Below are 100,297 nucleotides of genomic sequence, written 5' to 3'. Positions count from 1 at the left end.
ATCGTTGTTGATGAACAGCACCTGCTCACACAGGCTGAATGGGATGCCATCTTCAACACTCAGAACCTGATCAATCCGAAGTTCGTTAAGTAATTAGACGAATCCTAAACGGATAACAGACCGCCCGTTCATTATGAACGGGCGGTGTTTTTTATTTAATGTCGAGAAGCTCGTCTCTCAGTTCGCTCTCAAGCGCGTTCTTTCCGAGCCAAATAGAAAGCACCGCATCGTAAACCGCTTTACCCCGCACCGGGTTGCCCATCAGCTGGCGGTTGTAATAAACAAAAGTTCCTCTGGACGGAATCCAATCCACGTCCACCACATCTCCGGGTTCCAAATTGGAGAGGTCTTTCATAAACACCTCAATCTGGCTGAGCTCATTGGAAATAAAATCTCTGGAGGTCTCGTTGGTATTCTCAGAGATGCCGGCATGCAGGGAATCAATAAATTTTGAGGCGTCCAGCGGACTTAAAATGACAATCTCGGCTCTTCGTGCGCCGAGCAGGGCGCGTGCGGTATCTTCGCGCTGTGTTTTTTCCGGAAGATAGAGCCCTAACGCGTAAATCTTTTTATCGCCGATCGTCCGAACCCCGGCTCCGTTCAGAACCAAGGGATGTCTGCCTAATTTAACTCGTCCAGCAAATTCATAGCCTTCAACGGAAATAGGCTCATTTTTTTTGCCGGTAAGCAAATTAATAATTCCGTCAATTAGGCTTTCTTTGTCTGACATCCTGTTTTCTCCTTTTGCCTCATCTCAAGATACTGAGCAAAATCTTTTGCGATTTCGATCATTTCTTCCTTTTTGAGTCCGCATAATTCTTTCATAAAAACAATCGAGATACCCTTATCCGTCGGAATCTCAATTGTGGTGATCGGCTCTCCGATCTCCTTTTTGTTTAGTTTATCGCGCAGGCTCTCTTTTTTAATTTCAAGGATACGATTCAGCGTCAGGCCTTCCTCCTGAAGCTTCTTAATATTGCGTACCTGATCGAGATGATGTGTTCCGTATCGGGCGTTTCGAGTTTCGCCTGTCGGCTTATCTAAAACCCCGCTGGAAACGTAATATCTCAATGTTCGCACGCTAACCCCGGTTGCCTGTGATAGCTCGTCGATAGTCAGCAGTGATTTCATGCCATTTTCCATTTGAGAGAACCCGCTAAAAGCGATTAAAATACCGATACATTATAAGAGGTTAGACTGAATGCATATCATCGTTGTCGGAGTAGGAATTACTGGAATTGCTTGCGCGCATAACTTGCTCAGGCACGGTCATACCGTCACGCTTATCGAAACTGCGTCCACCCCCAATCAGGAATGCAGTTTCGGATTAGCCGGATATATGGGACCGGAAGGCGTACAGATGCTGTGCTCGCCCTTTAAAGGTAAAGCGGGCCTGGCTTCTATTTTTGCAAAAACCCGCCGCCTCAGCTGGGATGTATCCATCAAACAGATTAAATTCCTTAACGCGCTCGCCAACGCCAGAAGCGCCGATGTGTGGAAAAACAACCGTGATTCACTGCTGCTGCTTGCCCGCTACAGTGTCGGTCTGACCGAATTCATTTCTCGAGTGGAAAGTCTGTCTTTCGAACAGGTCTACGGAACGCTTCGTGTCTATACCAATAACCAGACGTGGGAGGAAGCTCATAAAGAGGAACGACCGGAAAAGAACGGAGAATGGCTCTCGGCCGATGAAGCAAAACGAATTGACCCAAGTCTCGAAGATGTTCCGGAACCTTTCCCGGGCGCGTTTTATATTCCTCAGGAACTCTCCGGAAACGCCTCTTATTTCGCAAAGCAGATTCAGACATTCAACATCGCGCACAAGAATCTCACAATGATGTACCACACCAAGGTAGAGGCTCTTGTGACCGGAGAAAATCAGACCGTGACCGGTGTCAAGACCGACAAAGGCGAGATTTCAGCCGACGCGGTGATTCTCAGCAATAACCTCGGCGCCCCCGCGCTCTTTAAACCGCTGTTCGATCTGCCCGTCATGACCCTTACAGGCTGGACTATCACGGCTAAAATTGATCCGATGAATGTTCCGCCGATGCACACGGTCAGCTTCGACAACAAAGATGTATTGGTCACAAAACTCGGACAAAGGCTTCGCGTCTGCGGCCGCTACTGGCTTGGCGACGTCACTCAGGAAATGACCGACAAAATCATAGAAGAGCTCTATGAAAGCGCCTGCAAGCTTTTGCCCATGTCGGCCGTATGGAGCGACTCTACCAATTGGATGGGTCAGTGCCTGGTGCATCCGGACAGCCTGCCGTCCTGCGGTGAAACCCCCTATAAAGGCCTGTACCTGAACATCTGCCACGGCCTCAACGGCTGGTCTCTTGCAGAGGGCTGCGCTGAAATGCTGAGCAGAATTGTTGAAGGCGCGCAGCCTGATATCGACCCCACGCCTTACAGTCCGATGCGCTTTTTAAAGAAAAATTAGTCTGTAAGCAGACCCGTAAATCTTGCTCAAGTTTTATAAAAGGATTCATACATGTCCGTTTCATTATTGGAAATAGCTCAGCTTCGTGAGCTGGAAGAAAAATATGCCCGTATTCTCGGCCCCGACGTCCTGATGCAGAGGGCAGGGAAAGCCGCCGCGGAATATATCCGCGAACTTCATCCCGAAACCTGCACGGTCACGGTGATCTGCGGCCCGGGAAACAACGGCGGCGACGGATATGTCTGCGCAAAAATTCTTTCGGAACTCGGCTATCAGGTGAGCGTCGTCAATGTCGGAGGGAAGACTCCGAAAACGGAACAGGCAAAAGAGGCGCTTGCCGCTTGGGAAGCGACCGGTGCGACAATTTATACCGATCCTTACGACACCCCGAAAGCGCAGATTGTCGTGGACGCGCTTTTTGGAATCGGACAGACCAGAGCGCTCGTCGGAGAATATCTGGACGCGGCGATGTGGTTCAATGAAAGAAGAGCGCTGCATGTCTCCCTGGATATTCCGACGGGGCTTGATTCTCAGACAGGCAACTGGGTCGGTGGACGAGCCGGTTGCCGCGCTGACGCAACCATTACTTTCCTCAGCGGAAAACCCGGCCTCTATACTTCAATCGGTAAAGACGCCTGCGGAGAAGTTCAGGTTGAAAACCTCGGCATCTCCATTCCGCTCACAAAAATCAATCTGACTGAAGTTAAGGATTTCAAGCACGTCTGTGCTTCCAGAACCAAAAACACGTCTAAAGCGGATTACGGACGCGTCGGCGTTATCGGCGGCGGAAAAGGAACCGTCGGCGCGGCCCTCATTGCCGCGCGCAGCGCGCTTTACATGGGCGCAGGCCGCGTCTACGTCGAACTTGTTGAAGAGAAGATGGATCTTGATCCGTCGGTTCCCGAGCTGATGTTCCGTGACAAACTTGACCTTTCCGAAATGGATGCCGTCGTCATCGGATGCGGACTCGGCTTCTCGGAAAAAGCTAAGGCAAGGTTCATTGAATGTCTGCAGTCGGACGCCGCGCTTGTCATTGACGCGGACGCGCTGACCATGGTCGCGGGCGACGAAGAGCTTCTCTCTCTTGTGACACACCGCCGTGCGCATACCGTGATTACGCCGCATAATGCCGAGGCGGCCAGAATCCTCGGCTACCCGCTAGAAGAAATTACAGCAGATCGTCTGAACCGCGCTTTGGATCTGTCGGTGCTTACCGGCGCCGTCACAGTCTTAAAAGGCGCTGGAACCATTGTCTGTCAGAGAAGCTCCATCAGCTGGATCAATCCGACCGGCACACCGGCCCTGGCAACTGCGGGTTCCGGAGATACGCTCTCAGGCATGATCGCGGCGATGTTTGCTCAGCGCTACGAACTGATGGACTGTGTGCTTTCTGCGGTCTACCTGCACGGTTTAGCCGCTGAAGGATGCGACAGCGGAATTTTAGCTTCCGATATTGCGCCGACGGCTGCGGAATTCCTGCAGGCACTGCGTGATTCTTATCGCGAACATTTCCACCCGCTGCGAGAACGTACTGACCCCGTAAGCTGGGAAGACTAAAGGGAAGGGCCGGAGGATTTCTCCGGCTTTATTTTTATGCCGCGCGCTTTTGGCGCCGCTTGATGAGCGCAGCCACAACTTCTTCGGAGCTTGGCATCGAAGCGATCGCGGCCGCTTCCATCAGCTCTTCGCGCTGCGCGGTTTTTCTGAGTTTTTCCAGACGCCTCTGAGCTCTCCAGTCTGAACGTGTCGCGGCCATATGCGCGTAGACCACCGCGCTGACATAATCCTTGGGCGCAAAGCGGCCTGAAGACCAGAATGCGCTTAATTCATTCAGGCAGGCGATATCTTCGATGAGCGCGCCTTCCTCCAAGAATCCGAGCGCCTTTTCGACGCCAGGAGTGCGATGCTCGAGCCAGTAGCGTGCTATGGCAAGCAGGCAGTAGGGAATTTTGGCTTCCGCGCCTTTAAAGAGCCATCTCAGACAGAGTCTCGGATTCGGCATGGGTCCTTGAGAAGAGAGCCGTATCATGCGCTCTACGGCTCGCTTTTCGCCTTTAAAGGCGGCCTCGCTAAAAAAGCGCTCGGCAATTTCCGGATTTTTCTCCGTTCCGATACCCAAGTCATAGGCTTCGGCAAGCGCAAAGATCGCTTCCGGAAATTTTTCTCTCGCCGCAATGCGAAGCCAGGCAAAGGACTCCTGAAGATTCTTTTGTGTGCCGAACCCTTCGCGAAGCGCCATCGCTAAATGAAATTTGGCGCGTGATTCACCGAGAACAGCGGCTTTTCTGAAAAGTTCAGCCGCACGTTTTTCATTTTTCTCCAGAAGCTCACCGGTCGCATACAGCATTCCCAAAAGATCAAGAGAGGCGGCATGATCTTCATTGGCGGCGCTTTCCAGATATTTAAGCGCCGTATGCGGCTCGGAAATCAGCAGACTTCTTGCTTCCTTGAAGCGCTCTTCCGGAGCCTGAGGTTCTTCTCGAACACTGAGAAACGCATAAGGATCGAAAGCGCCCGGCTGCGCGGCCGTTTTTGTTTTAAGCGGCGCAAGGTTAGGGAGCTTGTCGAAATAGCTGCTCATACGGTTAAGGCTTGACGATATCGGCGCTGATAATGCCGGAAGCCAGAAGACCGATAATGTAAGTCAGAGAAATGGCCATCCACAGCAGAAGACCCGCGGCGCCGAGCATGATCGGCTTGCCCCAAAGTTTGTGATGGTAATCGTCGCCGTAACGCTCTTTAACGGCTTTGACCTGTTTCCAGCCTGAAGTCACAATCCAGAGAATGTAAACAATGAGATAGGATCCGAAGAAATAGAATTCAGAAAATTCGCTTTCAGGAAGCCAGGGTTCGGCAAATAAATATCCGCCCATGTAAACAAACCCCAGGAAGACCCATAATCCGCAGGTTGATGTCTCATCCGCTTCGCCCATATCGCTCCAATTCGTGCGCTGCAGGAACGCTCCGAAAATCGGAGTAAATAAAAATGACCAAATAATGGTCCAAAGAGGATTCCAAAGCGCGATTGGCAGATGACTAGACTTATTCATTGTTGAAAGCATCAGATTGAAAATAAAGCGTTATTTTATACGCTTCTGCCGAGTCCGCTTATCTGAAAATGTTTCAGAAACGATACCATCCGCTATTACAGGCGCTTCTAAGCCGTGCTGCCGATGTTGAATTATTGACTCCAGTATATTAGCATCGAAAAAGTTAGCTATTCTTCAGACAAAGCTTTTCGCCTGAGAAACAAATTTCGGTCTTTATAAAAAGACCATTGTTAAGGATGCTTCATGCTTAAAAAAATATTTTGCGGTTTATCGTTAGGCCTGCCGATTCTTCTTTCCGGCTGCGCAGGCGATGACCCCGGATACTACATTACCGATTCCTTCGGATTCGACACAGTGTGCATCGTCGACAATAAAAATGTTCCTCCCGCGTTTTTTATCGCTTTAAGACAGGCTGTCGCCGATAAAGGACTGACCGTCAGAACGGTCGCAAAGGCTGAGAAGAGCTGTCCTGCCGTCATTGTTTACGACGCAAAATACACAAAAAAGGTTCCGTACTTAGTCGACGCCAAACTTATGCTTATTCACGAGATCGGCAGTACGGACATTGTGAACCTAAAAAAATACGGATCTTCCGACTCGCTCAGAGATAATCTCAAGGACGACGAGCCGGCGATCCGCGATATGGTCAATCGTCTCCTGCCAAGAAGCACGCCTTGGTAGGAGCGCGTAACCGTTAGTCGAGCACTACTGTCGCTTCAACTTCAACCAAACCGCCTTTCGGAAGTGCGGAGATCTGCACACAGCTTCTTGCGGGATAGGGCGCTGTGAAGATTTCGGACATGACCTTATTCACTGTCGCGAAGTTTGCCAAGTCGGTTAAGAAAACGGTCTGACGAACGATGTTGGAGGGTTTTCCGCCTGCAGCTTCCACCAGAGCGAAAACATTTCTGAATGCCTGGCGGCACTGCGCTTCAAAAGACTCAGCAAGTTCTCCGGAAACCGGATCAAGGCCGAGCTGACCGGAAAGGAACACGGTTTTTCCGGCCTTAATACCGGCAGAATATGTGCCCACAGCGGCAGGGGCTTTGTCTGTGACAACAACTTCACTCATTTACGTTCTCCGTTAAATTGATCCGCTTGACAGCGGGTTGGTAATTAAATTGGACACCGAATTGGAAATCGGCTTTAACTATAGCTTATTTCTGCTGCTGGTAGCCTTCCGGTTTATATGCCTTAGTCCCCCAGAGCGGCACCGAGGAAAGCGAATGCTTAAAGCTTCCGTTGGCGATCTTGGTGGAGTAGCCGAGGTAGACCAGAGTCTGATGCTTCATATCGAAAATCCTTCGGATACGGAGCGTTTTAAAGAACACGCTCTGACTCTTCTTAAACACCACTTCACCGTCGGAGCTGTGGTCGATGCCTGCGATCATCTCAGGCGTGATTTCTCCGGTCTGCACACAGGTCACAGCGCTGTTTGAAGGATCAGAGAGCTGCAGAGGAGAATTGATATAGGCAACGTGGCAGGTGATGCCCGGTACCTGAGGATCGACAAAAGATTCCAGTTTGATGTCTTTAAACGTAAAGAGTCCGAGCGAAACGCTTGCGACTTCTTTATCCGAACATCCGGCCAAAAGTACAGCGGCGGCCGAAACTGCAGCTAATAGTGTCTTTTTCACAAAAATTTCCTATGGTTCGCGACTCGATTCAGAAGGCTTAATGATGCCAGAATCGGCCGTCTTGGAGGGGACAGAACTGAGCACTTTGAGTATCTCTGCGGCCTGCCAATTGTAATAAGGGTTGAACGTGAGACGCGCGAACGGATGAGTTCCGTCGTGTGTGCCCCAGGCTCCGTACCAGACTTCTTTGCTTTCACGGCATTTTTTAATATCCTCGGCGCTCATGCTGTTGCGGCAGAAACGGTATTTGCCGTTTGCCCCGTACCAGGGATTATCCGGCGAATAGGACATAGACATATGCGCAAAAGACTTGATACGCTCCTCAGGAAGATAATCGGTTTTAACGATTACCTTTTCCGAGAGCTTCAAATCCTTCGGCACAGAACCGTACCAAATGATTTTTGAAGCGGGATTGGCGAGCTGCCGGTCAAAAAGCGGGAGCAGGTTCTGAGTATCCACCACGCTGTCGTGCTCGGTCATCATCACGACAACCGGGATATCGAGTTTCTTCTCTTTTAAAAGCGCATCGGCGTCGTCCATCGTATGCTTGAACGCCACGATCGCGTCCAGCGGCACGTTGTTGTATTTAAACGGGCCCATGTTGTAAGTGGTCTCATCGGGCTTTCTGAGCCAGGTGACGAACAGATTCACAAAGGGGGCGAGAGGCAGAAGAGAAGTTCGCACTTTTACCGCAGGCGAAAATAGAATCAGTCCGGAGACGTCCTTATACTTCTCCGCGTATGAGATCGCAAGATTGCAGCCGGTAGAGAAGCCCGCGATCCAAATATCCTTGTATTTTTCCTTTAACAGGTCCATTTGCTCGTTCACAGCCCGAGTCCAGTCCTCGGATGTGACGCCGATCATGTCCTGAGGTTTGGTTCCATGTCCCGGAAGAAGGATTGCACGGACCAGATAGCCCTGATCAGCGAGCGTGCGCGCGAAGTCATGATAGGTCCAAGGCGAATCCCCGAGACCGTGGATCATGAGAATCGCTTTGCCGTTCGGATGTTTCGGAACAATTTCGAAAGGAGAATTGCCTTCAATTTCCGCGGTTTTATCGTCGGTGACAAAGTGGCGGTTTTCTGCAACAAAAGCCTTCGTCTGCAGCTCGTAGCTGTAGAACGAGTTCTGTCCGAGCGGCATCTGATGCTGAGCCGTCTGAGAGCAGGCTGCCAAAGAAAAGCCCAAAGCGGCGGAAAGGAAAATAACTCGAAATTTCACGTTTTAATTTTCGAAGGAATATTAAAAATGCAATATCGCAATTATCAAGGAAATTAAGGTCTGTAACGCCTCACGCGCACGAAATACGCATCAGAAGAAAAGCGGGCAAAAAAATAGGCCCGATCTGCTCGAAGGGGCCTCGTCAAAACTATCTAGGAGGAAAACTGAGGACGTTTGCGCATTCTCATTGACTGACATCGTATAGGGAAAGCAAAGAAAGAGGTGAATGCAAATATTTCTGATGCAAGCGATTGTAAGCTCGCTATCTAAACTTCCTTCTTTTGTTACATTTACGGCAGTTTTATTACCAATTATTCAATGAGTTTCGGATTCAAATCGAAAGACTTTGTCCTCCATCCTGACTCTTCAGCGATCTCTTTCTGCTGCCTTAGCTGTAGTCCTGATGATGCTTTATCCCCCGTGTTTTGTTTATATGAACTGCCTTTTTCGTTAGAATGGTGATTCTTTTGAAAACTCACCAACAGATTAAATATGTAAAGGACGCCGGACATGATGAAGTCGAATCAGTATGAAACGTTTATGAAAGATGTCTATGAACACGGCCTCAGCAAGTCTGACCGCACGGGTACCGGCACACGTTCTCTGTTCGGCTATCAGATGCGTTTTAATCTGCAGGAAGGTTTTCCGCTGGTCACAACGAAAAAACTGCATACCCGCTCGATTATTCACGAGCTGCTTTGGTTCCTGCGCGGCGACTCCAATATTAAATATCTGCACGACAATAAAGTCACGATTTGGGACGAGTGGGCAGACGAAAACGGAGACCTCGGCCCCGTTTACGGTGTGCAGTGGCGCAGCTGGCCGGCAGCCGACGGCCGCCATATCGACCAAATCAGCAATGTCATCGAACAGATTAAGACCAATCCGGATTCCCGCCGACTCGTCGTGTCGGCTTGGAACGTCGGAGAGGTGGACAAGATGGCGCTGCCGCCTTGTCATATGTTCTTCCAGTTCTACGTCGCCGAGGGCAGACTGTCCTGTCAGCTCTATCAGAGAAGCTGTGACATTTTCCTCGGTGTTCCGTTCAATATCGCCAGCTACTCGCTGCTCACCTGCATGATTGCGCAGCAGTGCGGTCTTGAGCCGGGGGACTTTGTATGGACGGGCGGGGACTGCCATATCTACAACAACCATTTTGAACAGGTCGAACTTCAGCTCTCTCGCGAACCTCGGCCGTATCCTAAACTTATTATCAAACGCAAGCCGGACTCGATATTCGACTATAAATTTGAAGATTTTGAGTTCATCGACTACGATCCGTGGCCGGCCATTAAAGCACCTATCGCAGTTTGATTCTCAACGGAACTTTTCTTCATGAAACCTCATATCAGTCTTATTGTTGCAAGAAGCCAAAACGGCGTCATCGGAAAAGACGGCAAGCTACCCTGGCATTTCCCGGAGGATTTGAAGTTTTTTAAACAGATCACGATCGGCAAACCCATCATCATGGGTCGGCACACCTGGGAGTCGATTGGACGGCCGCTGCCCGGAAGACGCAACGTCGTGGTCACACGGCAGCCGGACTACAAGGCCGATAAAGCCGAAGTCGTCCATTCTCTGGAAGATGCAGTCAAACTTTTTACGCCGAACGACAATGTCTTTATTATCGGCGGCGCAAACCTTTATCGTCAGGCGCTCCCCATTGTGGACACCGCCTGGATCACTGAAATTCTGCAGGATTTTGAAGGTGACACCACGTTTGACAGTCTGGATTTACATGACTGGAAGCGTGTCTGGGTTGAAGAGCATCCCGCAGGCGAGTCAGGTCCCTGGGCATACCGCTTCCAGCGCTTTGACCGCATTCGGCACTCTACGTATTAAAACCAATGCCGCACGGCGCTTGCGCGCTATAAAATATCGGACTGATATCGGAGAGAAAAAATATGGCAAAAGAATTAATGCAGATTGAAATTGACAGCGGACTCAAGAAGGAGTTCCTGGAATGCATCAATCATGCCTATAAAGGAAAAACAGAAGAAGGCATCATTGACCTCATTCGCATCTACGTTGAACGCGCCAAAGGATCTCCGCGTCAGAAAGAAATCAAGAGCAAAGTTCAGCAGTTTGTTTTTGAGGGCGACGCCAAGAGCGGCATTACTCCTCTGGAAATCGAAAAGCTGGTCCTCAATAAGACGGATGAGGATATTGAAGCAGCTCGTCTGGATAAAAGCAAATAACGCAGACTAATCGAGGGCGCTCGCGGCCTGTTTGATCAGTTCGACATCCACGCCGTCTTCTCTGAGCCGATCCTCAACTCGATCCATCGTTTCATCAAAGCGCGGGTTTAAACCCGCGTTTTGCCATAATTCAGAGACTTCCTGTGTGCAGAGCCTTCTGTCAGCCGGCGTGTAGCTAACCTCTTCAATAACGGTTGTGCGGCACACTGAGTCTTCAGCAAGCAGTTTTGCGGAAACAATTGCCATATAAGCCATCATGGCGTAGGTCGGCATATTCGGATCCGTGATCTTTTCGCCTTTCAAATATCGATGGATGACATTTTCCACCTGCGCGGCCTTTGACGCTTCAAACTGTCCGAGCGGGATACAGTCGCCAAAAGAAGCTTCTTTATCTCCGATCTCGTCAATACGGCAGTAAAAGCCATGGCGTCTTCCCGGAAAAACATCCTTCAGAAGACTTTTGTCAGAGTCGACAGAGGTGCTGAGCGTAATGGTGTAAGAAGGATTCTTAACCGTATAAATGATTTTTTCTCGGTCTCCGACCACACGAAAAACGTTGGAATTAATAATGCCGTACTTTCCAACGTAGCGATCGGACGCTTTTTTTGCGTCCGCCGCGGCAAATTTCGCAAACGGTTTTGCCCGAAGGTAAAAAACCTTCGGGTTTTCAAATAAAGATGAGGTTCCTGTATTAATAAACCCTTCAATCTGCTCCTGCGCGAACGCCTGAATCAGATAGGACTCAAGCGGGGAGAGCTGGTAACCCGACGCGAATGCAGCCGCGGGCGCAAAGCCTAAAAGCGCGGCTGCCGCCTTAGTCAGTGAGAATTTAATACAGGAATTCATGATTCTGCAAAATTACCAGCGGCGATCGGCGATCTTCATCTGCTGTTCATCCACGAAGAACCAGAAGTCCTTTTCGTTCAGAGTAATTCTGTGGACAACAAGCCCGGTATCGGCGTCCTGATATTCAAACACGACATTAATCGGCTGATTGGATAAGAATTGGTTTTCCGCCTGAGCGCAGAGATCTTCAAAATTGATGCTCGGCATATCCCAGGGATCTCCGTCGTCCACATCAAGAAGGTTGCCCCTGAAGCGCGGATGACACATCAGAAACTTAAGCACGTCAGCCAAACGCTCTGTCGGAATAACCCACAGATTAAGACCGCCGTTTTCCGTTAAATTCTTAAATACATTCTTCACGAACGCGTCAAGCTCAATGTCATCGGGAACAGTCAGGACGTCATTTAAGCCCATCGGATCGTCCGCATGAGTTTCGTACCACTGCTGACCGGTGGTTGTCATCGGTCCCTCAAGCTTCATTCTCAAGTCGTCAAAAGCAATAAATCCCATCGCGAAGGGATTGGCGTTGCCGACCTTGCGTGCACTCGCAGCCAGCTTTGTAATTAGTTCTTTTTTTGTCATTCGGCTCATTGATTCATCCCTCACTATCTATATATATTTTCAAAAGCTTAGCATCTTAACAATTTGTAACGCCGCTTCTGTGTCCATAACGAGTATTGAATTCTAGTAGTTTTCCGTCGCTTCGGAGTCCGATAAGATGCGATTTTTCAAACTGCCGGATAAAACCGATCGGAAAGCGTTTTCGACGTAAAATTTTCTTTGTCTCAAATCCAAACGGTTCAAAAAAAATGACTCATTTATATATAAAGATGAGCGGCACGCCGTATGAACGCGGGCTGCTGTACGGCACTCAGGCCAAAGAGCTCATTCACAAACTGATTGAAGAATACAAGCTGCTTTTTGACAAAGAGAATCACATTGCCTGGGAAACCGCGTACAAGAAAGCCGCCGCTTTCGAGGAACCGATCCGCGCGTTCCGTCCGGATTTGATTGAGGAAATGAAGGGCATCGCCGACGGCGCGGGGATCGATCTGCAGACCGTGCTTGTGTTGAACTGCCGATCGGAGATCATGTTCACGGACATTCCGTCTAACGAAGACGCCTGCACCGTGATCGGTGTTCCGCCGGAAGTCTCCAAAAACGGCCATACACTGCTCGCACAGAACTGGGACTGGTGGACGGTCGGCGAGGGCACAACCGTGCTGCTTGAAGTAGAGCAGGAAGGATATGCCAAGTCGCTCATCGTCACTGAAGCGGGTCTTGTCGGCGGCAAAGGATTAAATGAATACGGTGTTGCGCTCTCCATGAACGCAATGAGTGTCAACGGCGGGAAAGTCGGAGTGCCGCTTCAGGTCGTTCTGCGCGCCGCTCTTTCCTGTTCGACCGTACCCAAGGCGATCGACTGTATCGCTAAATGTCCGAGAGCAGGGTGCGCCTGCGTTGGACTTGCCTCTTGGGACGGCGAACTTGTGATGGTTGAGTATGCACCGAATGATTTGGACATTCTTCTCAGCGACGGCAAAGCGCTCTGCCACACCAATCACTGGCAGTCTCTGAAGATGATTCTCGGACCGGAAGCGCGCAACTATTCCTATATCTCCACCTTTACACGCCTGGACCGCGCTCGCAGACTGACCAAAGACAAGAAAAAGCTCACACCGAAAAAACTCTTTGCCATCCTGTCCGATCATGCCGGATACCCCGACGGTATCTGCCGTCACGATGACCCGGATCTTCCGTATTACCACTGCCACAGCTCGCTCTGGTCCATGGTGATTGATACGGTCACAAGAACGCTCTACATCACGGACGGCACGCCGTGCAAAGCTAAACCGGAAAAATACGTCCTGAAATGATATGTCAGACGCTCCGCTGAAAGACGCGGAGCGCTATGATCTCGCGATGTACAAAATTTAAAACCATCAGAGGAAGCTGCATGAATAAGAGACTGCTTTTTTTGCCGATAGTGCTTTGCGCTTTTTCCGCTTCAGCCAACGCCGGTCAGTATGCGGAAGAACTGGGTGTGTGTGTTTATAAAAACCTGACTTCTTCTGATAAAACCGTGATGACGCAGTGGGCTTTTGTCACGCTTGGCAAGACGAAAGCGGCGCGCCAGATCACGGTGATTCCGGATGCAAAAACAAAGGAAGTAAATCAGAAGGCAAAGGCTGCGCTCTCCCGCATCATGACGCAGAACTGCGCGAAAGAAGCGACCAAAGTCGCCCTGCATGAATCCAAGGACGGATTAAAGAATGCTGCGGCAACCCTTGCGTTAAGGCTCGCGCAGGATGAGCTGAGCGATAAGATGGATGCGTCCTTGTCGGGACTCCTGAACCCCGGCACCGCCAATGTGCTAAAAGGCGCGGAAGTGCTGAAGGGATTCTTCGAGAAGCGTTAAGGAGAAGGATTCTGAACAAAAAGCTCCTCAAGCGGGAGCTTTTTTAGTTTTTAGGATTGACAACTTTGGGCTGCAGCCCTTGTTTTTTGTAGCTTCGATAGCGGCTGCGTCCTTCTTCGAGCTCGGTTCCGGCACTTGCGACCACGTCGATAATTTTAGGAAAGCGCTGCATCAGATCCTGCATATTTCCGGGCGCATTGTGCGTCAGCATTACAAGAAGATCCGCTGCCGGAAGCTCTGACGGGCGCCGTCCGATCACAAAAGCGCCTCGCTGAATTTCCGCGGAACCGGCCGGACCGTGCGGAATAAAGGACGTATTGTCAAACGCCCAGAGACGCTCGTCAAAAGAGCGCAGGTCGCCTTCCGTCTCTACGAGAACGCATGCGGACATCCCTAGCCGCTGGGCTTTTTTAAGCGCTCGACAGGCATAGAGCTGTCTGTCCGGAATACCGGTATGGAAGGCAAGATCTGACATAGGTTTATATTAAAACAAAAGCTCGGAAAAAACTCCGAGCTTTTGCTTCGGACAAGCCAAATTAATACATGAACTGATAGTTCACAGTCACGTTCTGACTGACGCTGCTGTGCGCGGCAGCGCCCGCAGAGTACAGGAATCCGAACGAATGCTGTCCCTTGCTCAGCTGCAGACCGACTTTGCCTCGGAAGAGCAGAGAGTTGGCAAAGCGCTCGGTATCGGATGCGAATCCGCCGAGGTTAGTCGTAATCTTCTTATCGCCCGCAGTCGGAATCACCGCAAAGTCAAGCATGCTGCGGCTCTTCCAGCCGCCCGGACATACATATTCGTAGCCGACGTTCACGCCGACCGGGAACTGCCAAATACTCGCGCCGGAGAAAGAGGCGTCAAGCCGTCCGTCAAGAAGATCCCCAGCCACAGACACGTCGTCTGTCAGCAGACGAGTGAAGCGAACCGAGTAATACGGAACAAAGCTCAGGCCGCCCGCGACGAAACTCGTCTCAAAACGCAGTCCGGCGTTCCAGGACTTCGCTTTGCCGTCGCCTAAGGGAAGATCAAAGCCGTCATATTTGAACTTGCTGTCGATCTTGCTGTGGGTATAGCCGAGATTGGCGATCACGTTGACTTTCTTGCCTGTCCATGTGGAGTAGAGATTAACTCCGTAGAAGGTGGAAGAGCCGTGACCGTCAACATCCCCGTGCTTAACCTGTCCCTTGCCGCCGTTCAGCGCAAGACCGATACGGAAGTTGTCCGCGATGATATGGTCATAGCCGAGCGAAAGCGCTGCGCCCTTGTCTTTATTCTGGTTGTGCGCGATACGGTTGTGGAAGCCGTAAGCCGTTACCCAGGGATCGCCCTGTTTGAAAGTGCGGTCCCAGCCGTTAAAGAGGGGACCGACCATAGAAAGGCGGTCCTCAATCACGTCCTGATTCAGACCGCTGACATCAAAGTTCGTGATGGAATATGTCGCGGCGTTTGCGGCAGCCGAGGTTAAGAGAAGTGCTGCCGGCGCCAATAAAAATTTATATTTCATTCGTTCTCCAAGGAAGCGTTAGATTTATTCGCTCGGAAGTTTTGCAAGCTGTTCCTGATTCGATTTTAACAAAGCCTGGTTTGCGGCCAAACGCTGTCTTTCCTGTTCGATCACGGCGGCGGGCGCTCTGCTGACGAATTTCTCGTTCGCGAGTTTCACGTTCGCTTTCTGGATTTCAGCTTCGAGTTTCGCGATTTCCTTGCCGATTCGCGTTTTTTCAGCGGCGACGTCCACCTTGATAATGAGCATCAGGCTGAAATCATCCACGACCGCGACAGGAGCGGCGGATCCGGCTGGACGAACCGATTCCAGATCTTCCGTGAAAATCACTTCTTCAAGACGGCAAAGCGCCTGCAGATATGCGGTGGATTTTTCAATACGGGCTCTGGCTTCGCCGCTGCGGCTGCTGATTGCGAGCGGAACACGTTTCGAGGGCTGCAGAAGCATTTCGCTTCTCAGGTTTCTCACGGCGGCAATCACTGCCTTGAGCTCTTCAATCTGCTTATCAGCTTCGTCATCAATCGCTTCAGGCTCATACTTCGGATAGGCCTGAACCATCACGGATGTCTCTTCGTCTTCCTTTCTGACGCCGGCAACCAGAGAGACTTTCTGCCAAAGTTCTTCGGTAATGAACGGCATGATCGGGTGCGTCAGACGCAGCACGCCTTCAAGGATGGTCACAAGCGTGCGGCGTGTCGCGCGTTCAACAGCCGGATTTCCGCTGTTGAGCTGGACTTTCGCAAGTTCAAGATACCAGTCGCAGTACTGATTCCAAATGAAGGAATAGATCGCGTTGGCGGCATTGTCGAGGCGGTAATCCGTGAAGCCCTGACGGACTTCTTTAACCGTGCGCTCAAACTCGGAACGGATCCAAAGATCGGGTACGGAGTAAATCAGTTCAGCGTCTTTCTCGAGTCCGCAGTCTTTTCCTTCCACGTTCATCAGCACGAAGCGGGAAGCATTCCAGAGCTTGTTGCAGAAGTTTCTGTAACCGTCGGCGCGTTTGACATCAAAGTTGATGTTGCGGCCAAGGGTCGCGTAAGCGGCCATCGTGAAGCGCAGACCGTCCGCACCGATTTCGGTGATGCCGTTCGGATAATGTTTCTTGAGTTTATTGATAACCTGCGGCGCTTTTTCCGGCCGACGCAGACCCACCACGCTCTTTTCAATCAGATGGTCGAGATCCACGCCGTCGATCAAGTCGATCGGGTCAATGGTGTTGCCTTCGGATTTGCTCATCTTCTGACCTTCGGCGTCGCGCACGAGGCCGTGGAGATAAACGTCTTTAAACGGAACCTTGCCCGTAAAGAAGCGGGTCAGCATGATCATGCGGGCGACCCAGAAGAAGAGGATGTCGTAGCCGGTCACGAGAACGCTTGAAGGCAGGAAGAGGTCCAGCGAAGTCTGATCGCCGCGCAGCGTCGAGAAGGGGACAAGGCCGGAGGAGAACCATGTATCGAGCACGTCCTCATCTCTGGTCAGTTTGACGCCTTCGCCCGCCATCGCCTGAGCTTCCGCTTCGTCGTGGGCGACATAAACCTTGCTGTTTTCGTCGTACCAGGCAGGAATCTGATGGCCCCACCAGAGCTGACGGGAAAGACACCAATCCTGAATATTGGAGAGCCAGTCCTTGTAAACCTTTCGCCACTGTTCGGGGAAGATGTTCACGAGGTTGTCATCCACCGCTTCAAGGCCCAGATCAGCAAGAGACTTGCCAGGGAAGCGGCAGCCTTCGGGCGCGGGTTCGCTCATCGCGAGGAACCACTGATCGGAGAGCATCGGCTCCACGATTTCACCGGTACGCGGCACGCGCGGAACCATATGCTTATGCGGTTTAATGCCGACGAGAAGGCCCTGAGCCTCCAGATCCGCGACTGCCTGCTTACGGGCTTCGTAACGGTCAAGTCCTCGGTATTTCTCCGGAACGTTATCGTTCAGGTGGGCGGTCTTGGTCAGGATGTTGAGCTGTTCGAGGTTATGGCGTTTACCGACTTCAAAGTCATTGAAGTCATGCGCCGGCGTGATTTTCACGCAGCCCGAACCGAATTCTTTATCTACATAGGGATCGGCGATCACCGGAATCTCGCGATCGGTGAGCGGCAGACGAAGCATCTTTCCAACGAGATGTTTATAGCGTTCGTCTTCCGGATTGACAGCGACCGCCTGGTCGCCAAAGAGCGTTTCCGGACGTGTTGTCGCAACGACAACACCTTCGCCGCCGTCAACTGCCGGATAACGAATTTCCCAAAGATGTCCGTCGCTTTCCTCGGACTCGACCTCGAGGTCGGACACCGAGCTCTGCAGTTTCGGGTCCCAGTTGACCAGTCTGCGGCCGCGATAGATCAGGCCTTTGTTATAAAGTTCAACGAAGCAGTCGATCACAGTCTTCGAGAGATCTTCGTTCATAGTGAAGTAGAGGCGGTCCCAGTCAAGGGAGTCTCCGAGTTTGCGCATCTGCTTGAGGATGGTGCCTCCGGAGAGTTTCTGCCAGTCCCATACTTCTTTGATAAATTCTTCGCGGGGCATATCTCTTCTGGATTTGCCCTGACCTTCAAGACGGCGTTCGACAACGATCTGTGTGGCGATACCGGCGTGGTCCGTACCCGGCATCCACATCGTGTTATAGCCGTCCATGCGGTAGAAGCGTACAAGCGAATCCATCACGCTCTGGTTAAAGGCGTGTCCCATGTGGAGAATACCGGTGACATTGGGAGGAGGAAGCTGGATTGAGAAGCTCTTTTTGCTCTTATCTGTACCGGCCTTAAAAAAGCCTTTCTTTTCCCAGTAGGGATACCATTTAGCCTCAATCGAAGAGGGATCGTAACTCTTTGCAAGTTCCTGCGTTTTTGTTTCGCTCATAGCTATTCGATCATTGTTCATTAAAAATAGGAATCTGTTATTTTCTCACTTTTTTCCGCGCTAAAAGAGTAAACCCGCGTGATTTTTCGTTTCAGCGCGGGTTTTTGGCGGTTAAATGAGATTATTCGGCTTTTAACTTTGGCAGACGATTCTTCTCAAACCAGAAATACAAAATTCCCAGTCCGATCGATGTGATCAGCCAGCTGAGCGGGTACACCATCATCAGCACTTCGTAGGTCGGCTTCATGGCAAAAGCGGTATACACCCAAATCACTCGGACAGAGCAAATGACAATTACGGTAATAATTGCGGGCGCAAGCGAATAGCCGTAACCGCGCATCGCGTCCGAGAACACCTCCATAACGGCGTTCAGCGGCTCCGGGACGACCACCCACCACAGACGAATCATACCGAGCGCGATAATGTCTTCGCTCTGGGTAAAGACACCGAGCAGCGTGTGTCCGAACACAAGGATCAAGATAGAGAGCACCAGCGTAAAACCGATGTTCAGCCCCATGGAGATCCAAGTGATTCGTTTGCAGCGATCGACGTTTCCGGCGCCGTAGTTTTGGCTGATAAAGGTTGTCGCCGCCAAACCGAACGCGTTCACAAAGCCGTAGACATTAATTTCAATCGTGAAGGCCGCGACAGAAGCCGCCATGACTTCCGGCCCCAAGCTGTTGATCGCGCTTTGGATAATTAAATTCGAAAGAGAAAAAACGGAGCTCTGCAGACCGGCCGGCCAGCCGATTCGGACAATCATTCGGGCAGATTGACCGTCCGGTTTAAAAATTCTGTGAAGCTCAATATGCAGAGGTCCGTCGCTTCTCGTCAGTTTAAAAAACAGAATAGAGGAGGCGAGCACATTGGCGAGTGCCGTGGCTAAAGCCACACCGCCGATAGACCAATCCAGAACCAGAACAAAAAATAAGTTGCCGAGCACGTTGAACACCGTACCCGCGCACAAAGCCCAAAGCGGCGTTTTGGTGTCGCCGCTGCTCCGATAGATCGCTGCTAGAAAATTATAGAGCGCGATAAAAGGCATACCGAGCAAGTACACCCGAAGATAAACGGACGCATGATGAACAACACTTTCGGGTACGTCCATCCAGCTCATGATCTGATCGCACAAGACAAGCCCCGCGATCATGGCGACAAGACCAAATACGAGCGCGATAAAAATAGAGGTGTGAACGGCTTTAGAAGCCCGAATTGTGTCGTTCATACCGAGACATCGGGCAACGACCACATTAGAGCCCAGCGCCAAGCCCATACAGAAGCTGATAATGAGGCCGTTGACCGGAACATTGTTCCCAACAGCCGCCATCGCCTCGTTGGATACGAAGTGCCCGAGGACCGCAACGTCAGCCATGTTGTAAAGCTGCTGAAGGACACCCGTGAGCGCAAGCGGAATCGCAAAGACAATCATCTTGTCCCATATCGATCCGTTCAGCATATTGATAGATTTGCTTCCGGTACTCATAGCCGAGAGCTCCTTAGCTGTATGGTGTTTTTGATATATGCCTAAAGACTACTCCTCTTAGGACTCACGGTGTGTGACCGAATATTCGCGATTGTCTTAAAGCGGCTCTTTCTGAGCCTTCTGTTCTGCCTGAACATACTTCTCAACGTCAGCCAAACCGCAGGAAGCGACATTGCCGCAGGTAAATCGCGACGTCGGAATATCAGGCGTCAGCGTATTGGAGCAGCCCCCGACATCAATCGATCTGCCGTCGATTTCTTTGGGTTCGTACCAGGCGCCGTGCCGCACGCAGATCACATCTTTGCGGATATCGGCCGTGACGAGCGCTTTAGCAAGGATTGCGCCTCTGTCATTTTTGACGATAACCGTATCGCCCGAAACGATGCCTTTTTCGCGCGCGTTTTCTTCGTTTACCATGACGGGCTCGGCTTCTCCCTCTTTAGTTAAGCCGCCGAGCTGGCTGTGCAGCCGATGCGCGCTTTTAGCGCTGACGAGCGCAAAGGGATATTTTTTATCTTCCGCGCGCACAAATTCCGTCTGCTCAAGATAAACCGGATAAGAAGGACAATCAGTGTAATGACAGTCCTGAATCTCCTCATTCGTGATCTCAATTTTGCCGCTCCGGGTTGGGAGCGGATAAGCCTGAGGATCATTGCGGAAATCCTCAAAAGCGATATAAGGCTTTTCGTTCTTCTTTTTATCAAAAAGGATAACGCCTTCGGCCTTAAAGGTTTCGTAGTCCGGAAGCGTGACGCCGAAACCTCTCCTGCTGTAAGCGGCTTCCTGATAAATCACGCGAATCCAGTCCTCTTCGCTGCGTCCGCAGGTAAAGGAATCGGCGCATCCCATCTTCGCGGCGAGCAGGGAATAGATCTCATAGTCGCTCTTGGATTCATACATCGGCTCGATCGCCTTTTTCATATAGACGATGCCGTCGTTGGTGTAGGTTCCGATGCCTGTGATATCGTTTCTTTCAAAGAAGGTGCATGCCGGAAGAACGATATCGGCGTTAAGTGCCGTAGGCGTCCAGAAGCAGTCCGTCACAACGACCGTTTCCGGTTTTTTCCAGGCTTTGGCAAGACGATTGGTCTGCGGCTGATGCGAGAACGGATTGCCGCCCGCCCACATAACCATACGAATCTCCGGATACGTGCGCTTTTTATCCATGTAGTAAAAGCTTTCTCCGGGGTTCAGGAAACACTCGGCAAAGCGCGCGACGGGGATCACAAGAGTTCCGGCCCCGTCGTGTTTATACGGAAGAACCGGTTTGACGTTTGAACCGATTCCTCTGACGGAGGGGCCGATACCGGAGAGGCTTCCGCCGCTGCAGTAATGATAATGAGTACCGAAACCTCCGCCCGGAAGTCCGATATGTCCGAGCGCGCAGGCAAGCGCCGCGGCCATTCGGGGCGGCTGTTCTCCGAACTGAGCGCGCTGCGGTCCCCAGCCCATCATGATCATGGTTCGATTGTCGCGAAGTTCATGCGCGAGTTCTCGAATCCTTTGAGCAGAAACGCCGCACTTAGCTTCGGCCCATTCGGCGGATTTGACGACACCGTCTTTTTCGCCGAGCACATAAGCCATAAAAGGCTTGAATCCCTCGGTGCAGCGCTCAATGAAATCCGTATCGAGCCGGCCGCTCTGGTGCAGTGTATGAATCATCGCAAGCATCAAAGCGCAGTCGGTGCCCGGGAAGGGCGCGATCCATTCACTTTCGAGATAAGCGCCGGTCTGAGTCCGAAGCGGATTCACCACGATGGTTTTGATGCCGGAGGCTTTAAGCGCTTCAAACTTAGGATAGCTGTTATGAAGCGTGGTACTCCAATCAACATCATTTGTAATCAGCGGGTCGCAGCCCCATAAGACAACGCGCCGACTATTGTTAAGAATATCGTCCCAATCGGAACAGCGGGGATCGGAATCCCCGAAAACGCACGAAAGCACGGGCGCGATGGCGGCGGTGGAATAGCTGTTGACGCATTCGACAAAACCGCCGCAGAGCCTAAGAAGTCTTCTGTTGAGCGTCACCGCAGAATTGACCTCGCCGCAGGACATCCATCCGTAGGATCGGCCGAACATCGCGCTCGGTCCGTAGTGATCATAGATACGCCGCATTTCTTTGGCGACAAGACTCAGCGCGTCATTCCAGCTGACGCGAACCCATCGATCAGAGCCTCGTTTCTCTCTGGAAGCGGGGCCTTCACGGAAATAACTTTCACGCACCATCGGATAGCGGATGCGTTTGTCGCAGTAGGGGAGCTCTGCAATTTTATTCAGGTTCGGACTAGGTCTGTGGTCTTCCTTATACGCCTCGAGTTTTTCTATACGGCCGTCTTTATTTAAAACAGGCTTAAAAATGCCCCAATGTGAGGCGGTATAACCGGAAGAATTATTAGTCTTCATTTTTGTTTTTAGGCTAGTTGTCTGCTGATCGTTAGTCTTATTTTAATTGTAAGTCTGACTAGGACTTTCACTTGGTTGTTAGAATGAAAGGCGGAGGTATTGAAAATGAGTCTTGATCTCAGTGAAAAACGTTTAAAGCAGCTTCAGAACAAATATATTGCCGATGAGGTTAAGACAATTCGGCTGATGACCGAAATTTACTGTCATGCGCATCACGGCACGGATTCTGAGCTCTGCGAGGAGTGTCAGGCGTTTTTCGAATATGCGCGCAAGCGTCTTGCCTGCTGTCCGTACGGCGACAAAAAGCCCGTCTGCAAGAAGTGCAAAATTCACTGTTTCGGGAAAGACTTTAAAACGAAAGCCAAAGTCATCATGGCGTATTCCGGACCGAGATTAATGCTTCGGCATCCGATTCTCTCTTTCCGGCACATTGCGGCTGTTTTTAGAGAAGCTCCGGAAAAGCCCGGACGCAAAACGATTCCGATTAAAAGCGAATAACGGCAAACGGCCTCCCGAAGGAGGCCGCTTGATTTCATATCGTTAATTAAAGGGCAGGGATTCTTTCAATCTGTTTGCCCGGATCAACAACGATCGCCTTCATGCCGCGTTTCTCGATCGCTTCCTTACCGTGTTTGGTACAGATGACGGTCGCGCCCTTGGAGACGAGTTCGCCGTTCCAGAGAATCTTGCGGCCTTCAATGAAGGACGCCATGGGTTTCTGGGTGGCGTAATCGTAGACGGTGATATCGGCGTCGGCTCCGACGGAGAGGTGACCCTTGTTTTCAAGACGAAGCATACGGGCCGGGTTCAGAGAAGTCTTCTGCACGAATTCCGGCAGTGTAAGAATGTCGAGTTTCACGAGCGAGAGACCCTGACTCAGGATCACGTTTCTCGGGATGCAGCCGCCGTCGGTGGAGATCGCGTCAACGACGAAGGAGCCGTCATCGCGTCTGGCCTGTGCGAGTTCAATGCGCGGCAGCGGAGGATTGATATTGAAGCTTCCGCCGACATCGGAGTCGGCTTCTTCCCACATCTTGAGCGCTTTTTCACCGGTCATCAGATCGGAGTATCCGCCCGCATCGAACACCACGAAGGCTTTACCCGCGAGCAGCGCCTTGCGGACGCCGTCTCTGTCTTCGCTAAATCCGAAGTGGCGCAGGCAGTTGCCGGTCACCTTGGACTGGATCTTGCCTTCGGCGTCACAGGTGAGACGCGTGCCGTTCTTCGGAGAAACATAGCTTTCGCAGAAGATATTGGGATTTTTCTTCAGAAGATCGATCGCGATGGCGGTTTCTTCCATGCAGGGTTTAATCGCGCCGCGGCAGTAAGCGTTGATATGAGCAAGGTGCAGGGGATAGCCGTCAGCCATAGCGACCGCTTCGATCATGCCCTCAATATTGGAGCCGTGTTCACTCGTGCCCGCGTGCCAAGCCACATAAGCGCGTTTTTCGAGCGCGGTTCTGACGAGCAGGGAAGAAACATCGGGCTTCAGCGGATAATGGCCGCCGAGCAGCTTCACGCCAAGGGCTCCGTCTTTGAGCGACTTGTCGATCAGAGTTTCCATTTCTTCTTTGCTCGGCGCGTTGGTCTTGAATGTGAAGGGAGGCGAAGCAAACTGCAGGATCGCCATATTAATACCGACGCCGTATTCGGGAACGCTGTCGAGCACGTCTTCGAGCGGACCGGCCATATCAAGGGCTGTCGTCACGCCGTTCATCGCCAGCATCTTGGGACCGTAAGGCGAGCCCCACATACGGCCGAGATGCACGTGTGAGTCAATGATGCCGGGCTGAAGCACAAGACCTGTGAAATCAATCACTTCTTCGGCTTTGCCCTGAAGGTCTTTACCGACCTCAGCGATTTTTCCGTTTTCGATCGCGACGTCGCAGACTTCATTGACATGGTTGAGAGGGTCGACGACATGAGCGTTTTTAAGCAGTAAATCCCACATTTGCGTGAATCTCCTTGGTTATTGATGTTCTCTTCATGCTAGCGCAATCCCGCACAATTGGGAATATTCAAATTATGAAAATCCCCAAGCGAAGAAAAAATCTGTGCAAAGTTGCGTAAACCCCGTATGGGTTTTGTCATAATGCTTCGTTGAAGATTTGCGGTCACTTGTCCCGCATCCTCGATTGCTAACTTAACAGCCTCAATATATAGAGAGATAAACGACATGGAAACCATCCTGAAATCTCTTCCGGTGGGAGAGAAAGTCGGCATCGCCTTCTCAGGCGGCCTTGATACCAGTTCTGCATTACTTTGGATGAAAAAGAAGGGCGCTTTCCCGTGCGCCTACACAGCCAACCTCGGTCAGCCCGACGAGGATGATTATGAGGCAATTCCGCGCCGAGCCATGGAATTCGGCGCTTCTATCGCACGTCTCGTGGACTGCAGAGAGCAGCTCGTTGCCGAAGGCATTGCTGCGATTCAGAGCAACGCGTTTCACATTTCCACCGGCGGCGTGACTTACTACAACACCACACCGCTCGGACGCGCTGTTACCGGCACAATGCTCGTGAACGCGATGAGAGAAGACGGCGTCAACATCTGGGGTGACGGCTCCACCTACAAAGGAAACGACATTGAGCGCTTCTACCGCTACGGTCTGATCGCCAATCCGGAGCTCAAGATCTACAAGCCCTGGCTTGACGTTCAGTTCATCAGCGAGCTCGGCGGCAGAGCAGAAATGAGCCAGTTCCTTGCCGACAACGGCTTCGGCTACAAGATGAGCAAGGAAAAAGCTTATTCGACCGACTCCAACATGCTCGGCGCGACACACGAAGCCAAGGATCTTGAACATCTGGACAGCAGCGTCAAGATTGTTGACCCGATCATGGGTGTTCCTTTCTGGCGTGAAGACTGCGACATCAAACCCGAAAAAGTGACCGTTCGCTTTGAAGAGGGCATCCCTGTCGCGCTCAACGGCAAAGTGTTTGATGACAAGGTTGAACTCATGCTTGAAGCCAACCGCATTGGCGGACGTCACGGTCTGGGCATGAGCGATCAGATTGAAAACCGTATTATTGAAGCAAAGAGCCGCGGCATCTATGAAGCCCCGGGAATGGCGCTTCTTCACATCGCGTTTGATCGTCTTGTGACCGGTATTCACAACGAAGACACGATTGAGCAGTGGCGCATCAACGGTCTCAGACTCGGCCGTCTGCTTTACCAGGGCCGCTGGTTTGACCCGCAGGCCATCATGCTTCGCGAAACCGCTCAGCGCTGGGTTGCCAGAGCCGTCACCGGCGAAGTCGATCTTGAACTGCGCCGCGGCAATGACTACTCCATCCTTGACACCCGTTCGCCGAACCTCACATACGAACCGGAACGTCTCACAATGGAGAAGGGCGACTCGATGTTCACCGCTTCCGACCGTATCGGCCAGCTCACTATGCGCAACCTCGACATCGTCGACACACGCAACAAGCTGTCTGTTTACTCCAAAGCGGGTCTTATCGGATCCAACACTTCTTCCATGCCGCTTTTAACCGGCACGAAAGACAACGAATAATTTCGTTTGATTGAGCAGCCCGCTCCGGATGACACGATTCCGGGGCGGGTATTTTTTTGCTTTCGGAAATAATCTGCCGCGCCGCTTATGCCCGCGGGTTATCAGATTGATAAAAAATAAGAATTAGGATTTTGAGGCGCTCTTCGATAGGATTTCATGCAAAGGAGAAAATCATGAAAAACGTTTTAATTCTGAACGGCACCTGTAAGCATTTCGGTCACGGCGGCACTTTAACTCAAAGTTTCTGCGACTTGGCAAAAACACTTCTAAGCGAAGAGGGCGCTCGCGTCGAAGTGACGCTTATGGCTGAGTACAGCGATATTGATGCGGAATGCCGAAAAATCCTGGACGCGGATATCATTCTTCTGCAGTCGCCTATATGGGCGATGGGGATGCCGTGGCGCGTAAAAAAATATGTTGACGAAGTAATGACGCAGCCCGTTGTCTGCGGCAGCGACGGAAGAAGCCGAGAACACCCGGAGCGTCTTTACGGCTCAGGAGGACCGCTCGGCGGAAAACGCTACATGCTGAGCACCACTTGGAACGCCTCTTTAAGAGCCTTGACGCAGCCGAAAGAATTTTTCTCGGGCCTTGGGGCGGACGCGCTGCTTTGGCCCTGGCATAAACAGTTTGAATATATGGGCCTTGGTCTCGGCAAACTTCCTACATTCTGTTCTTTAGACGTTTACAAAAATCCACAGATTGAGGAAGATTTCCGCCGTTTCAAGGCCCATCTGACTCGGCACGTGGTGCCGTATTTAAAAGATTAGAGCGCTTCAATCGCTTTAATCAGACGATCAACACTTTCGTCGGTCGTCGCCCAGCTCGTGCAGAAACGAACCAGAAACTCCTCCTGACCGACATCTCCTTCGCATTCAAATGCGAAATCGGGAAGGAGGGCGTCTCTGTAGGCGCGCGGCAGATACCAGAACTGCTGATTGGTAGGAGAATCCGCAAGAGCACGGCACCCTTTAGCCTTCAGCGCGTCACGAATACGCATCGCGGCTTTTACCGCATGCGCGCCGATTTCGTTATAGAGACCGCCGGTAAACAAGGTTTCGAACTGGACACCGAGCAGTCTGCCCTTGGCTGTCATCGCGCAGTGCTGCTTAATAACAGTTCTGAAATTTCTGTCCAAACCGTTTCCGCGGGTAAAGACAATCGCTTCACCAAAAAGCGCGCCGACTTTGGTGCCGCCAATGTAGAACACGTCGGTCAGCTGATCGATGTCTTTGAGCGTTAAGTCGCTTCCTTCAGCGTTCAGACCGTAAGACATGCGGGCGCCGTCCAGATAAAGCGGAATCGCAAATTTCTGACAGACACGGTAAAGGGCTTCGAGTTCCGACTTGCTGTAAACCGTACCGATTTCTGTCGGAGAAGAAATGTAAACCATGCCCGGCTGAACCATGTGTTCTGTATTCAGATCGGCCCAGAAGGAAGTCAGATAGCTATCGAGCGTCTCAGCCTGCAGTTTGCCGTCTTCTCCTTTGAGCGCAAGAACTTTATGACCGGTCGCTTCAACCGCGCCGGCTTCGTGGACGTTGATATGTCCGCTTTCCACACAGACGCAGCCCTGGAAAGAGCGAAGCAGGGCAGAAATCACACAAACGTTGGCCTGAGTGCCGCCGGCCACAAAATACACATGCGCTTCTTCGTCGGAACAGGCTTCCTGAATCAGCTTACGGGCCAATGCACAGTGGCTGTCCGTGCAGTATCCGGGAGACTGTTCGAAATTGGTTTTCATCAGCGCTTCCATAATCTTGGGATGAGCGCCTTCGGCGTAGTCGCATTCAAATCGATCCATTTAATTATCCGTTTGTATAAAAAAGAAGGGACGGCTGTTAACCGTCCCGACATTTTAAACCTCGATTATTCGATATCGAGGTCCTTAAGGAAGCTGATCAGCAAAGGAACCGGGCGGCCTGTGGCACCCTTTTCCTTGCCGCTCTTCCAAGCAGTGCCCGCGATATCCAGGTGAGCCCAGGGCGTATCGCCGACGAATTCTTCAAGGAACGCGGCTGCTGTAGAGGAGCCCGCGCCGCGGCCGTCGCTAATGTTTGCGAGATCCGCGAAGTTGCTTCTGAGCGAATTGGTGAAGCTGATGTCCAAAGGCAGTCTCCAGCAGGGATCAAGACTTGCGTCGCCGGCCATCAGCATGGACACAGCCATTTCTTCGTCGTTGGCGAAGAGACCGGAGATGTCGTTGCCGAGCGCGATAATGCAGGCGCCCGTCAGGGTCGCGGCGTCAACCATGCACTTCGGTTTGAACTTGTCTTTGACAAAAGAGAGCAGGTCACAGAGCACCAAGCGGCCTTCGGCGTCCGTATTCAGAATTTCGACGGTCTTACCGCTATAGCTCTTGAGGATGTCGCCCGGTTTTGTCGCGGCGCTGCCCGGCATATTTTCCGTAAAGCCGAGCGCGGCAACGATATTGACCTTGAGTTTCAGCTCTGCGGCGGTCGTGATCGCACCGATCATGGAGGCTGCGCCGCACATGTCGTACTTCATTTCGTCCATACCTTTGCCGGGTTTAAGCGAGATACCGCCGGAGTCAAACGTCAGGCCCTTGCCGATCAAAGCGACCGGAGCTTCGCCTTTTTTGCCGCCGTGGTATTCCATGATGACCATGCGGGCAGGCTGATGAGAGCCGCGGGCAACACCCAGAAGGCATCCCATACCGAGCTTTTCCAGCGCTTTTTCGTCATAGACCGAAACATCAAGACCGAATTCTTCACCGAGCTGCATGCATTCCTGAGCCATGAACTTCGGTGTGCAGATGTTGGCGGGCATATCGCCGTATTCTTTGGTTCTGCGAACGCCTTCGCCGACGGTAAAGCCTTCAAGGAAAGCGGTTTCGATATCTTCGTTGCCGTCCGGAACAAAGAGTTCAATTTTCTTGGGCTTCTTCCAATCGATGTCTTTGGTTTTGTAGTTTCTCGGACGATCGAATGCATTGCAGGCAATACGGCCAGCGGTTTGAGCGATCCACTCGGGGATTTCGTCAGGAAGCCATTCCAAGCAGGTAATGACGACTTCTTTGCCCAAATATGCTTTTTCCAGACCGAGCTTCAGAATTCTCGGCAGCTCACGAGCTTTGCCCTTTTTGCCCAGGCCGACAAAAATCACACGCTCGGCCTTAGCGCCGGGGAAGCCAAAGAATTCGGCACACTTGCCGACACAGCCGTGAATGTCGCCGCTTTCCATCCATTTGGACACTAAGCCGCCGCTCGCTTTATCGAGCGCCTGAGCGGACGGTGTCAGACTGTCTTTAAATACACCGACGATTAATGCGCCGCAGGCGAGGTCAAGAACGTCGCCTTTGACAATTGAAGCTTTCATTTTTTAATCCTTATCAATTGCAACTAACCGACATATTATAAGTAGTTATACTGAGCTTTTAACCTATTCAGAGGCCTTTCTTCTCTCGCGGATCTCCGCTCGAACAAAGTAGCTTGCGCACAAACCGGCCGCAACGATCATCAGCATTCCGATAACAGCCGTCAGATGAATCGGCTCGTTAAAAATCACCTCTCCGAAGATTGTGGAAAAGAGAATCACGGTGTACTGAAGCGAACTCGAAAGCACGAGATTGCCTCTTGAAAAGGCGCGAGTCAGACAGAACTGTCCCATAGCAGAGCAGATGCAGAGCCCTGCGACCATACAGGCCGCTGTCGAGGTCCATTCATGAAATCCGCCGGTAAAAAGCGTACCGGCCAGACCGCAGATAAAACCGGTAAAAACCAAATAGAAAATAATGCGGGATTCCGGCTCCTGAAGAACGCCCAGGCGTTTTACAAAACTCGTCGCCACCGCGGTAAAAAATCCGGCTCCAATACCGACAGCGGCCGAAAAATATTCTGACGGAGAAATCGTCGGGCTGAGAAGCACCACAACACCCGAAAATCCAAGAAGCACCATGCTGAGCAGCTTCCAGTTGACCGGAATCTTATTTCGCGCCGCGTAGACAAGCACAAAGCAGCCGATAAATAAAGGCGCGGTGTAGTTAAGCGTCATCGCCAAGCCGATATTGAGGTGCGAAACGGAAAAAATGCCGCAGAGAATCGCAACTGTTCCCGCAAGCGATCGAATAATATGCTGCCAGGGGTGGTGCGTTGTCACGGTAATACCCGTGTATTTCATGACGCTGTAGAAAACGACGACGCAAAACGCGGATCTGAAAAGAAGGATCTCCCATGAACCCAGGCCTTCAAGTCCTGCGAATTTAACGAAAACGGCGTAGAGCGAAAAAAAGACCGCCGCCACAAGCATCCAAAGAGACTGCATAAGATTTTGTATTCTGTTTTTTTAAGATGAACGGATTCTACCGTCTAATCTTCTGAAAGCGTGCGGTTATCCTGCTTCAGAGCAGAAAGATTAAAAGTCAAAAATGTTAGAATTTTTGAAGCCGTCGGCTGGCCGCCGGGTGTTATTTTGATTCGGCCAACACGCCGACAGAAGGTTGGGGCTCAGTCCCAAAAATTGAATCTAATATCAAAGAACAATATGCAGTCAGCTATCAAGGCAAGATTTGAAGCCGTTGTCGGCGCAAACAATGTTATCGATGACCCGTCGCTTTTTGGTCCGTACTCAGATGACTTTACCGATCATTATGTCTGCAAACCCCTGGCGGTTATTCGTCCAGGCAGCACTCAGGAAGTCTCCGAGATCGTCAAAATATGCGCGGAATTAGACCTTCCGATCGTGACCCAGGGCGGCAATACCAGCTTAACGGGCGGCGCGATCACGAGCGAAGCGGATAAGCAGATCATACTTTCCATGACGCGCATGAAAAAAGTGACGCACAGCGATCCGAGCTCCGACACAATGACCGTAGAGGCGGGTATGACACTCGCCGAAGTGCACGAAGCGGCAGAGAACATCGGACGATTTTTCCCGCTTTCCTTTGCCGCTGAAGGCAACGCCACCATCGGCGGCTGCGCGGCCTGCAACGCGGGCGGCGTCGCGGTGCTCCGATACGGCACAACACGAGATCTGATTCTTGGCGTCGAGGCGGTTCTTGCCGACGGCAGAATCTACAACGGCTTGAGAAGACTGCGTAAAGACAATACCGGCTACGATCTCAAGGATTTATTTGTGGGCAGCGAAGGCACGCTCGGCATTATCACGCAGGTTGTCTTGAAGCTGTTTCCGATTCCCAAAGAAAAGGAAACGGCCTTTGTGTGTCTGGATTCTCCCGAAAAAGCGGTTGAACTGCTCGCTAAAGCCAATGCAAGCGCCGGATCCTCGCTGACCGCGTTTGAACTTATCAGCAGCGCGCCGATCGAGCGCGTGGTCAAGTACCTTCCTGATATCGAAGTGCCACAGCTTTCCGAATCAAAATGGAAAGTGCTGATAGAGCTTTCTCTCGAGCAGAAAGGCGAGGAGAGCGTTCTGATGCCGATTCTGGAAAGCGCGTTCGAGAGCGAACTGATTTCGGATGCGGCGATCGCAAACTCCATCGGCGACTCTAAAGTCTTCTGGCACGTCAGAGAATCGATTCCGCTTGCCGACAGAACCGCGGGCGGCAGCATTCACAGCGATATCAGTCTTCCGATTTCGAAGATTCCCGGATTCATTGAAATCACAAGCCAAAGACTCCTTGAAGCCTATCCCTGGCTCGGCCTCTCTATTTACGGTCATTTAGGAGACGGAAACCTGCACTTTAATTTCGTCAGCCCCGAGGACCCGAAAGCGACATACCACCACGAGGAAGGTATTCGCGACATCCTTTACACTGCGGTTAACGAATTTGAGGGCTCGATTTCAGCGGAGCACGGAATCGGTATGCTCAAGCTCGAGCATAATTATCAGTTCAAAGCTCCGCTTGAAATTGAACTGATGGATAGAATCAAAGAGGCGCTGGATCCCCATGGGATTCTGAACCCCGGAAAGCTCCTGAAGCCGAAACGGAATTACTAACTTTCGAGGATATTGTGGCCAAATCTTCTAAATCTAAGAAGCGTAAAAAAATGAGCAAATCTGAAAAGACAACATCTAAAAACGTCGTTCCTTATAAAGAAAAAGATTTGGCCTCTGAAGTCCTCGATGACGGCTATATCGATGTCATGGAGGATAAGACCGTTTCCCTTTTTGTGGTGGGCGACGTAATTCTTCCAAGTCTTACGGAAAAGAGTGAACTGAGCGAAGAGGAGATTACTCAGTCGCTTTTGGAAGAAATTCCGGAAATCAGCGACTACTGCAATCTTGATACGGTGAAACAATTCCGCTTCCGCGGCAATATTCCGACGCCCGCGATGATGCTCGATCTCTCCAAGAGCATTCAGAAGGCGCTCTCCAACCCGGATGTCGCCGGGGTCGTAGTAACACAGGCTCCGGATGCGATCGAGGAGAGCGCGTACTTTGTCAGCATTTCACTCTCGGATAAGTTCCAAAACAGCAATTCCAAGCCCATTGTCTTTACTTCGGCCATGTTCTCCGACGTGCCGTTCCATGACGGCGGAAGAAACCTTCTGGATTCGGTACGCACGGCTTGTCATGACGGCAAGGGCGATATCCCGACTGTTGTGATCTGCATGAATAGCGAAATTCACGCGGCCTCCCGCGCTCAGATTTCGCATACGATCAATGCGGCGGCGCTTTCCTCTCCGGGCTGGGGTCCCGTAGGCTATGCGGACAAGGACCGCGTTTACTTTCGTGCGGGCGCCCTTGAACTGGATACGGGACTTAATTTTCCGACGCCGAAGCGTTTGAGTGCGTCCGTAGAGATCATTAAGGCGCAAACGGGCGACACAGGCCTCATGGTCGACGCCGCCGTGAAAGCGGGCGCGGATGCGCTCATTATTGAAGGCTTCGGAAGAGGAAACCTTCCGGGCGGCATGATGCCCTCGATTAAAAAAGCCCTTAAAAAGGGCGTGCTGGTGGTTATCGCGACGCGCGCCGCCTCAGGCCGCGTGCTTGACTCGGGCGACTACTGCGGCAGCGTGACCGAGTGTCTGGACTTGGGCTGTCTGCTTGCCGGAGAAACCACGGCGGCAAAAGCGCGTCTTCTGATGATGTATATCCTCTCCCAGAAGGACGCCGCAGCGCTGCGCAAGAGCGACGAAGAGCGTTTCCTTGCTTATGTTCAGGAGTGTCTGGATCCGGTTTTAAGCGTCCGACTCTTTGAATGACACTGAAGTACCAAACCTTTGACGCGCTTTTTGAAGCGCTGGCTCGATCCGAATTTCGTTCCAAATTTCGCCTCACAGGCGATGATCGTGTGTTCGCTGAGCTGAGGAGCCCCGAGCTTCTCAATCAGCATGCGCATGAGATTTTAAAAAATCGCATTGGCGCTTCGCATCCGAAAAACGACGGCAAACAGACGCCTTACAAAGGACACCCGGTTTTTACAGCCCAGCACGCAACCGGATGCTGCTGCCGAAGCTGCTTATTCAAGTGGCACGGTATTGAAAAGAATAGGGAGCTCTCAGATCGTGAACTCAACGAACTCAGCGCGGTGATTTGTGAGTGGATTCGAAGGGATCTGGAGAAACCTGCTAAGAAAAAGCGCGTGCGCAAAGGCGAAACACTTTCCTTATTCGATTAAAGAAATAAATAAGCCCTTCGCGGAGGAAGGGCCTATTCGAGACGGCCTATTAAGGCCGCTTATACAAGATTACTTGTAGAGGTTGTTGACAACGTCACGAGCGAACTTGTCCTGAGCGTCGATCAGAGAACCGAGTTCTTTGTTGTCTTTGAAGTCAAGAGCCATACCGGCTTTCTTGTGGGCTTCAACAACAGCCGGATCCTGCATTGTCTTCTTGAAGGCGTCTACGTAGTAAGCAATGATTTCGGGGCTTGTGCCTTTAGGAGCGACAAGAGCGCGGGCAGAGCCGTACCATTCGGGATAGAAGCCTTTTTCACCAAGAGTCGGAACGTTCGGCAGTTCGGCGTCACGTTTTGTATTGAAAACAGCGAGAACGCGAAGTTCGGGTTTGTCGCCCTTAACGAGCTTGGCAACATCAGCAACCTTAGCGCATGTGAAGTCAACTTCGCCCTGACGGAGAGCGAGCAGCTGGTCAGCTGTGCCACCGTAAGGAACGGCTTTGTAGTTGAAGCCGGCGCTCTTGGAGAAAAGCTGAGCAGCGGTGTGGTTGGAAGCCTTAACACCGTTGGTGGAAGCCTTCAAATTTCCTTTCTTAGCAGCAGCAACGAGTTCTTCGATTGTCTTGTATGGAGAATCAGCCTTAACAGCGACAACACCGGTTTCTGTCAGATGGTTGGCGATAGGCACAATGTCATGAGAAGAAAAGGGAGCTCCCGGCTGGGCAGCTAAAGTAGTGAATGTCGGCAGGTTGATAAAGCCGATTGTCTGGCCGTCGGGTTTGGAGTTAACCAATTTTGTCCAGCCGATTTTACCGTCAGCGCCCGGAAGGTTCTGAATAATGATGGTCTTCGGAATGTACTTAGCGGCTTCAGTGGCGAGCAGGCGGGCACCTGTATCTGTACCGGAACCGGCTTTGTAAGCGACGATAACATTGATATCACCGGTCGGCTCCCAAGCCATAGCTGTCATAGGAACGGTCATGGCAACAGCCATAGCTAAAAGCACTTTTTTCATGTCTAATGTCCTCCTGAGGGATCAAAATTGTATTTTCAAGCCTTGAACGTAAGCAAGGCAGGCTCCGAACAATCGATGTCTCGGCGCACGTTACAGATGATAACGCAATCCCAAAATAATAGAAATATTTTTTTATTGCAAAAGGCGCCGACTATGCGGCGCCTTTCGAAAAAAGATTCACTTATTTAGTGATGAGATCTGGCCTCAACATGCTTTTCCCATCTTGCCATGAGCCAGGGAGAAGCGGTACCGAGGATACACATCGCGATCAGCAGCCAGCAGAGCGGAGTGCTGAAAAGAATCGAAGGATCGCCGTCGCTGAGGTACAGAGAGCGGCGCAGACCGTTTTCGCCGATCGGTCCGAGAATGAGACCGAGTACGATCGCGGCGGCATTTAGATCGAACTTACGGACAAAGTAGCCGATGATGCCGAAGATGAACATGATGATGACTTCAACGAAGTTGTTATGGATCGCGAAGGAGCCCACCACACAGAGCAGGAAGATGGACGGAATCAGGATGGAGTCCGACAGTCTGGAGACCTGCGCAAAGAGGCGGCAGCCGACTAAGCCGATGCCGAGCATTGCGAACTGAACCAGCACGAAGCCCGCGAAGAACGTGTATGTCATCGGAGCGTAGGTGGAGAAGAGTTCGGGTCCGGGCTGCAGGCCGTGAATAATCAGGCCGCCCATCAGCACTGCGGTCACGCTTTCGCCCGGGATACCGAGTGTCAGTGTCGGGATCAGAGAGCCGCCCGTAACCGCGTTGTTGGCGGCTTCTGAACCGGCGACGCCTTCAATGGAGCCTTTGCCGAATTCTTCTTTATGGTGAGAGAAGCGTCTTGCTTCGTTGTAGCCCATGAAGCAGGCGATCGTTGCGCCGGCACCAGGAAGAATGCCAAGCACGTTGCCAATGACCCAGGAGCGGGTAATGGTCGGCATCAGGCGCTTGATTTCAGAACCGTTCAAAAGAAGGCTTCCGGAGAACTTGGCCGCTTTGGCTCGCTTGGCGATCGCTTTCTCAGCAAGGATCAGAACCTGAGACATGGAGAAGAGGCCGATCAGCGCACAGGTCACGTTCACGCCGTTGTAAAGCGAGCTTGAACCCATCATGAAGCGCTCAACGCCTTCCATCGGGTCCATACCGATCGTGGAGATGAGAAGACCGAGAATACCGGAGATAAAGCCCTTGATCAGAGACTTGGAGGAGACGCCCGCGATAACGGTCAGACCGAAGATGGAAAGCCAGAAGTATTCTGGACTCTTAAACTTCATCGCAAGTTCGGCAAGGAACGGGGAGAAGAAGTATAGAGAGATACAGCTCAGAAGACCGCCGCAGAAAGACGCGAAGCAGGCAACGGCAAGCGCTTTGGCGGCCATGCCTTTTTTCGTAAGCTCGTAGCCTTCGATCGCGGTCGCTGCCGAAGCGGGCGTACCCGGTGTATGAACCAGAATCGCGGAAATAGATCCGCCGAAAATGGCGCCGCAGTAGATACCGCCGAGAACGATCAGGCCGGTGGCCGGATCCATACCGAATGTAACCGGCAGCAGAAGGGCGACACCCATCGCGGCGGAAAGACCGGGCAGACAGCCGATTGTGATACCGAGCGCCGTGGCGGCGATCATCAGAATGATATTAAGCGGAGAGAGTGCGTGTACAAAACCGGCACCCATCAGAGAAAGTGTTTCCAACATGTTCCTTCTCCTTATTCAAAGAAAACGCCGACCGGCAGCGGAACGTGCAGGAAAAGCGAGAAAACCAGATATGTCACGATCATGATGACTGCGCAGGTAATGACCGCGGGAATCGGCTTAACCTTAAGGAAGAACTGAGCAAGCAGCAGATACAGGATGCTCGAAATGTAGTAGCCGAGATAATTCACTACCGCCATATAAATCAGGCAGCCCGCGATAACGCCGAAGAACTGGCCGGGCACAAAGGAAGCAAAAATCTTTCTGAAGTCGTTCAGGACGAGACGATGACGGAAGAAGCTGTAGAGCTGTTTGCCCAAAAGCAGTGTATTACAGACGTAGAGGGCGGTTAAAAGGATCAGCGGATAGGACTGAGCTTGCGGCGGAAGCTGCAGAGTCATCACAAGGAACCATGTGGCGACTCCGTAAACGACGGCGACGACGCACAAATCGGACTCTTTCATATTTTCTCTCTTATAAAAACGGAATAACTCCGTCGGGATTTCAGCAGTTCGGCTTTAAATGCCGTTTTTTTAGAACAAGGCCGAACAAGGCCTGGTACGGATCAATTTTACAAGAATGACACCTGTTTTAAAGGGGGGAAGCACTTACAAAGGCCCTTTAAATCGGCTTTTACTGATTTACTCACTATATATAAAGCAGCTTTTTAAACACTGAATGTGTGTTTTTTACAACATCTTTGAGAATTTTTGAATGCGGCAATCCTTTCGGCACACGGTTTCCGCGCTGCTTTGATGACTACAAAAACTGTATGAATATTCTAAAAAAAAGATTATTTCTTTTTCTCCGGAAGAAAATGACTGGAAAACTATATATAAGAAATCAACTGGAGGACAGGAGGGGGCGACTGGTTCGCTATTTTCTTATGAGGGGTAATAAATAATTAAAACAATAACCCAATATCGAGTTTGAAAAACAAATCGGTTATTAAAAAATAAATATAGGAATATCAGACTAAATAGAAATCAAACATATATATAAACACCCCGCCCGATTTATTTAATAAATCAAAAATCAAATCTAAATAAAATTAAAAAAAATCTCCTCATAAACTTTAAGAATATAAGGAGAGGTAATTGCCTAATTATCTATTTCAGAATGATGATCTTTTGCTCGTCGGAAAGGTGTCCCATTGAGAACTCACAGCCGCAGTAAAGCTGGTTATAGAAGTTGTTTTCCTTCAGAAGGACCGAGCGCCTTTCCTGAAGACCGCCTTTTTTCCAGTTGACATCCCAGTAGCGCACGCCGGGGATGAGACTGTCGGCTCGCTCAGCCGCGGCCCGGATTTGTTCCAGGCTTTTCCAGCGGGAACCGGCAAGCGTGGTCGTGTAATGGGTAATACCTTCTTTACGGGCGCACTCTGCAGTGACCAATAAGCGGTGGCTGAAGCAGGCGAGACAGCGCTTTCCGCGTTCCGGTTCATTTTCCAGTCCGAGTACAGAGATCCGCCAGAGCTCGTGACAGTAATCGCCGTCAATAATACGTACGCCGAGTTTTTCCGCGTAACGGTCAATTTCCCGCTTGCGGATCAGGTATTCTTTCTGCGGATAGATATTCGGGTTATAGAAGAAGATCGTCGGTTTGATCCCGTGATCGAGCATCCACTCGAGAATCGCAGCCGAGCAGGGCGCGCAGCACGAATGCAGAAGGACTTCTGAGGGGGCCTCAGGTGTTTCTAAAGTCATAAAAAAATTAGCAGGATTAAAAAATCCTGCTAATTATAGGGCTGACAGCTTTTTATGCAGTCGGTGTCATGACGCCGCTGTCTTCTACATCGAATTCAACCGGAGCGGTTTCACCGGCCTGAACGCGGGCAGCTTCCGCACGTTCGGCGTTATCTTTGTGAATCCACTGAAGGACTGTTGCGCGGTTAACTTTTGTGAGCTGCGAAATCGCGTTGTAGGATTTTCCTTCCTCACGGCGGAGACGAAGCACTTCAGCTTTCTGCTCCGGCGTGTAGGACTGCTGACGCGCACCGTGTTCCGCACGGAACGTGCCAATCAGGAAGCTGCGGTGCCAGTCGCGCGCAGTATAAATCGGAATGTTCAGAGTCTTGGCGCAGCTCTTGTAGCTTCCGCCGTTTTTAAAAATAAGCAGCGCTTTTTGACGTGTCTCAAAGGAATGACGCGGAAGAGCTTTACGAGCAGAGGCGGCATCTGTTGTCTTAGTCGCAGCAGCCGTCGGTTTCTTGGCAAGCTTTCCAAGCCCTCTCGCTGTTTTTTCAGTTTTTGGCATATTGTAAGGCTCCCGTATTTCGGAAATATTCAAGTACTACACTGTGGTTTGTCTCCGTTTGAATATTTATATTTATATCCAAGCGGTTCGGTTATGTGAATAATATACCATTTACGATAAAAAATAATATTATTGATTATGAGTAGAATGATTTTTTATTAATGACAATCATCCCCCGTTTTTATTAATCAGATATTTGTAAGTTTGGTTACTAACCCTAAAATAAGACTACTATTTACAAGAAATTTAATTTTGGGGGTTTGAAATGTCAGTTCTTAAACCGGGTCTTGCGGACAGGTACGAAAAGGTTAAATCAAATTTAGCCCTTGCAGAGAAAGAATCACTCCGCGCAGCCGGAAGCGTATTTCTTCTTCCGGTCTCAAAAACGTTTGACATTGAGGCGATTCGGGAAGCAGTCGGATGCGGAATGCACGCCTTTGGAGAAAACTATGTCCAAGAGGGTATCGAGAAGATCCGATGGTTCAGAGAGAACGAACCGAACCTGGATTTAACCTGGCATTTCATCGGCAGACTCCAGTCCAACAAAACCCGCCCGGTCGCTGAGCATTTTGACTGGGTGCAGACCGTGGACCGCCTTAAAATCGCCGAACGGCTCTCCGAGCAAAGGCCCGTGGAGCTTGGGCCGCTGAACGTGCTGATTGAGGTCCATATTTCCGGTGAAGACTCCAAGGGCGGCTGTGAACCTATGGATGTGCCCGCTTTAGCCCAGGCCGTCACAACGCTCCCTAATCTCAAATTGAGAGGTCTGATGGCGATTCCCGCTCCGTCGGATACGGAAGAAGGTAAAAAAGCGCCGCTTCGGGAGATGTTTTCTCTATATACTCAGCTCAAAGACATGGGCTTTGATATTGATACGCTTTCTATGGGCATGAGCTCCGACATGAAAGAAGCAGTGGAGTGCGGCTCAACTATGGTGCGCGTCGGTTCCGCGATCTTCGGGCCCAGAGACTACGGCAATAAGGAATCAAAATGAACAGAAAAACCATTGTTTTTTACGGCGGCGGCAACATGGCGTCCGCCATTATTTCTAAGATGGTCACAAGCGATTGGTCCGGTGAAGACATTCATGTGATCGACCGCAACACGGAAAAGCTTGAGCGCTTCAGCAAACAGTTCGGCGTTCAAGTCCATGACAAACCCGGCTCCTGGATGGCGCAGATCGATTCTGTCGTTTTGGCGGTTAAGCCGCAGCAGCTTCCCGACGCGATCGCCTCGGCAAAAGAATGGATGGATGAGGCGCTGATTATCTCTATTGCCGCAGGCGTACGAATTGAAGATCTGCGGGCCATGCTCGGACAGAATCGAATCTGCCGCGCCATGCCCAATACGCCGATGAAAATCGGCAAGGGCGTCTGCGGTCTTTACGCGACTGCTGAGGCGGACGAAGACCACCTCTTTATCGTGAAGGTGTTTGCGGCTTGCGGAGATCTGATTTGGTGCGATAAGGAAGAGATGCTCGAAGGCGTGACCGCGGTTTCCGGATCCGGCCCCGCTTACGTATTCCGTTTTATTGAAGCACTCGAAAACGCCGGTATTCGCTACGGCTTTAACGAGGTGCAGGCAAGAAGACTCGCGATTGCCACAGTTCTGGGTTCTGCGGAACTGGCGCGACAGAGCGACGAGCCGCCTGCAGAGCTCCGTGCAAAAGTCACCAGTAAAGGCGGCACCACTTATGAAGCATTAAAAGTTATGCAGGAAAGAGGCTTCATGGAAATGATGCAAGACGCGATGGACGCCTGCAGACGCAGATCCGCTGAGCTTGGCGAAGCATTCCATGAAAACCTGGAATCCAAAAAAGATTAAGCTTCAAGGAATTTTTCTTTAGATTCATACCAGCGGGCTGCATGCGTGTCAGCCCGCTCGTCATTTTCATCAATCCAGCGCTGCGCCAAATGGGTCGCCTTTTCCACCAAATCGACATCTGTGTCGAGGTTAGCAAAGCGAAGCAGGGCGACTCCGCTCTGACGGGCACCGAGAAACTCTCCCGGACCTCTGAGTTCAAGGTCTCTTCTTGAGATTTCAAAACCGTCCGTCGTGCTCTTAAAGACTTTAAGACGTTCCTTGCCGATATCGGAAAGTTTATTGCCGAAGAGCGCGACACAGAAACTCTTTTCACTGCCGCGTCCGACTCGGCCTCTAAGCTGGTGAAGCTGCGCCAGTCCGAAGCGCTCGGCGTGTTCAATCACCATGATGGTCGCGTTAGGCACATCGACGCCCACCTCAATAACCGTAGTCGATACTAAAAGCTGAGTCTCGCCCTTAACGAATCTGTCCATAATGACGTTTTTTTCTTCCGGCGTCATTTTGCCGTGCAGCAGCTCAATCCGATAGTTCGGAAGCAGGGCGCAGATCTGTTCGCAGGTTTCCGTCGCCGCGGTTAAATCTATTTTTTCGCTCTCCTCAATGAGCGGACAGACCCAGTAGGCCTGAGCTCCGTGACTGAGCGACTGGCCGATCGATTCGATCAGTTCTTCCTTACGCTGCATCGAGAGCAGTTTAGTTTCGATTTTCTGTCGGCCAGGCGGAAGTTCATCAATGACCGAAACATCCACGTCCGCGAGATAGCTCATCGCGAGTGTTCGCGGAATGGGAGTCGCCGACAGCATCAGCAGATGCGGCATAAAGCCGTCCTCGCGTTCTGCTCTCAGCTGCAGGCGCTGATTCACGCCGAAGCGGTGCTGTTCGTCCACGATCGCCAGACCGAGCGCTTTAAAAGCGACGTCAGGCTGAATGAGGGCGTGGGTGCCGACCACAAGTTCAGCGCCGTCCGCGATCGCCTTAAGTGCCTCGCGCTTTTCTTTCGCCTTTTGTTTTCCCGAGAGCCAAACGACGCGCACGCCAAAAGGCTCAAGCCAGGAAATAATCTTTCTGAAATGCTGCTCGGCCAGAATTTCGGTCGGCGCCATAAGCGCCGCCTGATAGCCGCAGTCAATCGCCTGACAGGCGGCGAGCGCCGCGATAACGGTTTTGCCGCTTCCCACATCGCCCTGAACCAGGCGGTTCATCGGACGATCCGACTGCAGAGAACCGACAATTTCGTTCCATACACGCTTTTGAGCGCCTGTCAGCTTAAACGGCAGAGACTTATAAAATTTAAAGCTCAGAGAGTCGGTCCTTCCTTTCGGAAAGGGCATCAGAGGCGCTTTATTCGTCTCTCTGAGTTTACGAGAGCGTTTCAGCGCGATTTGCTGCGCGAGCAGTTCATCAAACTTGAGTCTTTGCCAGGCCGGATCGGTTTTTTCCTGCAGGGCTTCGAGACTGGCTCCGGGGGCAGGATGGTGCAGCGATTCAATCGCCTTTCTCAATTCCGGAAGACCGAGGCTTTGTCTTTCTTCTTCAGTCAGCAGGTCTTTGATATCCACGTCCATCAGAGCGCGGTCAATTCGTTTTCTGAGCCACGGCTGAGTAATACCTTCGCCCGCCGGATACACCGGCGTCAGCGTTTTAGGCAATTCCGCGTCCGACTTGATATTACGGGTTTTCGGGTGAATCATTTCGAGTTCACCGCCGTAGCTGCGGCGGGGATTGCCGAAAAGGCGCACACGCTTTCCTTCCTTCAGAACCTCGCGCAGAGAAGGGAAGTAATGGAGATAACGCAGTTTCAGAACGTCGGATCCGTCGTCAATCCAAGCCTCGAATGAGCCTCGAAAACGGTTTTCCTGGCTGCGGACCACTTCTCCCTCAACCTGCTGATCCACACCGGGGACAAGGTCGGCAATCGGCGTCACAGAGGTTTCGTCCTCATAGCGCAGCGGCAAATGAAGCACAAAGTCCCAGTCTCTTGAGAGACCGAGCTTTTTCAGCCGCTCTTTAAGCGGCGCAAGTTTCTGACCGGGCTTTCTGCCGTATACGTTTTTAGACTCTGCCACTGAAGCAATCCACCAAAAAGTCGCAAGACGCGAGAAAAAGAAAAGGGCCCGAAGGCCCTGTTTATTTTAGTGCAAATTACCGAACATCTCTTCGGCCGTTCTGCATGTTGATCGTGAGAGAATAACGATCGCCCGGGTGATAAGACTCGGAAATTTCAAGGATATTTCTGCGAATGCCAAGATAGTGACGAAGGATTCTCAGCGCAGGCGAACCCGGTGTCGCGTTTAGACTGATCGCCGCTTCAGCGGGAAGGGGAACCGCGGAAATTTTCTGAGTGACTTCCTGACATCTTTCTCCGTATTCCTTTTCAATCAGCGTTGAAAGAAGAACCAGCGGGTTGTGTCTTGCGAGTTCCGGAAGCTTGGAATAGGCGGCGTTGACGTAGACCGCAGTCCAGACAACCGGTTTGCCTTCATCGGTCGGATGGGTACGAATATTCGTGAAGCGAAGGAAACGGAGATATTTTTCACACTCAAGTTTCTGAGCGAGCTCCTGATCGACAACGCATTCCTGAGTTAACTGGATTTCACGTTTATGGGTACTTGAGAGATGATCGATTTCAGAGACTGAAGTAAAAGAGCGCGCGTAGCTTTCGTCAAAACCCACCGAGACGACTTTAGAACCAAGTCTCGGCCAGCGACGGATTAACCCCATGCGAGTTAAATCCGCAAGAGCGAGACGAACGGTATAGCGGCTGACGTTGTACTGTGCGCACAGCTCTGCTTCAGTCGGAAGATAGGAATGAAGAGGGAATTCCCCAGTCGTAATTCCTTTTGTCAGATCATTTGCCAGCTTAATCCATCGTGCATTCTTCATAGCGGTCCATCCTTAGAATTATTATTGTTACAGACAAATATTAAAGATTTCACCCCACCATTTCAAGGGGGATTATCGTTTGTTCTAAGCGGGGTAATACCGATTTACTATTTATTTGAATTTATGAATATATTTATAAAAACAATTTTTATAAATCCGTTTTTTTATTAAGATTTTCGTTCAAATATCACCTATACGGGGTAACAATCGTCTGTAATGTTCAGTAAACCCACCCCATGAGCCGCAGTCTCTAAGCGGATTTTGTCTGACAAATAACCCTATAAAATTCATCTTTAATATCCGGTGGTTGATTGGCGTTTTTATAATTAAAAGCAAAGTTGAAATTGTAATAAACAATTTCAGCGTTTAATGGTGATTTCAGGACAAAAATCATAAGTATTTTCCTGATCGTGATTACCTCTAATATTGTTCGGCATTTGTCTTTAATCACGCTGTTCGTTCTCACAAAAGATTCGTTTTTGCAGGGATAAATCTGCAAAAATTACGGGAAGGAGAGTTTTCATGGCCCATTTGAAATTCAGAACTTCCATCCTCGTCGGTGGTTTGTGTTCGGCGCTCTTTTTTATGACCGCACACGCTCAGCAGCAGAATGCGGAGACAGTACCCGCGGTCTCGGCCGAGAGTTCGGCGTCAGAGTCAGCTTCGGAGCCCGCAGCTGCGGTATCTGCTGAAGACAAAGATAAGATCGCTAAGCTGATTCAGGAAGCTGAAGTTTATCTTTACGGCGACCATGTTCCGGTTGATCTGGCTAAAGCGGCCGATCTCTATTCTCAGGCGGCTGCTCTTGGGAGCCCAAAAGCAATGATGCGCCTTTCAACTCTGTACCGCAGAGGCTCAGGAGTTGAGCAGTCCTCCGAAAAAGCGTTTGAACTCGCAAAAGCAGCAGCGGAAAAAGATTATGTACCGGCGATGGCCGCTCTGGGCTTTTTCTACAGCGACGGCACCGGAGTCGAGAAGTCTGCTGAAAAGGCTGACTATTGGCTTGAAAAAGCCGCAGAAAACGGACACAAACTGGCGCGCGTGGTGACCGGGGAAAAGTACCTTGCCAAGACAGACGATCCGCAGGCACAGGCAAAAGGCCGCTTCCTGATTGATACGCTGCTCGAAAACGGCTCTCCGAGTGAGCTCTATACCATTAGTTATTCGTATGGACATGGCTATCGTCTGCCTAAAGATGAAGACAAAGCAATTTTCTGGGCCAAGGCCGCTGCTAAGAAGGGCGGCGTTAACGCGATGTTTTATTTAGGCGAATGCTACTGGAATCGTCAGGATTATCCGCAGGCACTCAGCTGGTTTGAAAAAGCGGCAGAGAAGGGCTTGGGCGCGGCCGAGCTTCAGACGGGAAGACTTTACCGAGACGGCGCGCAGGGCGTGGAACCGGATCCGGTCAAGGCGGTTCAGTGGCTGACAAAGGCGGCGCCATATGCAAGAAACGACGATCTGCTTTCTCTTGTCAAACTTTACCAAACCGGACCGCAAAGCGTTAGAAGCCGGGATCAGGCCCAGAAGTATCTGGATATCTATATTAAAAAAGCCTCAACATCAGAACTTCAGAATGAAGCCGACCGTTTCTGGAACGGTACCGGCGTGCGCAAAAACTTTAATTTAGGCGGCGCACTCTCGCTGGCAGCTATACAGAAAGGGGACCGCTCACAGGTTTGTGAATTCGCAATGAGACTGTCTCAGCCCAATTGGATCCATTTTGATCCGGTCACAGCTTATTCGATCCTCAATCAATGCGCATTGGATAAAAACGCGACTGACGAAGTTAAACAGGCTTTTACCGCACTGGAAAACAGAATGAGCGCTGAACAAATTCAGAAGGCGCAGGAAATTGACGGAGAAGAAGCGCTCAATAACTATTTGAATTCTAACCAACCTTCTATTAAGTAAGTAAAAACCCTTAGTTTGTTGAGTTGCTAGAAGCTTCTTTTTAGTGCACAATGTCGAAAGTTTCCAAATCGGTGGGGAAATAGCTCAGCTGGGAGAGCGCTGCGTTCGCAATGCAGAGGTCGTGGGTTCGATCCCCATTTTCTCCACCAAACATCCTCCTTCCTATTTTTAAATTCCCGTAGTTCTGAATTGAGTTTGACCGTGTGGTTCATGCGCTGACGCGTGATATATTTCCACAGCGTAGGTTGACAGTATTTATTCAGAAATGATTCAGGATTATTTTTCTTTAAGCCGTAAAAGCGACACGTATTACCTTCTCAGAATCATCAATAAAGTTGATTTTGCTGAAGAGGTTGTCTGGGCCTGCGATTACGAAATTCACACGCCGCAGGATCTGGATCAGATTGCCGACAGGATTATTTCTTATCTTTTGAACGGCTTTGATTCGCTCTCGAATTGGCACGGCGATAAAGAAGGATTTCATGAACCGATTCAGCATTTCGGTTTTGAATCCGTCATTCAGACAGAAGATATTGTTCCTGCGCTGATGAGGAATGACGCGGACGCTGATCCGTTTGTCAAAAAGGTGCTCGGCCTTGTTCGGGATCGAAAGAGTGAATTGGAAGGCAAAGAACTGATGACAAAAGCGGGGCTGCTGTATCACGCGCTTGAGGATTCATCTCTTTGTCCGCCAAAGGATCCGCAAGCGGATATTTCAATCCCGCTTAAGTTGATTTTTGAGCGAGACCTTACTTCGGTCTCGGCTCTTTTGCAGAACTACGCTTAAATTATTCGATACGGCTCTCATCACGCTGAATTCTCATCAGCGTCTTACGAATCATTGTCGAGGGCGACCAATCTTCTTTCGCTTTTCTCAAGCCGGCCAATCCCAAGTCTTCTTCGCGATTGATCTGTTTGAATTCTTCCGGCAGCGCTTTTGCGAAAGCGGAAGCCAGAGCAGGGTACGCGCCGGTAACGTTTCGATCGGCTTTTTCAATATGGACTGAGAAAATATCGCCGCCGACGCCGGAGCCGTAGGTAAATCCGAAGATGTCGTCTCCGTTGACGAGTGCGCCTCCGATCAGGCCGAAGTCTTCGAAATGATCGAACGCGAATTCAATCGCGACTTTTTCCGCTTGGAGCGACTCTGTCATTTCCCCGTGCGCTTCATACCATTTTGCTAAAAAGCCGCGGCATTTTTCAATCATTGGCGCGTCAAGCGGAACAAAGGCCGCATCGGGGTAGGCTTTGTAAAAACGCTTATTGAAATTGCGTTTTCCGTGCAGATCGCGGCCTTCAAGTGTTTCAATGCGGGATCTGTCGTAGACGTAGTCCCACCAGGAATTTGAAGACACCGTAATGAAATTGCGGTAGCGCATCAGTTCGGAGATTTTCTCGGTCATATAGGTAAACCGGCCGAACAGAATCAAGGGTTCTTTACAGTCTTTGCAGCTGCACTCAAGCGTCTGCATAATTTTGAGGATATTTTCGCTTTGCAGCGGCAGGACATAAGCTGCAGGAATATCCGGGTAAGGCATCCAGTTTAAAACCAGTTCGCCTTCTACTAAACCCCATTTAATTTGATACTCTTCCGCTCTTCCGATGACGGAGGCAATCGATAAATTGCAGTCTCCAGTCTGAAGTTTAGGAAGCTGCTCTTTTAAGAGCGGCAGCTGTTCAAGTGTGACAGGTTTGAGTTCTATCTTCATTTCTAAATTTTTCTGGTTTGACCCTAAGAGGATATACTAAACAAGATTATCTAACTCTTAAAATCTATTCAATACGGGCAGTTACCAAGGCGATATGGACGACCAAGTCATACAAAATATCCTGCATATTCAGCCAAATGCTTTTGTTTTCTTGGGGATCGCGCTGGTCAGTTATTTTCTTGGCCGATTAATTAAGTCAAAAATCCCTCTTTTGCAGAAGCTTTCGATTCCGGTTCCTTTTATCGGAGGTCTCCCTGTCGCAGGGATTATTCTTCTTTTTCGCATCACGGACACCGCGATTATTAATTTTGACGTCAGTCTCAATTCCATTGTGCTTCGGTTTTTCCTGACAATGCTCGCACTCTTTGGAACGTGGAAGCTCATCAGTCGGGGTACCTGGGTTTCCATGCTGTTTTGGGCTTTGGCTCTGGTGCTCGGTGTGCTTCAGGCCCTTGTCGGAATCGGCGCCTGCGAGATGCTCGGGCTGCATAAACATTTAGGTCTTTTAGTCGGCACGATCTCCATGATCGGAGGCTATGATACGGTCAATAATTTTGCGCCGACCATTGAACGGCTTGACGCGATTTCCGGCGCCGCCCAGATGGCTTCCGGCGTTGTGACGCTCGGCATGATTCTTTCTCTCATGATCGGCGCGCCCCTTGGCGAGTATCTCATCAGCAAGTACAAACTCAAAAATCCGAATTCCACTGAATTTGACAACCAGAGACTCTCGCGCTCGATCCTTCGCTCTCCAAGACCTTTTTATCAGCAGCACACCGTCGAGTGCATGAAGATTCTTGCGCTGAGTTTCGTCTGTATGGCTTTGGGCGACTTGTTTAATCATTATTTTCTGCAGGATGTATTCATTCCGGATTATGTCAGCTGCATGATTTTCGCGATACTGATAAGAAATTTCGCAGATAAGACAAATTTTTTCAGCGTTGACGGTCTTGCGCTCAGAACGCTGACCAAAGTCATTCTGACAATTTTTATTGCTCTTTCGACCTGTTCGCTTCGACTCGACATGATCGGATCTGTCACTTGGGAAGTTTTGCTCATCACGTTTCTTGAGCTTCTTCTTAATGTTATTTATGCGCGCTGGGTTTATTTCAATTTTCTCGGCAGAAACTTCAAGGGAATGCTTTTTGCGGTCGGCGGTTTAAGCTTCTCTATGGGCGTCTGCGGCAACGGGCTGAGCAACATGCAGTCGCTCTGCGAAAAATACGGACCCAGCACGGATGGATTCTTAGTACTTTCCATTGTTGGACTTATAATGCTGAACGTGTCGAACGTTTTCCTCATTAATTTTTTAATGATGATTTTCTAAGGAATCCAAATGAGTGACTCTAAATTTATCGTTGACGTGACTGAAGCCAATTATGACGAAACAGTGGTGAACTGTCCGAAGACCGTTCTTCTGGCCATCGGCGTGCCCTGGTGCATTGACTGCCGCCGCATTCAGCCGATGTTTATGGAATTTGCTGAAAAATACAGCGACAAGCTTCAGTTTGCTCACTGCGACTTTGATAAAGAAGCCGGATTAAACAGCAAATTTAAAGTTCGTCACATTCCGACTTTAATCGTCCTGCGCAAGGGCGAGATCCTTGACACTCTGGTTGAACCGAAGAACGTCAAGCTCTTTGAAGAATTTGTTCAGAAAGCTCTAACATTCTAAAGAGGCTTCTTCCAGCCGAATCTGGCGTCTCTGAGGAGGCCGCCGCTCATAATTTCATCCAAAGCCGCGCTGAAGTCCGCTTCTTCGCGGCTTTTGAATATCCGCTTAAAGGCTGAAGGATTCTCTTCGAAGAGACAGGATTGGAAGAACCAATATTCCTTCATTCTCATCATTGCGTTTTTGCGGCTGCCGAAGGCTTCTGTGTAGCCGTCATAAAGGGCTTTGGAGAATTGTCGAATTTCTTCAGCTGAGGCGGGCTTTCCTCCTTTAAATTTACGAAAGAGGGCGGGATCGGCCATAAGCGCTCTTCCCACCATCAGCTGATGCGGATGTCTAAAGCGTTCATCGGCTTGTTTTAAATCCGCCTCTGTAACCAAATCGCCGTTCACACCGAGCGGGAAGGGAATCTCGTCAAGCGCGTTTAAAAGCACCTGAGTCCGCGCGTCTCCTTTGTATTGATCGGTCTTGAGACGCATATGAACAATCAGTTCCGAGAGCGGATACTTTCGGTAGAGCTTCAGAATATCTTCAAATTCAGCGGTATCTGACCAGCCGAGGCGGGTTTTAATGGAAATCGGCACAGGGATATCGGCGCTAAAGACCTCATACAGAAATTTTTCCAATCCGTAAAGATCTTTCAGAAAACCACTGCCTTTGCCCTTAGCGACAACTGTGCCTGCGGGGCAGCCGAGGTTGAGATTGACTTCAGAGTAGCCCATCTCGCCGAGCGCTTTAGCAGCCCAAATGAAGTCCGCCGAGCGATTGGAAAGGAGCTGGGGAACCACCGGAATACCACTGTTGACTTCAGGTGCCAGCTCCCTTAACTGCCGATCGGTAAATTTCGGCTCTACGGTCGGCGTTACAAAGGGAATGTAATAGGCATCCGCACCGCCAAAAAATCGGTGATGAAGCTTTCGGTATACCGCACCGGTCAAACCTTCCATCGGTGCCGCTGTCAACTGTGCCATTCAATATGCTCGGTTTATCCTTTAACCCGTGAATTCTAAATACTTTTCTCTTTCACTGCTGAAATCGTGCGCACGGAATAAGTACTAAATTTACATTTAAATACATTATTTAAATACATATCTATTTCATTTTAATATGGACAATATTATTATGTACATATCAAATTACTGACTGAACACGTAAGGAGGTTCACATCATGACTGTAACGCTCAAGAAAAACATCGTCGACGTCCGAGTCGAACTTCGCCGCAATGACAATGACTATATCGGTGAGGACCGTTTCTACTATGCCTATTTCTTTACACAGGCCGGCTGCTTCGGATCCGCCAAGGTAACTGAGAAAGAAATTTTCCCGATCGATGTTCCCTCCAACACAACCAAAGAAAATGAGAACTTCAAAGACGCTCTGGTTCAGCTGAAAGACGACATTCTTCGATTGGCGGCTTTCCTCCACAGAGAAGAGGAGAACAAAGGAGACTTGGAAAGCTCTTTATCTCTGCAGTGGGCAATTGCCAAAAGAGGCCGTCCGGCGCTCGATGACAAACCGCTTGTCAGAACGACAATTCTTTTAAGACAGGAAGAAAAGGACAAGCTCAAGCTGCTTGGCGGCTCCTCCTGGATCCGCAATCAGATCAGAATGGCGCGTATCGGCGAACTCTGATTGATTTCCGTCTAAGCAAAAGGCCGCCAAATTGGCGGCCTTTTGTGCGCCTATGGGCGGTTAACCGCGCCAGCGAAGCATTCTCATTCCGTTAGCGACAACAATCAGACAAGTTCCGGTATCGGCAAATACCGCCATCCACATTGTTCCGATTCCGACAAGCGTCAGGATAAAGAATACAAACTTAATGCCGAGCGCGATAGCGATGTTCTGCATCAGCAGAGCGTAGGTCCGTTTGGAAAGACGGATAAATTCCGGCAGTTTGCGCAGATCGTCGTCCATCAGTGCGACGTCCGCAGTTTCGATCGCGGTATCGGTACCGGCGGCGCCCATTGCGAAGCCGATGTCGGCTCGGGCCAGGGCAGGAGCATCATTAATACCGTCGCCGACCATACCGACAGGCTCTTTCTTAGCAATCTGCTGGACAAGCTGCTGTTTTTCTTCCGGAAGAAGATTTCCATTGACACGGTCTACTCCGACCTTGCTGCCAACCGCTTTAGCCGCTTTATCGTTATCTCCGGTCAGCATGATTGTCTTAATACCAAGCTCCTTAAGGCTCTTCAGCGCTTCAGGCGAAGTTTCCTTAATCGAATCGGCGACGCCGAAATAAGCCAGTACTTTCTTAGAAGAGGCAAGGATCAGAGGAGAGCATCCGTTGTTTGCGAGCACAGAGACCTTATCACGGACCATCTGGCTTTGAAGCAGATAGCGATCGAGTCCTTTAATGTTGCCGAGGTAATATTCCGTGCCGTCGATTTCTCCGACAACCCCCTGTCCGGGGACCGCGAAGAAACCGTGTACTTCGGAGACATCCTCACGCGGAATCGCCTTGGAAGCCGCAAGTTCCGCCACCGCCTTGCTGACCGGATGATCGTTGCGGTAAGCAAGCGCCGCAGCTAGTTTAAGAATTGCTGCTGAATCCGCATTCAGATCTACGGTCTCATAAACCAGAACCGAAGGTTTGCCTTTGGTAAGCGTACCGGTTTTATCGAAGGCGACGCTCTTCAGGGTTCTGCCTTTTTCGAGGTAGACACCGCCCTTGATTAGGATGCCGCGTCTGGCGGCTGCGGCAAGACCAGAAACAATGGTGACCGGGGTTGAAATCACCAAAGCGCAGGGGCAGGCGATCACAAGCAGCGTGAGCCCCTTATAGATCCACTCGAGCCAATCCTGCTGGAAGAAAAGCGGGGGCACGATCGCGCAGAACAGCGCAATAACGAAAACGGTCGGTGTATAGATTTTGGCGAATTTATCGACAAAGCGCTGTGTCGGAGCTCTTGAGCTTTGAGCCGACTCGATGGCAGAGATAATGCGCGAAGGCATAGAATCCGCCACAGAAGATTCCGCTCTGTAGAGAATTTCTCCGTTCTTATTGATCGTGCCTGCAAAAACCTGATCGCCCGGGTTCTTTTCAACCGGCATACTTTCGCCCGTAATCGGGGACTGGTCGATGGAGGTTGATCCTTTGACGACGACGCCGTCCACGGCAAGACGCTCACCGGGCATGACGCGCAGCTCGTCTCCGACCTTGACTTCATTAGCCGGAATTTCAACAACCTTACCGTTTTTCAGGACGTTTGCGGTCTGAGGCGCTAAGGAAAGGAGCGAGCGGATTGCGCCTCTGGCCTTATCCAGAGAGAGCTGTTCGATCGCTTCAGACAATTCGAAAAGCACCATGACCATAGCGGCTTCCGGCCAAGAACCGATGATAAGAGCGCCGGTGACCGCCACGGACATCAGGGCGTTCATATTGAAGTTGAAATTTCGGATGGCGATAATGCCTTTCTTGTAGGTCCCGAGTCCCACCATAACGATCGCGATAATGGCGAGTGCGAGCGTCAGGTATTCGTTTGCGCCGAGAAGTTCCGATACTTCGGAGCCGGCAGCGACCACGATAGCAAGAATATATCTCCACCAGGGAATCTGAGTCGGTTTAAATTCAGACAGAGCCTGGGTCTTTTTTCCGTCAATCACTTCGGGCGTGTAGTCCAAAGATCTAATGGCCGCTAGAATTTCCGGCAGAGTTCCGGGTGGATAAGAAACCGTCAGAACACGGTTCATCAGATTGAACTGGAGACCGCCGACGCCCTTCATTTTGCCCAATTTTTGTCGAATTAAGCCTTCTTCCGTCGGGCAATCCATTTGAGCGATATGAATCTGAGAGGTCTCTTTTGTCTGATCGACGTTTCGCTTCAGTTTAAGACCGTTTGCCTGAAATGCTTTTTCGATTGAGGGCAGCGCTTCCGGCGTATGGATAATTCTGAGGCCGTCCGGATTGAGGCCGACATCCTTAACGCCGGCCAGACCGCCGAGTACAGAGAAAAGGAGGCGGTATTGATCCGGAGTGACGCCTGAGACATCCCAGTCGGTATCCATACTATTTTCGACATGAGAGTGGTCATGTCCGCAGCCGCAGTGACCGTGATCATGTCCGCCATGATCATGGCCGCGGCAGTGATCATGCGCTTTTTCTGCGTGCTCATGATCATGTCCGCAGCAGCAGTGGTCATGTTCTTTTTTTGCCTGCTCGTGATCGTGACCGCAGCAGCAGTGATCATGTTCCTTTTCAGCGTGGTCGTGATCGTGACCGCAGCAGCAGTGGTCATGTTCCTTTTCGGCGTGCTCATGATCGTGACCGCAGCAGCAGTGGTCATGTTCCTTTTCGGCGTGCTCATGATCGTGACCGCAGCAGCAGTGATCATGTTCCTTTTCAGCGTGGTCATGATCGTGGCCGCAGCAGCAGTGGTCATGTTCCTTTTCGTGGTCATGCGCGATGGAGGATTGAGTCGCTTTCTCCGCCTCGTTCTGAAGTGAACTGCTTTCACTCAGACTCTGTGCCGGATTTTTGTCATTGTTTGTTAGAGGCATTTTTTTATCCATCAATTTGATAACATACGCATATTAAAAACCCTGAACTTACTTTAGAGTCAAGTGATTTTTTATAGGTATTTATGCGGATAAGTGAATTAGCCAATTTAAGCGGTTGTACCGTCGAAACTATCCGGTTTTATGAGGCAAAGGGAATCCTCCCGAAACCGGCCCGCACTTCTTCTAACTATCGAATTTATAACGATAAGCATTTAGAACAAGTGACATTCATCCGTCATTGCCGCGCGCTCGATATCTCGCTTGAGGAGATCAGACTGTTGGTTTCTCAGCTTTACTCTCCAAAAAGTGAAGAGCTTTCTAAGGCGCACAATATTATTGAGAATCATCTCACAGCAATAGACCAGAAAATCGAAGAACTTCTTAAACTCAAACAGCAGCTCGAAAAACTGCATGCGCATTGCCATCATGATGATCATGAAAATGGAAAGTGTGCGGTTATCGAAGGGTTAAAACAGCCGGAATAATGACAACAGAAACAGTAAAGGACGGCCAGCTCCGTATGGATTTAGAGAATAAGGGCGGAGTAAACCGCCGCCGCAGAATCTTTTTAGATACTGAAACCACAGGCATGAATAAGTACAGCGACCGCATTGTGGAGGTCTGCTGCATCGAAGTTGATGAACACCTCAAGGAGGTGGCAAATTACCATGCCTATATCAATCCGCAGAGAGATGTACCTTGGTTCGTCCGCAAAATTCACGGGTTGGACAATAAATTTCTCGCGGATAAACCGACATTTAGAGAAATAGGACACGATCTCATCCTTTTTCTGGAGGGCGCGGAGCTGTACGCCCACAATATGGCATTTGATTCCTCAATGCTTGATGCCGAATTGAAAAGGAACGGCTTCCCGACATTATCCGAAGCCGACTGCTCCCTGAAATGCACGGTAAAGATGGCCCGATCCTTATTCCCGGGGCAGAAAAACTCACTTGACGCCCTTCTGGATCGTTTCAATATCGACAGAACCTGTAGAAAGTATCATGGCGCAATGATTGATACTCGGCTTCTCGTGGATGTTTACCAGAATTTAGAGGCAATTTCCTGCGCTCGTGTCCAAAACAAGAAGACAAATTAGCATTTGTTCGAATAAATCACTATCATTAATCATGAGCTGATGCTCGGAGGACCACAGCCATGAAAAATGAAATTACAGCCAAGACGACAAAGAACGGTTGGGGCGGTAAAAGAGCCGGATCCGGCAGAAAACCCGGACCATATGCTGGGGCGGCAAAAGTAACCACTGTGGTTCTGACTGCGCCGCTCATTGCCAAGCTTCATAAGCTTGGAGGCTCTTCCTGGATAAGAGAGCAGATCATTAAATCTCCTGATAAATGCGCTGTCATCCCGAATCCGGAAAGTCTTGCCAGCCTGACTTCCGTCGGTAACTATTTCAAATCCGACGAGCGGGATCCGATATCGAGCTGCCTCATTAAAAATCCGGAAGAGACGGTGTTCTGCATCGCCGATGACGATGAAATGAAGGAAAAAGGCATCGAAGCCGGAGACCTGCTTATCGTCGACCGCACACAAAAGCCGAAACAGGGAGATTTGGTCGTCGTTCACACAGCAAACGGCTACTCCATCCGCTGCTTTGTCAATGACGGAGAGACGCCAAAAGAGCGCTCAAATTTGTATATTCAGCCTAGCGGAGACTGGAGAGTTCTCGGTATCATTGTCTTTGTCGTTAAACAACTATCCGCTGAAGGGGCTGAACCTTTTTTGGCGAAAAAAGAAAACAGTACATGTCAAATGAACCAACAATGAACGAAGCCGATCCGGAAGAAACAGTACTTGTTCCGCCGAGCCGGCCCGTTCCGATTATCCGCTGGCCCAGCGGCAAACGCGAAGAAGATCACGTTGCGGAAGAGGTTCCTATCTCTTTGGTTTACAACGGTATTTCTCATGTTGTCATGATGGCGAGTCCCGACATGCTCGAGGAGTTCGCGATTGGATTTTCTCTATCCGAGAAGATTATTCCAGATATTTCTCATATCTATGATATTTCCGTTCATGAGGGGTGCTCATGCGGCTATATCGTGGATCTTGAAATCTCTCCGCGCTGCTTTTTTAAACTTAAAGACCATCGCCGTTCCATGGTTGGAAGAACCGGATGCGGCATATGCGGTGTTGAAAGTTTAGAAGCCGTCAATCTGCCGGTCGAAAAACTCGCGCATTCCGCATATTTTCGTATGAGCCGCTACTCAAGCGCCATGGAAAAATTCCGTGAAGTTCAGAAAATCGGAGCGAAAACCGGAAGCACTCATGCCATGATGGCGTTCGACTATGAGGGAAATTTTCTCGGAGGAGCGGAAGATGTTGGTCGGCATGTTGCAATGGACAAACTACTTGGCTTACGCGCAAAATTGGGCTGGAAGGAGTGTGTGATTTTCATGAGTTCACGCGCTTCCTATGAAATGGTTCAGAAAGCGGCAGTCTGCGGCGTGGAAATTTTATTTGCGGTTTCGGCTCCGACAAATCGCGCTTTATCGCTGGCTAAAGAATGCGGACTGACACTTTGCGCTTTCTGCCGAGAAGGTAGGGCCAATATTTACTGTGGCGAAGAAAGACTTTTAGATCTCTGATTTATCGAAATAAATTTAAGGCCGCAAACAAATGCGGCCTTAAATTTTATTTCCTAAAAGTTCGTGTAGATTTACTTTTTATCCGTTTTTGATTTTTTAGACACACTCTCTTTGTGAATCAGCAGAATCGGAAGATCTGTCATACATGCAACACGCATTGTTGTCGATCCGACCATCATGATTCGAATCATTCCGCCGCCATGCGTACCCATGACCAGAAGTCCGAGTTTTTTCTCATCGGCATACTTGGAAATTTCTTCTGACGGATCTCCTTTAAGTTCAGCAATCACAACATTGTATCCCTCGGATCTCAATTTATTGTAGAAGGGCTTAGCTGCATCCACAAAAGGACTGCGCTGCTCAGACTCAAATTCTTTTGCCGTCATTGCAGGTCCGCCAAACGCTGAAACACCGGGCATCAAAATTCCGCTGTACGGAGTCACGACATTCACCAGATGGAAAGTCGGTTCTTTTCCAAAGAGGGGTAAGTTATCGATAATATAATTCATTACCGACTGAGAGTATTCCGATCCGTCGAGGCAGACGCCGACCTGCATCGCTCCGGGTTCATCTTTGAATTTATGACGAATCACCAGCATCGGAATCTTACAGCTTGCAATCACAGCGGATGTCTTTGATCCAAAAAGAACATTTTTTACCGGTGTGCGCCCGTGCGAGCCCATAACGATTAAATTCGCTTTGATTTCTTTTGCATACTCAACGATGCGATTTGTCGCCTTACCGTATGCAACTTTAGTCTTTACTTTATAACCGGCAGCTTCAAGTGCTTTCTTTGCAGGACGAAGAACTTCTTTTGCGGCATCGTCGAGAATTCCTTCTAGTTCATTTTTTTCGATTATCTGAGCAGCCTTAGCCGGAACCTTTTTCTGGACATTCAGAAGATAAAGAGTATTTGTTTTTTCTCTGAGTGCGCTTCTATTACAGATATATTCAATTGCTCTATCGCTATAGATACTTCCATCAATCGGAAGAAGAATTCTCATATGACCCTCCTTTATATTTCTTTAATAAATTCATTTTATATTTTATTTGTGACATTCATATGACTATGTGTAATAAAAAAGCACCGGAATTACCGATGCTCTTTTTAGCTTTGAAAAAATTACAACGGCTGACCGGCGGCTCTGTTCAAAGCAATGGAAAGCAGAGTGGCGGCACCGGTAGCAATGGCTTTATCGTTGAAATCAAAATAAGGATTATGGACGGAAGCCGAATGAGTTTCATCTTTCATACCGAGTCGGAACAAACAACCGGGTTTTGCGAGAAGCATAAATGAAAAGTCTTCACCGCCCATTGTTCTTTCTTTGGTCACAACATTGTCTTTCCCAAGAACTTCTTCAGCGAGTCTTCTGGCTTCGGCAACATTCTTCGGATTATTAAACATGGCAGGGTAGAGTTTCTTATATTCCAATTTCCCCTCCATACAAAAAACCTGAGCGGTTCCGTCAACGACCTGCTGCATTCTATTAATCAGGGTGTCCTGAACTTCAGGTTCGAAAGAGCGGCAGGTTCCGACAATGTAAGCATGATCCGGAACAACACTGGAGCCGGAAGGTTCTCCGGCAGAAACACATCCGACGGAAACAACTGCGGATTTACTCGGATCCACATTTCTTGCAACAATCGTCTGAAGTGAAAGAACACATTGACATGCAGCGATCAGAGGATCTTTAGTCAAATGAGGGCGTGAACCGTGTCCGCCTTTTCCGGTAAATTTAATTTTGAAGACATCTGCATTCGCAGTAGCGTAACCGGAAATAAATCCGACTTTACCGACATCAACACTCGGTTCGCAGTGAAGTGCATAAAATTCTTCAATTCCAAATTTCTCGACGAGTCCGTCTTCGAGCATATATTTTGCGCCGGCATAGCCTTCTTCGCCCGGTTGGAAAACCGCGACAATTTTTCCGGCAAAATCCCGATGCTGATTCAGGTAGTGAACCAACGTAAGCAGGGTGGCCACGTGACCGTCATGACCACAGGCATGCATTTTCATTTCTGATTTACTCTGCCATTGAGCGCATGTTTTTTCATCAAGAGGCAAAGCGTCAGAATCCGCACGAAGTCCGATCGTTCTTCCAGGACGATTACCTTCTATCACAGCGACCACACCTGTAACATCATTACCGCCGACAAAAGTAGAAAAGTTCTTAACTCCGAATGATTCCAGAGCTTTCACAATTTTTTCCTGAGTTTTAGGAAGATAAAGCCCGAGTTCCGGCTCCTCGTGAATAGTATGTCTAATGGCCGCACCGATTTTTGCGCTTTCTTCCAGCTGGGATGGTTTGATAAGAATATCCATGATTACTCTCTTGGAAACAAAGTTTAATAATCTAAGGTTAGATGGGAAAAATATTTAATATTCTCTGCGTATTAAGAAATTATATCTTGATTCAAATAAAGACACACTAGTTAACATGTAACTTTTGGGGGGCGTTTTAGAGGGGTACAATGTCTATGGCGAAGGATACTCAAAATGAGCCGCACGGCCTTTAAGAAAATCGTTTATATAGGACGATGTATAGGTTTTCATCTCACGACTTTAAAGGTATCGAAAAACTATTATTAAATTAGAGCAAGGAACTTGGAGAACATATGAAAAAATGGGCATTTTTATTTTTTGTCTCCCTAATGTCACTTTTCATCATAATGGGTACGAGTCTTTCAGCTGAACGTTTTTATGATTCTCATGGAAGATACCAAGGGAAGATGGATGACAGTGGTCGAATCTATGACAGTAATGGAAGATACCAAGGAAAGGTTGACCAGAACGGAAGAGCGTATGACTCTCAAGGCCGCTACACTGGAAAAATGGATAACGGCAGAGTCTACGACAATCAGGGAAGATATAAAGGAAAAATGACCGAAGACGGAAGAGCCTATGATTCTCAGGGCAGATACAAAGGTCAGATAAAAGACAACGGCAGCGTTTATGACAGTTCCGGCAGATATGTCGGTAAAGTTAGACCTTAACTGTTGATTTATCAAGAAAATAAGGAGATAAAACGCTCCTTATTTTTTTACATCAAGTTGAATACTTTATCGACTGATTTCTAAAAAAGTTAATTTTTATCGTCGCGTAGCTAGCTAAATGTAATGATTAATATCTCATTGTTTTAAAATGAATTTATGTCTGTTTATTTAATTCTATTCAAAAATCTAAGATTTCGACCGCATAAGGCCCTATCGGGAGAAAAAATATATTTACAACCGATCAGGTAATTAGCTGATTTATATAAATTATTTAGATGAGCTTAAACGACATAATTCATGGCCAAGAAGCACTGCCAAACCTGGTAAAAATGCCGTCTTCCGGCTTAATATTTTTTAAATATTAGCCGTCCGATAATCACCAAAATATCAACGAACGTAAATTTTCCCGTTGAATAGCAAGCTACGTAAATTTTTACAAAACCCATCATTTTTATTAGTAAATTCAATGAAATGCCATGGTTTTTACTTAGTGCATTTAGAGTAAATATAGATTAAATTCGTGCGTAAATTTTTACGTGAAGAACTAATATGGAAATCGATATTAAAGCGCTCAATGCGCTTATTCCGGTCTTTGACTTTGTCGGAATCGTTGCTTTTGCGCTGTCCGGTGTCTTCGAAGGAATGAAAAGAAGAATTGACCCGGTGGGTGTTTTTATTGTCGCTTTTTCCACCGCTTTCGGCGGAGGTCTTCTTCGTGACATCTTAATTGACCGTCGGCCGTTCTACTGGATTGACCACGAACTTTACGTAGTCGCTTGTTTCATCATCTGTTTCCTGGCGCCTTACATCTATCGCTTTTTCCAGAAACGGAAGAGTGCACATGCTTGGTACATTTTTGCGGATGCGATCGGTCTCGGTATTTTCTGTATTTCTGGCACCTCTCTTTCTTTAGCAGCCGGAGTTCCATGGTTGTCTTCTGTCATCATCGGATGTATCACCGGTGTCTTCGGCGGTTTGATGCGAGATGTTTTCCTGAACCAAATGCCAGGAGTCGTTGCTGACCGCCAGCCTTATGCGGTTGTCGGTTTTATCGGATGCTGGTTCTACATCCTGCTTTTGGAACTTAAAGTTTCTGTTGACATTTCCCTTTGGCTCGGTATGTTCTTCATTGTTGCACTGAGAATGGCATGTGTCATTTTCAAGTGGAGAATTTCTTACTTCGTCAAAGAAGAGGCGAGGTCACAAACCGAAAAATAAAATTCCAGAATAGGGAGCCGGTCGCTCCCTTTTTTATTTCCTAAAACTTGAGCTGGGACTGTTGCGCTCTCACTGAACACAGCCAGAATATTAAGACCGGTTTTAGAAGCACCAATTTTCAACTGCCGAACTAGCACAAAAGTATTTCAATGCTTCAGAAACACAGATAGAAAGATTTGCCGTTGATCAGAAGATTTTTCACAATACGGAAGGATAAATTAATATACGAAATATTTCTTGAGTTTTTAAATGTTAGACAGTCGCACAAAAAATTATTTCTAAAAATAAGCCCGAAAGAGACATCAATAAAATTAGAGTGAACAAGAGTCAAATTGTAACTATTTGATAAATTTAAAGGCTCACTGTCTACAAACATTAGATGAGAAACTTAATCAGTGGTTTTAATTTCTCTGAAGCGCTCGAATCATTCGACTGTAATTTGAGACAATAGGGTACAATTTAAATTTCTTGTATCCCCCTTTAAATTTAAGGATCAGCTGAGATTTATTAATACCGTAAAAATGAAAAAAGCCGGAAATTTCCGGCTAATTCTCTTTAACTTTAATACCCGTTGTTTTTAAAACCGGCGCTCTGGGTTAGCGCCGGCTTTTTAAAAATTACTCTGCAATGAAGTGCGGATTCTTCGGATTCCACATGAAATCACGAACCGCTTTCTTCAGATCGGCAGGACGTTCGACCGTTGCCAGGCCTTTGTCAAAGAGGTACTCGGCAACAGCTGCGCCGATTTCGGCAGCAATCGAACGAACTTCTGTCAGCGGCGGATAGAGAGAACCGCGTTCCAGATCGGCTTCGCTGACTAAATCAGCTAATGTCTTCGCACCGACCAGGAAGACTTCGTTCGGAATGCGAGTGCATTTTGTAAAGATGCAGCCAAGTCCGATGCCCGGGAATACATAGTGGTTGTTACCCTGACGCGGCACAAAAGTCTTACTGTTGATTTCTACCGGTTTGAACGGAGAACCGCAGGCAAATAAGCAGCGGCCGTCAGTGTAGCGGTAGGCTTCTTCAGCGGTACATTCCGCTTTGGATGTCGGGTTGGACAGCGCAAAAATAATCGGACGATCGTTCAGTTTTGCCATCTCACGCAGCACTTCTTCTGTGAAGGCGCCGCCCTGAGCGGAAACACCAATGATCGCGGTCGGCTTGACTTCCTTGACCGCTTCAAGTAAAGAAACGGCCGGTTCGTCCTCTCCGGCAAACGGCATCTTTGCGGACGAAATCGCAGCTTCACGCTTCTTAGTCACTAAACCCTTGGAGTCAAAGAGACGAATTCTGGCAAGAGCTTCTTCACGTGTATCACCTTCTTCAACCATTGCGTCGGCTATCAGATGAGCAATACCGGTGGCGGCAGAACCTGCGCCTAAGAACAGAATTCTCTGATCTGAAAGCTTCTGCTTAAGAGCACGCATCGCGGAGAACATACCGGTAACAACTACAGAAGCTGTACCCTGAATGTCATCGTTGAAGCAGGGGATGCGATCCTTCCAGTAGTCCAGAAGGTCATAAGCATGACTGTTGTGGAAGTCTTCAAACTGAATCACAACATGGGGCCAGCGTTCGCGAACGGCAGCAACAAATTCAGCAATCAGTTCATCATAGGCCGGACCGGTGACGCGGTGCTGACGAAGACCCATGTAAAGCGGATCGGCAAGCAGCTCTTCATTATTGGTACCAACGTCAATGCAGACGGGAAGGGCTTTCTGCGGATTGACACCGGCGCAGGCAGTGTAGAGGGCCAGTTTTCCGATAGGAATACCCATACCGTTAACACCCAGGTCACCAAGACCTAAAATTCTCTGACCATCCGTCACAACAATAATGTCAACATCCTGATGCGGAACATTGGCGACTAACTGACGAACTCGACCTTTGTCCTCTGCGGAAACATAGAGACCGCGGGCATAGCGGAAAATATGACTGAATTTCTGACAGGCTTCGCCGACGGTCGGTGTGTAAACAATCGGAAGATACTCATCAATGTTGCGAACCAGAAGTTCAAAGTACAGAGACTCGTCGCTTGCGTGAACACCTTCAAGTACTTGATACTTGTTGATCGGAGCTTTGTAAGAACCGATGATGTCGGTCAGTCTTTCAACCTGCTCGTCAAAGGAGCAGACTCTCGGAGGAAGAAGACCTCTCAAACCGTATTTATCTCTTTCTTCTTCTGTAAAGGTGCTGCCTTTGTTCATCCACGGGTTTCTTAAGCGATCTACGCCGCGGAGCTGATCTTTCTTGTCCGTCATATTTTTCCTTTGCTGTTAAGCGTTCTTAAAGGTTTAGTTAAATCGTTTCATACATTCTAATCATTAATAATTTCAAAAATCTGATGCTAACGTACAGTCTTCGGAAAGTCCCGTGCGCATTGACTTTTGAAAGGAGATTTCACATTATGAAATAATAAAAACTAAACACTTTACCCACTGTCAATAAAAAATTAAATAAAGACAAAATACCCCGGCTCCGCAAAAGCGGAGCTCAAATCGGACCGTAACGGGTTAATTAAATGGAAACGTTGTAAAGATCTTTAAAAATTTCCTTCAGCACCGCATTCAGAATTCGGCTGTATTCGCCGCGAAGCTGATCCGCGTTCTGAGCTTTCTCTTTGATCTCTTTAAAATCGACTTTCTGCTCGTCAAGTACTTTTTGAGTAAGATCCTTCCAGAAGGCCGGACATTCGCTCGATTCCCATTCGCCTCGGCCTCTGCCGAAATGAGCGACGGCTAAGTAGAGCAGTACCGTTTCAATCACAAAACCTTTCGTTGCTTCCGGACTCCAGGTAATAATGTTTTCTTTGGAACCTTTCTTAATGTTATATGCGGCTGCGACTCCGGCTCCGCCAACCGCGCCCACAATTGCGCCGCCAAGCGCGCCAAGTCCAAGCGAAAGTCCTCCGGTCGCAATATCCGCTGCAAGACCGGTCATGGCTCCGCCCGCGACTGCACCGATCAAGGCACTCGCTTTCGGATCGACGGATTCCTGAGTTTCCCAGCCTTCACGAACTCTTCTGAGAATTTCGTTCTTTGTACCTTTGCCTTCAAGTCCGTTAATTTCAATCAGTTTCTGCGTCAGACTGCAAAGGCCGTCCGCGGCCCTCGTAGACAGAGAAACCTGGGCGTCCTTCATGGCGCCATTAATATCTTTTTTGATAAAACCAAAGGTACGGCCGATCGCGCGCAGTCGATCAATCAGAGACTGACTCTGAAGCAGTTCCTTATCGTTGGTGACTTTGACGAGATAGGCCGCCATCGCATCAATCGAAGAAGAGTAGACCGCCGTCTTCTGACGCACCCAGGCGGTATGAAGAGAAGCAAAAGCCGCTTTTTCATTGTCAGGCAAACAGTTTTCAATCTGCTTCCAAAGTTCATACTCCTGAACCCAGCAGCGCGCAAAGGCATCCAGAGGCATGACTTCCTTAACGAAAGGATAGCTGCTGAGGAAGTCTTTCCATACCTGAACTTCCGCTTTTTCCTGCTCCGGCGGACGAACTTCGCCCATCTGGTTCAGCAGAACAATAACGGGCTTATTAATCCAGGAAAGAATCTCCATTTCGGATTTCACATAGGGAACCGCTTCCGGAGATTCACTCGCGTTTACGAGGTACAGAATAACGTTGGAGATGTCGCGTACATGCTTGATCGCCTGCTGATTCAGCCAAAGAGAACGATCTGTCAGACGATCCCAAATTTCACTGGTGAACCAGCCGATCGGATTGCTTCTTCCTTTCAGACGATTGGCCAAGCGAACACTGTCGCCAAATCCCGGTGTGTCCCAGAGAATCAGCTGAGAATCATCCGGCGCGCGAAGCAGAACATAATCCTCGGGTTCCGTTGTGACGTGAGACCTATCTCCGACTTCGCCGATGTCCCGACCGAGCAGTGTTCGGGCTAAAGTGGTCTTGCCGACATTGGTATGACTGACTAAAGATAAGTTAATTTTCTGAAGATCCGTACTCATCAATATTCCTTTTAAATTTGCTCAAACTGCTTGGCAGCTTCGTTAATGTCGGCATTCGTTAAATTCACAAAGGCAAAGCTAACGCCGTATTTATCCAGAAAATCTGACCAATTTTTCTTTCTTTCTCGGATTCTCTGCGGCGTGTTGGCAAACCTTGCCTCAAAACCGGACGTGTCCACGATAATTCGCATAAAAGCGGAAGCCGCCTGAGATTTCTTCTTTAATTCCTGAATAAATTTACCCTGAACCTCCGCTTCAGGCGTGGAAGTCATCGCAAAAACGGCTAGCGCTTCCGTTTGTTCAGCTCCGCCTAAATCCGGAAGTTTCGTATCCTCGTGCGCGGCCTCTGAGAAAACAATCTTCGAGTTCTCAGGATGAAGCGACTGAGCAAGATGCTCAATGCCTTGCTTCACAGAGACGTTTAAAGGATAAGAGAACGGAATAACTTGAATCAGCATAGTTTTGCCTTTCCACTGGCGAAGAATATTTGAATAATAAGGACTCTCTAGATTAATAGAAAAGTGTTTGCGCAGAAATCCGGCCTTCAAAGAGGAGTAAATCGTAAGCAAAACTCTCGGAATCAAAACAACTGCGGATAAAACATAAAACATCTGCAGAAGCCAGGGAGACGCATTGACGCCTCGGCCTGCAGAAAAATTCATCAGAGCCGCAGCCTCCGGAGTCAGAGAGGAAAAAAGCTCAGAATTAAACGGAACCAGACCGTAAAACAGTTTAATCACAGCAGCGACAAAAGCAGGTTTATCCGCAAGCCAGGTACTTTCCCAGCCGACGGTGTACTCAGTGCCCCAGCCGTGAATACCGATGGAGGCGATTAAGCCGAGTCCAAAAGCAAACGCCGCGAAATGGAACATCTCCGCAACCCGCGTTTTAAGAAGCGGACCCTGCATGACGAGCCATTCCTGATAGAACGCGGAAAGCGCCGAATCGTGTCCGGCACCGCGAGTCTGAATTTTCTGAAAAAGACTGCCAAGCGCTCTGCGAATTCCGATTCCCATGAAAGGTTTTTTGCCTCGATTTAGAAGAAAATTCGCAAAAAGCACACAGTAAATAAAAATATTCCAGAGAATGACGCCTAAGAGCGGCGGATAGAGAAGGTTGATCTTGTTTCCGGTCACCGAAAATTCGTTTGTCAGCACTCCGCCCACAAACATAACTACGGCGAGTCCCCAAAAGAACGGTCTAAACGGAATCAGTTTCGGCTCATTCGCGGCTTTTCCGATTTTTGTCTTGATGAACTCAATCACATGTCCGGCCCGAACATCCAGAAACTTGGAGTAGGAGGCTCCTTCGCCGAGTTCATGCGCAGTCTGAGACGTGATCTCTCTAAACGCAGAATTGTCGGCGTCCTGACTCTTCAGCGCTTTTTCTTCCAGAGCTTTTGCCCAAATTAAATCTCGGGCTTCGTCCTCTGAAAAAGAGGCTGCAGTGTTGTCATCTTTTGCGGCAGAAAAAAACTTGAACAAGCCGATCTCCAAAATCCATAGCAGTTCAATTATCCAACAGTATCTTCTTTTTATGTTGACTGCTTATCAATTTTGAGCTTCAAAGATTAAAATCTTTAATATCAAAAAAAAAAGGATAAATATGCAGGAAATACTAATTAATAATGCGCTGCATGAATCACGCGTCGCTGTTATGGAGGACGGAGTGATTCAGGAACTGCGCATTGAAAGAAATGCCGAAGCTTCCCTGGTAGGCAACATCTACCTCGGAATCGTCGACAAAGTTCTGCCGGGCATGCAGTCGGCGTTCGTGGAAATCGGCCTTCCGCGAGCAGGCTTTCTTCATGTCGGCGATATGCGCCAGTCACATCAGGCGAACGGCGGCAACATCCCGATTGAGAAACTGCTTCATGACGGACAAGTCGTTCTGGTCCAAGTCTCCAAAGATCCGATCGGAACTAAGGGCGCTCGTCTGACAACGGAAATCAGTCTCGCGGGCAGACTTCTCGTTTATCTACCGTACACCTCGCATATCGGTGTCAGCCAAAAAATCGAAGACGGTGCAGAAAGAGAGCGTCTCAAAGAAGAGATTGAACTGCTGTCACAGAGCTGCGGCACAAAAGAAGGCGGCTATATCGTTCGAACCAGCGGCGAAGATGCCCACCAGGAAGATTTCTTAAACGATATGAAATACCTGGAGAAACTCTGGCAGAACATCGAACACAAAACACACGTCATGGATTCTCCGGCACTGCTGTACTGCGATGTGTCCATTGAGCAGAAAGTCCTTCGCGACCTGTTCACAGAAAAAACCTCCAAAATCATCGTCGACAGCAGATCTGTTTTCAATGATTTAATGAACTTCGGACAAAAGTTTGTTCCGGAAGCCTGCGGAGTATTGGAGCTTTACGAAGGGGAACGCCCGCTCTTTGACCAGTACAACCTGGAAAAAGAAATGGAAGCTGCGCTCAGCAGAAGGGTGGATCTGAAGTCCGGCGGCTATCTTATTATTGATCAGACTGAAGCCATGACGACAATCGACGTCAACACCGGAGCATTTGTCGGAAGACGTGACTTCTCAGACACCATCTACAAAACAAACCTCGAAGCGACACATGCCATTGCGCGGCAGCTGAGACTGAGAAACTTGGGCGGAATCATTATCGTCGACTTTATCGACATGGAGTCTAAAGTTCATGAAGACGGCGTTCTCGCTGAACTGCGCAAAGCCGTACTGAATGACCGCAACCGCATCTCCATATCGGAATTTACTTCATTAGGTCTGGTGCAGATCACCCGCAAGAGAACACGTGAGTCACTGGCGCATGTCCTTTGTGAGACCTGTCCGACATGCGGCGGAAGAGGCGAAATTAAAACCGCGCGTACCGTCTGCTATGAAATTCTTCGGGAAGTCCTGCGCGAACACCATCAGTTTGACGGTGCCAGAGAATTTAGAATCCTTGCAAATCAAGCCGTTATTGATTTATTCCTGGATGAAGAAAGCGAAGCGCTGGCGCTGCTTGGCGACGCAATTCAAAAACCGATCACGCTCAGCGTTGAGCATGAATATCAGCAGGAACAGTACGACGTACTGGTGAGCTAAATGGCAAATAAAGACTGGCAACTGTTTGTATTTGATTGGGACGGAACGCTGATGGACACAACGTCTCTAATCATGAAGGGCTATCAGCACGCAAGTGTGGAACTTGGTTATCCCAAGCCTTCGGACGAACTGGTTCTTTCGACCATCGGTCTGAATCGCTCGGACTCCATCGGCATCTGCTGCGCAGATTGCCCGCCCGGACGCTATGCCGAATTTACTAAAGCCTATATGGATTGGTACGCGAAGCAGGAGTCTCAGCTCGACTTAGTGCCCGGGTTCCGCAAACTGCTTACCAATATGCATAAGGATGGAAGGCGTCTTGCCATTGCGACAGGTAAAAGCAGGGCGGGTGTCGAACGCGTCTTCAAAATCACAGGTGTCGGTGATTTGTTTGAAGCGGTCCAGACAGCGGATACTAATTTTTCTAAACCGAACCCTATGATGCTGCATTCGCTTGCAGATGAATCGGGCCTCGAAACCACAGATATGGTCATGATCGGAGACTCGGTTTTAGATATGCAGATGGCGTCAAACGCTAAAGCGGATTCGGTGGCTATGACTTACGGGGCAAGCCCTGCCGACAAACTGAAGCAGTACGCATCGCTCGGAACCGCTGACAATGTTGAAGAACTGGCTAAGATTTTAAATCTCACTCAATACTTGGAATAATCCGGATTTCAGCAAAAGGCTCGGAAGGGCACGGAATTCAGCTCCGTGCCCTTTTTGGTTTCAAAATGGATTAAATACTAGCGTTTTCCCTTAGTATATTGCCTGCAAAGGGACGAGAGAGGTCCCGATAAAAGATTAAACATAAGGAGTGATCGAAATGGGAAAAGCTGAATGGAGTGTGACAGTTTCTGAGGAACTCAATGACGCAGCTATGGCATATCTAGCTAAGAGCGGAGAAGGAGTCGAAGGTTTATCTAACCTCGTTGAAAACGCTGTTGGCAAATATGTTCAGGATCCGCGTGCAATTGACAAAGAAAGCGATGTTACAGAAGGCGAACTCAACGATCTGATTAATGCTGCCGTCGAAAAGACAAAGGAAAAATATTCCAGTCTGACTGAAGGCGAGCTGCGCGACATCATTAATGTTGCCGTTCAAAAGACTAAAGAAAAGTATACCGGTATTACCGCCGGCCAGTTCAATGACATGATCAACAGCGGTATTGATGCTGTTAAAAGAGCAATGAAGTAAGAGTTAAAAGCGTCAGGTGTGAGCCTGACCTTTTCCCGAACGGTCGGCTTCGAGATACGTTGTCGGAGTTCGGAAAAAAGCAATAGACTTGGATTGACCTCCAAGTCTATTTTTTAGATATGTGAAGTAAGGTCTTTTATAGCTGCTCAACCTTAATGCCCGCCTTTTTAAGAAATTCAATACCGGAGTCGTCACGATACTTCTCATGGTAGTAAACCTCTGTGATGCCGCACTTTTGAATGAGGAGCGCACAGTGGATGCAGGGGGAACGAGTAATAAATATTGAAGCTCCGTTGGAGGAGTAACCATTCTGCGCAAGTTTTGCGATCGCGTTCAGTTCGGCATGCTGAACCTCGGGACGAGTGACCAGTTTTCCGTCGACTTCATATTCACAGCAGTTGTCATACCCGGTCGGCATACCATTCCACCCGAAAGAAATGATCGAATGATTTTTCACAATCACACAGCCGACTTTGAGACGCTTAGCGTAACTGCGTTCAGAAGCGATATGAGCGATTGTCATATACATTTGATTGTCTTTTTTAATGTCCATGGCTGGCTCCCCAATATAAATAGGATCATTGTAGAGGTTTTGTCACTCGTAAGTTGCTTCCCAAGCTAAGTTCAATTTAGTGAATCACAAGCAACGTTCGTCGGATGCTGTGCTAATCTTTGCATATTGTTACAAGGGACTCATTTTATGAAGATTATTCTCGCATTAGTCTGTTTCATCGCGATGATGCTGCACGCGTTTTTCGGATATTTCCTCTATACCAGAGGCGAAACGGTGTTCGAACCCGAGAACATGATCGTCGCTATAGAGAAGAAAGCGCCGAGCGAAAAAGACCGTTTTGCAATATTCAGAAAGAAAGCAGCACCGGCCGCAGTTCAGTCTGCCGTGAGTGAACCTAAGGAGCAGGCGATTCCGACCACTGAAAATACCGTGACCGAAAACACTGCCGCCGCTGAGCCTCAGGCTTCGGAAGAAACTAAATCCGAACAGACGAAATCTTCCGCCGGCACAGAAACTGCAGTGCCGACCGAAGCCGCTCCGATTGCTTCGAATCATGAGCAGGAATCCGAGTATGTACCGCTGAACACCGGATGGTCCGGCTTCCTTCAGGTTGAAAACGCCATTATTACCGCGATGCTGTTCTTCCTTGGTTTTGCGGTTTGCTGCGTCAAGGGAAGAGGGCCCGCATCCCGCTGGGTGTTCGGCTTTAACCTGATTTTCTGGGCAACGCTGTCCGGCTCCATCTGGTTCTTCATTCCGGAAAAAACTCCGCTTATGATCCTGAATATCAGGTACTCATTCCCGCAATGGTACCTGGTGATCGGTCTGTGCGGACTTGCGGCCGTTCTGAGTCTACTTCTCTTCCTCAACGCTTTCCGCAGCCCGATTGAAGCAGCGCCGAAGGCCGTTAAGGAACCTAAGAAGGAAGAACCCAAGATTGAACCTAAAAAAGGATTTTTCTCAAGTTCAAAGAAGACTGAACCGATCGTTCCCGCACCTGTGGAAAAAATGAATGATCCTATGGATAAGCGACCGGAATAATTTTCATTAAATCTATTTAAGCCTCGAGCATTCTCGAGGCTTTTTTATTGATTTTAAAGCTCAAAATAGGCCCAGCCAATCTTAAAAAAATCCTCAGGGAAGCATAAAATCACCACCAACAGGAATAGTGGAGAGCCAATGACAGCTTACCTTAATACCGTTTCGGTCCAGGTTACTGAATCGGGCAGAGTCACCATTCCTGAAGAAATTATGAAAGCCATAGGCTCAAAAGTTGGAGGAGTCGTTAGTTTTGTTCTTGACGGGCAGAACGTTTTTATTCGATCCGCAGATAAAAATCCTGTATTGGAAGACCAGCTGAAAAATTCCGACAGCCGCAAAATCTATACATCTTCGATAAAATTTAAAATATTTTCAAAGCGATAACTGTACAAAAATGTGCCATATGACTAATAACACCGTAGCGGAAATCGATCCGTCCGAATGCAAAGCCGTTCTCGGCGAAAAAGCGCCTAACTTCTGTCTTCCGAGCGACCTGGGAGGCGAAGTAAAACTGTCTGACTTTCTTGGAAAGAAGGTTGTTCTTTACTTTTATCCCAAAGACAATACATCGGGCTGCAGTCTTGAAGCCATGGACTTTGAAGCGGCTCTGAAGACTTTTCAGAACGCCGGTTTTGTGATTTTAGGAATTTCGCGTGACAGCCTAAAGAGTCATGCGAACTTCAGAGAAAAGAAGGCATTAACGTTTCCGCTCCTAAGCGATGCGGACTCGAAGGTCTGTAAGGAATACGGCGTGCTCAAAATGAAGAGTATGTACGGAAGAAAGTACTTAGGCATTGAAAGAAGCACATTTGTCATTAACGAAGAGGGTGTGCTTATGGATGAAATGCGAGGCGTAAAAGCCAAAGGGCATGTAGAGGCACTGCTTAAAAAACTCGGACTCTAATTAACAATAAAGCCGCTCTGAAGCGGCTTTACTTTTAATAGAAGAATCCGAAAACCAGATTTGGAACGATATCAAATATCGCGTCTAGAAGACCGTAAATGATAGAAAGCCCGTCGTCGATCGTGTCTCTATGTTCGGCAAAAAAGCCGGTCAGATTAAAGGTTGACGCCAAGTAATACAGGCCGCTTTCAATATAGCTGTCCAGCTGGCTCCAAAAGGTCGGAAACATAATTATCCTTCTCAGTTTTACGAGAAAAGCATAACAAAATCCCAAGTGAGCTGCAGAGCGTTTTGTTCATATAGAGCAAAGAAAAACCGGGCATGGACCCGGTTTTTCTAACAACTAAGAAGTCAGCAGATTAGATCTGTGTATCTTCGTCCATCTTTTCTTTTCCAAGAACGCCTTCAGACTTAGAAACAACCAGAGCTGTGAGGTTGTCACCAAGAATATTTACAGATGTACGGATCATGTCGAGGATACGGTCGATACCTGCAATCAGAGCGACAGCTTCCAGAGGAATACCGACTTCTGTGAAGACCAGTGTTGTCATGATAAGACCGGCACCCGGAACACCGGCTGTACCGACGGCAGCAAGAACGCCCATGAGAACGATTTCGAACTGCTGTGTGAGTGTAAGGTCGATACCGAAAACTTCAGCAGCAAAGACCGCAGTAACACCCATGTAGATGGAAGTACCGTTCATGTTGATGGTATTTCCGAGCGGAATCGCAAAAGAGGCGATCGCTCTGGAAGCGCCCATCTTTCTTGCGCTTTCAAGGTTAACCGCAAGTGCGGCAGCCGAAGAGCAGGTTGTAAAGCCGATGAGCCAGGGCTCAAACGCGCCTTTCAGGAAAGTGGAAATCTTGAGGCCGATAACCTTGACCAGCGGAAGATATGTCACTGCGACGAAAATCGCTGTTGCGACGAAAGCAGTAAGGATAAGCTTGCCAAGCGGAAGCAGAACTGCAAGACCATGGCGTGTCACTGTATAAGCAATCAAGCCGAACACGCCGATCGGAGCGTAGAGCATGATGTAATTGGTCATGCGGATCATGACGTCGCCAACTTTCTGGAAGAAGTCTGTCAGCATCTTGGCGCTGTCACCCATGAGAGAGACACAAAAGCCAAAGAAGATCGAGAAGAAAATAACCTGAAGCATGTTGCCCTTAGCGAACGCTTCAATCGGGTTAATCGGAACGATTTCAAGAAGGACTTGAGAAAGAGCAGGGGCGGCCGCTGCTTTAGCTTTAAGACCCTCAACGGAAATAGTGAGACCAACACCCGGAGTCATGACATTTGCGACAACCAAGCCGATCGTTACCGCAATCGCTGTGGTGACTGCAAAGAACAGAATCGTTTTAACAGCGATGGAGCCGATCTTACTGGCGTTGCCCAAACCGGCAGAACCTGCGATCAGGGTTGCAACAACCAAGGGAACAACCACCATGCGGATTAAACGGATGAACAGCTGGCCGAGCGGCTGGAGATATGTCGTAGCGAATTCACTCGAGACGATACTCCCAACAATGACACCGAGGACCAAGCCGTACATCATCTGCATCGGCAGTCCTACCCAAAAACTTTTTTTAGCTGACATAACTCCTCCAAATTTGAATGCAGTGCAAAAACAAAAAATAGTTATATGGAAATAACAATTTGTACAAGAAACATTCTGACATGTTTTGCCCATTTTACCGAGTTATTGCCAACTAGATAAATAATTTTTGTAATGCGAGAATTTATCTTCAAATTATGAAAATACAGATTGAATTATGAAATTTAACGCCTAAAAATCCCAAAATATTACTCAACATAATAATAGTTATGTTGAGTAATGACTATTTTTTAATCGTATAATCAATATGTTATAAATTTATTATTCTATGATTTATGTCATTAGCTTAGTTTTCTAAGCAAAATCTATGTCCTATTCTGCTGGACATTTATTGTCTCTCATGAAGACTTCTGAATTGTTCGTCGGTGAGAATTTTTGGCTTCGACGGAATTTTTTGACCGTCTGCACACAAGAATAGAAATTTTGGCACGAAAAAACGGGAGGCAGTTTTTATGTCTCCCGTTGGTGAATCAAGAAAGAAAATTATTCTTCAAAGGCACCTTTGACGATGACTTCGGAGTCTTTCATGACCTGACGGCCCTTCATGAACAGATGAACCGGCTTGAGGTCTTTGTCCATAACTAAGAGGTCCGCGTCTTTACCGGCTTCAATCACGCCCTTGTTCTCAAGGCAAAGAGCCGTAGCAATGGTGCGTGTGAGCGGAAGCAGAGCTTTTTCTAAACCAATCTTGTCTGCTAATTCACGAAGCTGCAGAAGGTTGTCGGAAACTTTGCAGACGGTAAGACCAATCATCTCGCCGTTCTTGTCAAATCTCGGCATGGAGCCGTGACCGTCAGACGAGAAGGTAATGCGGTCGATCGGTGCACCCTCTTCCAACGCCATAACAAATGCGTCAGCAGCGCTGCCCATATAGTTGCCGCCGCTGGTTGTAATGTCGATATAGCCGCCTTCCTTAGTAAACGCGATCGCCTGAGCAAAAACTTCAGGATGACGACCAACGTGTGTCGGACGAATATGTTTGATCGGCATGCCGGTCTTGACACATTCCATAAATGCCGGAAACGCGATCGGAAGATCACCTAAGTGAACATGAAGATAAGAATCATGACCGCAGATCATGCCGCCGACACGGCAGTCAGACAGAACACGAAGCACTTCCTGAGTTGTCGGGAAAGAGCAGCGATGGTCGCCCATCGCGATCTTAACGCCTAAGCATTCGGGAATTGTCAGAAGATCTTTTCTAACGTCGCCGGTAACTGTTGTCGGCGGATAACGATAGTTGGAAGTCCACATCCAGCCGGTTGCGCCCTCTTTGGTCAGCGCACGGACTTTTGCCATCAGGGCTTCAATCGGACGTGTTTCGCTGTCAGTACCGGAAACACCGACAAAGCTGGTAATACCGGCTTCGACGAGCTCGGAGAAGTTCAGCTCGGGAGCGCGAGTCAGAGGACCGCCCTCTCCGCCGCCGCCCGTGACGTGAATATGCTGGTCAATCAGGCCGGGAGCAACAATCGCGCCGCCTAAGTCGACAACTTCAAGACCGGGAATATCAGCATTGATCTGATCTTCGACAGCGATAATTTTGTCATTAACAACGAGAATCTGCTTAATGCCTTTGTGCTCAGGCGCATAAAGGCCTGCGTTTTTAAAGAGATATGAAGTCATGTTATGAGAATCCCCGCTTTCGCGGGGATTTTTAAGTGTTGTTAGAGGACTATATTATGAACCTAAAACGACCAGGCGCATAACCCAGAGGGAGAGAAGCGCGACGATCGGAGGAATGGCCATAATCTTGAAGAGGTCGGAACCCTGAACGCCGATAACACCAAGGCAGCGGCCCATGTACTGAACCTGGGAGCCCATGAGGTAAATAGCGGGGATACAGATAGCGAGCTGTGTACCGTCGATAGCGCCCTTATCGAAAAGCGCAACCGCAACACCAACACCGCCGCCCATGGACATCCAGCCGCCGAGAAGGATCATGGCTGCTTCGCCGGGAAGACCGAAGATAGCCATAACCGGTCCGAGAACCTTGCCGATCATGGCAAGAGCGCCCGAAATTGTAAGCATTTTGATGATAACGAAAGCCATCAAAACGTTCGGAATTGTAGAGTGAGTCGCAATCGCCCAACCCTGATTTGCACCATTGACGAACACGTCAGTGATCATCATTTTGCCTTTACTTGCTGACATATTTCTTTCCTCCGAAAATTAAGCGTTCTTGCGGACAGAAATCTTTCCGCCCATCTGGATTACACGCATAATGTTCGCGGCAAGAATCTTGCCAAGGAACAGAATGCCGAGACATGCGCCGATGCTGACCGGAACGGCAGGCTTACCATCAGCGGCAAGCAGTGTAAACAGAACAGCGCCGGAAGAAAGGAAGTTTGTGATGCAAGCGTCAGCAGTCATCTGGAATGCAGCAAAGTTGTTGATTTCTTTGTCATTCAGAATGTTGTCGTCTTTGAGCTGGCGTGTGAGCGCTGCACCGCCGTCGGTAGACTGCAGAGAAGCGATCAGAGCAAGACCGGCACCACCGGGGACGCCGATAAGCGGACGAAGGATCGGAGTGAGGATCTGACGGCAGGCTTTAAGAGCACCGAAGTGGTCGAAAACCGTGATCATCGCAAGAGCGAACATAACGGTCGGAACCAGAGTGAGAGCGAACATGAAGCCGTCGATCGCACCGGAACCGCCTTTACCGCGGAAGTTGGCCGTTGCAACATTCAGAGCGTCGCCGTTCTGAGTTACGCCGGAAACTAACTTACCGAAAGAACCGTTGATGGTTGTGAAGTCGAAGATGCCCCACCACTGATTGGTTGCGCAAACACCCGAGAAAAAGACACAAGCAAGCACCAGAGAGATGTAGGCGCCGATTGTGACTTTGTCGCTTTTCTCATCAGCCAATTCAGGCTTCTGAACATCGTTTTGAGAAGACATAGACTATCCTAGCAATTAAGTATTAAACAAAAGCGAGAATTGTCAATCTCCATTCCACTATTGCTTCGATCTTATTTTTTGATCTGTAAGCAGTTAATGAAACAAACACTGAAACTAACGATTCTCACATCGCGAGTTTACCCGCTTGCGCACATTATGAAATGAAACCTCATGTGAAAAAATTCTACTAAACCCTGATACGGCGGCACTTTTGAGGGTATTCTTCGGCCTTCATTCGCTTCATTTAGCATGTGAATTTATTGGTATTAACCCGCTTAATCTTGTTATATAAATTTAGATTTATCTAATTGCTGAATTATTTTTTCGAATTCGAACAAAATAAGAAATTTATTTGTTCTAAATTTTCCGAGTTTATCTGCGGGGTTAAATGTATTACATAACGTTAACTAGTCAACCGATTGTCATGATAAACCCTTAGGCTATTCATATTTTTACCTCCTTTTCTTTGTTTTTAAGCAAAGAAAAAGACGGCCATACAGCCGTCCAAAGCAAAATTTCAGATGTGCTAGCACATATAAGCGTGTTTATCCTAGTTTTTGATACTGAGCATCGTCCACCGGTTCACACCATTCTGTTCGGCTTCCTTCTCCCGGTATCTCCTGGGCAAGATGCTGAAACCAGCTGTTCTTTGCCGCACCGTGCCAGTGTTTGACGTTAGCCGGAATATTGACAACATCTCCCGCTTTTAAATGGCGGGCAGGCTTGCCCCACTCCTAATACCAGCCGTCTCCGTAGACGCAGATGAGCATCTGACCGCCGCCTTTCTCGGCATGATGAATGTGCCAGTTATTGCGGAACGCGGGTTCAAAAGTCACGTTGTAAGTTGGAATCTGCTCCGCCGTCAGCGGCGCAAGATAACTCTGACCGATAAAGTATTCAGCATAAGCGTCGTTTGTCGATCCCAAGGGAAATGCACTTAAAGATTCTTTCATTTATTTAACTCCGTAATTTCCGCTTCACCCGGTTCATCGAGAATGATTTCCTTAATTTCATCGGCCTCTATCCTTCCGCTTCTCGGATTCTTGATGGAATCAATACTGCCGATCACTTTGGCCTGAACATCAGAAAACTCGAAGGCAAGGTCGCAATTCACCATTCGGCAATTAATCAGTTTGAGCCCCTGACAGAAGCAAAGCGGCTGCGTTCCTTCAATAACACAGTTCTCAAGTGTCAGATTCGTGGAATACCAGGCTAAATACTCACCTTTTAAATGAGAGTTGCGGACGGTCACGTTCTCGCTGTGCCAAAAGGCATCTTTTGTGTCGAGTTCGCTGTCTTCAATCAGCAGGTCCCGGATGTACTGGAATGAATACTTCCCTTTTTGTCTGCAGTTTTTCAGCGTCAAATCAGCTGTGTCAAGAAAGAGGTACTCTGCCTCGATCGAACAGTCTCTCAGCATGATTCCTCGGCACTTCCATCCGAACTCCGGACTTTTAATGCTGCAGCCTTCAAGCAGAACGTTTTGACAGTCGCGCAGCGCTTTAATGCCATGAAGCTTTGTATTGATGATTTTGCCGTCGTAGCAGTACCAAAGCGCCGCCCTCGCCAGCTTGTCAAAACTGCAGTCCTCAATCTCGAAATCTTTGGCATGCCAAATCGGATATCTCAAAGAAAAATCGCAATTTTTCAGTCGAAAGTTCTCCGGATGCTTCAGAGGCGACTCTCCGTCCTCAGGTCCGCCGAAGACGCAGTCAATCAGTTCCGTATCAGTCAGACGATACAGTGAGCGCTCGGCTTCAAAAGTTCTGCCAATAATCCGCTTCATTATTTCTCCAAACGTTCAAAGCTATGGTGAATTCTAGAAGCTGCAGTTTTTATTCGTCCAATACTTATTATTCATCATTATTCATGAGTGAATGGCATAAAAGGCCAATGCTGCGTATTTTCAGCCGCCAGTATTCATGCTGTGTATGCATAAGATTCTTCAGACCCGCGCTTCCTTCTATTATTAATATCAGGACAATCTCGAGAAACTCAATCCTCAGAAACTTTGAAGACCGGGAAATCATTAGGAAACAAGAATTTTTATTCATCGGAAACTGAGGCGAGCTCTTTCTATATTTAACCGCTTCGACTGTGTTAAATCAGATAACTAATCCCGCAGCAAAAGCAGACGAATACTTACCTGCAAAGCCCTCCTGATGCCCGACTCATCAGCAGGATTCTCACGCTTTCCATGCCCGTAGGACATCCTGTCTGACGAATTCATTTTGCGCAGAAATAATCACCATTTCGACATGAAAACTAGTACGTTTCGCGCCAAATTTTATTAGGCATTACCCGCCCATTTCTATTTAAAGATTGACAATCGCATCAAAACTCTCTAAAAACACATTGCGATTTCGCAAAAACGATAAAACTGAGGGTGTCGCAATAAGTTACTCCCTTGGCTTTATATAAAACCTATAACAAACCTTTTTGTTTTGAAGGAGTAAACAATGCCTAATGTAGTTGGCAACATCAAAGCTAGTGTACCGCCCGAACAGCAGAACAGAACGCTCAACCCCGGTGACGTTTCCTTCCTCGGCTTTGAGAGAAAAGACAATGTGTTCTACGTTACATTCGCTTGGTGCGATATGCTCGGCGGAAGACACGAACACACATTCCTGCGCGGCGATATCTTCGCTAACTTCCACACCGTACTTAAGGTCTTCACCGACGGCGGACTGCCGATCGATACTCACAAGCTCGACGATTTCCATACTCGTCTCTGCCAGCTCTCCACTGTCTTAGTTCAGGAAAACAAACCTGAAGAAAAGAAAGAAGAGAAAAAAGAAGACAAAAAGGAAGAGAAGAAAGAAGTTGCTAAGAAGTAATCTTTCTTCGGTACTTTTTTACGGCTGCGCTGCAGCCGTTTCTCCCAAAATTCCCGCTCCCGGTTTAAAAAACGAAGCGGGAATTTTATTTTGACCTTCCGAATTTATCGCGGTCTGCTTAGTCCGATAATCTCCGGCACATCTCCCTCTATCGGCTGCTTGTCCGATCTTCTGATGCCGGCCTTTTCTTTCCACATGGCAACCCATCCGTCCAAAAGCATCGAATCCTGAATGTCAACTTCCAGGTGCCAAATCCCATCCTCTCCCTTTTCCAATATCTGAGAAGTATTGAACGGCGTTTCTGTCAAATTCCTTGCCGTCTGATCGCTTTCAAACTCTAAAATCCAATGGATCCATGCTCCGTTGCTGAAATTGAAGTGCCGGTCGTTCACGTAGCCCTGCAGATCAAAATCCTTCGGGCGAACAGCCGGGAAGTCCGTCACTTCCGCTCGTTTGAATCGGTGCAGCGCTAAATGCACCTCATTATCAAAGTGTTCAAAGCGGCATATCAGATACAGGCGCGAGTCCTGCTGCACCAAGCCCAAAGGCGCTACCGCCGCTTTCGTGGTTTTGCCTTCATTGTTGGTGTATTCGACGCGAAGCATCTTTTCTTCATAAAGCGCTTCTGAAACCGAATCAAATATTCTCGGCAAAATCTTTGGCGGTATCTGAGAAATAGAAGAAGAAACTACACAGACTTTCTTGAGCCAGTTACGCTCCTTCGCATTGCGCCCCTTCTCGTTCAGCTCTTTTTCCGCGGCATCAAATAGAAAATCCAAAGACTTGAGAACAGCACCCGGCATCTGATAGCGCATATGTTCCTGAGCAAGCCTCAGCAACAGACATTCATTAGGTCTGAGATTGATTGAATCAAACTGAGAACAAGTGCGTTCGCGGCGATATCCGTAAGCACTGTCACGGGTATCACGAATAATTCCGTATTTACCGCTGTCCGCCATCTGCTTTAAATAGCGCTGAGTCGACCTCAGGCTGATTTCAATGCCTGCTTCCGAGAGCGATCTTACAATCTCGTCCGCTGAGACATAGCGGTTGCTGACGGGAATCCTTGCGAGAATTTCTAAAATGATATCCGCTTCGGAACTGCGGTTATATTTACGGCCCATTGCTCTCTCTCTCACATTGTCTGTAGGATGTTTTGAATCTTACTACAAGGGAAACTTCTCTCTTTTCCTTGCGTCATTCTTTTGCGCTTAAAGGCAGAGTTCTTTACCTTTCAGTCAATTTTCCGCGCGACAAAATTTTTCGTACTATCGTTTAAATTGACATTGTCGGCTTTTATCATTCGGAGACAAAATGACTGGGTTTGCAGTAAATCTCAGTAATTATTTTCGCGCTTGCACGCTAGATCTGCATTTCATCAGGTCCGGTGCTGACGGCGAGGCTTCGAATGGGAAAATTCTGAGTACTGTAAGGAAGAAGGAACTCATACAGAAATGTTGAATTTTCTTCCTATATGTATAAGTCCGACGTCTCTGCCGTCCCCGGCCTTCCGACACAATCCGCGCACAGATCACATAAGCTGATAACACTACAGAGAGATTGAATTCTTTTGGAAGGCACAGCGGGAACTCGGATTTCAATGCCTTCTTTAAAAGAAAAACGCAGAGGAATCAACATACTCCAACAGTTATTAAAACAATTAGGGACAAAAATGAACATCGATTTTGGCCGCTTGATCATCAATGATTCCAGACCATTAGTCTTTATCCTTTCCGGAGCCGGTCTTTCAGCAGAGAGCGGCATACCGACATTCCGAGGCAAACACGGTTTATGGAAAAACTTGTATCCGTCGGAAATTGCCTCAGATACAGCTTTGAAGGAACGCCCGGAAGACGTATTTGAGTTTTACAACTTCCGAATCGCAAAGGCCGTCGACTGTCTGCCGAACGCCGCTCATACTTCAATTGCACAATTTCAGCAGGCGGTTAAAGACTACTGTGACGTCGTGCACGTCACGCAAAACGTAGACAATCTTAACGAACTCGCTGGTTCTCCCTCAGTCTTCCATCTGCACGGAGATTTCCAGTCCTCGCTTTGCAGTCAGTGTAAAAACACCTTTCCAAGGCTCGGTCTTTATAAGAAAAATAATGTCTGTCCGGTCTGCGGCGCCTCTGGCTACTCGGTCAGACCGAATGTAGTTCTCTTCGGCGAAATGCCGTATGGCTTGGATTGGATCACGAGTTACCTGAAAAAAGTCTGCGTGTTTATGTCCGTCGGCACCTCCGGAGCCGTTTATCCTGCAGCCAATTTCGTTCTAGATACTGAAGCCGCGATTCGTATTAATTTCGATATCGAAACCGGAAAACGAAGAAATGCCAGATTTACGCATGAAATTACCGGTCCTTGCTCGCAAACTCTTCCGCCCGTTCTTGAAGCACTTAAAGAAGAACTGAGTTCTCGTTTTAGAGAACAGAAAAATAAATAGACGCTAGAAAGCACAACTCTCCTAGCTGGCAGCACGCACATTGCCCAAGACTCTTTCAATGAGTGTCTTGGGCATTTTTCATGCCGCAGATAAAAAGTTCTCAATCGTAAGACAAACTACCCGATTTTTTTACTTCAGAATCCTCTAAGCAGCATTGCGCTAAACTGTAATGCATTCCAATAACCTCTATCCTCCTGAAGTAAATGGACTGCGTGTGCAATCGTAAACTCAGCAGAAGAACGACACTTTCGCTTCTTTCTATGCTCGCACTCAGCGGCTGTTCCATGTTCAGCTCAAGCCGCTATAAGTATGATCCGGTCAACTATAACAGCTCGCTCGGCTCTCGCGTCCTAAAAACGGCGATGACCCAGTACGGCGTCAAGTACGCCTACGGAAAATCCTCTCCCTCCGACGGCTTTGACTGCTCCGGCCTGATTTATTGGGCTTACAGCCGACACGGTATAACCGTTCCGCGCAACACGTCCGGTCAGTCTAAGGCAGGAAAATGGACCGCCGCGCGAAACACTCGCCAGGGCGATATTGTCGTCTTTAGAGTCGGAAAATCTCTGCACACCGGTTTGGTTGCTGATAAGGGAAGGTTTCTGCACGCGCCCTCAAGCGGAGGATATGTCCGTATGGAATATCTGAACAGCGCTTATTGGAAAGGCAAAATCATCGGCTATCGACGTATTGTCTAAACCGAAGAAGATACAATGAAAGAATCGTTCAACAGGATAACGAAAACAAGGTAATTAATATGAGAAGTGACAAAATCAAAAAAGGCTCTCAAGCCGCACCTCACCGCTCCCTGCTCTATGCGCTCGGCCTGACCGACGAAGAACTGGAAAAACCTCTGATCGGTATCGTCAGCTCTAAAAACGATATCGTCCCCGGACACATGAACCTCGATAAGGTCGTCGACGCTGTCAAACAGGGCGTCGCGCTTGCCGGCGGTGTTCCGATCGTGTTCCCTGCTATCGCTGTCTGCGACGGCATCGCTATGGGACACGAAGGCATGAAATACTCTCTCGTCAGTCGTGAACTGATCGCTGACAGCACCGAAGCCATGGCGATTGCCCACGCTTTTGACGCGCTCGTGATGGTTCCGAACTGCGATAAAAACGTCCCGGGCCTTCTGATGGCTGCGGCCCGACTGAATATCCCGACTATTTTTGTCTCCGGCGGCGCAATGAGCGCCGGCGTCATCGGCAAGAAGAAACTTTCGCTCGTCTCCGCTTTTGAAGGCGTCGGCGCATACAAGGCCGGCAAGATCAGCGAAGAAAAACTTCATGAAATTGAACAGAAATGTTGTCCTTCCTGCGGCTCCTGCTCCGGCATGTTTACCGCCAATTCCATGAACTGCCTTACAGAAGTTCTGGGTATGGGACTTCCGGGCAACGGCACAATTCCTGCCGTTCATAGCGCCCGTATCCGCCTTGCGAAACAGGCGGGCATGCAGGTTATGGAACTGCTGAAGAAAGACATCAAGCCGCTTGACATCATGACCTATGATGCCTTCATTAACGCGATGACTATGGACATGGCGCTCGGCTGCTCCACCAACTCGATGCTGCACCTGCCCGCAATCGCGCATGAATGCGGCTTCAAGCTTGACATGCATCTGGCAAACGAAATCTCGGAGCGCACACCGAACCTTTGCCACCTGTCTCCTGCAGGCCCCCACTTCATCGAAGAACTGAATGAAGTCGGCGGCATCCCGGCAGTGATGAAGGAAGTTGCCAAGAAAGGTCTTATCAATACCAACCTGTTGACCGTAACGGGCAAAACCATTGCGGAAAACATCAAAGACGCGGAAAACAAAGATCCGGAAATTATTCGTCCGATCGACAATCCCTACAGCGAAACCGGCGGTATTGCCGCACTCTTCGGCAATCTCGCTCCGGACGGCTCCGTCGTAAAACGCTCCGCCGTCGCGCCTGAAATGCTCGTGCACAAAGGTCCGGCCCGCGTCTTTGACAGTGAGGAAGACGCGATCGCCGCAATCTGGGGCGGCAAGATTAAAGACGGCGATGTTGTAGTAATTCGCTACGAAGGTCCGAAGGGCGGTCCCGGCATGCGTGAAATGCTTTCTCCGACATCGGCCATCATGGGCGCGGGACTCGGCTCCACAGTCGCTTTGATTACCGACGGCCGCTTCTCCGGAGCCAGCCGAGGCGCCGCAATCGGACACGTTTCTCCGGAAGCCGCGATTGGCGGCCCCATCGCGCTTCTCGAAGAAGGCGACATTATTTCCATCAATATTCCGGAACATAAACTGGAAGTTGAGCTTTCCGACGAGGTTCTTGAGGAAAGAAGAAAGAATTGGAAGCCGCGTGAGCCGAGAATCACCACAGGATATCTGGCTAGATACGCAAAACTGGTGAGCTCCGGCACCTCCGGCGCTGTCCTGAGTTAATCCTTCAACTTACAAAGCCGGTTTAACGCCGGCTTTGTTTTTACTCACACCACACTATGTCTAATTTTATTCTTGACGAGACACGATGCACCGGCTGCGGCACCTGCACTTTTGTTTGTCCTAAGTCGCTTCTGGTTCTGGAAAACGGAAGACCGGTCATGCCGGAAGAAATAGCGCATAAGTGCAACAGCTGCGGACAATGCACCGCTTATTGCCCGGAAGACGCATGCCGACAGGCGCTTGATGCGGGTCAAACACTTCCTAGGGCGCCGAGAGCGGATGCTTCAACCGCCGCTAAAATGGATCTCTTCCTCAAAGCAAGACGCTCATACAGAATGTTTACCGCCCGTCCTGTTCCAAGAACCGTGACGGAAGGCATTCTTGATGCGGCTAACTATGCGCCCACGGGCGGCAACAACAGAAAGATCCGCTGGATTTTGACGGATTCTATCTTTAAGACCCGTATGCTGCGGGACATGATTACCGATTGGATGGACACCGAATGCAGAGTGCATCCGGTACTTTCAAAGCGCTACGACATTGACTCGATTATCGCAAGACAGCGCAAAGGCAGAGACATTATTCTTCGCGGTGCGCCCTGCACCGCCTTTACCGTCGGACCTAAAAATATTGTTTGGGGCGGCGTGGATTCCGGAATCGCGATGACGTACTTCAATATGGCCGCTGAAGCCCGCGATATCGGCTGCTGTTTTGCCGGATACGCCGCTAACGCCGCGAAGTATTCTCCAAAAATCCGCGAATTCTTAGGAATTGGCGAAGACGAGGATTGTTACTGCGCCATAGTGTTCGGCTACAAGACCATCCATGCTCAGCGGATCCCCGCAAGACCGCCTATTAACTGCAACTTCGTTTAAAACGTTTCAAGAGGACTGAATATTCAGTCCTCTTGCTCTATGCACGCCTGCCCGCAGTTCAATCAGAATCTCACTCTTTAAACTGAACCAAACGATTCAGCCTCGAGCATTCGCTAGCAGGGTTTTGAGATTAATAACGGTTAAAGGCTTCAATAATTTCTTCTCTGCCAAGGCCGGAAGCCAGACAGAGCTGAAGCAGAATTCTTGCTTTCTGAGGATTCAGAGTGCCGCCATTAATCATGCCGACCTCACTCCACTCGGGAGCGGAATCCACCACGGCGCCGCTTCCGGTTCTCGAAGAACGGATAACAATAACGCCCTTTTCGATGGCTTCGCGCAGCCCTTTCAGTGCGTTGACATGAACGGACCCGTTGCCCATACCGGCATAGACAATGCCTTTAGCGCCGGTCGCGGCCGAAGTTTCGATCAGTCGGGAATCTTCATTGGCATGCGCATAAATAATATCCGTCAGAGGCAGATCAGAGCCGTTTAAAAGCGCGGAAGTAAACTGAGTCTGAGTGGTATGCGGTTTTACGGAAGCTTTATAAAAATCGACGATTCCGCCTGTCACAAAACCCAGCGCTCCAAGTCTCGGAGAAGCGAATGTCGCACAGTTCGTCGTATTGGTTTTTGTCACATCACGTGCGCCGTGAATCTCATCATTGAGCACAACTAACACACCCTTGCCGACCGATTTTTCTGAGCAGGCAGTGCGCACCGCGTTCAGAAGATTCATCGGACCGTCAGCGGAAATCGAGGTTGCAGGTCGCATGGAGCCTACAATCACAATCGGCTTATCAGACTTCAGAATGAGATTTAAAAGGAAAGCGGTTTCTTCGAGCGTGTCGGTTCCGTGTGTAATGACAACACCGTCAATCTCGGGATCTGCGAGCTGCTCTTCAGTTTCGCGGACCAGCTTGGTCCAAATATGATCCGTCATATCTTCAGAACCGATATTTGCGACCTGGACCGCTGTAATCTCAGCGACATCGGAAAGTCCCGGTACAGAATCCAAAATATCCTGAACTGACGCGCTGCCGGGTTTATACCCCACTGTCTGGGAGGCGGAAGAAGCTTTGCCGGCGATTGTGCCGCCGGTTGCCAAAATTGCGATACGAGGAAGTGCCGCGGACATTTTTTTCTCTCAGTAAAAATAAAGCGCTGAACTCTTGAAAGGAATTTCAGCGCTTTGTTAATCAGATTAATTATTTAGCAGTAACCGGCGTCAGCTTTTCAAGGCCGCCCATGTAAGGACGAAGCACTTCAGGAACAGTAACTGTACCGTCGGCGTTCTGATAGTTTTCAAGAACCGCGACGAGTGTTCTGCCGACCGCAAGACCGGAGCCGTTCAGCGTGTGAACGTATTCAGTCTTGCCCTGAGCATTCTTAAAGCGAGTCTGCATACGGCGAGCCTGGAAAGCTTCGCAGTTGGAGACCGAGCTGATTTCGCGGTAGGTGTTCTGAGCAGGCAGCCAAACTTCAAGGTCATAAGTCTTGGCAGAACCAAAGCCCATATCACCTGTGCAGAGTGTGATCACGCGATACGGCAGGCCGAGCTTCTGCAGAATGCCTTCGGCGCAGACAACCATTTCTTCAAGATGCTTGTAGCTGTCTTCGGGCTTAACGATACGCACCATTTCGACTTTCTCGAACTGATGCTGACGGATCATACCGCGCGTATCTTTGCCGTAAGAGCCGGCTTCAGAACGGAAGCAGGGAGTCTGAGCAGTAATCTTGATCGGAAGATCGCTTTCTTTAAGCATCTGACCGCGAACGGAGTTGGTCAGAGTCACTTCGGAGGTCGGGATCAGATAGAAAATTTCGCCCTCGCCTTCCTGACCGCCTTTCTTAGCGGCAAAAAGGTCTTCTTCAAACTTCGGCAGCTGGCCTGTGCCGATCAGTGTTTCCTGATTGGCGATATAAGGCGTATAGCATTCTGTATAGCCGTTTTCTGTTGTGTGCGTATCAAGCATGAACTGAGCGAGCGCACGATGCAGACGGGCAACCTGACCCTTCATGAAAACGAAGCGAGTACCGGCAAGCTTGGCGCCGACATCAAAGTCCATACCTAAAGGCGCACCGACGTCCACATGATCTTTGATTTCAAAATCAAATTCTCTCGGAGTGCCCCAGCGGCGAACTTCAACGTTTTCAGTTTCGTCTTTGCCGACGGGAACAGAAGGATCGGGCAAATTCGGGATCGTTAAGAGAAGATCGGTCAGAGCTTTTTTCACGTCAGCGGTACGTTTTTCGAGTTCGCCAAGACGGGAGGCGATATCAGCGCCCTGCTTCATCAATTCGGCAGCATCTTCACCGGCTTTTTTAGCGGCGCCAATCTTTTTAGCGACCTGATTGCGCATTGACTGAAGTTCTTCTGTTTCAGTCTGAATCGCTTTACGTTCGGTTTCCAGAGCTTCGTACTGTTCTGTCGGGAATTTGAACTTACGAGTTGCCAGACGTTCAACAACTTCCGGCAGATTTTTTCTTAAAAGGTTCTGATCAAGCATTTAATTTCTCTTACTTAATTTTTTCAAAGCGAATTTCTTGATTGTACGCCATGGCGCATTAGGAATGATCTATTCCTGCGTTGAAAGTTCGGAAAACCCGCAGTTAACCCTCTTTTTCGCTCGCATGACGCGTACCGACTTTCTTACCGGACGGCATTTGACCGCGCCGAGCCTCGGCATTGAGTGCGCGAAGACTTTCAAGTTTGTCGCGAATCTTGATTTCCATTCCGCGGTCCGAGGGTTCATAAACCCGATATTCTCGGATTTCATCCGGAAAATATTTCACGCCTGCCGCAAAGGATCCCGGCTCGTCCGGAGGATAGCGATACCCCGCTCCGCTGCCGATATCTTTCATCAGCTTGGTCGGCGCGTTTCTGATATGCATCGGAACGGGTCTCGTTCCGTCCTTTTTTACAAAGGCGCGCATTTTATTAAATGCCTGATAGACACTGATGGACTTAGGAGCTACGGAAAGGTAAACCACCGCGTTGGCAAGTGCGAGCTCTCCTTCGGGTGAGCCCAGGCGTTCATAAATATCGACCGCATTCGTTGTCACTTCCATTGCTCTTGGATCAGCAAGTCCGATATCCTCGACAGCCATCCGCATGAGACGACGCGCGATATAAAGCGGGTCCACTCCGCCATCGAGCATGCGGCACATCCAATAGAGCGCCGCGTCCGGGTCTGATCCCCGCACCGATTTATGAAGCGCGGAAATCGTGTCATAGAAATTATCTCCGCCCTTATCAAAACGCCGAATGGTTGCCGGGAGTGCCTTGCGGACAAATTTATCATCGAGCACTGTGACACCGCGGTCAAGCGCCATAGTCGCGGAGACTTCCAAAGCGTTCAGGAATCGGCGCGCGTCGCCGTCGGCGAGCCCCGTCAGAATCTTCTTTGCCTCATCGGTAACAGTCAGCGTCGGATACTCACGCTTGAGCGCCCGATCAAGCAGCTCCAGCAGATCGTCTTCCTTTAATGATTCGAGCACATAAACCGAAGAGCGGGATAAAAGCGCGGAAATGACCTCAAAACTGGGATTTTCGGTTGTCGCGCCGATAAAGGTAAACAGACCGCTCTCAACATGCGGCAGAAACGCGTCCTGCTGACTTTTAGAAAAGCGATGCACTTCATCGACGAACACGACGGTCGAGCATCCGGTTTTCTGACGATTTTCTGTGGCCTTTTCCACAGCGTCACGGATATCCTTGACGCCTCCGAGCACTGCGGAGATTGAAATAAAGGGCAAATCAAATGCGTTTGCCATAAGCCTTGCGAGCGTTGTCTTACCAACGCCCGGAGGTCCCCACAGAATCATGGAGTGCGGGTGCGCATTCTCAAAGGCGCTGCGCAGCGGCTGTCCCGGACCGAGTAAATGCTTCTGTCCGACAACTTCGTCAATGGTCTGCGGCCTGAGCCTTTCAGCTAAAGGCGAAGCCTTATCGGCCGCTTGTTTAACACGCCCGGACGAAGCGCTCTTTGAAGCCTTGTTCGGCTCCTCTGCGCTGTCGGGCGTAAGTGCAAAAAGATATTGTTCCATTGTTTAAGATTACCAAAAGTTGCGCCTGTGTTTATGCAATATATTCCAAAGAAACAAGAAATAACGACTTTATCTGCGGCACAGTGGTTCCGATAATTTTGTGGTCTTTTGCGCATAGTTTACAGTCAGACCGAAACGGCTTTGGTTCGCAAATAACAGGCTAACACCTTGATTTCAATGTCACAGCGAGTTTGTGGTCTTTTGCACACAATAAACGGTTCGGATCATGCTCGCTTCTCCCTGAACACTTATCTTCTGCGACGCTTATTTAGAGAGACGATAAAGTGTGGTCTTTTTCACATACTTGAATCTCGAACGCCTGAATGCAATGTGGTTTAATAGAGATTAATGCGGATACCGTAATGACCCAAAACCTTCCTAGGTATATGATTAGCGTTCACAAAAAATACAGGCACGAATGAGCAGAAAAGTTATACCGATCAAATACATCACCAAAACGATTCCCCTGGCCGGAGAAGTTCACCGGGAGGGAGCGCACTGGGTAGATACCCGCGGCAGACCGCTGCGGGATATTCGTATTTCCGTGACCGATCGATGCAACTTCCGCTGCCGCTACTGTATGCCCAAGGAAAAGTTTGAAAAAGAACATTTATTCCTTGCACACACAGAAATTCTCTCTTTTGAAGAAATCATTCGCCTTGCTCGGATCGCTGTTGAAAACGGCGTCGAAAAGATTCGTCTTACGGGCGGAGAGCCGCTTCTGCGCAAAGGTATTGAAAATCTGATCACCGAACTCGGCAAACTTAAAACCTGGAACGGCAAACCCTTGGACGTCGCCCTGACAACGAACGGTTCCGCGCTTCAGGCCAAAGCAAAGGCGCTTGCCGCGGCCGGTCTAAAGCGGCTTACCGTATCGCTTGACGCCATGGATGCGGAAATTTACAAGCAGCTCAACGATGTGGATTTCCCGATCGAGCGCACGCTCGCAGGCATCGAGGCAGCTCAAAAGGCCGGCATTTCGTCTGTGAAAATCAACGTTGTCGTTAAACGCGGAACGAACGAAAAAGAGCTGATTAAGATCGCCGAACATTTCCGCGGTACTGGAGTCATTGTCCGCTACATTGAATACATGGATGTGGGCGCAACCAACGGCTGGCGAATGGACGATGTGATTCCTTCACGACAAATTGTTGAAGAGATCAACAGCCGCTACCCGATCGAACCCGTTGATCCTAATTATCCGGGAGAAGTCGCGACCCGCTGGCGCTACAAAGACGGTATGGGAGAAATCGGATTTATTTCTTCTGTGAGCGAACCGTTTTGCAGGGAATGTTCAAGAATCCGTCTTTCCGTTGACGGCAAGCTTTATAAATGTCTCTTTGCCACAGAAGGTTTTGACATTCGGCAGATGCTTCGAGGAGGTGCCTCCGACGAAGAAATTGAGGACGCTATCGGCAGAATTTGGAGTGCCAGGGACGACCACTACTCTGAAATACGAACTGCTGAAACTTCCGCCGAACGAGCGAAACACAAAATCGAAATGTCCTATATCGGCGGATAACAGCCTCAAAGGTTCGCAAAAAACGCGAACCTTTTTGATTAAGTGTCTTTAATCGCGTAAAAGGCAGTGATCGTTCGTTATCATATTTTTAAATACAGACCTCTAACCTTATTCAAAGAAGATATGTTTACTCCTGTTTCCATCACCTTTTTTTCTTATTTGGTGATCATGGTAATCGTCGGTCTTGTTGCATGGCGATTCACAAAAAATTTCAATGATTACATTCTCGGCGGAAGAAAACTCGGCGCTCTGGTAACCGCCCTATCCGTCGGCGCTTCCGATATGAGCGGCTGGCTCCTTATGGGACTTCCGGGCGCGGTTTTCTTATCCGGCATCTGCGAATCCTGGATCGCTATCGGCTTGGCGCTCGGCACGCTTGCCAACTGGCTGATTGTCGCAGCCCCGCTTCGCGTCTATACCGAGACCGCCCATAACGCTTTGACGCTTCCCGATTATTTCTCGCATCGCTTTGAAGACAATTCGAGAATGCTCCGGGTGATTTCCGCCATCGTTATTCTTCTCTTCTTTGCGATTTACTCCGCCTCCGGCATGGTCGCAAGCGCAAGACTCTTTGAGCTTGTATTTAACATGCCCTATGAAACGGCTCTGGTCTTCGGAACGATTGCTACTCTGGCCTATGTCTTCTTAGGCGGTTTCCTCGCGGTCAGCTGGACAGACACCATTCAGGCGACCATGATGTGTCTTGCCCTGATTATTGCGCCGATCGCTGTTATGGTTGACTTAGGCGGTTTTTCCGCGACCATTGATCAGGTTCGCGCGATTGATCCGAATCACTTGAACATGCTTCAGGGACAGACTTTCATCGGTGTGATCTCACTTCTTGCGTGGGGTCTGGGCTACTTCGGCCAGCCGCATATTCTGGTTCGTTTTATGGCCGCTAAGAACGCCGCTTTGATGCCGAGAGCCTGCCGCATCAGCATGATTTGGCTCATCTTCTCGCTCACCGGTGCCGTAGCGGCAGGTTTCTTCGGAGCCGCCTTCTTCTCCGCGCATCCGGACCTTGGCAAAGCGGTTGCTGAGAATCATGAACGCGTGTTCATGGTCCTTTCCACAACCCTCTTTAATCCCTGGATCGGCGGCGTACTGCTTTCTGCGATTCTTGCAGCCGTTATGAGTACGCTTTCCTGTCAGCTCCTCGTCTGCTCTTCCGTCCTTACCGAAGACTTCTACCGTGTATTTATCCGTCCGAACGCCAATCAACGCGAATTAGTCTGGATCGGACGACTGACGGTTATCGCGGTGAGCTGTGTCGCTATCGTGATCGCTATGGATCCGAACAACCTCGTTCTGTCTCTGGTGAGCTACGCCTGGGGCGGCTTTGGTGCTGCGTTCGGCCCGATCATTATCCTTTCTCTGCTTTGGAAAGGCTGCACAAAAAACGGTGCCCTTGCCGGTATTATTGTTGGCGCGCTTACCGTTCTGGTCTGGCACCAGGGCGCATGGTGGGGCCTCTACGAGATCATCCCGGGCTTCGTTCTTTCGTTCCTTACGATCATCGTGGTCAGCCTTCTTGATCCGAACAAACCGTCTACATCTATGCTTGCGACATTCCACACTGTTCAGCGCAAGCTTGATGACATAAAGAAACAAGTTTAATTTCAATAAATTAATTTCTAAGTGCGGCCTTTACGGCCGCATTTTTTGTACCTAATTTAGACGTGTTATTCGTCGTTACCCCATTAAGAACCTACACTGAACTCAACTTTTGGAGGTGAATAACCATGAAATTAACTAAGACAGTTTTTACCGCCGCCATCGCTCTTATGGCCGCCGGAACAGTTTATGCGCACGGTCATGATGGCTTCTACGGCCGAGTTGAGCAGATGCCTGCAGCCGGTTCTGCGGAACAGACATGGGTCATCGGCGGAAAGACCTTTATGGCTGATCAGCGCACGCACATTGACAGCAGACGCGGTACAGAAATTAAAGTCGGTACTTGTGTAAAAGTTGACGGTGATATCGACCGCGAAGGCAACTTCTTCGTGTCTGAAATTGAACAGAAGCGTGACAGCCGCTGCACGGCTCTGACTAAGTAATCACTGCGGCGAACGCCGTACAAACATCTCGGAAGTTTTTCCGACGCGCCGTATCAGGCGCTAAAAGAATCAATGCCCGCTCTGCGGCACTATCTGCAGAACGGGCATTCTTTTTGTCTTTAAATCCATAACTTGATCATAACTTTCCGCGCACTCTTCTGCGCTTAAAACAAAGCTTCGACGTGTCTCTTCTTCAGAAACAATTTGGGCCTTAACCGCAGATTTCCGCAGTTAAGGCCCTTTTTCCAACTAACTAGGAGACATCATTAGAAGGAATAACGGTAACCTGCCTGAAGTGCCTGATCGACACGACCGTGGTTAGCTCCGCCAATACCGTAATTCAGCGTGAAGGAATGAGCGCCCTTAGTGGCGTTCACACCAATCTTCGCAGAATACATCGCATTGTCAGCGATTCTTGTGTCAAGCGTATCGCTGGCTAAGCCGGCCGCATAACCAACCTTGTTGTTAACCTTGCGATCACCAAACGCCGGAGCGATTGTGAGATCAATGAACGGTTTAACCTCTGCGCCGCAGGGCGCTTTGAGGTTCGCATTAAACGCAACACCGAACGGTACCTGAACAAGATTTGTCTTCTTGTTGCTGAACTTGAAGACGCCAAGTTTGACATCATCAATATCAGTATGCAGATAACGAACTCCAACATGAGGCGTTACCGTAATCGACGGATTCAGTTCAAGAGACTTCTCTGCTCTAACCGCGGCTGTGAAGCTGTTGCCGTGAACTTTCTGCTTGGAGCTCAGAGAAGAAGAGATCTTGTTTTCTGTGCGCAGATAACCGATTGAACCGATGATGTTGGCATATTCTGTTGCCCATGTACCGTAGAGGTTCACACCTTGATAGTTAACAGAGTTCTTGACGCCGGAGCCAAGATTCTGGCCGCGCAGAGAACCTGTACCGATACTGAGCGCAACACCGGCGGCAGCGCCGTTGCCAAATGCGTAATCCACACCGACTGTCGCACCGGCTAAGTCACTCTTATAACCGTAGGAGGCAGAGCCAACTTCGTAAGAAGAAGCCTTGCTGAAGGAGCTGTTGAGATCAATCCACAGATCGGCACCGGATTTATCATGTGCGTAAGCAGCCAGCAGAGAACCATGCTGTTCAACTGAATCAATGATCATGGAACCGGCGTTCAGCGCAACAATCTGGGCTCCGGAAGCCGCACCGGCCGCAGCTGCGCGATTGAGTTCGCGGGAAGCGCCTTCGCTGCCTAAGTTGGAGATCAGATCACGGATCGTATCCGAATATGCACCGCCGCTAATCAAGGCTTCACGCATGACATTCGGCGCGATTAATTCAGGCATCTGGCCGATCGGATCATAGGAAGCGGTAATTACACCGTCCTGAACCGCAAAGTCAAACCAAAGTCCGGAATCCTTAAAGAGCAGATGGTTGTTCTGATACACATCTTCCAAACCGATAACATTGTCGGCAAGCTTGAGCTGCAGATCGCCGCCTTCGGTCACTTCAGAAAGGTCAACATACAGGTAGCTGCCTTCTTCGAACTTCAGATCTGTACCGGAAATCAAGACCGACTTGCCTAATGCAGAGTCGTTGTCAGCCGTTACACCAAGGAAGCCGTTTTCTGCGATAACCATCGAGCCGGGTGCCGCTTCCGGAATCTCGTTTAAAGAACCGTCAACAACGAAACTGCCGCCGTTTAAATTAATCGGCTTGGCAATATAAGCGGCAGCGGTGATACCGTCTTCCGCAAACTTAAGGTTGTTGGCTGACAGAGTGTTTGCAATCAAGTTTTCGTCAGAAGAACCGATGATCAGCTGAGAGTTCTGACCCACAACGGTTTGAGAGTCAGCGCCGAATTCAACTTCGTTTGCCAACGTCAGGCTGGGTTTAGCAGACCAGTCCGGATCAATGAACAGAATCCCCATCTGCTTGAGTGTAGATGCCAGAAGCATGCCGAATCCGCTCTTATTCTGCGGCGAACCAATTGTGAACTGAGCGTTCTTACCGATCACTACATCAGAGATGTTTACCTGCGCATTGTCATCGATCGTGACATGTGCATTCGCATCTGCTGTCAGACTGCCGGTGATGTGGAAGTTCGTCAGCTCTTTGCCTGTGGCGCCTTTGATGTTTAAAACGGCATCAGTCTGAGCAACGACGCTGCCGGTAAGCGTAGAGTCTTCTGTGAGTTCCGAGCCGCCAAGCTGCAGCTGCCCTTCACTCTTAATCACCAATTCGATGGTAGGCTTAAGGGAAGTAATGAGACTTCCACCTGCACCGGTAATCGTGAAATTCTTATCTTTTCCGGCATCGATTTCGAGTGTTTGTCCGTTGCCCATGTCAACGTTACCTACCACAGCATAGCTGCCGGTGATTTGATTGCCTGTGATAGTGATGCTGCTGTTCCAGGTTAAGGTACTCGAAGGCAGGTTCGGATTGGTCAGATCACCGATGTTGCCGGCGGTCAGATCAACCATTTTACCGGTCATGGTAATAGTTTCCGGACGAGTGTATGTCGCCATCGCACTCTTCAGATATTCCATCGTGAACACCGGATCTGTAAGAACAAGAACCGATCCTGTGGGAGCAAAGTTAATCCGTCCGTCAAGACCGGAGACAAGACCGCCGACCGTTGCCTGGCTTTCGCCTGCGGCTTTAAGGAAAACCTGGTCACTGGTCGTTGTGAGCTGGCCGTCGATCATGAGCGCGTTACCGCCATCGGGATTGATTCTTCCGAGGTCATCCAAAGCGATGTCGCCTTTAACGGTAACATTACCGCCGTAGCCGATGTCCAGATTTCCGTTGGGAATATCAATAGAACCGATAAGTTCCACTGTTCCGCTATCGCCAATATAGATTGCATCACTGTCAACACCAACGGAATTCAGTGTTACTTTAGCGCCTTCCTGACCAATGCTGACATGCGCTCCTGTGTCAAGCGCAAGGCCAACAGCCCATGCTGCTTCTTCCGGGGCTTTGGCGGAAATATTAATAACCGGAGCTCTTAAGGTGACACTGCCGCCCTGAACTGCAACCCCCGCTGCCATAGCTTCTTCGCCATCACCTTGGGATTCAGCGGAAATATTCATTTCACTGCCGCTGGCGTAGACATTTCCGGTACTGCCGTCAACATTGATACCGTAAGCACCGGCAGTTTGAGACACGGCAGAAAGGTTCAGAGAACCAGCCGTGAGACCGGCATTGTCATTGAGATCAATAGCTACCGCATTACTCTTAGCAACAGCATTCGATGAAAGATTGCCTTTAACAACAAGGAATGCGCCTGATCCAGGGTCTCCAAGCGGAGTTGTCGGATGTGTTCCGTCTAAGAAATCATTGTCCAGAGCAATGCCCCTGGCGTTTCTCCCTGAGCTATTTGCAGAGACAGTCAGGTCAGAGTTGAAAGTTATCAAACCGCCGTGGTCATTAGGTCTCGTTGAAATATTGGAAGGTTGTCCGTTGAGAACACATACGCCACGTGCACCTTGTTCTGCGGAGACATCCACAGTTACTGACTTATTAAATACAAATTCTGTTGCAGCCGGAAAAATTCCGTTTGTTTCGTATGAAGATCTGATGCCTTCACTCGCATAATTCTGATTGCTTCCACCTTTTACTGTGACATAAGTCGGTGCATTGACTGTTACTGAAGCGTTGTCAGTAACTCTGAAAGCTACTGCCTTAAAGTTACTGGCTACAGAAACGTCCAAGCGAGATGCATTTATTGTGAGACTGCTGTCTTCCCCGGTAACCTGAATTCCGCGAGCGTAGGAAGTTTCTCCCATACCGTTATTGACAACATTAATGGATACTGCTGCATCTTTATTTCCGATAACCGCGGAACCTCCTGCTATGTTAATAGCGTTAGCAGCCGGAGCAGTCTTTTCAACCGTCAGATCGATTGCAATATTCTTTGCGTTTTCTGTTCCAAGAGAGAGACTATGGAGATTTATTTGATTAGAGCGAAGGTAAACAGCATCTATCCTGTTTTCATTTTCGCCTCTCACATACGTGGAAACTTTAATATCCGGAGCCTGAATGGAAAGCGTAGAGCCTTGGCCACCGCCATACCCGTCAACCAGAATTCCATATGATTTGCCTACATTCGCTCTTGTAGAAATCAAAATCGATTCAGAGGCGTTCATGTTAATTGAAGAGCCCCAATTTGACTCAACTCCGCGCCCTCCGCCATTCATAAAGATGGAAATCTGCTTCGCATCCATATTAATCTGTGCACCTGGACCTTCGCCCCCTGCCGCAACAATCGCCTTAGTATGGGAAATCGGTGCTGTAAGGTTCATGTCAACGATGTCAGCATTAACATTCACGACCGAACCGCTCTCCGCAATAATGCCGATAATCGGCTCGTCACCACCGGTACCTTCAATAGTCAGGGCCGGCTGATTAACCGTGACAGTTTGACCTGACTGCGCGTAAATGGAAGCATCATACGTTGCTGCATGCGAAACCGAAAAGAGTCCGCACGCTACGGCAATCGCCAACTTGGACAGAGAAGATCTCAGACCGGACTTTCCACGAGATCTGGAAACTTCACTCACCGGAGTCCATGTCGAAGTGACAGGATTAAATACGACTTTATAGGTTTTATTCATAGTCTTCCTTGGAAGTAAAAGGGAATCATCTTTGTAAGAAAAGATTTCCACCGTATTACACTGATTATCGACTTCCTCCAAAGAAAATACGTAACTCTTGGACTGAACATGAATAAATTTCAAATTTATTTAATTTTAAAACAATAAGTTATCCAATGAATATTAAATCCACCCCTCCTTGTTGCGATTTACGCAATTTTCATAGAGTTAAAGAACACTAAACTTACAAAACACCCCGTATTAATCCAATAAGCTCGGAAATATAGTTAAACAGTTTTTAAAAAGATGGTAAAAAAAATGATCCGGCCCGGAAGGAATGGCAAGGCAAAATTTTTAGATAAACTGAGAAGAAAACGTTATCTACCGGAAAACAAAGAAAAATAAAATGACAGTCTAAGCCCCGCGTCAAACGGATTATTTAACAGCTCAGAACTAGCTGCTTGAGTTTTTTTATATTTAATGGATATCACAATGAAATTATCGGAGCCGAGGCTCCGATAATTTCATGAATCAGACCGATTTACTTCGGTTCAGCCGATGATTCAGCTGACTGCGAAGAGCTGCTTGAAGAACTTGTCTTCGAAGAAATCTTTGCTGACGTCTTAGTCGCAGCATGGTCGACGCTTCTGCCGACTGCCGAAACGTCTTTACCTATTCCGCTGATTGTGTTGCAGCCGGAAAACGCAAACATCATAGCGGCAAGAATCGCCAGAAAGCTTAGCTTTTTCATTTTTTCCCTTTGCCACGGAAGTTATAAATACTTAAAGCTTATTGGATACATCCTGAGCCGCATTATCAATACCCTGACCGACTTTAGAGACATCCTGGCCAACGCCTTTAACTGTATTGCAGCCGGTTACAGAGAAAATGAAAGCAGCAGAGATAATAGCCATAACGATCTTTTTCATACGGCACCTCCATATCTATCAATAAAGGATACTGATAATTTAATCTGTTAGTTGAACGATCGATCATTCCTGCTTCCATTTCGGGAAGTATCTTTGTTGAGTTGAGACTCAGGAATTTCAAAAGAGCCGTATCAGTAATTAAAACAGGAAACGGATCAGCTTAGTTGTTCTACGTAAATGTACTCAAGCCCGGGCGATCAACCCAATGCATGGGAGACAATCAAATTCTTAGCCAGAGCGGGATCAAATATTTACTCTGATTCAGTGGATACCGTGCAACCGGACCAATCGACGTATAGGCGAACGCCGATTGTGCGTTTCCGAATAGCACGAGCGTGATCCGCTTTGATCGTTTCAGACGCAGCGATGGCGTTTGGGTTTCCTCTGTTAGTGGCTGAGCTGTTTCGAATGATTCCAGTAGTGCTCTAAAGGCTGATTTTTCTCTCGCGCTAGTTGCAGAGGATACAGGTGTGCAGCTCGACATCAACGCATCCCTATCAGATTCAACCTATGAAGCGCCAAATACGGTGCAACCTGCCTCTATACGGGCGCTTGCTTTAATCTCTATACGGGCGCTTGCTTTAATTAGAGCATTTAAAATGCACGGATAAGCGACAATGCCCGTAAAGAATTAGGCTGTACGGTGACAAACACTCCGTAAATGGAGTTAGTGGCGCTTGCTTCAAAAACCGCCTAGTTTTGTTCAGTGCTTTTTTCGGGGCGCATCAATATCTAACGCACCGGGTGAAAAATGAACTATTTTTAGACCGTGACAATTAAACCGAGAGTTTTTGAGAGGGCTCGATTTTGGCCCTCTCAAAATTAAATGATTACTTCTGCTGAGCAATCAGCTCAAGCACTTTACGACCAAGAGCGATTCGGGGTTTAACGCTCGACATGTCAGACCATTCTTTTTCCGGATGATGAAGATCTCCGCCGATGACACCCATTGCGCAAGCGACTGCTGCTCCGCCTCCTGAGAAACGGTTACCGTCGGAAGCTCCGCCGACATCCATCCATTTCGGATCAGGCTGTCCAAGCTCCGAAGCCGCTTTGTTAACCAAATCAATTACTTTCTGAGACTTATCGGTATGCGCTAAGGCTGAACTCTTAGCGACATATTTAAGCTCTGACGTCACATCGGGTGCGAAACCACGCTTGCACAGAGCTTCGATCTTATCGAGTACCGCATCTCTCGTCTGATCATTAAAGAATCTGAAGTCAAACACAATCGTCGCATCTTCTGCAATCGTGTTTGCCGTTGTCCCGCCTTTTACTACATCCGCATTAAGCGTCACATCTTTATATTCCGATGCAATCGCTTTAATTTCCGGAATAGCTTTAGCCATCGCCTCAATAGCATTTCTTCCCTGCTCCGGATTATTACCTGCGTGTGCGGGTCTTCCGTGGAAGTTAATAGTTAAGAACATCGAGCCTTTTCTAGATCGCACAAAACCGTTTCCGGGGCGGCCGGGTTCGTAAACTAAAGCGATATCTGTTTTCTTCGCCTGTTCGTCCATGAAGCTGCGGGAGGCAGGAGAACCGGACTCTTCTCCCGGATTAAGAACAACAGCGATATTCAGTTTACGTAGCGCTTCAGGCGGAATCTTTTTACAAATCCACCAAACCGCGTTTAAAGAACTTTTATCATCGGCAACGCCCGCACCGTGGGCGATGTTGTCTTTAATGGTCAAAGGGTACTTTGCCGCGTTTCCAACAGGTTGAACCGTATCCGAATGGATAGCCAAAACAACGTCGTAGTGGTTTTGATTCGGCGTGTTAGTTGCAACCAACGCCTTTCCTCGGCCCTCGCAATCCTTAGTTGTCACAGTCCAGCCGATCGATTTGAAGCGTTTCTCAAGAATATCCGCGATCCGGTTTGCGCCTTCAATATATCCGGATTTTGAATCGATAGAGATAAGCTCATCCAATTCCTTCAAATATTGCTGCATATTGAAATCATCAGCGTAATCATTGCCGGCTGCGGCAAATACTGTAGAAGGAAGTGAACCGGCAACGAGACAGCCGGATATAAAAGTTCTGCGTTTAGTCATTTGTTCTCCTTGGGTTGAGATTGACTCTGCCAAACGATTATCACATATATTAGTTATGAATAAACATTTTTATTATGAAGTTCTGAGATGTCAGGCCTGTCGCACCAACTTTATAACGTCACCTTATGACCTCGATGACAACCATTGCACAAGACAATCTTATTGTCTGTGACATCCAGAGCAACCACCATCGCTTGCAGACAAATGATTTTTGCGTATAATTCAGGCTTCCGCTTACGGAAGGGTGGCAGAGCGGTTTAATGCACTGGTCTTGAAAACCAGCGACGAGTGATCCTCGTCCGTGGGTTCGAATCCCACCTCTTCCGCCAATAACTTAATAAAATCAACTAGTTAAATAAAAATTACTCTTCGTACCCCCGCAGGTACCCCAAAAAATCATTGATCTAAAGCCGCCTAGATAAATACATGGAGGCTCTACTTATTGATGGTTTTCTGCGCAGAATTTAATTGCTTGTTCAGCTCGGACGAGCAATTTGTCAATCTAAGAGACTCACAACGCTCCCAATCGGTAATCTTTCTCTTTACTTGTTATTCTTTTAAACTACTCGCACGATCAAAATCATCAAACAAAGTCTATGAGCATTCCTATCCATCCAGACATCGGTGATGTGTTTATTTGCGATTTTTCTCAGATAAACACTAAAGAGCCAGAGATGATAAAAAGGCGACCCGTGATTAACCTTACTCCAAGAAGAAGGCCTGGTCGACTGTGTACCGTTATTCCATTAAGCACCACAGCGCCTACGTCAATCCAAACATGGCATTGCAAACTTCATCTTGATTTACCAGAGCCATACAACAGCCCAGAAATGTGGGTAAAAGCTGACATGCTTTACACTCTTTCTTTGGATAGATTTTTTCTTTTTAGAAAAGGAAAAGACAAAAACGGCAAGAGAATCTATACATTCCCGCAGTTGACAGAAGATCAATTGGAAAAAGTCTATAGATGTATTCTGAAAGGTCTATCGTTACATAACTTAGCAAATAGTGATATTAAATTGTAAATTAACTTGCAAAATCTCAGATATAAATCGATAATACTCGCGTTCCCGCTCTGGCAAATTTGCGTAACGGGCCTAAGTCCCAACTCTGTTAAGAGTGGGCCTCTACGGAAACGAGATTGCAATCGTCCGTAGTGACAATGAGCCTCCTTGGAGAAATCCTTGGAGGCTTTGCTTTATTTATTTGTGATTTTGCTCGCAGAATTTAATAGCTCCGTTAGCTCTGTCGAGTAATTCTCGACCTCTGATTGCCAATCGGAGACATCGATTGCGCTCCTGATCAGCATTGGTTTTGGACATTCTCTCGATTGATGCGAGTTGCTGGCGCATCCTGTTAAGCTCATCGCGAGCACGAGACTCAGCGACACGTAGGTCAGCCAAAGACACAGCGTCGTTCGCTTGCCTGGCCTTGTGTTCCTCAAGCGCTGCATTGAGCGCTGATATTTGAGCACGGGCACTTCTTAACTCCTCCGAATCTCGTCCATTTTGGACGCCGATCCAATACGCAAAAATAAGAGCGGCCGCAGCCGCCCCGATCTTTAGAACGTTTATTAAATTCATTTATCCGTTCCACCTCCGCTCAGGTCCAAGATCGACGTGAACGAACGTGGGATAAAACCCAACGCCGCCCTTGCATCGTCTGTTAACGATAATTTTTAGACGCCCGAGGGCATCCTGCCATCGTTTTTGATCGTGATATCGCGTAGGCCGAATGTCTGCTGCCTGGCCACGAACATGGTAGGAGTTTTTAGCTCCACCGACTTTTGCGTTATGTTCAGGCGAGCGATATCCGGAATTGATATAAATTGGTTCTCCAAAATCGGCCCTGATCTCCTCTAACAAATGATAAAGGCCCGGATCAACGACCTCGGGCCACGGACTTGGTTT

At 49.0% G+C, this 100,297-nt stretch carries 93 protein-coding genes and 2 tRNA genes; 44 read left to right on the top strand and 51 right to left on the bottom strand.

Annotation, left to right across the window (positions count from 1 at the left end; genetic code table 11):
* Positions 1-151: 151 nt before the first annotated feature.
* The gene (locus E5987_RS02715) at positions 152-730 is read right to left on the bottom strand and encodes a chalcone isomerase family protein (RefSeq protein WP_160334548.1); all 579 of its coding nucleotides are present in this window, start codon (positions 728-730) and stop codon (positions 152-154) included.
* Complete coding sequence (locus E5987_RS02710; RefSeq protein WP_160334547.1) at positions 709-1,131, bottom strand: helix-turn-helix domain-containing protein; 423 nt, start codon at positions 1,129-1,131, stop codon at positions 709-711. Before E5987_RS02710 ends, E5987_RS02715 begins: the two co-directional genes overlap by 22 nt.
* Positions 1,132-1,201: 70 nt before the next feature.
* Here E5987_RS02710 and E5987_RS02705 point away from each other — a divergent pair, with 70 nt between their 5' ends.
* Complete coding sequence (locus tag E5987_RS02705) at positions 1,202-2,446, top strand: NAD(P)/FAD-dependent oxidoreductase (protein WP_160334546.1); 1,245 nt, start codon at positions 1,202-1,204, stop codon at positions 2,444-2,446.
* A gap of 51 nt (positions 2,447-2,497) precedes the next feature.
* On the top strand, positions 2,498-4,003 hold the full coding sequence (locus E5987_RS02700) for an NAD(P)H-hydrate dehydratase (RefSeq protein WP_160334545.1): 1,506 nt from the start codon (positions 2,498-2,500) through the stop codon (positions 4,001-4,003).
* A 34-nt stretch (positions 4,004-4,037) separates the two neighbouring features.
* On the opposite strand, the gene E5987_RS02695 is transcribed toward E5987_RS02700, so the two are convergent.
* Positions 4,038-5,027: a tetratricopeptide repeat protein gene (locus tag E5987_RS02695; RefSeq protein ID WP_160334544.1), complete on the bottom strand. Its 990-nt coding sequence runs from the start codon at positions 5,025-5,027 to the stop codon at positions 4,038-4,040.
* Between the two features lie 4 nt (positions 5,028-5,031).
* Positions 5,032-5,496, bottom strand: a complete 465-nt coding sequence (locus tag E5987_RS02690; protein ID WP_160334543.1) for a hypothetical protein — start codon at positions 5,494-5,496, stop codon at positions 5,032-5,034.
* Positions 5,497-5,739: 243 nt separating this feature from the next.
* Between E5987_RS02690 and E5987_RS02685 the strand changes: the two genes are divergently transcribed.
* Positions 5,740-6,177 (top strand): hypothetical protein, encoded by a 438-nt coding sequence (locus E5987_RS02685; protein ID WP_160334542.1) that lies wholly within the window; start codon positions 5,740-5,742, stop codon positions 6,175-6,177.
* Positions 6,178-6,190: 13 nt separating this feature from the next.
* Here the strand turns inward: E5987_RS02685 and E5987_RS02680 are convergent, their stop codons facing one another.
* The 3 genes from E5987_RS02680 to E5987_RS02670 form a co-directional block, all read right to left on the bottom strand.
* The gene (locus E5987_RS02680) at positions 6,191-6,568 is read right to left on the bottom strand and encodes a Rid family detoxifying hydrolase (protein WP_160334541.1); all 378 of its coding nucleotides are present in this window, start codon (positions 6,566-6,568) and stop codon (positions 6,191-6,193) included.
* 85 nt (positions 6,569-6,653) lie between these two features.
* Positions 6,654-7,133 carry a CreA family protein gene (locus E5987_RS02675; protein ID WP_160334540.1) on the bottom strand — a complete coding sequence of 160 codons (480 nt, stop codon included), beginning with the start codon at positions 7,131-7,133 and terminating at the stop codon, positions 6,654-6,656.
* A gap of 9 nt (positions 7,134-7,142) precedes the next feature.
* Positions 7,143-8,354: an alpha/beta hydrolase gene (locus E5987_RS02670; protein ID WP_251570522.1), complete on the bottom strand. Its 1,212-nt coding sequence runs from the start codon at positions 8,352-8,354 to the stop codon at positions 7,143-7,145.
* Between the two features lie 510 nt (positions 8,355-8,864).
* Here E5987_RS02670 and thyA point away from each other — a divergent pair.
* The 3 genes from thyA (at position 8,865) to E5987_RS02655 (ending at position 10,552) form a co-directional block, all read left to right on the top strand.
* A complete protein-coding gene (thyA, locus tag E5987_RS02665) occupies positions 8,865-9,668 on the top strand; it encodes a thymidylate synthase (protein ID WP_160334539.1) in 804 nt (267 codons plus the stop codon).
* Positions 9,669-9,689: 21 nt separating this feature from the next.
* A complete protein-coding gene (locus tag E5987_RS02660) occupies positions 9,690-10,196 on the top strand; it encodes a dihydrofolate reductase (protein WP_160334538.1) in 507 nt (168 codons plus the stop codon).
* Between the two features lie 62 nt (positions 10,197-10,258).
* Positions 10,259-10,552 (top strand): 4Fe-4S ferredoxin, encoded by a 294-nt coding sequence (locus tag E5987_RS02655; RefSeq protein WP_160334537.1) that lies wholly within the window; start codon positions 10,259-10,261, stop codon positions 10,550-10,552.
* A gap of 6 nt (positions 10,553-10,558) precedes the next feature.
* Here the strand turns inward: E5987_RS02655 and E5987_RS02650 are convergent, their stop codons facing one another.
* Complete coding sequence (locus tag E5987_RS02650) at positions 10,559-11,398, bottom strand: carboxymethylenebutenolidase (protein ID WP_160334536.1); 840 nt, start codon at positions 11,396-11,398, stop codon at positions 10,559-10,561.
* A 12-nt stretch (positions 11,399-11,410) separates the two neighbouring features.
* Complete coding sequence (locus E5987_RS02645; protein ID WP_160334535.1) at positions 11,411-11,989, bottom strand: hypothetical protein; 579 nt, start codon at positions 11,987-11,989, stop codon at positions 11,411-11,413.
* 218 nt (positions 11,990-12,207) lie between these two features.
* On the opposite strand from E5987_RS02645, the gene E5987_RS02640 reads away from it, so the two are divergent.
* Entirely contained in the window at positions 12,208-13,275 is a 1,068-nt protein-coding gene (locus tag E5987_RS02640; RefSeq protein ID WP_160334534.1) for a C45 family autoproteolytic acyltransferase/hydrolase, read from the top strand.
* 80 nt (positions 13,276-13,355) lie between these two features.
* Complete coding sequence (locus E5987_RS02635; RefSeq protein WP_160334533.1) at positions 13,356-13,817, top strand: hypothetical protein; 462 nt, start codon at positions 13,356-13,358, stop codon at positions 13,815-13,817.
* Positions 13,818-13,860: 43 nt separating this feature from the next.
* Here the strand turns inward: E5987_RS02635 and E5987_RS02630 are convergent, their stop codons facing one another.
* The 5 genes from E5987_RS02630 to E5987_RS02610 all read right to left on the bottom strand — a co-directional run bounded on the left by E5987_RS02630 (position 13,861) and on the right by E5987_RS02610 (position 22,070).
* Complete coding sequence (locus tag E5987_RS02630) at positions 13,861-14,292, bottom strand: DNA polymerase III subunit chi (protein ID WP_160334532.1); 432 nt, start codon at positions 14,290-14,292, stop codon at positions 13,861-13,863.
* Between the two features lie 61 nt (positions 14,293-14,353).
* Complete coding sequence (locus E5987_RS02625) at positions 14,354-15,325, bottom strand: autotransporter outer membrane beta-barrel domain-containing protein (RefSeq protein ID WP_160334531.1); 972 nt, start codon at positions 15,323-15,325, stop codon at positions 14,354-14,356.
* A 24-nt stretch (positions 15,326-15,349) separates the two neighbouring features.
* A complete protein-coding gene (locus tag E5987_RS02620) occupies positions 15,350-18,184 on the bottom strand; it encodes a valine--tRNA ligase (RefSeq protein ID WP_160334530.1) in 2,835 nt (944 codons plus the stop codon).
* 121 nt (positions 18,185-18,305) lie between these two features.
* Positions 18,306-19,667 carry an MATE family efflux transporter gene (locus E5987_RS02615; RefSeq protein WP_160334529.1) on the bottom strand — a complete coding sequence of 454 codons (1,362 nt, stop codon included), beginning with the start codon at positions 19,665-19,667 and terminating at the stop codon, positions 18,306-18,308.
* A 96-nt stretch (positions 19,668-19,763) separates the two neighbouring features.
* Positions 19,764-22,070 (bottom strand): molybdopterin-dependent oxidoreductase, encoded by a 2,307-nt coding sequence (locus E5987_RS02610; protein ID WP_160334528.1) that lies wholly within the window; start codon positions 22,068-22,070, stop codon positions 19,764-19,766.
* Positions 22,071-22,175: 105 nt separating this feature from the next.
* Between E5987_RS02610 and E5987_RS02605 the strand changes: the two genes are divergently transcribed.
* Positions 22,176-22,568, top strand: coding sequence for a nitrous oxide-stimulated promoter family protein (locus E5987_RS02605; protein ID WP_160334527.1), 393 nt, complete (start codon positions 22,176-22,178; stop codon positions 22,566-22,568).
* A gap of 46 nt (positions 22,569-22,614) precedes the next feature.
* On the opposite strand, the gene E5987_RS02600 is transcribed toward E5987_RS02605, so the two are convergent.
* The gene (locus tag E5987_RS02600) at positions 22,615-24,021 is read right to left on the bottom strand and encodes an amidohydrolase family protein (protein ID WP_160334526.1); all 1,407 of its coding nucleotides are present in this window, start codon (positions 24,019-24,021) and stop codon (positions 22,615-22,617) included.
* Positions 24,022-24,246: 225 nt separating this feature from the next.
* On the opposite strand from E5987_RS02600, the gene argG reads away from it, so the two are divergent.
* Together argG and E5987_RS02590 are read left to right on the top strand one after the other, a co-directional pair.
* Positions 24,247-25,584: an argininosuccinate synthase gene (gene argG, locus E5987_RS02595; protein WP_160334525.1), complete on the top strand. Its 1,338-nt coding sequence runs from the start codon at positions 24,247-24,249 to the stop codon at positions 25,582-25,584.
* Positions 25,585-25,757: 173 nt separating this feature from the next.
* Positions 25,758-26,354 carry an NAD(P)H-dependent oxidoreductase gene (locus E5987_RS02590; protein ID WP_160334524.1) on the top strand — a complete coding sequence of 199 codons (597 nt, stop codon included), beginning with the start codon at positions 25,758-25,760 and terminating at the stop codon, positions 26,352-26,354.
* On the opposite strand, the gene E5987_RS02585 is transcribed toward E5987_RS02590, so the two are convergent.
* The 3 genes from E5987_RS02585 to E5987_RS02575 form a co-directional block, all read right to left on the bottom strand.
* Positions 26,351-27,388 carry a threonine aldolase family protein gene (locus tag E5987_RS02585; protein WP_160334523.1) on the bottom strand — a complete coding sequence of 346 codons (1,038 nt, stop codon included), beginning with the start codon at positions 27,386-27,388 and terminating at the stop codon, positions 26,351-26,353. The two genes, E5987_RS02590 and E5987_RS02585, sit on opposite strands and share 4 nt — an antisense overlap.
* 65 nt (positions 27,389-27,453) lie before the next feature.
* A complete protein-coding gene (locus E5987_RS02580) occupies positions 27,454-28,923 on the bottom strand; it encodes a leucyl aminopeptidase (protein ID WP_160334522.1) in 1,470 nt (489 codons plus the stop codon).
* A gap of 63 nt (positions 28,924-28,986) precedes the next feature.
* Entirely contained in the window at positions 28,987-29,868 is an 882-nt protein-coding gene (locus E5987_RS02575; RefSeq protein WP_237178698.1) for a DMT family transporter, read from the bottom strand.
* 219 nt (positions 29,869-30,087) lie between these two features.
* Here E5987_RS02575 and E5987_RS02570 point away from each other — a divergent pair, with 219 nt between their 5' ends.
* The 3 genes from E5987_RS02570 to E5987_RS02560 are packed head-to-tail and all read left to right on the top strand — an operon-like array spanning position 30,088 to position 33,130.
* Positions 30,088-31,503 carry an FAD-binding oxidoreductase gene (locus E5987_RS02570; RefSeq protein WP_160334521.1) on the top strand — a complete coding sequence of 472 codons (1,416 nt, stop codon included), beginning with the start codon at positions 30,088-30,090 and terminating at the stop codon, positions 31,501-31,503.
* A gap of 50 nt (positions 31,504-31,553) precedes the next feature.
* Positions 31,554-32,714 (top strand): asparaginase, encoded by a 1,161-nt coding sequence (locus E5987_RS02565; RefSeq protein ID WP_160334520.1) that lies wholly within the window; start codon positions 31,554-31,556, stop codon positions 32,712-32,714.
* On the top strand, positions 32,711-33,130 hold the full coding sequence (locus tag E5987_RS02560) for a DUF4186 domain-containing protein (protein ID WP_160334519.1): 420 nt from the start codon (positions 32,711-32,713) through the stop codon (positions 33,128-33,130). Before E5987_RS02565 ends, E5987_RS02560 begins: the two co-directional genes overlap by 4 nt.
* Positions 33,131-33,199: 69 nt before the next feature.
* On the opposite strand, the gene E5987_RS02555 is transcribed toward E5987_RS02560, so the two are convergent.
* The 5 genes from E5987_RS02555 to E5987_RS02535 form a co-directional block, all read right to left on the bottom strand.
* Positions 33,200-34,144 carry a Bug family tripartite tricarboxylate transporter substrate binding protein gene (locus E5987_RS02555; protein ID WP_160334518.1) on the bottom strand — a complete coding sequence of 315 codons (945 nt, stop codon included), beginning with the start codon at positions 34,142-34,144 and terminating at the stop codon, positions 33,200-33,202.
* Between the two features lie 185 nt (positions 34,145-34,329).
* Positions 34,330-35,838 (bottom strand): tripartite tricarboxylate transporter permease, encoded by a 1,509-nt coding sequence (locus tag E5987_RS02550; RefSeq protein WP_160334517.1) that lies wholly within the window; start codon positions 35,836-35,838, stop codon positions 34,330-34,332.
* 11 nt (positions 35,839-35,849) lie between these two features.
* On the bottom strand, positions 35,850-36,299 hold the full coding sequence (locus E5987_RS02545; RefSeq protein ID WP_160334516.1) for a tripartite tricarboxylate transporter TctB family protein: 450 nt from the start codon (positions 36,297-36,299) through the stop codon (positions 35,850-35,852).
* 645 nt (positions 36,300-36,944) lie between these two features.
* Positions 36,945-37,541, bottom strand: coding sequence for an epoxyqueuosine reductase QueH (locus E5987_RS02540; RefSeq protein ID WP_160334515.1), 597 nt, complete (start codon positions 37,539-37,541; stop codon positions 36,945-36,947).
* Between the two features lie 52 nt (positions 37,542-37,593).
* On the bottom strand, positions 37,594-38,091 hold the full coding sequence (locus E5987_RS02535; RefSeq protein ID WP_237178697.1) for a helix-turn-helix domain-containing protein: 498 nt from the start codon (positions 38,089-38,091) through the stop codon (positions 37,594-37,596).
* A gap of 265 nt (positions 38,092-38,356) precedes the next feature.
* Here E5987_RS02535 and E5987_RS02530 point away from each other — a divergent pair, with 265 nt between their 5' ends.
* Both E5987_RS02530 and proC read left to right on the top strand, forming a co-directional pair.
* Entirely contained in the window at positions 38,357-39,085 is a 729-nt protein-coding gene (locus E5987_RS02530) for a YggS family pyridoxal phosphate-dependent enzyme (protein ID WP_160334514.1), read from the top strand.
* Positions 39,082-39,915, top strand: coding sequence for a pyrroline-5-carboxylate reductase (proC, locus tag E5987_RS02525; RefSeq protein ID WP_160334513.1), 834 nt, complete (start codon positions 39,082-39,084; stop codon positions 39,913-39,915). The genes E5987_RS02530 and proC overlap by 4 nt, the downstream gene beginning before the upstream one ends.
* On the opposite strand, the gene recG is transcribed toward proC, so the two are convergent.
* Both recG and E5987_RS02515 read right to left on the bottom strand, forming a co-directional pair.
* Positions 39,912-41,981, bottom strand: a complete 2,070-nt coding sequence (recG, locus tag E5987_RS02520) for an ATP-dependent DNA helicase RecG (protein WP_160334512.1) — start codon at positions 41,979-41,981, stop codon at positions 39,912-39,914. The two genes, proC and recG, sit on opposite strands and share 4 nt — an antisense overlap.
* A 76-nt stretch (positions 41,982-42,057) precedes the next feature.
* Positions 42,058-42,798, bottom strand: coding sequence for a GntR family transcriptional regulator (locus E5987_RS02515; protein WP_160334511.1), 741 nt, complete (start codon positions 42,796-42,798; stop codon positions 42,058-42,060).
* A 522-nt stretch (positions 42,799-43,320) separates the two neighbouring features.
* Between E5987_RS02515 and E5987_RS02510 the strand changes: the two genes are divergently transcribed.
* From E5987_RS02510 to E5987_RS02500, 3 genes are all read left to right on the top strand, one after another.
* Entirely contained in the window at positions 43,321-44,712 is a 1,392-nt protein-coding gene (locus tag E5987_RS02510) for a tetratricopeptide repeat protein (protein ID WP_160334510.1), read from the top strand.
* 73 nt (positions 44,713-44,785) lie between these two features.
* Positions 44,786-44,861, top strand: a tRNA-Ala gene (locus E5987_RS02505).
* A 116-nt stretch (positions 44,862-44,977) separates the two neighbouring features.
* The gene (locus tag E5987_RS02500) at positions 44,978-45,499 is read left to right on the top strand and encodes a hypothetical protein (RefSeq protein ID WP_160334509.1); all 522 of its coding nucleotides are present in this window, start codon (positions 44,978-44,980) and stop codon (positions 45,497-45,499) included.
* A 1-nt stretch (position 45,500) separates the two neighbouring features.
* Here the strand turns inward: E5987_RS02500 and E5987_RS02495 are convergent, their stop codons facing one another.
* Positions 45,501-46,421, bottom strand: a complete 921-nt coding sequence (locus E5987_RS02495; RefSeq protein ID WP_160334508.1) for a DUF2156 domain-containing protein — start codon at positions 46,419-46,421, stop codon at positions 45,501-45,503.
* 94 nt (positions 46,422-46,515) lie between these two features.
* Between E5987_RS02495 and E5987_RS02490 the strand changes: the two genes are divergently transcribed.
* Complete coding sequence (locus E5987_RS02490) at positions 46,516-47,748, top strand: sodium/glutamate symporter (RefSeq protein WP_160334507.1); 1,233 nt, start codon at positions 46,516-46,518, stop codon at positions 47,746-47,748.
* A gap of 9 nt (positions 47,749-47,757) precedes the next feature.
* On the top strand, positions 47,758-48,096 hold the full coding sequence (locus tag E5987_RS02485) for a thioredoxin family protein (protein ID WP_160334506.1): 339 nt from the start codon (positions 47,758-47,760) through the stop codon (positions 48,094-48,096).
* Here the strand turns inward: E5987_RS02485 and E5987_RS02480 are convergent.
* Entirely contained in the window at positions 48,093-49,064 is a 972-nt protein-coding gene (locus E5987_RS02480) for a tRNA dihydrouridine synthase (protein ID WP_237178696.1), read from the bottom strand. The genes E5987_RS02485 and E5987_RS02480 overlap by 4 nt on opposite strands.
* Before the next feature lie 197 nt (positions 49,065-49,261).
* Between E5987_RS02480 and E5987_RS02475 the strand changes: the two genes are divergently transcribed.
* Positions 49,262-49,726 carry a hypothetical protein gene (locus tag E5987_RS02475; RefSeq protein WP_160334505.1) on the top strand — a complete coding sequence of 155 codons (465 nt, stop codon included), beginning with the start codon at positions 49,262-49,264 and terminating at the stop codon, positions 49,724-49,726.
* Between the two features lie 60 nt (positions 49,727-49,786).
* Here E5987_RS02475 and E5987_RS02470 read toward each other — a convergent pair whose 3' ends face one another.
* Positions 49,787-52,102 carry a heavy metal translocating P-type ATPase gene (locus E5987_RS02470; RefSeq protein ID WP_160334551.1) on the bottom strand — a complete coding sequence of 772 codons (2,316 nt, stop codon included), beginning with the start codon at positions 52,100-52,102 and terminating at the stop codon, positions 49,787-49,789.
* A 575-nt stretch (positions 52,103-52,677) separates the two neighbouring features.
* On the opposite strand from E5987_RS02470, the gene E5987_RS02465 reads away from it, so the two are divergent.
* Genes E5987_RS02465 through fdhD form a run of 4 tightly spaced genes read left to right on the top strand, consistent with a single transcriptional unit; the run spans position 52,678 to position 55,200 of the window.
* On the top strand, positions 52,678-53,079 hold the full coding sequence (locus E5987_RS02465) for a MerR family transcriptional regulator (RefSeq protein ID WP_160334504.1): 402 nt from the start codon (positions 52,678-52,680) through the stop codon (positions 53,077-53,079).
* Positions 53,079-53,693, top strand: a complete 615-nt coding sequence (locus E5987_RS02460; RefSeq protein ID WP_160334503.1) for an exonuclease domain-containing protein — start codon at positions 53,079-53,081, stop codon at positions 53,691-53,693. The genes E5987_RS02465 and E5987_RS02460 overlap by 1 nt, the downstream gene beginning before the upstream one ends.
* Before the next feature lie 59 nt (positions 53,694-53,752).
* On the top strand, positions 53,753-54,382 hold the full coding sequence (locus E5987_RS02455) for a LexA family protein (RefSeq protein ID WP_160334502.1): 630 nt from the start codon (positions 53,753-53,755) through the stop codon (positions 54,380-54,382).
* Entirely contained in the window at positions 54,361-55,200 is an 840-nt protein-coding gene (fdhD, locus tag E5987_RS02450) for a formate dehydrogenase accessory sulfurtransferase FdhD (protein WP_237178694.1), read from the top strand. Before E5987_RS02455 ends, fdhD begins: the two co-directional genes overlap by 22 nt.
* Before the next feature lie 71 nt (positions 55,201-55,271).
* On the opposite strand, the gene E5987_RS02445 is transcribed toward fdhD, so the two are convergent.
* Positions 55,272-56,204: a universal stress protein gene (locus E5987_RS02445; RefSeq protein ID WP_160334501.1), complete on the bottom strand. Its 933-nt coding sequence runs from the start codon at positions 56,202-56,204 to the stop codon at positions 55,272-55,274.
* A gap of 119 nt (positions 56,205-56,323) precedes the next feature.
* The gene (locus E5987_RS02440; protein WP_160334500.1) at positions 56,324-57,523 is read right to left on the bottom strand and encodes a M20 metallopeptidase family protein; all 1,200 of its coding nucleotides are present in this window, start codon (positions 57,521-57,523) and stop codon (positions 56,324-56,326) included.
* Positions 57,524-57,816: 293 nt separating this feature from the next.
* On the opposite strand from E5987_RS02440, the gene E5987_RS02435 reads away from it, so the two are divergent.
* Both E5987_RS02435 and E5987_RS02430 read left to right on the top strand, forming a co-directional pair.
* Positions 57,817-58,194 (top strand): 5-fold beta-flower protein, encoded by a 378-nt coding sequence (locus tag E5987_RS02435; protein WP_160334499.1) that lies wholly within the window; start codon positions 57,817-57,819, stop codon positions 58,192-58,194.
* A 549-nt stretch (positions 58,195-58,743) separates the two neighbouring features.
* Positions 58,744-59,412 (top strand): trimeric intracellular cation channel family protein, encoded by a 669-nt coding sequence (locus E5987_RS02430; RefSeq protein ID WP_160334498.1) that lies wholly within the window; start codon positions 58,744-58,746, stop codon positions 59,410-59,412.
* A gap of 617 nt (positions 59,413-60,029) precedes the next feature.
* On the opposite strand, the gene maeA is transcribed toward E5987_RS02430, so the two are convergent.
* From maeA to E5987_RS02415, 3 genes are all read right to left on the bottom strand, one after another.
* Positions 60,030-61,676, bottom strand: coding sequence for an NAD-dependent malic enzyme (gene maeA, locus E5987_RS02425; RefSeq protein WP_160334497.1), 1,647 nt, complete (start codon positions 61,674-61,676; stop codon positions 60,030-60,032).
* Positions 61,677-61,932: 256 nt separating this feature from the next.
* The gene (locus E5987_RS02420; protein WP_160334496.1) at positions 61,933-63,387 is read right to left on the bottom strand and encodes a GTPase domain-containing protein; all 1,455 of its coding nucleotides are present in this window, start codon (positions 63,385-63,387) and stop codon (positions 61,933-61,935) included.
* An 11-nt stretch (positions 63,388-63,398) separates the two neighbouring features.
* Positions 63,399-64,871 (bottom strand): DUF2868 domain-containing protein, encoded by a 1,473-nt coding sequence (locus E5987_RS02415; RefSeq protein WP_160334495.1) that lies wholly within the window; start codon positions 64,869-64,871, stop codon positions 63,399-63,401.
* Between the two features lie 121 nt (positions 64,872-64,992).
* Between E5987_RS02415 and rng the strand changes: the two genes are divergently transcribed.
* The 3 genes from rng to E5987_RS02400 all read left to right on the top strand — a co-directional run bounded on the left by rng (position 64,993) and on the right by E5987_RS02400 (position 67,651).
* Positions 64,993-66,453 (top strand): ribonuclease G, encoded by a 1,461-nt coding sequence (gene rng / locus E5987_RS02410; protein WP_160334494.1) that lies wholly within the window; start codon positions 64,993-64,995, stop codon positions 66,451-66,453.
* Positions 66,454-67,122: an HAD family hydrolase gene (locus E5987_RS02405; RefSeq protein WP_160334493.1), complete on the top strand. Its 669-nt coding sequence runs from the start codon at positions 66,454-66,456 to the stop codon at positions 67,120-67,122.
* A 157-nt stretch (positions 67,123-67,279) separates the two neighbouring features.
* Complete coding sequence (locus tag E5987_RS02400) at positions 67,280-67,651, top strand: ribbon-helix-helix domain-containing protein (RefSeq protein WP_160334492.1); 372 nt, start codon at positions 67,280-67,282, stop codon at positions 67,649-67,651.
* Between the two features lie 136 nt (positions 67,652-67,787).
* Here E5987_RS02400 and E5987_RS02395 read toward each other — a convergent pair whose 3' ends face one another.
* Positions 67,788-68,204 carry a deoxycytidylate deaminase gene (locus E5987_RS02395; protein ID WP_160334491.1) on the bottom strand — a complete coding sequence of 139 codons (417 nt, stop codon included), beginning with the start codon at positions 68,202-68,204 and terminating at the stop codon, positions 67,788-67,790.
* A 147-nt stretch (positions 68,205-68,351) separates the two neighbouring features.
* On the opposite strand from E5987_RS02395, the gene E5987_RS02390 reads away from it, so the two are divergent.
* The 3 genes from E5987_RS02390 (at position 68,352) to E5987_RS02380 (ending at position 70,110) form a co-directional block, all read left to right on the top strand.
* Positions 68,352-69,206, top strand: coding sequence for a hypothetical protein (locus tag E5987_RS02390; RefSeq protein WP_160334490.1), 855 nt, complete (start codon positions 68,352-68,354; stop codon positions 69,204-69,206).
* Between the two features lie 138 nt (positions 69,207-69,344).
* Positions 69,345-69,590, top strand: coding sequence for an AbrB/MazE/SpoVT family DNA-binding domain-containing protein (locus tag E5987_RS02385; RefSeq protein ID WP_160334489.1), 246 nt, complete (start codon positions 69,345-69,347; stop codon positions 69,588-69,590).
* Between the two features lie 19 nt (positions 69,591-69,609).
* On the top strand, positions 69,610-70,110 hold the full coding sequence (locus tag E5987_RS02380; protein ID WP_237178693.1) for a peroxiredoxin: 501 nt from the start codon (positions 69,610-69,612) through the stop codon (positions 70,108-70,110).
* 34 nt (positions 70,111-70,144) lie between these two features.
* Here E5987_RS02380 and E5987_RS02375 read toward each other — a convergent pair whose 3' ends face one another.
* The 7 genes from E5987_RS02375 to E5987_RS02345 form a co-directional block, all read right to left on the bottom strand.
* Entirely contained in the window at positions 70,145-70,339 is a 195-nt protein-coding gene (locus tag E5987_RS02375; RefSeq protein ID WP_160334487.1) for a hypothetical protein, read from the bottom strand.
* Positions 70,340-70,469: 130 nt separating this feature from the next.
* Positions 70,470-71,708, bottom strand: coding sequence for a dicarboxylate/amino acid:cation symporter (locus E5987_RS02370; protein ID WP_160334486.1), 1,239 nt, complete (start codon positions 71,706-71,708; stop codon positions 70,470-70,472).
* Between the two features lie 501 nt (positions 71,709-72,209).
* The gene (gene iadA, locus E5987_RS02365) at positions 72,210-73,352 is read right to left on the bottom strand and encodes a beta-aspartyl-peptidase (protein ID WP_160334485.1); all 1,143 of its coding nucleotides are present in this window, start codon (positions 73,350-73,352) and stop codon (positions 72,210-72,212) included.
* Between the two features lie 54 nt (positions 73,353-73,406).
* Positions 73,407-73,880 carry a YjiG family protein gene (locus E5987_RS02360; RefSeq protein ID WP_160334484.1) on the bottom strand — a complete coding sequence of 158 codons (474 nt, stop codon included), beginning with the start codon at positions 73,878-73,880 and terminating at the stop codon, positions 73,407-73,409.
* Positions 73,881-73,898: 18 nt separating this feature from the next.
* Positions 73,899-74,627, bottom strand: a complete 729-nt coding sequence (locus E5987_RS02355) for a nucleoside recognition domain-containing protein (RefSeq protein WP_160334483.1) — start codon at positions 74,625-74,627, stop codon at positions 73,899-73,901.
* 734 nt (positions 74,628-75,361) lie between these two features.
* On the bottom strand, positions 75,362-75,580 hold the full coding sequence (locus E5987_RS13015) for a cupin domain-containing protein (RefSeq protein ID WP_237178692.1): 219 nt from the start codon (positions 75,578-75,580) through the stop codon (positions 75,362-75,364).
* On the bottom strand, positions 75,577-76,413 hold the full coding sequence (locus tag E5987_RS02345) for a DUF3737 family protein (RefSeq protein WP_160334482.1): 837 nt from the start codon (positions 76,411-76,413) through the stop codon (positions 75,577-75,579). The genes E5987_RS13015 and E5987_RS02345 overlap by 4 nt, the downstream gene beginning before the upstream one ends.
* Positions 76,414-77,086: 673 nt before the next feature.
* Here E5987_RS02345 and E5987_RS02340 point away from each other — a divergent pair.
* Positions 77,087-77,464: a hypothetical protein gene (locus E5987_RS02340; RefSeq protein ID WP_160334481.1), complete on the top strand. Its 378-nt coding sequence runs from the start codon at positions 77,087-77,089 to the stop codon at positions 77,462-77,464.
* Positions 77,465-77,568: 104 nt separating this feature from the next.
* Here the strand turns inward: E5987_RS02340 and E5987_RS02335 are convergent, their stop codons facing one another.
* Positions 77,569-78,588, bottom strand: a complete 1,020-nt coding sequence (locus E5987_RS02335; protein WP_160334480.1) for a helix-turn-helix transcriptional regulator — start codon at positions 78,586-78,588, stop codon at positions 77,569-77,571.
* Between the two features lie 548 nt (positions 78,589-79,136).
* Between E5987_RS02335 and E5987_RS02330 the strand changes: the two genes are divergently transcribed.
* The 4 genes from E5987_RS02330 to E5987_RS02315 all read left to right on the top strand — a co-directional run bounded on the left by E5987_RS02330 (position 79,137) and on the right by E5987_RS02315 (position 83,201).
* Positions 79,137-79,910 (top strand): Sir2 family NAD-dependent protein deacetylase, encoded by a 774-nt coding sequence (locus E5987_RS02330; protein ID WP_160334479.1) that lies wholly within the window; start codon positions 79,137-79,139, stop codon positions 79,908-79,910.
* A gap of 203 nt (positions 79,911-80,113) precedes the next feature.
* Positions 80,114-80,608, top strand: a complete 495-nt coding sequence (locus E5987_RS02325; RefSeq protein WP_160334478.1) for a C40 family peptidase — start codon at positions 80,114-80,116, stop codon at positions 80,606-80,608.
* Between the two features lie 59 nt (positions 80,609-80,667).
* Positions 80,668-82,326, top strand: coding sequence for a dihydroxy-acid dehydratase (ilvD, locus tag E5987_RS02320; protein ID WP_160334477.1), 1,659 nt, complete (start codon positions 80,668-80,670; stop codon positions 82,324-82,326).
* 56 nt (positions 82,327-82,382) lie between these two features.
* Positions 82,383-83,201, top strand: a complete 819-nt coding sequence (locus E5987_RS02315; protein ID WP_160334476.1) for a nitroreductase family protein — start codon at positions 82,383-82,385, stop codon at positions 83,199-83,201.
* 130 nt (positions 83,202-83,331) lie between these two features.
* Here the strand turns inward: E5987_RS02315 and E5987_RS02310 are convergent, their stop codons facing one another.
* The 3 genes from E5987_RS02310 to E5987_RS02300 form a co-directional block, all read right to left on the bottom strand.
* Complete coding sequence (locus tag E5987_RS02310) at positions 83,332-84,336, bottom strand: asparaginase (protein WP_160334475.1); 1,005 nt, start codon at positions 84,334-84,336, stop codon at positions 83,332-83,334.
* A gap of 70 nt (positions 84,337-84,406) precedes the next feature.
* Entirely contained in the window at positions 84,407-85,708 is a 1,302-nt protein-coding gene (gene serS / locus E5987_RS02305; protein ID WP_160334474.1) for a serine--tRNA ligase, read from the bottom strand.
* 103 nt (positions 85,709-85,811) lie between these two features.
* Entirely contained in the window at positions 85,812-87,248 is a 1,437-nt protein-coding gene (locus E5987_RS02300; protein WP_160334473.1) for a replication-associated recombination protein A, read from the bottom strand.
* Positions 87,249-87,666: 418 nt separating this feature from the next.
* Here E5987_RS02300 and moaA point away from each other — a divergent pair, with 418 nt between their 5' ends.
* The 3 genes from moaA to E5987_RS02285 all read left to right on the top strand — a co-directional run bounded on the left by moaA (position 87,667) and on the right by E5987_RS02285 (position 90,827).
* Positions 87,667-88,770: a GTP 3',8-cyclase MoaA gene (gene moaA / locus E5987_RS02295; protein ID WP_160334472.1), complete on the top strand. Its 1,104-nt coding sequence runs from the start codon at positions 87,667-87,669 to the stop codon at positions 88,768-88,770.
* A gap of 123 nt (positions 88,771-88,893) precedes the next feature.
* Positions 88,894-90,387 (top strand): sodium/proline symporter PutP, encoded by a 1,494-nt coding sequence (gene putP / locus E5987_RS02290; protein ID WP_160334471.1) that lies wholly within the window; start codon positions 88,894-88,896, stop codon positions 90,385-90,387.
* A gap of 125 nt (positions 90,388-90,512) precedes the next feature.
* Positions 90,513-90,827, top strand: coding sequence for a DUF5666 domain-containing protein (locus tag E5987_RS02285; protein WP_160334470.1), 315 nt, complete (start codon positions 90,513-90,515; stop codon positions 90,825-90,827).
* Between the two features lie 266 nt (positions 90,828-91,093).
* Here the strand turns inward: E5987_RS02285 and E5987_RS02280 are convergent, their stop codons facing one another.
* The 4 genes from E5987_RS02280 to E5987_RS02265 all read right to left on the bottom strand — a co-directional run bounded on the left by E5987_RS02280 (position 91,094) and on the right by E5987_RS02265 (position 98,387).
* The gene (locus E5987_RS02280; protein ID WP_160334549.1) at positions 91,094-95,425 is read right to left on the bottom strand and encodes an autotransporter domain-containing protein; all 4,332 of its coding nucleotides are present in this window, start codon (positions 95,423-95,425) and stop codon (positions 91,094-91,096) included.
* Between the two features lie 520 nt (positions 95,426-95,945).
* Entirely contained in the window at positions 95,946-96,155 is a 210-nt protein-coding gene (locus E5987_RS13375; RefSeq protein WP_160334469.1) for an entericidin A/B family lipoprotein, read from the bottom strand.
* A 31-nt stretch (positions 96,156-96,186) separates the two neighbouring features.
* A complete protein-coding gene (locus E5987_RS02270; protein WP_160334468.1) occupies positions 96,187-96,333 on the bottom strand; it encodes an entericidin A/B family lipoprotein in 147 nt (48 codons plus the stop codon).
* A gap of 830 nt (positions 96,334-97,163) precedes the next feature.
* A complete protein-coding gene (locus E5987_RS02265; protein WP_160334467.1) occupies positions 97,164-98,387 on the bottom strand; it encodes a M20/M25/M40 family metallo-hydrolase in 1,224 nt (407 codons plus the stop codon).
* A 238-nt stretch (positions 98,388-98,625) separates the two neighbouring features.
* Here E5987_RS02265 and E5987_RS02260 point away from each other — a divergent pair.
* Both E5987_RS02260 and E5987_RS02255 read left to right on the top strand, forming a co-directional pair.
* Positions 98,626-98,716: transfer RNA gene (locus E5987_RS02260), tRNA-Ser, on the top strand.
* A gap of 267 nt (positions 98,717-98,983) precedes the next feature.
* Positions 98,984-99,412: a type II toxin-antitoxin system PemK/MazF family toxin gene (locus E5987_RS02255; RefSeq protein WP_160334466.1), complete on the top strand. Its 429-nt coding sequence runs from the start codon at positions 98,984-98,986 to the stop codon at positions 99,410-99,412.
* Between the two features lie 177 nt (positions 99,413-99,589).
* On the opposite strand, the gene E5987_RS02250 is transcribed toward E5987_RS02255, so the two are convergent.
* Both E5987_RS02250 and E5987_RS02245 read right to left on the bottom strand, forming a co-directional pair.
* A complete protein-coding gene (locus E5987_RS02250; protein ID WP_160334465.1) occupies positions 99,590-99,970 on the bottom strand; it encodes a hypothetical protein in 381 nt (126 codons plus the stop codon).
* Positions 99,971-100,297 (bottom strand): YcbK family protein (locus E5987_RS02245; RefSeq protein WP_160334464.1); only part of this gene is annotated, 327 nt, incomplete at its 5' end. It abuts the gene before it with no gap.

It is taken from the genome of Parasutterella muris, from assembly GCF_009767915.1.
Taxonomy (GTDB): domain Bacteria; phylum Pseudomonadota; class Gammaproteobacteria; order Burkholderiales; family Burkholderiaceae_F; genus Parasutterella; species Parasutterella muris.
This window is presented reverse-complemented; position numbering and strand designations above follow the sequence as displayed.

Bases quoted from the DNA above. Each gene is read 5' to 3' on its own strand.
- E5987_RS02400 (WP_160334492.1), top strand. From the start codon at position 67,280: ATGGGAAAAGCTGAATGGAGTGTGACAGTTTCTGAGGAACTCAATGAC.
- E5987_RS02530 (WP_160334514.1), top strand. From the start codon at position 38,357: ATGTCAGTTCTTAAACCGGGTCTTGCGGACAGGTACGAAAAGGTTAAA.
- E5987_RS02685 (WP_160334542.1), top strand. From the start codon at position 5,740: ATGCTTAAAAAAATATTTTGCGGTTTATCGTTAGGCCTGCCGATTCTT.
- E5987_RS02270 (WP_160334468.1), bottom strand. From the start codon at position 96,333: ATGAAAAAGATCGTTATGGCTATTATCTCTGCTGCTTTCATTTTCTCT.
- E5987_RS02705 (WP_160334546.1), top strand. From the start codon at position 1,202: ATGCATATCATCGTTGTCGGAGTAGGAATTACTGGAATTGCTTGCGCG.
- E5987_RS02695 (WP_160334544.1), bottom strand. From the start codon at position 5,027: ATGAGCAGCTATTTCGACAAGCTCCCTAACCTTGCGCCGCTTAAAACA.
- E5987_RS02620 (WP_160334530.1), bottom strand. From the start codon at position 18,184: ATGAGCGAAACAAAAACGCAGGAACTTGCAAAGAGTTACGATCCCTCT.
- E5987_RS02615 (WP_160334529.1), bottom strand. From the start codon at position 19,667: ATGAGTACCGGAAGCAAATCTATCAATATGCTGAACGGATCGATATGG.
- proC (WP_160334513.1), top strand. From the start codon at position 39,082: ATGAACAGAAAAACCATTGTTTTTTACGGCGGCGGCAACATGGCGTCC.
- E5987_RS02645 (WP_160334535.1), bottom strand. From the start codon at position 11,989: ATGAGCCGAATGACAAAAAAAGAACTAATTACAAAGCTGGCTGCGAGT.
- E5987_RS02600 (WP_160334526.1), bottom strand. From the start codon at position 24,021: ATGTGGGATTTACTGCTTAAAAACGCTCATGTCGTCGACCCTCTCAAC.
- E5987_RS02500 (WP_160334509.1), top strand. From the start codon at position 44,978: ATGATTCAGGATTATTTTTCTTTAAGCCGTAAAAGCGACACGTATTAC.
- E5987_RS02460 (WP_160334503.1), top strand. From the start codon at position 53,079: ATGACAACAGAAACAGTAAAGGACGGCCAGCTCCGTATGGATTTAGAG.
- E5987_RS02355 (WP_160334483.1), bottom strand. From the start codon at position 74,627: ATGTCTTCTCAAAACGATGTTCAGAAGCCTGAATTGGCTGATGAGAAA.
- putP (WP_160334471.1), top strand. From the start codon at position 88,894: ATGTTTACTCCTGTTTCCATCACCTTTTTTTCTTATTTGGTGATCATG.
- E5987_RS02345 (WP_160334482.1), bottom strand. From the start codon at position 76,413: ATGAAGCGGATTATTGGCAGAACTTTTGAAGCCGAGCGCTCACTGTAT.
- E5987_RS02310 (WP_160334475.1), bottom strand. From the start codon at position 84,336: ATGTCCGCGGCACTTCCTCGTATCGCAATTTTGGCAACCGGCGGCACA.
- E5987_RS02285 (WP_160334470.1), top strand. From the start codon at position 90,513: ATGAAATTAACTAAGACAGTTTTTACCGCCGCCATCGCTCTTATGGCC.
- E5987_RS02385 (WP_160334489.1), top strand. From the start codon at position 69,345: ATGACAGCTTACCTTAATACCGTTTCGGTCCAGGTTACTGAATCGGGC.
- E5987_RS02565 (WP_160334520.1), top strand. From the start codon at position 31,554: ATGAGCAAATCTGAAAAGACAACATCTAAAAACGTCGTTCCTTATAAA.
- E5987_RS02635 (WP_160334533.1), top strand. From the start codon at position 13,356: ATGAATAAGAGACTGCTTTTTTTGCCGATAGTGCTTTGCGCTTTTTCC.
- E5987_RS02610 (WP_160334528.1), bottom strand. From the start codon at position 22,070: ATGAAGACTAATAATTCTTCCGGTTATACCGCCTCACATTGGGGCATT.
- E5987_RS02330 (WP_160334479.1), top strand. From the start codon at position 79,137: ATGAACATCGATTTTGGCCGCTTGATCATCAATGATTCCAGACCATTA.
- thyA (WP_160334539.1), top strand. From the start codon at position 8,865: ATGATGAAGTCGAATCAGTATGAAACGTTTATGAAAGATGTCTATGAA.
- E5987_RS02420 (WP_160334496.1), bottom strand. From the start codon at position 63,387: ATGAGTACGGATCTTCAGAAAATTAACTTATCTTTAGTCAGTCATACC.
- E5987_RS02370 (WP_160334486.1), bottom strand. From the start codon at position 71,708: ATGTCAGCTAAAAAAAGTTTTTGGGTAGGACTGCCGATGCAGATGATG.
- E5987_RS02445 (WP_160334501.1), bottom strand. From the start codon at position 56,204: ATGAGAATTCTTCTTCCGATTGATGGAAGTATCTATAGCGATAGAGCA.
- E5987_RS02490 (WP_160334507.1), top strand. From the start codon at position 46,516: ATGGACGACCAAGTCATACAAAATATCCTGCATATTCAGCCAAATGCT.
- E5987_RS02535 (WP_237178697.1), bottom strand. From the start codon at position 38,091: ATGCCAAAAACTGAAAAAACAGCGAGAGGGCTTGGAAAGCTTGCCAAG.
- E5987_RS02300 (WP_160334473.1), bottom strand. From the start codon at position 87,248: ATGGAACAATATCTTTTTGCACTTACGCCCGACAGCGCAGAGGAGCCG.
- fdhD (WP_237178694.1), top strand. From the start codon at position 54,361: ATGTCAAATGAACCAACAATGAACGAAGCCGATCCGGAAGAAACAGTA.
- E5987_RS02630 (WP_160334532.1), bottom strand. From the start codon at position 14,292: ATGTCAGATCTTGCCTTCCATACCGGTATTCCGGACAGACAGCTCTAT.
- E5987_RS02590 (WP_160334524.1), top strand. From the start codon at position 25,758: ATGAAAAACGTTTTAATTCTGAACGGCACCTGTAAGCATTTCGGTCAC.
- E5987_RS02555 (WP_160334518.1), bottom strand. From the start codon at position 34,144: ATGAAAAAAGTGCTTTTAGCTATGGCTGTTGCCATGACCGTTCCTATG.
- E5987_RS02560 (WP_160334519.1), top strand. From the start codon at position 32,711: ATGACACTGAAGTACCAAACCTTTGACGCGCTTTTTGAAGCGCTGGCT.
- E5987_RS02250 (WP_160334465.1), bottom strand. From the start codon at position 99,970: ATGAATTTAATAAACGTTCTAAAGATCGGGGCGGCTGCGGCCGCTCTT.
- E5987_RS02435 (WP_160334499.1), top strand. From the start codon at position 57,817: ATGAAAAAATGGGCATTTTTATTTTTTGTCTCCCTAATGTCACTTTTC.
- E5987_RS02495 (WP_160334508.1), bottom strand. From the start codon at position 46,421: ATGAAGATAGAACTCAAACCTGTCACACTTGAACAGCTGCCGCTCTTA.
- E5987_RS02265 (WP_160334467.1), bottom strand. From the start codon at position 98,387: ATGACTAAACGCAGAACTTTTATATCCGGCTGTCTCGTTGCCGGTTCA.
- E5987_RS02710 (WP_160334547.1), bottom strand. From the start codon at position 1,131: ATGAAATCACTGCTGACTATCGACGAGCTATCACAGGCAACCGGGGTT.
- rng (WP_160334494.1), top strand. From the start codon at position 64,993: ATGCAGGAAATACTAATTAATAATGCGCTGCATGAATCACGCGTCGCT.
- iadA (WP_160334485.1), bottom strand. From the start codon at position 73,352: ATGACTTCATATCTCTTTAAAAACGCAGGCCTTTATGCGCCTGAGCAC.
- E5987_RS02540 (WP_160334515.1), bottom strand. From the start codon at position 37,541: ATGACTTTAGAAACACCTGAGGCCCCCTCAGAAGTCCTTCTGCATTCG.
- E5987_RS02485 (WP_160334506.1), top strand. From the start codon at position 47,758: ATGAGTGACTCTAAATTTATCGTTGACGTGACTGAAGCCAATTATGAC.
- E5987_RS02715 (WP_160334548.1), bottom strand. From the start codon at position 730: ATGTCAGACAAAGAAAGCCTAATTGACGGAATTATTAATTTGCTTACC.
- E5987_RS02510 (WP_160334510.1), top strand. From the start codon at position 43,321: ATGGCCCATTTGAAATTCAGAACTTCCATCCTCGTCGGTGGTTTGTGT.
- E5987_RS02545 (WP_160334516.1), bottom strand. From the start codon at position 36,299: ATGAAAGAGTCCGATTTGTGCGTCGTCGCCGTCGTTTACGGAGTCGCC.
- E5987_RS02700 (WP_160334545.1), top strand. From the start codon at position 2,498: ATGTCCGTTTCATTATTGGAAATAGCTCAGCTTCGTGAGCTGGAAGAA.
- E5987_RS02465 (WP_160334504.1), top strand. From the start codon at position 52,678: ATGCGGATAAGTGAATTAGCCAATTTAAGCGGTTGTACCGTCGAAACT.
- ilvD (WP_160334477.1), top strand. From the start codon at position 80,668: ATGAGAAGTGACAAAATCAAAAAAGGCTCTCAAGCCGCACCTCACCGC.
- E5987_RS02440 (WP_160334500.1), bottom strand. From the start codon at position 57,523: ATGGATATTCTTATCAAACCATCCCAGCTGGAAGAAAGCGCAAAAATC.
- E5987_RS02405 (WP_160334493.1), top strand. From the start codon at position 66,454: ATGGCAAATAAAGACTGGCAACTGTTTGTATTTGATTGGGACGGAACG.
- moaA (WP_160334472.1), top strand. From the start codon at position 87,667: ATGAGCAGAAAAGTTATACCGATCAAATACATCACCAAAACGATTCCC.
- E5987_RS02325 (WP_160334478.1), top strand. From the start codon at position 80,114: ATGGACTGCGTGTGCAATCGTAAACTCAGCAGAAGAACGACACTTTCG.
- E5987_RS02575 (WP_237178698.1), bottom strand. From the start codon at position 29,868: ATGCAGTCTCTTTGGATGCTTGTGGCGGCGGTCTTTTTTTCGCTCTAC.
- E5987_RS02650 (WP_160334536.1), bottom strand. From the start codon at position 11,398: ATGAATTCCTGTATTAAATTCTCACTGACTAAGGCGGCAGCCGCGCTT.
- E5987_RS02580 (WP_160334522.1), bottom strand. From the start codon at position 28,923: ATGAAAGCTTCAATTGTCAAAGGCGACGTTCTTGACCTCGCCTGCGGC.
- E5987_RS02395 (WP_160334491.1), bottom strand. From the start codon at position 68,204: ATGGACATTAAAAAAGACAATCAAATGTATATGACAATCGCTCATATC.
- E5987_RS02605 (WP_160334527.1), top strand. From the start codon at position 22,176: ATGAGTCTTGATCTCAGTGAAAAACGTTTAAAGCAGCTTCAGAACAAA.
- E5987_RS13375 (WP_160334469.1), bottom strand. From the start codon at position 96,155: ATGAAAAAGCTAAGCTTTCTGGCGATTCTTGCCGCTATGATGTTTGCG.
- E5987_RS02380 (WP_237178693.1), top strand. From the start codon at position 69,610: ATGACTAATAACACCGTAGCGGAAATCGATCCGTCCGAATGCAAAGCC.
- E5987_RS02470 (WP_160334551.1), bottom strand. From the start codon at position 52,102: ATGGATACCGACTGGGATGTCTCAGGCGTCACTCCGGATCAATACCGC.
- E5987_RS02335 (WP_160334480.1), bottom strand. From the start codon at position 78,588: ATGGGCCGTAAATATAACCGCAGTTCCGAAGCGGATATCATTTTAGAA.
- serS (WP_160334474.1), bottom strand. From the start codon at position 85,708: ATGCTTGATCAGAACCTTTTAAGAAAAAATCTGCCGGAAGTTGTTGAA.
- E5987_RS02625 (WP_160334531.1), bottom strand. From the start codon at position 15,325: ATGAAATATAAATTTTTATTGGCGCCGGCAGCACTTCTCTTAACCTCG.
- E5987_RS02550 (WP_160334517.1), bottom strand. From the start codon at position 35,838: ATGTTGGAAACACTTTCTCTGATGGGTGCCGGTTTTGTACACGCACTC.
- E5987_RS02360 (WP_160334484.1), bottom strand. From the start codon at position 73,880: ATGTCAGCAAGTAAAGGCAAAATGATGATCACTGACGTGTTCGTCAAT.
- E5987_RS02660 (WP_160334538.1), top strand. From the start codon at position 9,690: ATGAAACCTCATATCAGTCTTATTGTTGCAAGAAGCCAAAACGGCGTC.
- E5987_RS02475 (WP_160334505.1), top strand. From the start codon at position 49,262: ATGACTGTAACGCTCAAGAAAAACATCGTCGACGTCCGAGTCGAACTT.
- E5987_RS02430 (WP_160334498.1), top strand. From the start codon at position 58,744: ATGGAAATCGATATTAAAGCGCTCAATGCGCTTATTCCGGTCTTTGAC.
- E5987_RS02455 (WP_160334502.1), top strand. From the start codon at position 53,753: ATGAAAAATGAAATTACAGCCAAGACGACAAAGAACGGTTGGGGCGGT.
- E5987_RS02585 (WP_160334523.1), bottom strand. From the start codon at position 27,388: ATGGATCGATTTGAATGCGACTACGCCGAAGGCGCTCATCCCAAGATT.
- maeA (WP_160334497.1), bottom strand. From the start codon at position 61,676: ATGACGGACAAGAAAGATCAGCTCCGCGGCGTAGATCGCTTAAGAAAC.
- E5987_RS02480 (WP_237178696.1), bottom strand. From the start codon at position 49,064: ATGGCACAGTTGACAGCGGCACCGATGGAAGGTTTGACCGGTGCGGTA.
- E5987_RS02680 (WP_160334541.1), bottom strand. From the start codon at position 6,568: ATGAGTGAAGTTGTTGTCACAGACAAAGCCCCTGCCGCTGTGGGCACA.
- E5987_RS13015 (WP_237178692.1), bottom strand. From the start codon at position 75,580: ATGAAAGAATCTTTAAGTGCATTTCCCTTGGGATCGACAAACGACGCT.
- E5987_RS02340 (WP_160334481.1), top strand. From the start codon at position 77,087: ATGCCTAATGTAGTTGGCAACATCAAAGCTAGTGTACCGCCCGAACAG.
- E5987_RS02640 (WP_160334534.1), top strand. From the start codon at position 12,208: ATGACTCATTTATATATAAAGATGAGCGGCACGCCGTATGAACGCGGG.
- E5987_RS02280 (WP_160334549.1), bottom strand. From the start codon at position 95,425: ATGAATAAAACCTATAAAGTCGTATTTAATCCTGTCACTTCGACATGG.
- E5987_RS02655 (WP_160334537.1), top strand. From the start codon at position 10,259: ATGGCAAAAGAATTAATGCAGATTGAAATTGACAGCGGACTCAAGAAG.
- E5987_RS02375 (WP_160334487.1), bottom strand. From the start codon at position 70,339: ATGTTTCCGACCTTTTGGAGCCAGCTGGACAGCTATATTGAAAGCGGC.
- E5987_RS02390 (WP_160334490.1), top strand. From the start codon at position 68,352: ATGAAGATTATTCTCGCATTAGTCTGTTTCATCGCGATGATGCTGCAC.
- E5987_RS02690 (WP_160334543.1), bottom strand. From the start codon at position 5,496: ATGAATAAGTCTAGTCATCTGCCAATCGCGCTTTGGAATCCTCTTTGG.
- argG (WP_160334525.1), top strand. From the start codon at position 24,247: ATGGAAACCATCCTGAAATCTCTTCCGGTGGGAGAGAAAGTCGGCATC.
- E5987_RS02255 (WP_160334466.1), top strand. From the start codon at position 98,984: ATGAGCATTCCTATCCATCCAGACATCGGTGATGTGTTTATTTGCGAT.
- E5987_RS02570 (WP_160334521.1), top strand. From the start codon at position 30,088: ATGCAGTCAGCTATCAAGGCAAGATTTGAAGCCGTTGTCGGCGCAAAC.
- E5987_RS02515 (WP_160334511.1), bottom strand. From the start codon at position 42,798: ATGAAGAATGCACGATGGATTAAGCTGGCAAATGATCTGACAAAAGGA.
- E5987_RS02315 (WP_160334476.1), top strand. From the start codon at position 82,383: ATGTCTAATTTTATTCTTGACGAGACACGATGCACCGGCTGCGGCACC.